This window comes from Planctomycetaceae bacterium, assembly GCA_021371795.1.
Lineage (GTDB): Bacteria > Planctomycetota > Phycisphaerae > Sedimentisphaerales > UBA12454 > UBA12454.
The window spans coordinates 115,343-212,031 of the sequence record JAJFVK010000006.1 but is presented as its reverse complement, the minus strand read 5'-3'; the positions used below and the strand labels follow the sequence as shown (position 1 = coordinate 212,031).

The window sequence follows — 96,689 nt, the reverse complement described above, 5'->3', positions numbered from 1 at the left end:
TGGCACTAATGAGAATACCAACGGCCTGTTGCGACAATTCTTTCCCAAGGGTATGGATTTTCGGGTGATTAGCGATTCAGATGTTGACAAAGCGGAAGGCTTATTGAATAATCGACCACGGAAATGTTTAAACTATCGGACCCCGACAGAGGTCTTCTGGAGCAAACCTATATGTTGCGCTTCAGATTAAAATTTGGGTGTACAATAACCGCATAATTTTAATGAGCTACATATTTTTGGACCGCGCGCTCAGCTATACCTTCCTGAACGATTTCTGATGCCTTGCCAAGTCTCATCAATTTCAGCTTCTCAATGACATCTGTTGCTTTAACTAATGCCGCCAAAAACGTTCGAACATTATTTTAGTACTTTCGAAGTTTGTTCCAATTGATTCTTCAGAGCCATAATTAAAAACAATAAAACCACCCTCAGGTTTAGCCCAATTGACAACAAGTTCATCTACTTCGTTCCGGATAGATTCAAAGTTTTTTCCTGGTAAAGTATTTTGTATGTCGGCTGTGGCAAGAAAACATATTTTGCCGGCAAATTTTTCTCCAATCTCTTTGATTCCGCATGTTTGAGGCTGTTGCATATTTAAAACATCTACTCCGGTCTCAATAAAAAAAGGTACAAAATTGTTTATTCTGCCGCAGCTATGTAAAAAAACATGCCATCCAAAGCTATGTACGGTATCAAATAATATTTTATATCGTCTATGGAAAAACTCTTCGAATATCTGAGGCGCAACATACGTGTTTCCCTGAGTGCCCCAATCATCGGTTAGAAATAACCCATCAATTCTATCCCCAAATTGCTTGTAAAGTTCACCGAAAAGCTCACATTTAAAATTTAGTATAATGTCCAAAAGCTTGTGGCATTTTTCCGGCTCAAGGTAGAAATCTTCGAATGAGCTTTGAAAACCATGAAGCATACACAATCGTTCGATCAGATTGAAATGGCTTGTTACAACTACGTAACGATTCTGTGCCTGGTCAATAATTGATGCAAGTCGCTGAAAATAGAAATTATCTCTGGGATTTGGCGGGGTATAGGTTTTGAGTTTAGACCAATTTTCGAGTGGGTGGTAAACAACTTGTCCCATATTTAATTTGTCCGTACTAGCCCACTTACAGCCCCAGTCATCTTCTGCCGCATTATCAAAATACCAGCCAGCCTTTTGTCGGTCCATCTCATAACATTCACAAATGTCATTCGGGATTCCAACTATGGCTTTCTGGATCTCTTCGAATCTGGATCCAAGCCAAAATGGCAATCGTGGGGGTACCTTAAATTCTATAGCACGACTTACAATCTCTTTACTGTGCATTTAAGTATCATCCTAACAAGTATTTGCTGATTTTGCGCAAAATCAAAATTTTTATAATAAGTAAATATTCCAGTTTAGGCACAATATATAACATTTGTTAATTTCATAAATGGCTATTTCCCACTTTTACTTCCATCATATTTTGTATAGCTCATCTGACAGCATCAAATAGCGGTAATATCCATGGCAATCAAAATGTTATTGTTTATATCTTTATCTTATCGTATGATAACTTTAAAGATACCACCGCTTTGAGAGTAAAAGTCTGGGGCCAAAAGAAATATTCCTTCTTTTGGTTCTATCCAGGAAGCTCCCGTCATTGGATGTCTGTTTTTCATCTGCTCCCAGTTTTTGTAATTCTGACGACCATTTGATTCTAATACTCCGATTTTCATGCCTGGCAACACAGGCAGTCTAGCTGCAACGTTCTTATTCCAATCCACCAAAATCGGATTTACAGTCAAATCTGCGCAAAAACATGGAATGCCTTTTTCATAAGCGAGTTTTGCAATTCGCAAACTCATGCTCATCGTCTTGGCAATCGGTTTCAAGGCTATTGCCGTGTAACCCTGTTGTATTCTCGCCAAGGCGTCTTTATCTGAATGAGCGCTTTCATCTGCTGCCAACCTCGCCGGAACATCAGAGACATCTTCCTGGAACTCTTCTGGAAATGGTTCTTCCATAAGAATTATACTGTCAAGTGCTCCTATTTCTTTTGCATAATCAAGAAATCGCATTAATCTGTCTTTGCTGTCATACCTGCCATTAGCATCAAAATAATATGGAACATGGCCATTGTTTGTGTACGGTGTTTCTATATTTTTTACTGCTTCATGAATTTCTTTTAACCTGTTTTTGTCCCATTGGAGCATTTTATCAAGATCGCCATCTTTGTCCGGGTCTGAACCTATCTTAATCTTCAAAAAGAAATATCCCTGCTTTACTGCTTCGACAATTTTATACAATGGCACATTGTAGCTCATTAAAGGAACATTAGCCAATTTGTTATGCCTGCAATTAAGAGCTGGTTTTATATCGACAGGTATCATTTCATCAAAACCGGCAATATTATTTTCTCTGCAATAAAGTATCCATGCTGCATTATCAACTGCTACAAGAGCATTAAGAGCAAATGTAAGTCTAAGACGGGAATTATTCGTTACCCTTTTGCCATAGCTATAAACATCAGGTAACACTTTATCAAGCAATTCAAAAGGTGTATACCAATTTATTTCTTTGGCTCTTTCAAGAGCATAAGATGTCATTAAAAACATCATATTATTGCCAGATGATTCACTGTTCGATACAAAAACACTGGCATCGGACCATAGCGTACTTTGAGTACCGTAACCAACGGCCTCTTTGCCGGATTCGGACTGCATATATACCGTTGTTTGCCACAATTCAGATAAATAGCCACCTTTGAAGCCAAAGGGAGCTTTTAATGGTTCTCTTTCAAAATTGCAATTAACTTTGATAATTCTCATAGGTTATTCTTTGAAAAACTTTTTAGCTTCGGCCCAATCAAGCGGCAGTGTGATTTTCTTGTTTAATCCAGCGCTCATCTGTGCTGCCCAGCCGGTTTCGGCTATAATTTGTGAATTAATGAAACTGAGTGGGGATTTAGTATTATCTTTAATACATCTAATAAAATGTTCTACACATTTGCCTGTCTGGTGTTCAACAACATTACCGCTGTCGGGTGTAGTAGTGTTTTCGGGCCATGCACACTGCTCAAGTCCTGCTGTTCTGCACTGTTGAAGATTAAGCGGAAACACCCACTTACCTTGTGTTGTCTTTTGTGACCAGTAACGAACCTTCTGTGGCCGGTCCTGCTGCGAATCAAAGACAAAAGCACCTTCAGTACCATAAAGATTATGAAAAGCATCGTAGCCGTTACCATTATCTATGTTACCAAAACAAAAACCTGTAGCGCCATTGTTGAAATGTACCATGATGTTCCAAATCGGATCGACCTCAAAGCCTCGCACCTTAGCAGGCATACTTGTTGCATAAATAGCAACAGGTTTGGCCTGAGATGTCATGGCATTAATCATGGCCGATATCGAGTGAATAATTCCCATGCCAATCGAATCGCCCATAATTTCTCTGTTTAATTTCCATATCTTGTCACCGGCAATATTGACTGGGTGGCGGTAATTAACCTGTATTTGGGTGATTTGTCCAAACTGCCCAGATGCGACCATTTTGCGAAGCTGCTCTTCCATTGTGTCAAAATTCATAAGATAATCAACAAAGGTGATCAAGCCTGGGTTCGTCCTTTCGGTCTCAATCTGGCGACAAAAATCGCTAAATTTGATGGCACAAGGTTTTTCACAGAAAACATGTTTGCCTGCTTCCATTGCTTTGATGGATTGTGGACCATGAAAACTGTTGGGGCTAACAAGCCAGACGGCGCCAATTTCAGAATTGTTTATGATTTCTTCATAATCATCAACGAGCAAATCTTCTGACAGACCCAATTTATTCAAAACCTCTTTACCGCGTTCTTTATTAACTTCCAACAAAGCGACGATCTCTGCGTCATCTCTTTCGCAAATTCTTTGCATTTGAACAGAACCCATCCATCCGGCACCCACAAAGCCTATACCAATTTTCTTCATTATACCACCTAACTTTTTTATATGTTTTGCTCCATTTTATTCGACTATATCAACTTATGGTAATACTCCCATTGCACAGGTCGCTTCAACCACTCTGCTTACGGCAATATCCATCGCAGCCTGACGCATTGTCAAACCATTTTGCTTCGAATAATTATACACCTCATTAAACTTGCTGACAATTCTATCGTTAAGTCTGCCGTTAACCGCTTCGAGAGTCATCTGCTCACGCTGCGTTTCCTGCGTATATTCAAGATACGACACAAAAACACCGCCGGAATTACACAAAATATCCGGTATTATAAACACTTTCTTTTTATCTAACACCTCATCCGCATCAGGAACCGTCGGCGAATTTGCCCCTTCGGCTATAATCTTTGCCTTGACTTTTTCAGCTATATCAGAGGTTATCACCGATTGAGTCGCTGCCGGAACAAGAATATCGCAATCACAGGTAAGAACATCCTCATTTGTGCATTCTTTGGCTGAAGGATAACCGTAAATCTGACCGTTTTTCTTAACATATTCAAACAAATGTTTTATGTCTATGCCCTGTTCGTCGTAAAGACCGCCGGTTACATCGGATACAGCAACAATTTTTACTCCAAATTCCGAAAGTATCAATGCCGCTATAGACCCGACATTGCCGAACCCCTGAACCGCTATACGCATTTTCTTTATATCAAATCCAAGTTTCTCACATGCAGCCACTGTTGTGTACGCGACGCCTCTGCCGGTCGCTTCTTTTCTGCCAAGGATACCGCCAAGTATTACCGGCTTGCCTGTTACATAACAGCCGCTGGTTATGGATTTACCGGCTGAATAAGCCAGACAATCCCTTATATGCCCCATATCTTTTTCGTTGGTTCCCATATCAGGCGCAGGCACATATACCTCCGGGCCTATATGTCTCATCGCACCTCTTGTGAATGAACGGATAATTGTTTCCTTATCTTCTGCTGTAACGTTAGAGGGGTCAAAGCATATACCGGATTTGCCTCCGCCGAACGGAACTCCGATTAGAGATGTCTTCCATGTCATCTCCATTGACAATCCCTGCACATCGTCCATTGTAACGCTGCGTGCCATCCTGATACCGCCCTTTGCAGGTCCAAGAGCATCTCTGTGCCTGACAATAAACGCCTTGACTTGTATATATTTGTTACCGCTTAGGGTAGGATTCAATGTCAGCTCTATTTTTTCCTTAGGCTCAAGAAGCCTGTTCAGCATTCCATCTTCAAGATTCAGCCTTTTTGCCGTCTGCTCCAGATTTAATCTTGCAGTCTTAAGAATCCCATATGTCTCTTTTTTTGTTGCCACAATTTCTCCCTTAAAAAGTAAATGCCGTTCCTGTAGGCAGTGTCGGATGAATAAATATTTGCGACATATCAACTTTATACGTGGTCATCATGTCATAAAAAAATCTGCCCTGCGCATAAAGAACAGAAAATCCTTCCTGTCAAAAACAGATGTTGACTAAAGAGCTATTTACCTGAATATTATAGCCATCTCTTTTTTGCTCTGATCGATATTTGCCTTTACCAACCAGCCAAGATTTGTATCTTTTCTAAATGAAAAATCAGATTTCGGCGTTTTCATATAGCCGCCACAATCATAAAAACGAATTGTCATTGTACATTTTTCGCCTTTATCACGAAAACCATATTCACCTGAAACAGTAGTTATTATTTTGTTTTCTCCGATTACATATCCTGGATGCAGCTCTAACGGTTTTATAGGATAGATATCCTGAAAGATATTGCCATTTTTGCAATCTGTATATCTGGCCCTGACACCATGTATAATCGGCAACCCACCATAAGACAGTGCATAATAGGCAGCCTTACCCGAATCTTCCGGTTTTTGTCCCCAATATTCACAAATAAGACCACAAGGCGTTGATAAATGAGCCCAACAGACATTATTTAAATTCCTGGGCTCAGTAAAATGATATGCCTGTGTTTGAGTAAATTCTTCCGTAGAGGGACAAAAATTACACCAAACCTGTGTACCTTTTTCTTTAGCCAACTTTATCTGATAACATCGATATTCAAGAGAGGCAAGTGTTGGAGAAGTTACTTTTCTCCTGAATTTATATGTAGCATCTTTTTCATCCCATCCTCCTGTACCCAAATCTATTATACATGAATGTCCATCCCACTGATTATCGTTGTAAGACAGAAATGCTCTTTGGTAAAGCGATGAACCATCGAGATAAATCCCATCCGCATTAATTAGGTTATAATCAAATTGTTTCTGTAACTCAGCACCAAATTTGTTATTCATAGTCGGAATAAAGCCCGCAACACCTGAACTTATATTCTTTTGCGGTTTAACAAGATATGCATTAGCTCCCTCCGACGTTATAGCCTGGTCATCGGGATAAAGTTGCATAGCATTTGGCTGAGAATCAGACCATGGCCAAATATAGGGAAGACATTTGACGCCAGGTACAACCTTTTTAAAACGTGGGATAGCCACTTTTTCAAGATAATACCTTGTCCAGTAATTATAATCTGCGAAAAAAGCAGGACCGAAAGAACATGCCCCATATTTATCAGCATTATCAATTCTATTTCCCTTTTCATCGAGCCTTAGTGTTGTGTTAAGAACAACATATTTTGTTCCATTGCATTTAATAAGATTAATTATTTCTTCATCAGTGATATTGTTCATATTACCTGCGTAGAGGCTGCTGGCCATAATAACACTACCATCTATGAGATAATTGACCCCCACAGTTCTTCTGGCAGTATTGATAAAACCATAATAATCGGGCTGCTGTGTTGGATATATTGCCCACTTCAATGTGTAGGAATCTTTTACTCCAAGCCCAAAATATTTATCATGAATACCAAAATCCTTATCCTTCATTCTAATACTTAGATGCGTCCGAAAAACTTTATCTCGAACAAGCAAACCAATGCCTGTATTCTTTTTTGAAATATAAATCGTTGGATTCCAGGAAGTCATAAAATCCATTTCTCTGCTTTGACCAACCTTATCCGGCAACCTCAGACCCGTCATATAAGTTTTTTGCAGATTATCGGCACTTTCAATAATGCTATGCCCCAATCGAATTCCTATAATTTTATTGGTGAGGTTCGATAATGTATCCAGAACTTCGACTCTATCAGGATAATTGATTAATTTACGATTAAGGTTATATGTTGCCCCTTTCGCAATAAGTGATTGTCCATCGGCGGCTATATCCACCTTCCATTCGCCAAGGTCGGCTGAATCAGTAGACAATCTATTAAAATCTCCCTGCGGATAAGAAAATTTCGAATCAATCTTATATTCATCTTTATTTACATTGACAATGATTCCGCCATTTTCAGTAAGTTTTGCCGTAAAGGTTTGATTAAAGTCCTGCCTTGTAACGATGGGATTTTTCACGACAGGGATGTCGCGTATACTTGTATCTTTTGCAAGAGGTTTTTGCTTATATTCGAATAAAATTTTTACATTACGAATTTCTCTCGGACGAGTCGCCCCGTAACCAGAAATCTCTATTGTGTTTTCCGCTCCAGGTTTTATAAAACTACTTATATCAAAAACCATCTTATAAGGGTCTTTTCTTAATTCCACAGGAATATTTTCTGGAATGGTATTGAAATCAGGAGAATACGGCGACATCCATGCACCAACAGAAATTATTGCCGGCCAAGCTTCACCGCTGGGTACTATCAAATCTAAACAATCCTCAATATTGACAACCGATTCAGGTGAGGTCAGCAATTTCCCATTTACTTTATAAAATATTCCCCATTCGAAACCTTTTTCAGGCGGCGGAGCAAGATTAGAGTCCTTTGCATCACGAATCTTTGTTCTTGCTTCTGCCGAAAGATACATTTTTGTCTGACATAGCTGAACATAAAATTTTTTAATAATAGTTTTTTCACTATCGATTGTAACGGGCTTATCTTGAAGTATAATCGAGTTACCTTGTGGATTGTAATATTCGCTGGGGTGTTTAATAAGTTCGTCTTTGGTGTCTGTGTCAAGTATAACAAAAGCAATGAAATCCTCAGGCTTTATCGTTACATTAACCTCGTTATCGTTATTTACCAAAGAGGTATAATCATCGGAAACTGAATAGACAATTCTTCCAGATAAATCACCGAATTTCTGCCGGGCAAAATGCACAGCAACTTCTATCTTTTCCTTGCCGCGATTTGAAACTATGAACATTAATTTATCACCATTTTTATAAAAGCTGGCAACAAGATTTGGATTTTGCGGTTCAAGCTTTATATATTCAGAATTTTTCCAGTATCCGAGAAAATCTGCGCTATCGACTCCCACCCATGTTAAAGCTCTAAAAAGCGATTTTGTGAGCTGTGTTGAATATGCGTCAGTCCAAACGGCTCCTGCGGTATACATCGGCACGCCATGAGCCATCATCATAGTATAATATCCCCTGAGGACTTCCGGTCTTCTCGGGGCATGCGCAAGATCTGTGTAAACTATAAAAACAGGGATAAGGCCTCCGGCAACTCCGAGCGTATGAGCTCGCCAATAACCATAAGTAGTCAACTCCGGACAAGTAGGACCTCCATACGCACATCTTCTGCCCGGAGATTCGCCATCAAGATAGGCATTGTCAAAGGAAAGTATCGGCAACGCAATACACCCTGAAGTATGGCTCAAGATAAATGCTCTATCACCATTCATTTCATAAAGCATAGTGGCAAGGCGCTTATGGAATTCTCTTGCGGCAAAAATAGGTGACATGGCAATTTTTCTTCCTTTGAAATCTTCCCTGGTCTGGCAGCCATGCAACTCATTAGTACAGGCAGGAGGTCCGCCCATTCCATCAAAATAAATGCCATCAAGACCTGTTTTTTCAACCAGGTGTTTTATACCAGCCATTAAAAAATCTGACCATGTACCATTACAGCACGTGCAAATAATTTTATGATTTTCAGGATTTTTGCCTCTCTTAAAATCCCAAACACATTTTGGTTCTCTTTGCCAGATACTTTCGTATTTATCGAAATCAGTAGTTATAGGATTAGCCCCGCTGAAGTATAATAAAAATACGTTTCTTCGATCCCTGAATCCGGGACTATCAACAAGATTTTTAATGAATTGGGTATTTTTTTTGAAAGGAGTGGTATAGCTGCCATTATCAGGGTCGAATATAAATTTGCCGTCATTGGCACGTCCACTCTCGCCAACTATCATGTTTAATTTAATAGGAAAATTACCCAAAGGCTCCTGAGCAGTAGCACAAGATGCACGAAACATTTCATAGATTTGATTATATGCACGACAATCTCTTGGCAAAGGCCTTACAGGCGTTGCTATTAAACCAAAAACTATTTTAATCGGCTTTTCAACTTTAGTACTTATATTGATAAAGTTTATACTGAAATTATCATTTGAGAGAATGATAGGCTTTTCAATATAATTCCAGTTCAATGGTCCTTCCGAAAACCACATTAAACCTTTATCTTCGTTGCCCATCCAGATATAATTTGCAAAATCGATTGATAAACCTTGTCCATCTATTTCGCCGGAATGACCTGCTGCATAATAATCATGCGAATAATGATATAATTGGCTGAATTGCTTTTTCATCGGCAGTTCTAACTTTAGATTTTCAACATTAATGGCTTTGTCCGGATATAATTCAAGTTCAATTTTAACCATACCGTCAAATTCAGAAGTACAATCACATATTACATAGCTGCTGCCAAGTCTGTATTTATCTCTCCATTTAATTTCATAAGGCGTAGTACTATTGACTTGACGGTCCTCTAATTCGGCCACAAACTGTACACCATCGATAGTGGCTTTAAATTGAGGGGCACTTTTAAGTATTTCTTCCTTCTTAGTAACAATATTTTTCAACAAGAAATCATTTTTCTGTCCAAGATGATACTCCCTGCCCCAAAGAATTATATTATTGTCCTTTAATGACATAGGAGTAAATGGCGGAATCACTTTCTTTTCTTTGCCTAAGTTCTTGCCTGTCATGTACCATTCTGCTGTCTTAATCTTATCGTACGATTGCTTTACAATCTCCAGTTTTTTACCGGTATTCGGTTCAATATATTCAGCGGCTACCGTATACTCACCTAAAGGTAAATTACTAAACTTTCTATGAATCACATGTTTGGTATTTTTACTTAACCCATTGAGGGAAAAACTCTCTTTAACAACCCCCTGACTATCAGATACATTTAAATTAATATTTAAATTATTTTGTTCAGTTTCGATCCGTGACAAATCTATCGCAAATATTACCTCATTGCTGTCGGGAGTAGAAACAACATTAAAACTCTGAAATTTTTGCAATTTAAAAGGAGATATATTTTTGTATATTAATTTATCATTATCAAAAACTTCGACAGTCTGAAGATTAAGAGACAAATCTTTAAGCATATCTTCTATAACATAATCTTTTTTCTGACCGGGCGTCAATTGAATACTTTCTTTTAGTATTTTTGTTGAACTCATTTCAGATTCAGTACTAACTTTTATATCAATCTGTTTTTCATTATTTGAAGGATTAAACAAACTCCCCCTTATTTTCATATCGCCGTAAGTAAGACCTTCAAGAGCGTTTATTTTATTTATAACCCCTCCAGAAACAAATCTCATGTAGGGGAATTTCCCCATTACTGAATACCTGGCAACATGATGCGACCAGTTAGTATATTGAGAATAAGTTCTGCAAAAATTTACCCGCCACAATCCTGCTTCAATATTATCAACACCGAGGTCTGCAAGAGGTATAGAGATTTCGGCTATCCATTCAAAATCCCATATATAATTCGAGAATTTCCAGTTGCCATTCCACTTTTCGTCACCATTACCTTTGAACTGGTCAAAAATTGTTCCTATACTATTTCCTACAAATTGATAAAATTGCCCTGGTTTACAATGAGGCGGAATAAGGTATATCTCGATACTATCATCACTCCAGACAGTTGAATCTCTTTCTTTAATCGTTGCTCTTGGTTTTGCACCCGCTAAAACAGAATTAAACGAAATATATAAATTTTCATCATCATAAGTTATCAATATCTGTGTCTGGTTATCCGCCTGATAAGTCTTTTCACCTAAGATTGAAAAACCTGTTATACCGACAGCATATTCCCACGCTTCATCGTTAAGAACAGCGTCAATTTTGGGAGGAACAGGCGTAGGTGAAATTTCAATATAAGATATATCCTGTTCGCATAACTTATTTAACGAATCATCCTGCCCAGCGTTGCATAAAGTTATAAATATTAAAAAAATAAAAACGTAACCTAAAAAATTTCTGAACATAATTATCCTCCTATAAATTAGATTTTACTTTACGATTACATTGATTTTATTCTCTTGTCCGGTATATTGTGAATGACCGTACCATCATCAGAATCGTTTCTCTTGATATTGCGCAGGCTTTTGAACAATTCTTTTATATCCCTTATCCCACCTATAGTATACCAAACTGTAAATACCAGAACGGCTGTAACCAGAATGCCAACATAAACTTTCCAAAAATTTATCCATGATTTATCTGGAACACCTTTATGTACAAGATTATAAATTGTGCCGATTAGAAAAACTAAAAACCAGCCTAAACTCCATATCATACTCGCAAAATAAATTACTTTGTCTAATTTTGTAAACTCATCATTAACTCCGAGTCTTTTAATCACTATCTCTTTGAATGAAAACTTTTTATTCGCAATTGTGTTTTGATTTGCTTTTGTATCCGAATCCAGAGCATAATCGCCGCGATACAGCATTTTATCCATATTGAAATCTTCTTTCCGGTTTAACAATGAAACGGCTATGTATACAAAAGCAGAAACGACCATAGTAAGGAAATAAATTTTTTGACCGTTGAGAAAGAAATTTGGATAAACCTGTCTTATTATAATGCCAGACAGTGATAGTACCAGGCCGGTAATCAAAGCAGACCATGCGCCAGCGGCAGTACCTTTTTTCCAATACAGTCCCCCTATAATCGCAGCTCCCGCCCCACCCAAATAAACTGCTCCGGTAATTGCGAACCACATAAAAATATACTCTTTGAGTGGAAATACAAGGCTGAAAATAAACGCGAATACCGCTACACCAATAATTGAAATCCTTAGAAGTTTCATATGAGTCTTCGGCGTAATAGGCTTATTATGAAACGGCATCACGACATCCTGTATAAATATACAGCCCCATGAATGCAGGTAGGTATCATCGTTGGTGATACACGCCGCCAACATCGCAGCACACATCAGCCCAAGTAAACCCGTAGGTAAAAAACACGACATACTTACCGGTACAACCAATTGTCCTTTTATGGCCGAATTATCAACACTATTTATAATTTCGTTTACTCGTAAAGAAATATTTGAAAAATTTGGATTTTGCATTAAAACGTGAACACAAACCGGAACAAGCAAAAACGTAAACCATATCGTTATTACACGCCAGCTTGAAAGTATCTTGCCCATTCTTGCCTCGTGAGGACTCAGAGCGGCGCTGTTATAGCCCTGTGACCCCTGCCATGCCATATAATTGTAGAAATTAGAAAAAACCAGAATCGCAAAAAACCAAAAATTAAATTCTGTAAGCTTGCCGCTGCGAAAAGGATTTACAAGAGCTGCTCCTGCCGGAGCGGCAAACAAAGATTCTGTTATTAAAGGCCATTTGAAAGAAAATAAAAGGAACAACGTAATAATTATAAAAACGATATTAAAAAAACAGCCTTGTATAAAATCTGTAACCATTACCGCAATTTGACCGCCTGTAAAAGTAAAAAACAGAGCTATAAAAAGCAGCGTAAACATAACCACCGCAAACGTACTGATTGTAATCCCGAAAAACTCAAATTGCTGCGGCAAAGAGCAGAAATAAATAAAGAATCTTGCCGTAACTGCAGGAAATATTCCATAATTAAGAATCCCCGAAACAAAGCAAAGAATACCTGCGAAAATCCTGAAACGCCTGCTGTAACGCATTTCAAAAAACTGAGCAAGTGTCATTGCGCGAGTCTGACGAAATCTGTAGATAACCCATCCTGACAGTGCTATACAAAGGCCGATAGGCAAAGGCATTAATTGCCACCAAGCAGCACTGAAACCGCTGTTGTAGTACATTTCAAAATAACCCATAACACTGGTTGCAGCTATCGAAGACATACCACCAGCCACTGCTAAAAGATATCTTCGTGCACAGCGATTGGCAGATAAAAAATCTGCTACGCTTTTGGTGTACTTGCTGGTATGTAATGCCACTAAAACAAGAAAAAATAAAAAGGCAGCAACTATAGTCCAATCAATCCAGTGCATAATACACTATCTCCGTGATTCAAAAATCGATAAAATAAAGGCGTCAGCGCCGCTGACGCCTTTGATAACCTTCATGGTTTATATAAGACTTCAGTTTTGCAACCAAAGAGAAATTATTTTTTCTTCCTGAATAAAACAGTAGAACCAATTAACAGCAATAAAGCTGTTGCGGGTTCCGGAGTTACCACTAAATTATCCATCAAATCTCCACGCTCATTACCGTCAAGCTGACTGGCACCATTGGTCCCAGAGCCAAGCCATCGGCAGCCGACCGTAAGCATACTGGTATCAAATTGTGCCCAACCTACTGTAACATTCTCAGCTACCTGTATCTCGTCAATCCAGGCGTTTATTACCGCTGCATTTCTTCCTAACGTTTCACTATAGCCTATAGATTCCCAGGTAAAGCTTATTGAATGCCAGCCGCCAGCGGTAAAAAGCGAAGCCGGCGCAGCGTATGTTGTATTTGTCAATACCATTGTGCCATTAAGGTTGTCGTAAGCAAGCGTCGCAAGTCCCCAACCACCGGCCGTGGTCTTGACAATGCTGAATCCTATATACTCGTCACCGGCAACGCTGGGCGTACCATCTGTCATTGTAAATAACATAGCACTTCTGTTGTATGCATCAAGGTATTGATAATATTCTACATCAAGTGTGCCGCTCTGATATGTCGGGATAAAATCTGTACCTGTATAAGCCAACAACGATCTCGGCGTTGTTGTATTTATCATGTCTATATCCAAAGCCGTATTATTTGTCCTAACAGGGTCTGCTTCTACATGAACTTCCTGTGCAGTATTACCTGGATTTGCCAAATCACCATAATTGACAAATGCGGTGCCGCTGGAAGCTGTAAACCCATTCTCAAAATCTAGGGACCAAGTGCCACTCGCCATTGCTGGTACCGCTGCCATTAAAATAACTAAACCTAACAATTTTTTCATCTTCATTTCTCTATTCCTCCAATTAAAAAATCTTCTCTACAGGCAACACACCTGTAAAAACTAAGTACTAAAATATATCTTTCGTTTAGATACCTCCTTTCCTTTCAAATTAACGCCAATATTCGTCACATTCTGTGTTTTCAGGATCGGTACATTTCAGCCAATTTTCAGCTAAAACCTTCATATCACTTAAACCTATATAGCAATCGTTATTTATGTCAGCATCCATATACTCCATCACTCCAGGTTGACCACATATTAAAGGCGTATAATCCCACACTTTGACATTATCTATTAATACCGGATTTTCCGCATTATCTGCGTAACCTGCCTGACGGGTTGGAGCAAGAGGTGAACCCATATATTCACATCCTATCGCAACCTTTGTACTGCCCGGCCAAGTCCAGTAAGCATTGTGCATAGCCAAGGCAACCTCGCCATCAATTTTTACCATAATATCCGCGCGGTCGCGTTCAGGATCATTATCTTCTGTGCGATACCATATAAATTCATAACTATGCCATCCGCTTTCAAAAACAGGTATTTGCTGCATATAATTATATGTTGTTTTCGTATAATTCCCGGCATCAACTATAGGCCAATAGCAACCTGAACGAATCGCTACCAAATTTTTGTTAGGAGTTTCAGAAGCTCCCCCTAAACCAATCCACCAGTGGTTCTGTAGCGTAGCCGATTCACCTGTCAGTTCGGAAGGATTAACAAAACAAATATTGTTAAAATTAGGATCCAATTCTGCTGGTATTTTGAAATCGAGAGTTACTTTTCCGCTCTCTCCGAAAACAGACGCCGCAAGGTCTTGATAGTGAAGCCTTGCATTGCTTCCCTGCCAGTTTCTTTTAACTCGCAGTACATTGCTTGCTTTACTGCTGTCGTACAAAAGATAAACCTGCTGATTACTATCAAATGGATTACTGAGATTTCCCAAATTTATAACAGCAGTTCCATCAGAGGCGGTAAACCCATTTTCAAAATCAACAGACCATCTCACCGCGCCAAATGTTGAAAACGCGGAATTCAAAGTTAAAAATATACTTACGATAAATATTAAATTATTTATTTTCTTCATCTTACCATCCTCGCTTATTGACAATCAATATTATTAGGGTCATTACATTTAATCCAATCCTGTCCAAGCAGGGCAAAGTCCTTGATCTGTAACTTGCAATCCTTATTAATATCGCCTTCGATATAAACCGTACCAAGAGCGCCGCATTGAGGAGGGTCATAGCTCCAGATACAAACATCATCTATGAACCTGTTTGACAAACCTGCTTGATAAGTCGCTGACCCGCTGCCAAGCCATTGACAACCAATATTAAGCAATGTAAATAAACCCGGCGGATGCCAAAGAGCATTTTTGTATTCAAGAACAAGGTTAGGATCTGTATCGATGGAAATTCTTAAATCTGCACGCGTTCGCGGAACACCCCAAACATTCGGGTCCCCCTCTTCAACCTGCGCCCAAATCAACTCAAAAGTATGCCAACCTGCAGTTATTCCATAAGGTAGTCTGTCCTGCAAAGCAGGCTCACCCGAAGGTTGCGGCGGATAAATTCCCGCTGACGGCGGATAATAACGAGCACCACTGTAAGGATCACCTGTTATCTGGCAGGTCGTTGTAAGAGGATAATCATATACAGGATCACCAGTAACGATGTCAGGCGTTGTTGCAAAAGCCATCCACCAGTAAGGATAATAAATTGAACCTGTACCTGGATTGGCACTGACAAATGCCGTATTAGTCTGCGTTTCTAAAGATGTATCAATTTTAAATTTGAGCGTTACTTTACCGCGTTTGCCAAATATCGAAGAGTCTATATTCGTATAAGACAAACGACAGGCAGGACTACCTGTAACGCCGGGCAGACCGACCTGCACTACATTGCTTTGCAGGTCGTTATCATATAATATATTTACATATGTACCCTGGCCGACAATATCGACCGTACCACCGCCAACTGCGGGAGTAAAACCATTTTCAAAATCAACTTTCCATAGCAATGTTTCACACATACCGGTTGAAATAAAAACAGTTAAAAACATCAGATATAATTTATACGGTATTTTCTTTTTCATCATTACTATTCCTCCTTATAAAAAAACTCGCTAATCATTTCCATGCCCAATGGTCTTTTTCAATCCAGTCTGCAGTCCTCACCTGCCTTACATGGCCGTCTACAAATATTACTACAGGACCCGAACCATGCCGTTTATGGTCGGAACCATTATACGCATATGGCAATTCCGAAGATTTTCCTTCTAATATTGCTTTATTGCTGTCTAACAGCCCATCGCCATCAAAATCATAATCCAGTGGGTGCGTGCTTTTTTGATTTTCTCTTTTTGATTCGTAGTTATAAGGCGCAAAAATTACAGGACCAACACGATAACCTTCTCCCGTTTTATAAACTGCTGAGTCCATTGCCAAAAAAATCTGACTGGGATTACGAACCTCTTCGTATTTAGCAGACGTTACCCCCCCATAGCCGTTAGGCGGAGAAGCCGACCAGGGATAACGAATAACAGTACTTGAACTAAACGGCAGTACAGCATTAATCAAACCTTCATTCATTCCATAATTGACCCCATAATCAACAGCTGCAAATGTCCCTTCCATATTAGGCTGAGTGCCAAGTGTTTTTGGATATTTTGCCCTTCTCGAAGGACAGATAAGCACTGCAACTTCTGTATTTCCCACTTTTTTTATTGTTTGGCTGAAATAATGACTAATTAGCGCAAACCATGTATGATTTGGCTCATAAACCGGAGTTGTCATGTAAGGAGGCAATAGGCCTCCATTTGCTGTGCAATAAAGAGAAAATCCCGCACTTACTTGCTTCTGATTGCTCGAACAAACCACTTTTCGGGCTGATTCCTGTGTCTTTTGCAAAGCCGGCATCAAAATAGCCAGCAACATCGCCATAATCGAAATAACAACCAGCAATTCAACAAGAGTAAATGCCTTTGCCCTCATCAACTTTTTTCTTTTCATAATCCTCTCCGTTAATAATTTTTATTTATTTCTATCACATGGAGCCGATACAGAGGCACCCTCCAATAACTCCGGCTCTAAAATATTAAAATGCTCAACCTGTTCTTTATCTTTATTCAGCAGTAGCGAGACAAGTATTTTAAACCCCATATAACCCATCTCTGCCCATGGGATATCTACTGTGGTTAATTTTGGTACCGCCGAATAACAGGCAGATAAATTGCCATAACCTAAAATGGAAAAATCTCCAGGAACCTTAAAACCTCTTTCCCTCAAATAGTTTATAGTCAATACTGCCATGTTGTCATCAGCCACAAATATTGCGGTAGGCCTGTTTTCCAGTCTTAAAATTTGGTCAACTACTTTCAACAAAGACATGCGTTCTGAAGGCGAAGCTTCAAATATTAAATCATCATTAACTTCAAAACCTGAATTCTGCAAAGCAGCTTTATAGCCCATTGAACGGTCGAGAACCATTCCCGGACCAAAATCGACAATCTGGTCATTTTTGTCATATAGCCTGTAATGAGATATGGCAGGAATTATCATTGCTATTCGCTTATGTCCATAGCCGATTAAGTACTCCGTAGCAATCTGGCCGCCTTTTTTATGGTCAATTCCAACCCAATATAGCGACTGATGCAGTTGTCTTTCCATGACAGGCGAACTATTAATAACCACAAAAGGAACTTTTGATTTTTGGAGCAGTTCCAATTGGGGGTCTGCAAGCCGGGTCTTATCAATCAACAAACCGTCTAAAATTCTGCTTGATATCAGATTTATAATCTTTTGAGTGTTGTCATTTGCTTCGCGTATGCAGTCATCGAGTTTGTGATAAAGCTTATTTGACAACCCGGTGGACATTACCAGGTAGCCTTGTTCATTTGCCGCCCGTTCACTGCCATTTAGAATTTCTCTCATAACAGATGTGTCAAGCCCATCTATGCCGCTGGTAACAAAACCGATATGCTTCAAGGTACTTTTAATGGCACGAGCCATTAAATCGATGTTGTAACCAATTTCATCGGCAGCTTCGAATATCTTTTTTCGCGTATCATCGGAATACCGTGAAGAATGTTTTTTATTCAAAACATTTATTACTGTAGAGCGGGCTACTCCAACCCTTTTAGCCACATCCATTGTCGTAATTACGTTTGACATAGTTAATTTTCCATATGCCTAATTTATAATTAATTGTTTACAACTATATTACTAATAATCCAAAACCTTTTCAAGCTTTTTTTTAAAAAACACATAAAAAAGTTTTTATTTCGTAACACTATCAATTGCAAGCACTTACACAAAACTATTCTTTTGTATACTTTTTTAAAAAAATAAATTTATAAAACTATTGATTTAATTTGCTCTTTTTATTAAAATGATTCTGTAAGTAATTATTTAATTTTTCAGCAGCATGCATATTTATACTTAAAGTGATTAAAGGTAAGACTATGAAAAACGATGGAACCAATCAGGCGGTAAGAGGTGCGCCTCTATCGTGGCGTAAATATCACGAAAGCACCAAGTATATCCCTCAGGGCACTTCAACGAGTTCAAAAACGCCCTTATTCGAAGATTCCGAGCCTGCACAAATCGCAAGAGGCAAAGGATGCAGAGTATGGGATTTAGATGGAAATGAATATATAGATTTTCGTAACGGCTTAGGCCCTGTTTTACTGGGTTATTGTTTTCCGCAAACAGACGAAGCTATTATAAATCAGTTAAAAAATGGGATTGTTTTTGGTCATCCGCATCAGCTCGAAGGTGAAGTTGCTGAACTCTTGGTAGATAATATCCCGTGCGCCGAACGAGTACGATTTTTGAAAACCGGTGGAGAAGCCATAGCAGCATGCATTAAAATCGCAAGAAATGCTACTGGTCGTAAAAAAATAATTCACTGTGGTTACAATGGCTGGCTAAACAGTTTTACTAATTCAGGGTTCAAACCAGCAGGTTTGACAAACGCTCGAGCAGAGGCTGGCTTGCCCGAAGAAATCCTCGCATTGCACAGTGCCCTGCCATGGGCAAATACTACCACATGGGAACAGACTTTTTCAAAATACGGTAAGGATATTGCCGCTGTTGTAATTGCACCAGATTACCCCGAAATGGCAAAAGGAAAAGATTTTTTGCCCCAAATCAGGATTCTTACTCAGAAATATGGCTCACTTATGATTATGGATGAAATCGTTACCGGTTTCAGATTAGCACTGGGCGGAGCTCATCAGTACTTTGATTTTATGCCCGACTTGGCGGTTTTCAGTAAAGGATTGTCGAATGGAATGCCATTATCAGCTTATCTTGGTAAAAGTGAACTCATAGATTCCTCAAGAAAAATTGGGATTTCCTCAACTTTTGGAGGGGAAACGCTTTCACTTGCCTCGGCTAAAGCTTGTATAAATTTTATTAAAAACAATAATGTTATCCCGTATCTTTGGCAGATTGCAGAAACTATTTGGCCAAAGGTAAACAGCCTGTTTGTAAAATATAAAGTAGACGCAACAATAAAAGGATTTAATGTTTGCCCTTATATCAATTTCGCAGATTTTAAGACTAAGCAGGCATTTTTCAATGCTTGTTATAAAAATAATATTTCAATGTACCATGTTCCTTATGTAAACTACTCACATAAAAAAAACGATATAGAGGAAGCCCTTGTAAGAATCGAAAAAGCTATTCTCGAAATTTCAGGAAGATAAAAATGTTTGTTGATATAAATGTCAGTCTTGGAAACTGGCCTTTTGCTAAACTTAAATATGACAACTCATCAAATCTTATAAAACTGATGAACACAATGGACATATCTAAATCGTGCGTTGCCGCTATCGAAGGAATTTTTTACAAAGATGTTCAGTCGGCAAACAGGTATCTTCATAAAATAGTAAAAAAACACAAGAAAAAATTTTTGTTATTTTCAATAATCAATCCTGCTTTTCCAGGCTGGAAGAAAGATATGGACGAATGTGTCACGACACTAAAAACTACCGGTGTCAGACTTTTCCCCGGATATCACGGCTATAACATTACAGATAAATGCTGCCTTGAACTTTTAAGTAAATTACAGAAGTTAAATATTCCAGTTCAGATAGCTCCTCGTATTTATGATATCCGAATGCATCCTTCAAATTTTATAATTCCCGACTCAAATATTAAAGCAATTCCCCAAATATTAAAGACGTTCCCAAAGTTGAGGGTTTGTATTATTAATTTAAAAACTTTAAATGAAGCTTTCGAAAATGTTAAAACAATACGTCACCTTAAAAACTGTTTCATCGACATATCTTTTGTTGAAGGTGTTAATTGCATTAATAATCTAATTAAAACTGCCGGAGTTGACAGGATTGTTTTTGGCAGTAATACGCCTCTTTTTATTTCTTTAAGTGCTGCATACAAATTGAAAGAATCCAATTTGAACAAACAACAATTTGATAAAATAGCATGGCAAAATGCCGAAAATTTTCTCGGAAAAGTTCAATGATTATTGACATCCATACGCATTTACTTGACGGAATTTCTGATAACACCGTGCAAATACTTCGAGCCGCAGCTCGTTTTAGCATAAACCATTTATGCACATCCATGGGGCAGAAATGGCAGCATAATCCAACAGAATACGAAATTAAACAAGCTAACAATTATGTATTAAAACTTGTCAACCATTGGCCGAAGCGAATAACAGGTTTTTGCTATTTGAATCCAAATAATGAAAATAGTATAGAAGAGATGCATCGATGTTTCAAAGCCGGAATGCGAGGGATAAAATTATGGGTAGCTGCACGCTGCAATGATCCTTTGGTTTACCCGATTATAGAAAATGCCATCAAACTTGATATTCCAATTCTTCAGCATACCTGGGAAAAAGCGTCTGGCAACTATGAAAATGAGAGCCTGCCGCGGCATTTGGCCGAGGTCGCAATCCATTATCCTAAAGCGAAATTTATCATGGCCCATTCTGGAGGTAATTGGCAAAAAGGCATCAGAACAGTAAGTTCAATTACCAATATTATAATTGATACCGCTGGTTTTGACCCGACAGAAGGATTTATGGAAACGGCTTTGAAAGAAGTTGGTCCAAAAAGAATTGTTTATGGCTCTGACGCCCAGGGTCGCAGTTTCGCATCTCAATTGGCCAAAATAAATAGTATAAAAATGTCCAAACAGACAAGAGAGCTCATTTTATATAAGAATGCTATTGAACTTTTGAAAATAAATTTATAATTTTAAAAGGATTAAAATGAAAATAGGAATCATTGGAGCCGAGAACAGCCACACAACCAGAATAGCACACACTATCAATGTTGAGAAGTTAATTAAAGGCTTCACTGTAGATTACGTCTGGGGCGAGACGGATGAATATGCTCAAAAAGCCGCCAAAGAAGGAAAAATACCTAACATGGTTAAAAGGCCCATAGAGATGCTTGGCAAAATAGATGCCCTTATTGTAGACCACAGGCACGGTAAATATCATTTAAAGTCTGCATTGCCATTTGTTAAAAAGGGAATACCCTGCTTTATCGACAAACCTTTCTGCTATAGATATGCTGAAGGAAAAGAGTTTCTAAAAATCGCAAAAAAATATGGCACTCCCGTTACAAGTTTCAGCGTAATTCCAAAACAGAAAACTTTTATAGAGTTTACAAAAAAACTCTTCAATAATGGCGATGTTCTTGCGGGAACCATGTATGGGCCGGCAGACTTAAAAAGCAAATGGGGAGGAGTATTTTTTTATGGTATTCATCAGGTCGACGCCGCTCTAAATGTTTTCGGTTATAATGTAGTAAAAGTTTTAATTACAAAAAATGGCAATGGTTCCACCGGCCAGATGATTTACTCTGATGGTAAAATTGTTACTTTAAATCTTGTAAAACAGGGTCATCATGGTTTTTTCATAGATGCTATGTGCACTAAAGGTTTTATACAACAGACCATAGTTTATGATGAAAACCCATATCTAAACGGCATAAAAACATTTACAAAAATGTTTAAAAGTGGTATTGAACCGGAAAAATATGAAAATATTCTCAAACCAGTTCAAGTTCTCGAAGCAATGGAAAAATCCATCGCCTCCGGCAAAATTGAAAATGTAGAAAGATAATTTATGCCAACAAAAATCATAGATATTCACAATCATCCCAATTGGCACGGCCATAATATTGATGCTCTCATTGCAAATATGAACAAATACGGAATTGAAAAAACATGGCTTCTGGCATGGGAAATATCCAAAGAAGAATTTGATATCGCTCCGATTTATCATCAGGTGATGGACCCTCGAGGCTTGTGTGCTCCTTTGTGGATGGTGGTTGAAGGATTACATAAATATCCAGATAGGTTTATCGGCGGTTGGGCACCAGACCCAAGAGATAAATTTGTTCGCGCTAAAATAAAAGCTGCAATTAACCTCCATGGAATCAAAATTTACGGCGAACTGAAATGTAGATTACGATACGACAACCCCGATGCAATTGCAACTTTTCAATATTGTGGTCAACTCGGTCTTCCTGTTTTATTCCATCTGCAATATGACAGGCAGGTTATAAATGCCTTCGCAAGCAATATAGATAATTGGCCTGAATGGTATGGTGGAGATATATCCGTTGTGGAGACCATGTGCAGGCTCTGCCCTGATACAAAATTCATCGGCCACGGCCCCGGCTTCTGGCAAGCTATATCTGTTGAGGGTAATGATACTGATACTTATTATCCAACAGGTCAAATCAAAGTGGAAGGCCTACTGGCTAAATTGATGCGTAAGTATGACAATCTTTATTGCGACCTTTCAGCGGGCAGCGGATGTAATGCATTAGAAAGAGATTTGCAATATGCTGAAAAATTTATAACAGAATTTCAGAATAGAATAATGTTTGGTAGAGATTATTTTGACAACAGGCAACTTAACGTATTAAAAAAATTAAATCTGTCTGAAAATATCAGTGCCAAAATCTTATATATTAATGCAGAAAATATTTTGAAAAATAAGGATATCTAAATGGAAAATAAATTAGCAATAGATGGTGGCAAACCTGTAAGAACTACTCCTTGGCCGGCACGAGCTTTGATTGGGCAGGAGGAAAAAGAAGCGGCAATAAAAGTTTTTAATGAAGCCCTCAAATCAGGTGAAGCCTTTGGTTATAACGGCAAATGTGAGCAACAGTATGAAAAAGACTTTGCAGAATTTATGGGGGGTGGTTTTGCTGACGGTGTTAATTCCGGTACTAATGCTGTCTTTTGTGCCTTAGGCGGGTTACAGCTTGATGCGCTATCTGAAGTCATTGTCCCGCCTATTACAGATGCCGGCGGGGTAATGCCTGTGCTTTTTATCGGTTGTGTACCTGTTTTTGCAGATTCAGACCCCAAAAGCTACAATACAAGTGCAGAGCAAATTGAGCCATTAATTACAAAAAGAACTCGCGCAATTATAATAGCTCACATTGGTGGCGAGCCTATTGATATGGATCCGATTATAGAATTGGCACAAAAACATAATCTGTATGTTATTGAAGACTGCGCCCAGGCTCATGGAGCAAAATATAAAGGCAGACTTGTCGGCACAATAGGCGATATCGCAGCCTTTTCAACTATGTTTGGTAAGCACCATTGTACTGGCGGCCAAGGCGGAGTAGTTTACACTAAAAATGAAAAATTACATTGGCAGGCAAAGAGATTTGCTGATAGAGGAAAGCCTTTTAATTTAACTGAGACTAATAATGTTGTCGCAGGTATTAACTGTAATCTCAATGAACTTTCAGCAGCGATTGGCATTGCTCAGTTGAAGAAATTACCTGCTATCATTTCTAATCGCCGTAAGGTTGGCGAATCTATTAAAACAGGTTTACAAGATTTTAAAGCTGTTTCATTAGGCTGGCAGGTGTCTGGCACAGAATGTTCTTACTGGTTTTTACGTATTAAACTTGATTTGGACAAACTGAAAGTTGATAAGGATACTTTTTGCAAAGCTCTTACAGCAGAAGGGCTTCCGGTCAATCCGCATTATCGACATATACAATGTGAAAAACCATGGTTTGTAAATAAAGCAGTATTCGGCAAAAGCAGCTTCCCATGGCAATGCTCTGATTATAAAGGCAATAAGAATCCAGAATACAATTTAAAAAACACTATCAAAGTCACGGATAATCATTTCAATATCGCTATTCATGAAAGCTATTACCAAAAAGAAATCGATGATATCCTTGCCACATTGAAAAAAGTAGAAGATTTTTATTGCAAAATCCTTTAAACGATAAAAATCTTGGCAACCTATTTCAAGGTAACTTATCTCCTTTAACTCCGCCAACCAGTCCATCATACTGCCCATCTTTTCGTCTCAAAGGCTGAAGATAAGTTGCCAGTGCCTCACCAATCAATTTCTATATTAAGCACTCATATCAGACTGTCGCATAATGCGATACTACAGTACCTGCGATTATTACATATTTATGGAGTAATTGTAATATTATCTATCAGAATACCTTGTTCGCCTGCTTCACAGTTTGGATTGGCGGTACTGCCAAGCCACATTCCGCCAACATTGATACTTGTATTCCTAACTTCGCTCCAGAGTACGTCATTTACATCAAGAACACTGGTACCATCGATCCACATTTGCAGATTCGCCCTTTCGCGTATTTCAGGATCAGCATCACTTCGAACAGGTTCGGTCCTATTCCAACGGAATTTAAGTGTGTGCCATCCTGTTGAAATTGAATAGGCCGTATTATAATAATTTTTAACACCGGTATCGTTTATATCGCCAATAGAACTGTTTGTACGTATATATGGAATATTTTCAGTCCCAGCTCCTTTCCCTATGCCGATAAACCACCATGGCACAGAAGCGGTTGCCTCAGGGCAGGAACTTAGCAAAGCTGTAGTACCGCTTACATTTCCAGCAACATACAAATCCATTGAAATTGTGCCTTGATCGCCAAGAACAGATGAGGCTAAGTCTGAATAATTCAAATAACTTGGATAGCCGCTTTGTCCAACCTTAACCATGTTTGTTCCTGAACTGTCATGAATTATATAGACATCAGCATAAGCCGGGTGATTAACATCACTTTCGGAAGTAGCAACTGTTCCGCTTGAGGCAGTAAAACCGTCATCAAAATCAACAGACCATCTGCTTGTAGTCTGATTGAAATCTTCTATTATAATATTGTCTATGTATATATTTTGTTCGCCACATTCATAAGATGGCAAGCCTAAACCTTCTATCCAGAAACAACCCACATGAATTTTTCGTGTATCCGGTTCGTTCCAAAAAACATTATCCATATTGATGACACTATTACCATCTATGAACAGCTCAATATCCGCTCTTTCACGGACCTTGGGCGTTGATGCAGCATTATATGCAACAGTCCGTTTCCACTTGAATTGCAGCGTATGCCATCCATTGCTTATAGCACTTGGCAATGTCGCGGAATAATTCTTTGAGCCGGTATCACCGGAAGGAGCGATGTTACTGTAAGAACGGATATATGGTGTAGTACTATTTGCGAATCCTATCCACCAGTAAGGTGCCGAACCTGAGCCCTTTGATGCGTTGAAGAGAACCGCATAACCAGAAGATATCGAATTATTGACCTCAAAATCAAACGTAAGTGAACCCTGTGGTGCAAGTATCGTTGCATAATCAATGTTACTGTATTGCAAATATGATTTATCATTGGAGTCATTTCCAACCCTAACGACAGTATTTGATGAATCTGTATCCCAGCACGTATAGACATTCTTATTGCCGTCCGGATTGTTCACGTTTCCGCCGAGAATATTAACTGTTCCGCTTGAGGCGGCAAAGTTCGCATCAAAACTGACTGACCAGCGACTAGCGGTTTCGTTATAATCCTTTATGACTATATCATCGAGCAGTACATTCATCAATCCCGCATGACTTGATTTGATAGCCGTACTTCCGAGCCATTGATGGCCGATATTCAACTGACTGAAACTTGGTTCACTCCAATATACATTTGGCTCATTTATTACCAGATTAGAATCGATATACATTTTGAGGTCGGCACGTTCCCTTGCACCGCCACCTCCGGCTGATACCCTTTTCCACTTAAAGAGCATTGTATGCCAGCCTGTACTTAGGGGACTCGCCAGTGTAGTATAATAATTTTTAGCTCCAGCTATTCCTGTACCACCCAGCGGACTATAGCTTCGGATGTATGGTTTATTCTTTGCTGGCATGCCGATGAACCACCATGGTACACTTGAGGTTGCGCCCGGGCAGGCATTGAAAAATACAGTTGTTTCAGTAATTTCGTTTTCCGGTATTTTGAAATCCAGACTTACACTGCCTTCAGAGCCAAGAACGCTGGTTGCGAGATTGGAATAATTCAAATAGCATTCATGTGTTGTTCGACCAACTTTAACAACTCTGCTTGCGGCATTAGTATCGTAAAGAGTATATATCTCAGCATAATTTCCTGATGGTTGATTTATATCGCCGCCCTGAATCAAAACAGTTCCGCTTGAGGCGGTAAAGCCGTCTTCAAAATCAACCGACCACTGAGCGGCTGCGGTTGTAAAACTTCCAGTTACATAAGTAAGCTCAGTATCATTTGTATCCAGTGTTTGAACTCCCCAATAATAAGTTGTACTGGGCTCAAGCGGGGCAGGATCATAAATAGAGCTTGCACCAATATCAATTATGCCTTTATAAGCGGCAGCATTTTTGGTTGTAATATATGTTTGATTTGTACTGAAATATAGTTTTTGAGAGTTTGCGTCTATGCCGGGACACCACTTTAACCGTTCCGCTGTACTAACATTGGTTTGTCCATTATAAGGACGGAAATGCGTAGGTGTCTCCGGTTTGTAACGGAATACAATAGCCATTTCCTTCTTATTTGTATCAATATCAACATAGGCCACGGTTGAGCCGACAGTCGCGTTATACTGTATGGAATATTCGGGATCGGGATAAACCCTGAATCCATTTACATCATAAACTCTTACTGTGAGATTATTGGCGTCAGAACCTGCACCATCGCCGAAGCCAAACCAGCCGGGTACTGTGGTGATAGCTTTATTCTCACCGAGTACATAACCAGGATAAAGTTCAAGAGGCTTTATGGGATAAATATCCTGTGAAATTGTACCATCTTTGTCATCTGTATAACGTGCAGCCACGGAGTGCACTATAGGTAGTCCGCCATACGAAATTGAATACCAGCTTGCAAGCCCAGTATCACCTGGCTCTCTTCCCCAGTATTCAGCAAGAAGCCCACAAGGCGTGCCAAGATGTGCCGAACAAACATTGTTCGTTGTTCTGTTCTCGACAAAATGATATCCCTGTTCGGCCAAAAATTCTTCAGTACAAGGCTGGAAATTACACCATGTCTGGCAATCTTTGAGTCTGACTTTCCTGCGCTGATGACATCTATAATCCAGTGTGCTTAATGTCGACGATGTCAGTGCCTGCTGATATACATAAGTCGCACCTGGTTCATTCCAGTCATTGGCATTTGTACCCAGATCCATTAAACATGTGTAACCATCCCACCAATTATTGACATCATAGGAAACATATGCTCTTGTCCATGCAGAAGAGGCGTCCATATAAAAACCATCAGCCTTTTCACTGCCATAATCATAAGCTGCCCTCATAGCTTCGCCAAAACTGCTTTGCATAGTTGTAATGAAACTTGCTATTCCGGTATTCTTACCCGCGACAGGAGCTACATGGTATACGTTTGTGCCCACAGCATTTCTGAACTGATCGTCAGGATACAAATCTACCGCATTGGCCTCAGAACTGCACCATGGATATAGATACACAAGCAGTTTTGCCTGAGGTGTTAAACTTCTAAAACGTGGTATAATTGTATTTTCAATATAGTAACGATTCCAATAGCTCGTATAATACAAGCTATTATAATCATTTGGATCAGTTGTTTCACGAATAACTGCTGGCCCGAAAAGCGTATTCCTGTTATCAGTAGTATCAACAACTTTATTTCCATCTGAATTAATTCCATACAGGGTGGCTATTGTAGCGTATTTTACGCCATTACAATGGACAAGATTGCGGATATCATCATCGGATACTTTATTCATATTTCCTATATATAGGCTTGAACATGTAATTGCCGACCCGTCTATGAGATAGTTACTGCCGATGGTATCTCGTGCAGCATTAATAAAATCATAGTAGCTGCCATTTGCAGTCGGATAAGCTGCCCATTTTAACTTGTATGAGTCACCAGCACTTAGAGCAAAGTATTTATCGTGAATACCGTAAGCACCACTTTTCATTTGAATGCTCAAATGCGAACGGAAAACTTTATCCCTGACCAGAAGCCCTAATCCTGACCCCAATCTTGCAAGATAAATTGTAGGATTCCAACTATTTTTCCAGTTCGTATCCTCGAAAAGTTCAGTTTTATAAGGCATTTTATGGCCATGGGCATATGTATTTATCAATGAATTTGAGCTTATATTCACACTGTGGCCCAACCGGATACCTATAGTATTTTGGCTGGTGTTGGTTATTGTATCTTCAATCTCAAAATGATCAGAGTATTTAACAAGTGCGCGATTAAGTGAATAAGTAGGTGTGGTCGCACTAAGGGAATTGCCATCAGCCGCAATATTTATTGTTGTCCAGTTCTGATAGGATGAGTTACCCGGCAATGTTCTAAACGCACTGTTCGGATATGAGAACTTGGAATCTATATAGTAGGTATCTCCGTCAACAGTAACCTGCAGGCCACCTCCACTGGAACTAAGTCGCGCAGTATAAGATACATCGAAATTTGATTTTGGAACAACAGGATTAGTGAGTACAACCGTATCCCTAAGATTTGGGTCCTTTGGCGTTGGAGCTTCAGTGAAACTCGTCAGAAGTTTAAAATTTCGGATTTCTCGCTGGTTTGAACCCAAACCGACAACCTCGATAAGATTCAATCTTCCAGGAGCTATAAGATTGCTGACATCAAATACCAATCTATAGGGGTCAGCTTTAAGTTCATATGGGAAATCTTTGAGAGCAGTATTTACTGCCGCTTGATTAGAATCAAAATTGTCAGAGTATGGTGCAAACCAATAACCAGATGTAATGACCCAGGATACTGCGTCACCATTGGGAACAATTAAATCCCGTGTGTCTGTTATATTCATTACCGATCTTGTGGAATTAACAGTGTTCCCATAAACGGAATATTTCATGGAATACTCATAATCCAGAGCAGGGTCGGTGGCCCTTTTTTTAGATCTTTGTTCTACCGATAAATAAGCTTTCTTCTGTCCTGCTGGAATATAAACAAGACTACTGATTATATTGGTAGATGTAATTGAATAAGGCGATTCCTGAATAATGATATCATTGTAATTCGGCTCTGGTATCAGAATATTGTCTAAAAGAATGTTTTGCCTGCCTGCCTGATATAGACTGGTTGCAAGATCAGGGACAAAACAACCGATATAGCTTCGCAGACTATTTGCAGGTGTCCATTGCACGTTGGGTTCATTCAAGACCTCAACATCATCGATGTACATTGCGATATTAGCGCGTTCACGAATTGCAGAGATAGGGTAATTGGAGTCATCAGGCTCACCATACTGTGCAGCTTTCTTAGGTTGAACCTCTATCCAGGTGAACTTCATTGTATGCCACCCTGCTGTCAATACAACATCGGCATCATAGGTTTTATCACCAAAGATTGCTAAAACATCAGGGTCTGTTTCGTTAGGATCAGTAATTATGCTTCTTGAAAATACACGAACAGTATTTTTATCAGCTAATCCTATCCACCATGCATCATTTACATCTACGGATGTTGAGCTTGTATCAATGTGGCTTGAAGAGAAAAATGCAGCAGGTCCGCTTATATCATTGGGATTGCTGGGTATTTTAAAATCAATATAGATTGTACCGCAAGCCGCTATAATTTGATCATTTAAGCCTGTGTATCCCAGATAGCAACTGTTACTGTCAATGCCGCCTACTCTCAAAACATTACTGTCGGAGTCAGAATCATATTGAATCTTAACACGTGGGCCTGAGGATGGAGTATTTGGATCCCCACCTAAAATAGTGATATTACCTAAATTAGAATCAAACACATCGCTGGCTGCATTAAACCCACATTCAAAATTCAGCAACCAGATACTATTTGGATCAGATTTCGCAATACTCGAAAACAGAATTAAAATAAAAAGCATCAATGAATTTCTGACAGCTTGCATGTTTCACCTCTCTTTTTTAAAATTTTTAATTAAAGGAAAACCACACGGCTCTGCGTGTGTAGTTATTGCCGAGATGATCAAAATTGAAAATGTTTTGCTCATAATTATACAATATTAAATTTGTTATTAATTAAGAGAGCTGCCGTTGATGCAAAATACAAGATGTCCAATAAATATATGTTTATGACTTAGAAATAAATAAGTCAAGTTATTTTTTTTAATTTTATATATTTTCTTGTGAAACTTCTAAAAAAAATAAAGGCGTAAACTATTAACAATAAACAAGTTATAGACACCCATTATCGGATTAATTATACAAAAACAAATTTGTTGTCAATTAAAAAAACTGCCTTTGATGCAAAACCAAGACGGCTAATAGATATATGTTTATGAATTAGAAATAAATAGGTTAAGTTGTTTTTTTAAAAATTATGTTTGTCACTTTGCGGAACTTAGGGAATCTCATTTCTCATCTCACCTGTACCATTTTTCAGACGACTGTCGTGTTGACAACCCGAGCGTCGTTTAGCCTTAAAAATGAATTTTGTCCGTATATTCTTTCAAATTCCGATATAATTATTTTTTGAAATCCGGCGTCTTTCCTATTTCTACAGGTCTGAAATCATATATAACCATTTATTAAACATATACTTATACCGCTTCATTTTGTTAAAAACAAAAAACATACATATTTTTACGTTTTTTTTCTTTACAGTGTGTATTTAATTTATATAATATGTATATATTTAAATAATTAAAGGAATATGTGTATGTCAGAACGAATAAATATTACAATAAGTGATGACCTTTTTAAAAGGCTTCAGACGGTTAAAGATTCATTCAATATATCAGGCGTTTGTCAGGAGGCTTTGCAACACAAGGTCTCTCTACAGGAATTAAGAATTAAAAATTTGGAGACAAAAGACATGAATAAAATTATTGAGCGATTAAGATTGGAAAAAGCTGAACATGGTAAAATCTATACGGAAGAAGGGTATAAAGAAGGACAAGATGACGCCAAAAGTATGAGCTACGATGAAATTATCCAAGTGGTTTGTAATAATGTTAATATTTATACCACCAATGTTTGGGATAATTGGTTGGAGGATAAAATTAAAAATTTGGAATCCGATGACCCCGCTTTTGATCAAGAAGCTTATCTCGAAGGTTGGATAAATGGAGCAACTGAATTTTGGGAAAACATTAAAGATGCTTTAAAATAATCTTTGTAATTTAGAAAGGATATAATCCAACTGAATTCACATTGAAATTCTTCCGGCTTATATAACTTTCTGATATTTTTTATGAGCCTATAGTGACATCTTCGAATTTTTCTTCCACTGCCGCAAGGACATAAATTTTGATCATTGTATCGATCTTGAGACAAGAGACGGAGAAATTCCAGTACTGTAATATTGTCTTGAGTCTGAAATAACTCATAATAATACTCAAGCAGCCCTTCGGGACCGTGCGATAATTCACCATCTGGTCTAATTCCATAATCACGCTTATAACTATGGTTAAAAAGAAATCTCACAATTTGTTCCTGAACAAACCACAATAAATCGCGTTTTTGTACAAAGGTCTGCTTAACTGCCAAGGGCGCACCAAAACAAAATGTTCCATCATCATTTATATGATTATCGGGGCAACGTAGAATTTTGTCGTTTGTTTCAATAACTTTTGGAGGACATAACGGGTAATCATCAGGAATCATAATTTCAATATCATAATCATCCCTGACTACTTTACCGTCGTGTTTCACAGTAAAGCTTATATTACCTGTTATTGAACACTCGCCATTAATCTTTTTTATTAAACTTAGACTAGGGTATAATTGTTTTAACCTGTTGAAATGTTTATTTAAAACTTCGGCATTCATATTATATTGACCATGGCTTATTGGGTCTGGCAGAAAACGTCACTTCAGGATAACTTTTAATCGGCTTTTTATCTACATAACCATATTTCTGAAGTGTTTTTTCAACAATATCTGCTCCAAATGCAGGATTCAAAGCTTCGGCAATTTTATATACATCCCTCTGGCTTGAAGCGGTACCAAAATCAGCTTTCAGTTGTTCCAGCCATTTGAAAAAGGCCAATGGAAGAGCCGGATTCTCATTCCATTTATCAGCAAAATTTTCATCCTGATTGACAGGATTAGGAATATAGTAATAACCGCTGCTGACATTTTTAAGCCGTTTGATATCTGAAATAACATTCACTATATTTGTTAATGCTTCAAACAGATCGGTTTCATTTTGATAACTTTGAGCCGCCAAAGTGGTAATGATAATTGATATGGGTTTGTTATCTTTATCTTTAAAATATATATCACGATGCCATTTTAAGATTTGAACAGCTCTTTGTAACGGTGTACGAACTTTGTAATCCGGTACGGCTTCAACGTTTGCTTTTATGGATTCAGCAAGAGCTATTTTCCTATTCTGGAAAATAGCTTTCATTCTCTCTGCAAACCAACGAGCATATCCTTTGGGATTACTATGTTGCCAATTTCGTAATTTTTTGTCGGTTACGAGTATGGCATCATTCAGTTTTTCATAATCAGGGATGGCAGGTAGAATATCCATATGAAACTCATTAGCATAATTCAAAGTCCAACATCGCCTGCCCTCATCAAGAATGTTATTCTGGAACACACCGATTAACAGATCATCTTGAGATTTTGATTTTGGGATTCCCTTTGCCTTTGATTTCTGAAAGTAATTCCCTTAAAAGCTCCTGTGTTTCATTATCATTTTGAATAACGGGAGTTTTTTCTGTGAATTCTACGACATCCGCCATTTCTTCCGGAATCAGGGCTGCATAATGTTTTCTGCAAATCTCAGGAGAATTGCCCATCAATTTTGAAATCTTATAAAGCGATTCCCCTTTTTGTGCAAGGTGGCTTCCGAATGTATGCCTAAAATCAAGGCATGACCATTCAAGGTTATTTTTCTTATTTATCTCCCGCAGGTCATTTGAAAAATTATCAGGGTTCCACTGCTTTCCTTCTGGTGAATGGAAAAACCATTTAGAGCCTGATGATTTATAGCTTTGTAATATTTCATAAAGGGCACTACTTATTGGAACAACACGATTGCTTTTTGTTTTAGGCTGCCAGAATTTACCATCAATTGTTTTGGCCTGTACTTTAATAAGCCTTTTATCTAAAAGAATATCTTCCTTTGTCAGCCATAGTGCTTCTTCTCTTCTTAAGCCTGCATAAATATATGTTGCACAAAGCGCATGCATAACAGGAAACTTTTCCAAAACTTTTAATTGCTCATCTATCTGTTTTAAGGAAAGAAATCTTATCACAGTTGCAGGTTCTCTATATCTTTCAACATAAGTAACAGGGTTTGGATAGCGTCTGTCTCGTGAACGAAAGCCGTGATGTTTTATAGCATATGCAAAAAGCTTATGCAAAATCTGCCGCAGCAAATTAGCTGATTTTGGCGACCAGTTGTTTAATTCTATTCTCTTGGAGATAAAGTTATTGATTGCCTCTGGCCCAATATCTTCGAGAAATTCTGCTTTGACATGCTCTCCATCATACTTGTCTTTCAATTTTTGTTTGCATTCTTTTTTACCGGGATAACCCAATTGAAGTGAATCACAAATAGTGCCAAAGAATGTCCTTAGCCTGCTGATATCATTCTTAAAAGATTTAAATGTCCTTGTCGCCTCAAGATGTTTGCAGAACGCCTCAAGTATTACGTAAGGTCTCGGGCAAATACACCCCTGCAAAAAAATTATGCGGCGGCCTTGTCGGCAGTTTTTTCAGGTTTTTTCCAATTGCTCGGCAGTAGGTCGTCAATTTTGTCGGCCGGGTGAGTGCTGATGCGGACAAGAACATCTCTAAAATATGCAAATGGGTCAATTTCATTTAATTTGCAGCTGGCTACGAGACTATAAATATTTGCCGCTCGTCTTGCCCCAGCTTCACTGCCGGCGAACATATAATTGAGCCTTCTGATTACTACCATCCGTAGAACTCTTTCAGAAATATTATTATCTATGGACAGGGTCGGGTCTTCCAGGTATCTCAAAAGAGCTTCCCACTGATTCAATGAATATGTAATCGCTTTACCCATCGGGCTTTTCGGCAACACACAATCTTTGTATTCATTGAAAACAGCCTTAATTTCATTCAGTATTGGCTTGGCTTCTTTTTGTCTGACTTCGAGCAACTTATCACTATTATATTCTTCTTCTTTCGCACGTTTTTCAATTTCATAAAGCCTGCCCAACAATACCATCAATCGTGCAGCTCTGACTGGATCGCTATCAACTGCATATTCAAATTTTCTGCGAGCGTGCGCATGACAGCCTATCTCCGTTGCTCCGGATGTCATAAAATATTCATTATAGCCGTTGTATGCATCGGCCTGCAGTTTACCGCAATATTTTCCAAGGAATTTTATTGGCCCCTCTCTCGATCGTGTCGGAGTAAAGTCAAAAACTACGTTTTTCTTATTGTCAATATATACCCATAAATAACCATTATACGTAGAACCCTTGCGGTTTGGATTCTTTACAGGTATCGATGTATCGTCCGAATTTATCTTTGGTGATTCGAGTATTTTTTGATGCATCCGTTTTACCAAAGGTTCAAGTAAGTCAGAACATTTTCCTACCCAGTCGCACATCGTCGATACATTTATATCAACGCCGCTTCTTTTAAATATACCTTCAAGTCTGTTCAACGGGGCATGGTCGCAATACTTGCTCGTTATTATATGTGCAAGCAGTCCTTCACATGCTAACCCCTTATCAACAACCATCGGAGGAAGTTCACCTATGGAAATGTTGCCCTGGCATTCATCGCAGGCGTATTTGGCACGTTCATATACTTTAACAAAAAAAGAGGCCGGAACATATTCGAGCTTTTCTGTTTTTTCAGTGCCGATAAACTTCTTCGGCTTATTGTGTATATCGCAGAACTTTTCTTCTTCTGACGGCTCGATAGGAATGATTTCGCGTTTCAGGTCGGCAGGCAGTGGATTCCTGCCTTTATGATTTTCATTCTTTCGGTTTTTAACGACTTCCGGCTTCGACTGCTTCTGCTCTTCGAGCTTTGCCTTAACTTCATCATACAGGTTTTCAAATAATAAACGCTGTGCGGGATTGAGCTTTTCACTCTTTTTGCCAAACAACTGACGCTTGAGATAATATAACTGCCCCTGTAAATCATCGATTTGACCAAGCAGAGTAAGTACCATTTCCTTTAGGGTATCAGTATCATTCGGAAGGTTCTCTTTAGATGTTTCTGATGTTATTTTGGTCGTCCCTGACATGAATATGAATATAACAGCAAATGCAGTAAAAGCAAGCCAAATGTCGTATAAATGAAGAATAATTTAAAAAATTATTCCTATTTTCAATAACTCAGAACTAAAAACTAAGAACTCAAAACTCTTTGATAGCGTTTGCGTCTTCTCGTTTTGAATAAATCAATACCTTCAAGTATCCAGGTAAGTTTGGCGACATCAACTTCGATAGAGGGTTTGTTTTCACAAGGCAGCTTTTCATAAGTTCCTTCCTCCAGTCGTTTGTACCAGATGACAAAACCGGTTCTGTCCCAGAAAAGAATTTTGCACTTATCGCCTTCCTTGTTGAAAAATACAAACAGATGTCCGCTGAATGGGTCTTGGAGCATAAAACTTTCCGTAAGCATCGAAAGTCTGTTAAATCCTGAACGCATATCGGCAGGCTGCGAGTAGATGAATATCTTTACCGATGATGGAAGCGTTAGCATAAGTTCGTCTGATGTAAAACTGAAATAATGGTAGTTAATGTTTTGGCGTCAATACCAGCAGGAATCTTTAGAACACTGCCGGATGTCAGCAAAAGTTCTATGGCAGCAGAATTATTCTGTGGAATTGTAACCTCTATAAATTCTGATTCCGAAAACTTTGGTTTATCATGCTTATTTTCATTATTGCCGCCACAAGTAAGTTTTTCCCGCCAGCTATAAAACGATGCTTCTGTTATTTTTTCATTGGCACAGAATTGCCGTACGGAAAGACCGCTGGATTTCCAGGTTTCGATTGCCATCTGCCAGAACTGCTGTTGGTCTGTATCAGATTTTTGTTCCATGCTCATGATATGCTCCAATTAAATCATGAGGTACATTATTCACTTTTCAAAGAACTCTGCAAGATGCACTTGGCCGGAATGATACAGTATTACCGGCAGATGCAATTTGCTTGCGACATGAAGGTCGCCAAGTGAAAGCTCGTATTCGATTCTTTTTTTCTTGGAATTGGCAACTTTGAGGTCGCTTGTTTTAAGCGACTTCTGCATTTGCCTGTTGCCGCAATAATAGCTAAGCCAGTATTTATCTTTTCTTTTGTAAAGACAAGCCATAACAGCCTTCCTTCCACGCTTAACTTAAAGCATATCAGAAGTTGTCTTTGGCAGGATTTTTTTGGGCTTACAGGCGGGTGATTGACGGCTGATTTCACTAAAAATAGTTACAATTTAGTTACACCGGCCAAAAAACAAAAAAAGGCAGCTGCAACTAAGTCGTTGCGACTGCCTTATTTACGTCAATAGCGGGGGCAGGATTCGAACCTACGACCTCCGGGTTATGAGCCGCAACCGGTCTTGAGTCGTATTTCCTTATCTGTATTACACTTATGATTTTACGAGTGATTTTGAAAGTGGCAAAATGCGGCAAATTGAGGCAAACTAGGACATACCGGCAAGCCTAGGACAAGCGAAAATTTGAGCCAATTAGGTTGCTATAGTACCTTGTAAAAAGTCATCCTATCCATCATATCCTGCTGGTGTCTGTTTATCCAACCTGCAAGTATTACCAACAGCATTGTCCAAGGTTAAGTCTTCGTAATCTAATCAATTCCGTTTTGAAAACTCGGCATTATAATAAAAACCTGTACCAAAAAAAGACTTTTCGAAAAATCATAAGTCCTTCAATAAAAACATTTTAAGCTCGAATGACTTTTTACATACTACGCGGACAATTTAATACTTGATTCTCATCTTTTGCATTAATGCATTTTGAAGCTATCTGTTCTCGTAAAGTTAATAGCATGGCTAATCTGGAAAGAGAAATCCCAATGCAAGCAGTTATTATGTTTTCTCCCAATAGTATTCCTATTGCATTTTTGAATGTACAATAATGGACATGAGAACCACACACTTCTATCCTACGACCATCAGCAACAACCTCCAAATCAACAACTTCTTCTTTTCCGCCAAAGGATTCATCTGGCTTAAATACAATCTCAGAATAATTTGGTAACACCAGATTTTTTAAAAAATTCAATAACATATCACGAAAAGATTTAATTTTTATAACGGAACCGACCAAAAAAATCTCAATGCGCCTAAATTCATCAAATCTAAAAATATCATTAGTTTCTTCATAACGATAAGAAAAACCACTATTATCGTAAAACACTTGTGGATCACAATCATTAGAATATTTAAGCAATTGGCCTAATACTTTATAAACTGGTTCACATTGCCAATGGGCAAGATAACCAACAAATTGTCCTGTTTTCGTATAAACACTCAATTGTTCTTTGTCCCATTCTTTATAAAATCGCGGGTTACACTGCTCTAGTCTTTGCACATCAACTGACGAAATAATTTTAGGAACTATTATCTCCAGAGCTTTTTGTTGCGAAAGAAAATCAACAATTTCTTTTTCGACATATCTAAAATACTTAACATAAGCAGGAAGATAAATAGCAGTACCATTGTTATATTGAATATAGAAATCATTTTGAGCCATAATACTTTCCCCGAAATTTTCTTATTATTGTTAAAGGTTCTTCCTTTACGCCTGTTGTAAGCGATGCAAGTTCACTAACTTGTTCTCGATATTGTTTAGATAAAGAATTTTCATTTAATTTTGAAATATCAAAACGGTAAGAAAACGGATCATCCTCACAATCAGTCCCCAAGGTTTGCCCACAAGCAAAATGACTTATAGTAGGAAAAGTGATCAGAACTGGAGGTATATGATTATAACTTTCTATTCCTAAAGCTTGACACAAAGTCATTCGATCTCTAGCTTGCCTCCATATCTCTTTTTCCCCCCCCCCAAAAAACACAAATTGAGGTTTTAGTATAGATTCATAAAGAATTCCAAATAAACAATCAACAAATTGTGATAATGCTATTAGGGATTGGCCATTTTCAGATTTTATGTTTAGTTGTGCTTGATTTGACATAGCACAAAAAAAAGGCAATGACACTTTATGAATCGCCGAAATTTTCCATAGCACAGATTCAGGTATAAATTCAATGCAATCCTGTTTGATTCCATCATATTTCATGAATGCATCATAGAGCCAATCCATCGCATTCTTTGCGTCACTTTCATTTTTTATACTTCTTGAAAGTTGACCACAGATAATAGTTCTATCATAAAAAACTATCGTTACATAGAAACCGTATTTATGTAAAACGCATATGCGTTGCAACAGTGAATAATGTATAACATTTAAACATTGATGAGGCCGCAAATTAACTAGAACAAGCGGCTTTTTTATTTTATTAAGCACTTGGACATCATTAATGCCATTAGGAATTAAGGTTGTCCCATAAAGCAACTTATCCAAATCTTTTATCTGTCGAATCTTATTCATTTTTAGAGGAGTCAATACATTCAAATTCAATAATACCGAACTCATGTTTCTTAATTTCAACAGCAGTACTTGCCATCTCCACCAATTTACTTGGTTTCCCAAGTTTAATTTTTTTCGCAACCACTACGTTTGCAAGTGTATGTTGACCAGTTCTTTTAACAGGAACCTTAAGAAACGTCACCGTAAAAAAACCTAAGGCACCTATTACAAGCTCTACAACAAATATTTCAAATAGTTTGTATTGCTGATCCTCATGCACTAATTTAACCCATCCAACAAGAGAAGCTATTGTTATAATTACGATTGCAACAAAAGCAATCATAAGGGTATATCCAATAGTAATTTGGATGTATCTAATATGATTTTGATAACCCATTTTTAATCTCATATCTCTTAATTTTTAAATTATGATAACCACTCGGTAGAATCATATTAAATAGGTTTATTACACAAGTCAAAGATTATCTCTAACAACAAGACCAATATCCTATACATAAGACCTCCCAACATACATTTTGAGACAACAAAACCATAAAAAAATCCCTTGCCATTATTTAACCCTGACGCTAAACTGGACGCAAATGAACCAGAATTTTGTCCATTTTAAGTCTTGAAAGGAAATTTTTCGTAAAATCTTAAAATCTGAATGATACGTGAGTATCAGGTTAACTGTTTCGTCGAAAACACCACATTAGCCTTCGGGCTTTTAATCACAGAAGCGGTACTTGAGCCATGTTCCCAAAACGGGAGCGTCGGCCTTGTGCTGTTCTGTGATACCCTGTGGTGGGGTTCGACGAGCGGTCTTGGTTTGACGCTCTCTTTTTTTAGGAACATGGCATGAAAAAATTATCCACTCAATTGGTACAAAGATTCAAAGACATATCAATGTTTGAGAAAATCCCCTCATGGGCTTGGCAGTTCAATCCACCAATACCGCTTATCGGTGAAAAATATAAACCCGGAAAAAGCATACTCATTTATGCCAGTGCCGAAAACTTATCGTGGCTGCACAACTCGAAAACCCCTTCTCGTTTTTCTGAAAAAGAAACAGCATGGAACCGCTATCGAATTTGTTATGAAGAGCAAGGCCAGAACTCAACCACTCCCTTTCCAAATGTTGGAATTCAGCCTATGACCGATGGTGGCTTGTTTGCAGCATCATTGTTCTTGGCAGAACGAAATGGCTTGCCAATATATAAAACACCGCGTACTTTTTTGGAAACACTGGCCGTTTCAAACTGGTGCAAGTTCAGTATAAAAAACCGAAACAATCGCGACTACATCAACAATATCAAAAGGCTTACGGTCAGCCTGCCGTTTGTTATTGCAGAATTGGTTTTACTTCAACCCAAAATCGTTCTTATACCTTTTCAGATATGGAACCATCCCATTTTGAACGCTGCTATGAGAGGTGCTTCACCAAAAACTCACTTTTTACCGGTACCACAATTCAACGCCTTTGTAGTAAACTTCCACATGAAAAAATACCGCCGCCCTGCCGTCCGGTTAAAGAACAAATGGGCAGGTACCACGCTTGCGGTTTGGATGGAAAATTTGAAACATATAAACCAAGAAAATGCTTGGCGTTATATCGCTATGCTTGCATCAATTTTGCAAACGGCCCATCCTTAATATCTGGGCAAACTGCGTTACAGAGACTATCAATAGTTGCTACATCCCATCTGCGTAAACTCATTTGCCAGTCTATCGAATGAGAAATTTGAATAAGATAATATAGTTTAAATCTTGAATAACCAGACAACAGAAGACAATCTAAAATTCTTGCTTGAGTCTTGGTGTCTTTATAAAAATTGAGTTCGAGAAAAGAAGTTGCCAGCAACTGCCAACTTCTTTTTGTTTTCTCACACCTACTCTTGAGTTTTCTGTGCTTGATAACAGTTTCTGCGTTGATATTTAATCGCTTTCCAACAATTTCATAAGCCAGAGTAGATGGAGGTGTGCTACTTGATGAATTTTTGGGTATGCTTCTTCCAAGAGATACTAAACAATCTTTATCATACACTGGCAATGGAAAAGGAACAAGAATCTTTAGTGAAGAACCTTTGGAATCCACAATTTCATGCTCAATGGTTAAATCTTCTAAACTATTATTTCTCAAATCTTTTCGGGCTTGTTTAACTGCTTCATAACAAAGATCATATTCATCCTGTGTAATCTCGTGTGGGATTGTTTCTCGCGAAAGTGCTTTATCTTTACCTTTTTTATAGATCGGATTTTCTATCCCTAAGATATATCTTCTATAGCTCAACAACTTTTTATACGTTTTGGCCAATTTATCCTTATCAGCTTCTGCCCATGATTTATATATCTCTGATATTGCCTGAAACTCAAATCTAATCAGTCGTTCATCAATTTTTTTATAATTGATATTCATAGATACTCCTAATTTTAAGGTAACGCCACCTGATATCGTTACCATGTTCACAAAAACATTATAACCTATAATGCTATTAACTTCAAAAGTTATAAACAAATTGGTTATTAACAAACATGAACAAAAAGTTAGAAGATAAAAATTTTGATTTTTATATCGACCTCCGTGAACTAACTCGACGCCTGAGTTGTTCACCAAGAACGGTGCGAGATTATATTTCTGACATAGACAATCCCCTGCCTGCCTACAAGGTGCGCGGCAAACTTTTATTTTATTGGCCAGAAATACAGGCTTGGATTTCATCCCACAAAGTCCAAACTATCAATGTGGATACAGTAGTTGAAAATTTAATATCCAAATTATAAAGGAAAAAAATGGAAACAGAAACTCAAAAAAAACTTTGGTGGCTGCAAGAGATGGGGCTTGAGGTGTTGGATAATTCGAGTACTGAGTGGACGTGTGTCTGCCCATTTTGCGAAGACGCGCACAAACACTTTTACTTAAACAGTAACGACATTCTTTACGACTGCAAAAAGTGCAGTGCAAAGGGTAACTATCTAACACTTATGAGCAAGTTTGCTTCAATTTTGGCAAAGGACTTTGACGACAAATCGCTCGCTCGATTAGCCAGAGACAGAAAATTGCCGACTGAGGCTTTCGCTGACTATGACTTTGGCTGGACAGGTAATTTTTATACTTTACCTGTTCGGGATGCAAAGAGGAAAATCAACAACATCCTGAGATATAAAATTGGTGGCAAATTGCTTTCCGCTCCGGGATGCAAAATGGGTCTCTTCGGTGCACAGCAATTATCAAACACTCATAGAAAAGCGGAACCAGTATATATATTTGAAGGGCCTTGGGACGCTATCGCTTTTGAATGGTTACGTTGCAAAGCTAAGCAACAAGGCATTATCACAGCAGTTATGGGTGCTGGTAATTTACCCAATGAATTCCTCAAATTTTTCCAAGACTGCATAATATTTATAGCTCAAGACAATGACCAAGCGGGAACGAATGGCGAAAACCGAATCGCAAATAAGCTTATTGGCATTGCCAAAGAACTTAAATTTTTTAAATGGGACAAAGACGAAGAGCAGGGAAAAGATATCAGAGATTTAATTATTGAAGGACTTTTATAATGGCCAAAACAAAACTGAAATTTAGAAAAAATGCAAATCCTCATGAGAAACTTTGGAAATCATTACATGAAAGTTTTGTAGACAAATCATCATTAACAGAAGAAGCAACTGAATCAAATACTGATGGCTCTTCTTGTTATGAATATTTTCCTGAAGATAGGTCTTTTCATCCACATAAACTTGTGGAAACGATTAAGCAAAGATTTAGTCCAATTGTTTTTGTCAAAGGCGTTTTTTACCATTTTATAACACAGGGTTTTTGGAAAGAACTTGATAGCTTTGAAATCGGCAAATTTGCAGCGGGTGAATTAGGTGTTAAAGCGAAGGCCAAATATGTTGACGAGACATTAAAACTTCTAATGTACTCTATTTCAGTCAACCATGAAGATTTCAAACAAACACCCGGATACATCAATCTACTTAACGGTATGTTGGAAATTGATACAGGGGAATTAAAAAAACATGCCCCTGAATTTTATAGTAAAAATCAATTGCCATATTCATTTGCCCCAGAAGCAAAATGTCTAAAATGGCATAGGTTTTTAAAAGATATTTTTGCTGATGACAAAGACAAGATTATCACCCTTCAACAGTGGTTTGGATATTGTCTTACCACCGAAACCTTTCTCCAGCAATTCATGATTTTCAAGGGGTGTGGTGCTAACGGCAAAAGCGTAACCCTTTCAATACTGAGTGAGCTTGTTGGCAAAGAAAATATATGTGCAATATCTTTGACACAAATGGGAAAAGATTTTGTTCTGGTAACATTAAAAGATAAGTTAGTCAATGTGTGCGGTGAAATTAATACGAGCAAACTTCTCGATTCAAATATACTGAAGTTGTTAACTGGTGATGATTCTATTACCGTAGATGTCAAATATAAGACACCAGTTACATTTAAACCAATTGCAAAACATATTTTTTCAGTAAATGAATTGCCGAAATTCAATGACAAAACGCAGGCACTTAGAAGACGAGCAGTTTTTTTGACATTTGAACAAACTTTTCTGGGAGATAAGTGTAATAAAAATCTCACACAGGAATTGACCCAAGAATTACCCGGTATATTTAACTGGGCACTGGAAGGTTGGAGAAAACTCGAAACAACAAAGAAACTTTTCGAAGCCCCTTCTTGTGTTGAATATAGGGAACGATTCGCAGAAGCGTTAAACCCTGTGCTTGCCTTTGTCAATCGTGCATGTCGTTTAGACGATAAATCAAAAATCAAACGTTCTGAAATTTTTGCTGAATATGAATATTGGCATTCTAAAAACATCGGAGAACATCCTCTATCACGACCTAATTTTTATGAACGTCTTCGAGACGATTTCCCTGAAATTGAAGAAATTCGCATTAACGGAGTCGATTATTTCAAAGGCATCACTGTTCTGGAAAAACTAAAAAAAATAAACCTATTTAAAAACAGGGGGAATTAAGGGAAGCGATAAATGTAAACCTTTGTGTCATTACTCTTAATTAATTACTTACTTAATTAGGGTTCTCCTTCACGCAATGGTTTATCGAAAAGGCTTCCCCCGCTTCCCCCTAAGCTCTTTGATAATAACTATTTTGGCTGTTCACGTCGGGCAATAAACCGGTCGGTCAATGTATGTTAATTCGATTTGTACAATTAGATTAGAAAATGAAAAGATTACCAAAGCTTGCCGTAGGCTTGTTTTAATGTCTGTGCGGCAACACCTGTTTGATATGCGTAAAATGATGTTATAGACCAGAAGACATCAAAATAATGAGAAGGCTATGATTTCGAAAAGCTATACACCTGTTTTAATCGGCTCATTTTGATGTGGTAATTGATTGTAATGTAATGCCAAGCATCAGTTTAAAATCAACAAGAACCAGAGAATTGATAGTTTTTGAAAATGGAAACGGAACATAAAAATATTTTTTTATACGTTAACCTAATTACTGGTGAGGAAATAAAGTTTATACATCCTTACCAAACAATAAATATGTTTTGTCATTTCGGAAATATTTGTTTAAACAAACAAAAAAGTTCGGAATGAATGGAGTGAAAATATGGGCGTTATTGTTAGACAAAAAATTCGAGGCCCTAAAATGCCGTGGTCAATTTTCATTTGCCAGAATGGAAAAATTAGACAGAAGACCATCGGCGATAAAAAGCTGGCAGATGCAATGGCAATTCGACTTCGCAGAAAACTCATACAGGGTGAATTACACTTGGATAATCAAAACAAATCGCCTGAGTTTTCCAGTTACGCTGACAGCTACATCCAGAGCTATGCTAAAACTACAACCAAGCAAAACACGTGGAAAGGCTACGAAAGCATAATCCGTCTGCACCTAAATCCTGTATGGAGAGGAAAACGGCTCGACGAGATAAAACGCTCAGATGTTAAACAGCTTCTATTACAAAAACAGCAAAATGGGGTCGCCCCTAAAACAGCAAAAAACATAAAAGCGCTAATATCCGGTCTTTTCACACACGCCGTTGAAAGTGAAATCATTTTAGCAAATCCTGCTTTACGGATGGGCAAATTCATAGAAAAAACCGACTGCAAAAAAGTTATGAAGTTCTTGACCAAAGAACAGGTTTCTACATTTCTTATAGCTGCCCAAAAAGAAGCTCCAGAGTATTATCCCCTTCTACTTTGTGCGTTTCGTACAGGAATGAGGCTTGGAGAGCTTTTAGGACTGGCTTTTGAAGATATTGACTTCAACGCAAACCAGATTACTGTAAGGCGTTCTTATACGCATGGACATTTTACCAGCCCAAAAAGTCATAAGACCCGCTATATTGATATGAGCAACCAATTACACCAAACTTTATATGCACACTACTCTTCTCTCGTTCAAAAATTTAGTGGGAGTTTGCCACGGTATGAGCTATCGGAAAAATTCAAACCGGATAATGTTATTAGGCTCGTTTTCCCTAATCGAACTGGTGAGCCTTTAGACGGCGATAACTTCCGAAATAGAATTTTCTATAAAATACTGGACAAAGCCGATGTACCGCGCATTCGATTTCACGACATCAGACACACCTTTGCAAGTCTGTTACTTCAACAGGGTGAATCGCTTCATTATGTTAAAGAGCAAATGGGACACGCCTCGATACAAACAACTGTTGATGTCTATGGTCATATCGTACCGGGTTCAAACAGGCAGGCTGTAAACAAACTTGATGAAGCGGTGCCGGTAATTGGGATTTCTAAAGCGATATAAGCTACCGAGCCTTTTTGGTGGCTCAGTTTATGGCTTTTAAACAGTCCGCCTGGGTTTTGTGATCGCAAGTCCTTTTCCGGGGTAGTCCTTATTTTGATCCTTCATAATCTCGATTAGAATAATGCATATTTATTCCTAATGATGCTATATAGTCTTTTTCTTCATTAAAGGATTTTGCGCGACATCTGATTCCTATATCAACTTCACTATTTTTCTGATTTGGCTGTTGAATTGGCAAACTCGACCCTGTTTTATATGGCTTTACTACCATGTGCATTAAGCCAGAATACACATCTTCTTGATATTTAAAATCTTTGGATATTTTCCCGAGATACTCAAACAGTGGTTTCCGAATGTCAGCAATTGCATACCCTTTTGGCAACACTTCCTGTTTAAATGGCAATTCAAATTCTAAAGGATTGACATTCTCGAGTGCGTCTTCAGGATGTATTTCACAATAAAACAACTTTGACGCAACATATATGGTGACACTTACTCCAGATATAGGAACTTTTGAAACATTCTCAATGTAAAGATTAATAGGTTGCTTTTTATATTTTTCAAACATACTTAAGTCAATTTCCGTATCACTCAATAGCATTCGCACTTCTGGAATCTCAAATCTACTTCCTAATGCTATTGAATTGCCCTGTTTGGCAATTTCATTCGCTTGTGTTGCTATCTCCATTGCTTTCTTTGACATTTCGTTAGCTTGTTCTGATATTTTGTTAGCTTGTTCCGACGTTTTGTTAGCTTGTTTTGTAGCCAAATATGGCACTAAGATGCTGATTACTATTGCAACCATAGACATGGATAACTCTAATTTCTTGATCTTGTATTGTTTGTCAGCCATAAAATATACCTCAATTTAAAACCGCAATTGTTTTCTAATTATTAATTTTACACACAATTTCTCATGTCCTTTTCCGGGGCATTATTCTTTATCTTCAATTTAGATTATTATCCTTTTTTTAAGCATTCATCATTACTATTTTGTAATAACAATTCATTTCACTTAGTTATTTTTTTAGGTTCATAGCTAACATCAAAAACTTCAAGAATAGATGCCCTTCTAAACTTTTTTAGTTTTTTCTCTGAATAAGAGTCACGTGTAAAATGTGCAACAATCTCATTAATTAATTGCAGAATCAAGCATATTATATTTCTATTGTCTGGATATTTTTTATGATCCGAACTGGCGATATAATTACTTCCTACTAAAATAGGTGTAAACTTTCCATCACGATATTCATCTTTTACAAATCCAGAAATCACAATAGGAAAATCTTTTTCAAAATTAGGCATTGGAGTATCATGCTTTCGACATTCATTTTCATCAAGAGTTTGAAAGATTAATCCGAGTCTCTTCCACCCATGAATACTAATTAATTCCTCAAGATTTTTCTTTAATCTTAATGTAAGAATAGCAACTAATGCTGCTGCTATACGTTCATTTATTGTATTACCTGAACGAATATCTACAATTGGAGCATTCTGTACATCAAAGCACACTAACCACTGATCATCAAGCCATTTTCCATGCCTAAAAGAAATTGCTATATCTATTTCATTGAGTTTTTCAAAAATGCAAGTAAGATGTTTTTCTCCTATGCTAATGGGAATTTGTTCTATAGCTATTGCTATGGCTGTAATGCAATGGTCGTATTTTTCTTTTTTGTATATCGAAATCAAATGCTCTATTAATATTAGATAATTATTTTCAATACTAGAACCAAATAGCTTTAAAATTGCAGTAAGGTTTCTCACTAAACCGAATAAGTCAGATTTGGATAATTTCTCAGAAATACACTTAAGCGAATTTTGTAGTACAAAATTAACATCTAACCATTTCTGGAATTTATCATCCCATTTTAATAACTCTTCCAAAATGGAATTCACAAAAGCTGAAAATTCTGGCATAGAAAACAACAACAAAGCTTCATTAACTTTTTCTATAGTAAGAAACCTATCAAAATGTTTTTTACAAATATCAATCAATTCTCCATAAGAATTAAAAGCATCTTTTTTCAATCCAGCAGATAAATAATATTTAATTGAGTCTTGATAAAGAGCAATAGACTTTTTCCAATCAAAACCAGCAAATTTAAGAATCCTTTCAGCTTGTTTACAACTCTCGGATGCAAGTTCATAGGCGTTATCTATTTCTTTCCATATTTGTATTGATTCATACCCATATCTAATTGCAGAGCCTCCGTCATCCTCATCTCCACAAACCTCAGCAAGTCTTCCTTTTGCATGTGCAACATGAGATTTAGACTTAATTTTAATGCCGATATCAAGTACTTTTTCATGACAATCTTTCGCGTCGGATATTTTACCTTGGTCTCTAAAAACATTTCCTAAATTTCCATAGTTTATAGCAACCAAATCTAAAACGTTTAACTCTTTTGCTAATGAAATAGATTTTCTGGCCGCTTCTTCCGCTTTATCATAAAGTTTTTTTCGGCGATAATATGCAGTCAGACCGTTTTGAGCACCTGCTTCAAGCCTCGGACTATCAATTTTTTTTGCAAACCTTTGGATTTCCCTGCAATTTTTGAGAATTTTGTCGTATTTATTTGTTGCCATATAAACAATATTTATATTTTGTAAACATGCGGCCACGCCAATATCATCACCTATAGTTTCATGAAGTTCTTTTGCTTTTAGACATTCGGATTCAACTTTGTCTATTAATCCCAATTTTTGATACGCATAAGATAAATTTGTATGAATTACAGCTTCCTCGTGAATTAATCCTTTATCGTGAAAATGGGTGGCAAGTTTTTGGAGCATATCAATTGCTTCACGTCCGCGACCTAAATTTACAAGAAAAGTAGCTTTAATTGAATTAAGAATCTTTACCCAATCATTTCGTTTCGCTTTCGCAAATATTTTTTCTGCAAGTAATAATGTGTTTAAACCTGCAAGTTCCCCAAACTGATCTCTTTTCAATAACGCAGCATTATACAGGGCATAACCAAGTCTGAATAGCTCTTCTTTTCTTCGAGAAATTAAAATGTCCTCTGTGAACAACTTACGGGCAATACGAATAAATCCAGACAGATAAGCATTCAATTCTGCGTTTGGCAAATCAGAATATACCTTTTCCCCATCACCAGCACAAACTACATGGTAAATTTTTAAGTGTACTTCATACAGTTCATTATAGATTTCAGAAATTGCAATATGAATACCGGAGGAAACACCGGAACTTGTAAGTTTCTGAGAAACGTATTCGCTAAAAGCAGGGTGCAAAATTGAAACCATATCTTTTTTATAAGCAATAAGGAAATCTATATTTTTTAGTTCATTACTTAAAGCAATGGGTGTAATAGTTTGCTTTCTATATTTAGAAAGAATTATTGCAATTTTATCAATATTCAAAATTGTTTCAGAAATTGACAAAACAGCTAGAATTTCTTGTGACTGTGGGGATAATTGAGCATAAATCTGTTCATGATATGATTCTAAAGAGTCTGCTGGTTTTTGATTAGAATTATTGCAATAATATGCTAGATATTGTGGATTACCCCTTGATTTTTCAATAGCTTCATTCTGAAATATTTTATTGGGATGTGTAACAATATTTGAGATATACTCTTTGGATTCCTCGGTCGTAAACCCAGTGCACTTAACAGAAACTGCATCAAAATCAGAAATACATTTACGACCAGAGAAAATAACTTTCGATTTTCCTATTTCCAAACCAAACAAATATTTTGCCACTTCAGGGTTTTGATCAACATCATCTATCATCAATAATACTTGATTAACTCTTAAGAGTTGTTCATATTTTCTTGACGTATCCTCGATAGATGTATGTTTATAACTACTGTGCCCTAATATGTTTAATATCTTATTTGTGATATACCCTAATACGTTTGATAATGACCGATTACGAAGTGAGATATAAATAGCATTTTGTTTTTTTGCGGTCAACAACAAGGCAACCGTTTTGCCACAACCTTGCTCCCCATAAAGATATACTTTATTATTATTTTCTATCGTAGAACTTAGTTCATTACGATAGAATAATGTTTCAATTATATACTTTGAGTTATATCTTTCTATTAAATCACTAGCATAATCAGGTATTTTTTCATAGCTTTCTGAACCAGCGAAAATACACTCAAATGCAAAAGTGTTAAGAGATGTTATGACTTTTTTATAAAGTTCTTCTGCATTATCAAATAATGTTGCAGTTTCATCATAAACTTCGTTTTTTATTAATTCGGTTAAACGACTATCCCTTTTTTCTGAATTTAGAATAAATGCAAAACGTCGTTTGTTAATGCTTTTGGCTACAAGTAATTCGTCATGTATGCCAGAAATTTCCATACCGTTTTCTTCATCAACCCAGCCATATTCATTGCCATAAATTCCTATGAATATTTGTGACTGCTCAATCCCAGCTAAATATACATCTCTTGCTGGATGAGGCCTTGACATACTTTCAAATAAAAATGTATTAAACTTTAATTCAGCTTTAATTAGCCTAGCTAATTCTTTTCTTTCTTGCGAAAAAACACCTATTTGGCTACTGATAAAAACCATAGGTGTTTGATAAGGTGATATTATTGGGATATCCACTATAAATATCCTTTTGATTTTAATTCTTGTTCAGGTTCTTTTTGAGAAGTTGGGCACACACAGGAATGTAGATATTTTATATCGTTCTTGATTTGCTTTTTTAAATCTTTAACGTCGAACTTGAAGGCTAGTATGGCACTTTCAGTCGCATCTTGTGTAGAATTCCTTAACTTCTGATATATTTGTATCATATCTACATTTTTGCCATAGCCATACGCAGGCCAGTTGCCTCTTACATAAAGATTACATGCAGCCTGTATGATCTGCCATTCGGAGTATCTATCTTTTAGCGTGTCTCTGATATTATTAAAAGACTGATTAAAAGATAATCGTGCAGTAGTCACAGTGTGAAAACGTTTTAACTGTCTTTCCCGAAAAGCTCCAACCTCTTCTGGTTTTGGTATCAATGGGACTAAAGGCTTTTCTTTCTTGCATTCTTTCTTCTCAATCTTGTCTATAGTATCAATAATGAACTGATCTTGTGGCTTAGTTACTATTGAATCTTTTTCCAAAAATTTAACATCTTTTTTTATAAAACCTTCTGAAAAACCTATTTGATCTTGGCTTATTGGTATATAGACAGAAGTACCTTCTGGATAGTCTTTGTACGATTCACTCTTTACCGGGCAAATTAAAACTTCATTGTTTTGAGCTATTTTTTTAAAAATTTTGAAGTTATTTGATAAAGGAAATCTGTGACTAACATACAGCGTCATACCAATTAGCAAAAAATCTCTTTCAGAATCTTCTCCAAAGGTTCTAATAAGAAGTTGCTCTGGGTTCACTCCCATCATTAGATAATAACTATTCTGTTTTTTGTTTTCTATAAAATAAATATCAACAGCCGATTCATTATTTGGAGGAACCATCCAAGACTTCATTAATTTAAAAAGTTTTTCTGCAAAATTAAATTGCTCAAAAACTATACCCGCCAAAGGTATGCCTATTCTTAGGTCTAATTTTGGTAAAACGGTATATGCCATTGCCATAGATTTAGATTTATTCCAGAGATTAACAAATTCTATGTTTGCAACCGACATTATTTGAGGGCGAATACCATAATCAAAACCAATTTTAGTTTCATTTATAGTATTTTGGGCTATGCTACTTTTTTTTAATCTCTTCTTATAGATATTTTTTTTTGCCATCAGGAATCAACTCCAAACCTAAACCACTTGTCAATGTTTTAAGTTTCCCTTAGAAAATTCAACATTATTTATCAAAGTTTCTGGGCGTAATGCCTCCTGCATATTTCCGGTGAATTTCACATTAAAGCAGATATTTTATACGACGATTCCCCTTTCATTGCAAGATAAGAACCGTATTTTCTGTTCAGAACCTATTTTCTTGCTTCAATATGTAAAAAACATCCGCAATTTTAGCCAAAACAAGCAGGCCTAACCAGCTCGATTTATAACAAGATAATTTCCGGGTGAGCCGATTGGTCGGGTTAAGGGAGGGCATCATACCAGCGTCGAGCAGGTGCATTGTAATATGAGGCAGCAAACTTTGACAACCGCTTTGCTCGGCAAGCCAAAACAAGCCTAGGACAAGCCTAAACCCAAAACCTCAACTTTTGCGCATAAAAAAAGCCAGTCGTAAGTGACTGACTTTACTTGAGTTATCAAAATAGCGGGGGCAGGATTCGAACCTACGACCTCCGGGTTATGAGCCCGACGAGCTACCAGACTGCTCTACCCCGCGATCATTTTATCAATATACCAAACCATTCTCCAAAACACAAATTATAGTTTGGTTTTAATTTGTTCCGCAATTTTCTCAACTTTACCAGCCGGATAGTTTTTAGCAGGCCATTGCGTAAAAACGCCATCGCCGGTAGTTCTCGGTATTATATGAAAATGTATATGCTCAACAAGCTGGCCGGATGCCCTGCCGTTATTACACAATACATTATAACCTTCAGCGTTCATCGCTCCAAATACCGCACCTGCAACTTTCGGCAAAACCGCACCAATTTTCCCTAACAATTCTGCGGGACATTCGTGAATTTTTGCGTAATGCCTTTTCGGTATTACAAGCGTATGGCCATCACTTAAAGGACCAATATCAAGAAATGCCAACACGTCTTTATCTTCGTAAATCTTCACAGATGGAATTAGACCTGCAACAATTTTACAAAAAATACAATCCATCAAAAATCCATTTTTGTCGATTTATCTAAAGATTGAAATTCTTACTCTTCTGTCTTTTCAGATTTAGAAGTTTTTTTCTTTGATGCCTTTTTCTTGCCGCTTTTTCCCGCTGCTTCAGGTTTACTTTCCTGACCAACCAGTTGTAGCAGCACCAGAGGGCTATTATCGCCAAGGCGTGTCTTTGCTAATTTAATAATTCTTGTATATCCACCGGCTCTGTCAAGATATCTTGGGCCGATTTCGCTGAAAAGTTTGCCAATCACGGTGCCTTTTTTCTTTACTTCGCCGTCAACTTCTTCAACGATATTGCGGTTGCCCAGCAATGCTATCGCGCGTCTTCTGGCCGCAAGGTCGCCCTTTTTGGCAAGCGTAATGAGTTTTTCCACAAAACTCTTTACGTGTTTTGCTTTCGGCATTGTTGTGCTTATTGTTTCATGCTCAAACAGTGAAGCTGCCAGATTTCTCCGCAATGCAACTCTGTGTGCGCTTGTTCTATTAAGTTGTCCACCTGCTATTCTATGACGCATAGCTCATTACCTCATATCTAATTTAAATTTATTCAACGTCCGTCATACCAAGAGACAAACCTATATCGGTGAGTTTGCGAACGATTTCACGCAAACTGGTTTTGCCAAAGCTGCGAAGCTTAAGCAGATCAGCTTCAGTCATTTTTACAAGCTGATATACTGACTCAATATGGCTTGCTTCAAGACAATTATTTGCCCTGACGGATAAATCAAGTTCCTGAATCGGCATTTTTAATTTTTCACTAAGCTGCTCGTCGACTTTCTTTTCTTCTTCGACCTGACCGCTTTCAGTTTCTTCAACTGTTTCATCGCCTAATTCAAAATACTGAACAAACGGATTGATGTGTTTGCGAAGTATTTTACCTGCTTCGACAAGAGCCATCTCCGGATTAATTGAACCATCGGTCCATATCTCAAGAATCAATCGGTCATAGTTCGTCTTTTGACCTACGCGGGTATCTTCAGTTTTGTACCTAACCCGAACTACCGGCGAATAAACTGCGTCAATTTCAACTTTACCGATTTCCTGTTCAAATCTGTCGGCTGCCGCCAGTCTTTCGTTTGCCGGCGAATATCCGCGGCCGCTTTCAACCGTCATTTCCATCGAGAATTTAATATTATCTGTCAAAGTCGCGATTACATGATCTTTGTTGATAATCTCAATAGTTGGATCACACTGAATTTGTCCTGCGGTGACAACGCCTGCCTTATCCGTGCTAATTTTCACAATTCTTGCTTCAGGACTGGTTTTCTTAATGACAAGTTTTTTTACATTAAGAATAATTTCCGTCATGTCTTCCTTAAGGCCGGACATTGTCGCGAATTCATGGTCAGCGCCCACGATTTTCACATTTGTTACAGCAGCGCCTTCCAGCGAAGACAGCAAAACACGTCTTAAGCTGTTTCCAATCGTTGTTCCGAAACCATGCTCGAACGGCTCGATGCGGAAAAGACCATAGCCATCTGTTGAAACCTGTTTATCAAGTTCAACACGCGTCGGAAGTTCCATTCCTCTCCAGGTTATTCTCATTATTGGCCTCCAAATTGGGCAGATGTTCTCAGCGATTTTGACAGGGGCCTATCATTAAAAACGCTATCTGCGACCCGCCCGGTTAGTAAATATTTATTTAAAAGTTTTATCAAATCGAACAAATTACTTAGAACAATATTCGACAACTAACTGCTCTTCGATTGCCAGCTGTACATCCTGTCTTGTCGGCAGAGCAACGATTGTCGCCATTGGTTCTTTAACATCAAGCTGGAGCCAGCCTTGCGCGGTGAAATTGGAATTTGTATCAAGCTGTGCTCTGACTCTCTTTTTGCTTCTTTCGGCATTTCTGATTGTAATCTTATCGCCGATGCTCACCAAAAAGCTTGGCACATCAGTTTTCTTGCCGTTAACCAAAATATGGCCGTGAGCAATAATCTGCTTTGCAGCTTTTCTCGAAGGAGCGAAGTTCAATTTATAAACAACGTTATCAAGCCTTCTCTCAAGCAGTGTAAGCAAAACCTCACCAGAGTTACCGATAGTATGTTGAGCTTTTTCAAAGTAGCCGACAAATTGTGCTTCACCGACGCCATAGAATCTTTTCACTTTTTGCTTTTCACGAAGACGAACGCCATAATCAGTAGCCCTGCCGCGGCGCCAGCCGTGCATACCAGGAGCTAAACTTTTCTGACATCTTTCGACTGCGCATTTACTTGTTTCGCAGCGAATGCCTTTAAGAAACAACTTCATACCTTCGCGGCGGCATAATTTACAGGATGAACCTAAGTAACGACCCATATTTTTATCTGCTCCTTAGCATTTTTCTAAACTCTTCTGCGTTTTGGCGGACGACAGCCATTGTGAGGTATTGGAGTAATGTCTTCGATTGAAGAAATTCTCAAGCCGGCTGCCTGCAAAGCTGAAACAGCTGATTCTCTGCCGCTGCCCGGACCTTTGACTCTGACTTCGACCTCACGAACACCCGAACGTTTGGCGGCGTTGGCACATTTTTCCGCTGCTCTTTGAGCGGCGAACGGTGTGCTTTTACGCGAGCCTTTGAAACCAACTGTACCCGCTGAATCGCGGCAGATGGTATCGCCTTCCGTATCGGTGATTGTTATCATCGTGTTATTAAAGGTCGATCTGATATGAACTATCGCCTTTGCAACATTCTTTCTTATTTTGCCTTTAGCCATTTAGAACTAATACCTCAATATATTGTTCCTGATTTAATTTTCCCGTCAATCTGCGGATAAGTGCTTTTAAATAACACCTTACCCATCAATCGCGGGATTTTATTACCCTAAGGGTATTATGAACGTATTTCTTTTACGCCTTTTTTGCCCGCAACGGTCTTACGTTTACCTTTACGTGTTCGGGCGTTACTCTGTGTTTGCTGACCTCTGACGGGCAGTCCCTTACGATGTCGCAGACCGCGATAGCAGCCGATATCTTTTAGTCTTGCGATATCCTGGGATACCTGTCGTCTTAGTTGTCCTTCTACTGCATAATCACGGTCAAGGATTAGGGCTATCTTGCTGACTTCGTCTTCAGTCAGTTTGTTAGCCGGCAAATCTGGTTTAATACCAAGCTCATTCACAATTTTTGCAGCCGTAAATCTCCCGACACCATGAATATAGGTCAGCGCGATTAAAATCGCTTTATTATTCGGTATATCAACACCTACTATACGCGGCATATTCGTTTCTCCGAAAAAATTAGCCTTGTCTCTGTTTGTGGCGAGGGTTAGCCGAGCAAATCACTCGTACTACACCCTTGCGACGTATGATTTTGCAATTTTCGCAAATTCTTTTTACTGATGTTCGTACTTTCATATACTAATCCTAATTTAATTTTTGCGTTAATCCGCGGGTAAGTGCTTTAAAATAACTTTACACTTCAATCGCCGAATTTACTACCCTAAAGGGTATCTGCTAATGTCGCAGAATAATTCTTCCTTTAGTCAAATCATAAGGCGACATTTCAACCGTTACCTTATCGCCTGCCAGAATCCTTATAAAATGCATTCGCATTTTGCCGGAAACGTGAGCCATAATCGCATGCCCATTCGACAGTTCAACTCTGAACATCGCGTTTGGCAGGGCCTCAAGTATTTTGCCCTCAACTATTATAGCATCTTTTTTTGGCATAAGCTAAATTTCAAAATTTTAATTTGAAATCTCAATTCCTGGTTGTCAAAACTTCACAGCCGTTCTTCGTTATCGCAATTGTATGTTCAAAATGAGCTGACGGTTTGCCGTCTTTTGTTGCAACCGTCCAGCCATCCTTTAAAGTAATCACCTGACTTGTACCCATATTAACCATAGGTTCAACCGCAAGTATCATTCCTTCACGCAGAAGGATATCATCATTTAAAAGATCTCTGCTCACGAAATTCGGCACTTTCGGGTCTTCGTGCATTTGGGTACCAATGCCGTGCCCGACAAATTCGGTAACAACCGAAAAGCCCGCCGATTTAGCGGCTTCCTGCATCAGCCCGGCAACCTGGCTCCATTTTTTGCCTGCCCTGCTGTTTTCGATTGCGATATCAAGCATTTTGGAAGTTACATCCATAAGATGCTGCTTCCGCTCGTCGATTTTGCCTATCGCGACCGTCGTTGCGGCATCGCCGCAATAACCTAAAAGCCTGACACCGAAATCGATGCTAAGAATATCGCCTTCCTGCAGTATTACTTTATCCGACGGTATGCCGTGAACAACCTGCTGATTGATCGAAGTACAAATCGCGGCAGGAAACGGCTTATATCCATAAGGATTTCTCACGCCTTTAAAAAGCGTTTCCGCTCCCGCTTTTGCCGCCATTTTTTCTGCGATACGATTCAACTCGCCGGTTGTCTGGCCTACTATTGCGGACTCTTTCAGTTTTAAAAGAACATCGGCTACAATCTCGCCGGCTTTTTTCATTAATTCTATTTCTCTGCGACTTCTTAATGTTATCGCCATTTTTCTATCTAACTGCCGAAATACTGTCAAGCTTTCCAATCACGGCTTTCGTGACTTCATCGACAGATTTTTCCGAATCAACATCTATTATTTTATGACCGTTATCAGAATAATAACCTGCTACCGGAGCTGTTTGCTGATGATAAGTCTTCAATCTGTTTCTTACCACTTCAGGATTATCATCTGCTCTTTGAACCAGTTTTTCGCCGCATTTATCGCAAACGCCGTCAACTTTTGATTTCAAAGTTACAATATGATAAACCGCACCGCACGCAGGACAACTTCTTCTGCCGGTCATTCTATTTTCAATTACGCTGTCATCAACATCAAGATTAACAATTGCGTCTATTTTCTTGTTCTTCGCAGCAAGAGCTTTGTCAAGTTCTTCTGCCTGAACAACTGTGCGTGGAAAACCATCCAAAACACAATTGCCATTAGCTGATTCTACTGCACCAGCCATCATGTCAATTATCAACCGATCCGGCACAAGCTTTCCGCTATCCATATATTCAGCGGCCTTTTTGCCTAACTCTGTTCCATCTTTGCGATTGCTTCTCAAAATATCGCCGCTGGACAGATGAACCATTTTATATTTTTCTGCAACTCGCTTGCACTGCGTACCTTTGCCGGCTCCGGGAGGACCAAGAAGAACAATTACCATCCGCGTGCTCCCTTTATTCTGCTCGAGCTGAATCCCTCATAGTTACGCATTACAAGATTGGCTTCGATTCGTTGTACAAGGTCAAGCGATACACTAACAACAATCAACAAACCTGTTCCGCCAAAGAAAGACGCAACCTGCCAGTCAATATCAAGGCCTGGCATTTGTGCGATTACAGTCGGCACTACCGCGATAATCGCCAAAAATCCTGCGCCGTAAAAAGTTATTCTCGCCATTACTGTTTCAAGATATTCCGCTGTCCTGTGTCCAGGACGAAGTCCCGGCACAAAGCTGCCGGAGTTACGAAGGTTCTTCGCCATTTCCTGCGGCTGGAACTGTACCGTTGTCCAGAAGTACGAGAACAATATAATCATTATAATATACAAAACTTCATACACATACGCACCGGGACGCAATGATTGTGCGATGTTCACTAACACATTCGATTCTCTCAAACTAGGAATCGAAAGCAGTTGAGCAAACAGCACCGGCGGAAACTGCATCAAACTTGACGCGAAGATAATCGGCATAACACCGCCGTGATTTATTCGCAGCGGCAGATAATGTCTTTGTCCGCCGTACATTTTCATACCGCGCATCTGCTTGGCCTGCTGAACAGGAATACGTCGTTGTCCCTGCGTAATAAGAATCGCACCGGCCACAACAAACACAAACGCGACTATCAAAAACATTATTTTACCCGGGCCGTAAGTTCCTGCGCTTGCTCCGGAGCCGACAGTAAACGTTGCATTCGTCCATACGCCCGCGATTGTACCGGGCATTCTCGCAAGAATACCGGCCATAATCAAAAGGCTTATACCGTTGCCTATACCATATTCATCTATTTGCTCGCCGAGCCACATTAGAAAGACTGTGCCGGCTGTCATACCAATAATACCAAAAATAACCGTCCACTGCTCAAGTCCCTGATATGCGAAACCTTTCATAAATTTCACAACCATCAAAGACTGAACTATGCATATCGGTATGGTCAGATACCTTGTATATTCCTGAATCTTTTTGTAACCTGTCTGACCTTCCTGTTTGAGCTTTTTAAGAACCGGCCAAACTTCGCCGAGAAGCATCAGAATAATAGATGCCGTAATATATGGCATAATGCCCAAGCCGAACAAACTGCTTTTCCGCAGCTCACCGCCGCTTAGCATCTGCAAATGTTCCAGTGCCTTGCTGATTGGGCTGTCGCTATCTTGTTGTTGAGCGGCACCAATCATACGCTGTACATCGATTCCCGGAATGGAAATATGAAATCCAACGCGGTAGATTATCAGCAGCGCTATCGTAAACAGCACCTTATTCCGCAAATCAGGAATCTTAAATATACTTGTCACAGCATTAAACATCAGTTTTCCTTATCAATCCCTTACGCCACTATCTTGGCTTCTCCGCCGCAGCTCAAAATTTTATCTTGTGCGGTTTTACTGTATTTATGAACGTTAACCTGCAGTTTCTTCGTCAGTTCGCCGTCGCCGAGAACTTTCACTTTGCTTTTCACGCTGTTCACAAGACCTGCCTGGAAGAGCGCCTTTGCATCGATTACTGCACCGTTATCGAACTTATCCAATTGAGATACGTTTACAACTTCGTATTTACAGGTGAAATTAAAATTATTGAAGCCGCGTTTCGGCAGTCTTCTGAAGAACGGCATAGAACCGCCTTCATAACCGAGCTTACCGCCCGCGCCGGCTCGGCTCAAGCTGCCTTTATGGCCTCTGCCGCTAGTCTTGCCGTGACCAGAACCAACACCGCGTCCGACTCTTTTACGTTTTTTATTTCCGCCTGTTATTGAAGTTATTTCATGTGATTGCATAACTTCACCACCTTTTCACCGGTTCTACTGCAACTCCGCGAAGTTCTCCGATTGTTTCCGAAGAGCGAAGTTTTAATAAACCGTCCATTGTAGCTCTGACAACATTCTTAGTATTAGTACTGCCGTAAACTTTCGTCAGCACGTTATGAACACCTGCAAGTTCCAGCACTGCTCTTGCGCTGGCGCCTGCGATAACGCCCGTTCCAGGACTTGCCGGCAGCAGTTTTATCTTTGTTGCGCCAAACTTGCCCATACTCTGATGCGGAAGGGTCTGACCATTCAATACAACATTGTGCATTGCCTTGCGCGCATCTTTAATCGCTTTATCGACTGCCATTGGTACTTCTTTGGCCTTGGCATAACCGATTCCGACTTTGCCGCTACGGTCGCCTACTGCAACCATCGCCGCGAAACTAAATCGTCTGCCGCCTTTCACCACTTTGGCACAACGGAATACTTTGATTACCGTTTCTTCAAGCGGATTTTCCTGAACTGTTACTTGTTTAATATCTTCTGCCAATTCGGTATCTCCAAATTCTGCTTAAAATACAAGCCCTGCTTCTCTGGCCGCGTCGGCAAGAGCTTTTATTCTGCCGTGATAGCGGTATTGATTTCTGTCAAACTTTACGCATTTGATCCCAACGCCGATCGCCTGTTTGGCTATCTCTGCGCCTACTATTTTTGCCGCCGAGATATTGCCTGTCTTTTTCAGGCCGTCGCGAACAACTTTGCCGCGTGTGCTGGCAGAAGCAAGCGTTACCGATGCGATGTCGTCGATAATCTGTGCGTAAATATGTTTATTCGAACGGAAGACGCTCAAACGAGGTCTTTCCTGTGTTCCAAGAACTTTCTTGCGAACTCGAAACTTCCTTCTTACTCTTGACTTTTGTATTCTGTCAATCTGCATATCAATTTATCTCTAAAAGTTCATTACCAATTATGATGATGCGCCGCTGGCGAATGCCTTGCCCGCTTTCCTGCGTACATATTCGCCGCCATAACGAATACCTTTGCCCTGATATGGTTCCGGCGGTTTCACTTTTCTTACTACTGCTGCGAACTGACCAAGTTCCTGTTTGTTGTAACTTGTAACAGTAAACTTAGCCGGCGTATCATTACCTTTTGTCGCAGGTATGTCTATAATTACTTTTACGCTTTTAGGAATCGCTACACTCGCGGGGTTTGCATAGCCGACAGTCAATATAAGATTGCCGCCCTGCTCTTTTACGTTGTAGCCTGTTCCGTAGATTTCCATTTTTTTCTCATAGCCTTTGCTGACGCCGATTACCATATTGTTCAGCAATGCTCTTGTTGTTCCGAACATCGCTTTTTCCAGTCGGCCTTCAGGTGCGGTATTATCTACTACTATTTTTTTACCGCTGTCATCGAGCTTAACTGTTATTTTCGGATTTCTCTGAAGTTCAAGACTGCCTTTGGGACCGCTAACCTTTACAGTTTGGCCCGCGAATTCAATCTTTACTCCAGATGGTATATCTATTGCTTTTTTTCCAATTCGACTCATTAGGACACCGTACAAAGTATTTCGCCGCTGACGCAGTCCTTGCGGCACTGTCCGTCAGTCATAATGCCTTTATTTGTTGTTACTATCGCTATACCCATGCCGTTCAAAACATGCGGCAGTTTATCAACAGAGCCGTAAAGCCTTCTGCCCGGTTTGCTTATTCGTTTAACTTCAGTTATCGCCGGCATACCTTCCATAGTGTACTTCAGTTCCACTCTGATAAGGCCCTGACCGGTTGCGTCATCTATTGTTTCAAAGCCGGTAATGTATCCTTCGCTTTTCAGAACATTCGCAATGCCCAGGCATATTTTAGACTTCTTTATATTGGTATAATTCAGTCTTGCCGTGCCGGCATTTCGTATTCTCGTAAGCATATCCGCTATCGGATCACTGTGCATTTGATATACCCTATTAATTAATTTTCAATTTTAAATATCAATTTCAATTCGTCTATTACCAGCTCGCTTTTTTCAGGCCTGGAATCTTGCCTTCCGATGCGAGTTTTCGCAGACACAATCTGCAAATCATAAATTTCCTGTAAACCGCTCTGGCTCGGCCGCAAATCTGACAGCGTGTATACACTCTTGTCGTAAATTTGGGCTTTTGCCGACTTTTATTCATTAGAGCTTTGGTTGTCATTCTGTTAATCCTAATTAAATTTTCCCGCTAATCCGCGGATAAGCACTTTAAAATAATAACGTATCTTTTCAATCGCGAGAGTTTTCTACCCTAACTGGTATTACTCCCTGAACGGCATTCCAAACAATCTAAGCATTTCTCTTGCTTCATCATTTGTTTTAGCCGTTGTTACAAACGTTATGTTCATACCCTGAACGTTTTCAACTTTAGCAGCGTCGATTTCCGGAAAGATGGTTTGTTCACTGATACCCATCGAATAATTCCCAGCCTCATCGAAGCTCTTTGGATTTAATCCGCGGAAGTCTTTTACTCGCGGAATCGCAAGATTGATAAGTCTGTCCATAAACTCGAACATACGAAAGCCGCGGAGCGTAACTTTCAAACCAGTCGGGTCGCCCTGACGAACTTTGAAGTTCGATACGCTTTTCTTTGCCTTGCAAAGTAACGGCTTCTGGCCGGAAATCAATGCCAAATCAGCAGTCGCGCTTTCGATAAATTTCTTATCCTGCGTTGCCTTGCCGACGCCCATAGAAATTACAATTTTAAGCATTCTCGGCACTGCCATAGAGCTTGAATATTCGTACTTTTCTTTAAGTGTCGCAACAACCTTCGACTTATATAAATCTTTTAACCTTGCCATTTAAAAAAACCTTTTATTAGTTTTAAGTTTTTAGTTTTTCAGTTTGAGTCTCAACTAAGAACTCAACACTCAAAACTCATAACTATTATTATTTCGCTTTTCTCAAAATACCTATTTCAGAACCATCCAAAGAGACGCGTTTTTTTACGCCTTTGCCATCAGTTACGAATCTTACTCTCGTACCAGCCGAGCTTTTCGGACTAACCGGAAGCACATTGCTGATGTGAATTGGTTCTTCAACCTGAATTCTTCCGCCCTGCGGATATTTCCGTGACGGCTTTACATGTTTGAATCTTCTGTTAATGCCTTCAACGATAACTCTACCTTCGGAAGGTAATACTCGCATTACTTTTGCGGTTGTGCCTTTGCTTGCACCGGCTATAATTTCAACCATATCACCTTTTTTAACATTCTTTGCCATTATACGACCTCGCTTGCCAGAGAAACGATTTTCATATAATTCTTTTCTCTTAGTTCTCTTGCTACTGCACCAAAAATTCTTGTGCCGATTGGATTGCCGTCAGCGTCGATAATCACGGCTGCGTTGCTGTCAAATTTGACATAGCTGCCATCAGCCCTGCGAATCGGTCGTTTGGTTCTGATTACCACGCATCTGTAAACCTTTTTCCTGTCAAGCTGACAAGTGGGCAGATACTTCTTTAAGGCCACACAGATTATATCGCCGACTGCCGCGGTGCAGCGTGTATACTTGCCGGTACTGGCAGCGCTGCGGCCGAGCACGCTAATGCACTGTGCTCTGCGTACGCCGGAGTTATCGGCTATGTCTATCATTGTTCTTTGCTGAATCAAAGTTCTGTCCTTTAATACCTGATTTTATATTTGTTCCGGTGCCTTCTGCACTACCTGTACTAATCGCCACGACTTGGTTTTGCTCATGGGTCTGCATTCAATGATTTCAATCAAGTCACCGATGACGGCCTCGTTTTTTTCATCATGAACACCAAATCGGGTCGTTCTTTTTACAAGTTTCCCGTAAACAGGATGTCTGACTTTAAAAGTCAATTCTATCTTGATACTCTTATCGCCGCTGCGACTTACTACCGTGCCGCGAATCGTCTTTCTTTGTTTTCTCTGTTCTGTCATCTGTTAGGCCTTCAATTGGCTTTGTCTGATTATTGTTTTATACCTGGCGATATCACGTTTGATATTCCGCAACAGGTGCGTATTTTCAAGCTTTTCAGTTTCAGCTCTTGTTCGCAGAGTAAACAGTTCCCTCTCGAGTTTTTCGAGCTCAACTGTTCTGTCTTCCGATTTCATTTCTCTTATCTGGGTTGCTTCCATCACTACACCTTATACCGTATGTCTTCTTGTAATAAATCTGCATTTAATCGGCATTTTATGTGCGACTCTGGCCATTGCCCTTTTCGCTACATCTTCGCCGATTCCGCCCATTTCGAACATTACCATACCGGGTTTCACAACTGCTACCCATTGTTCAACTTCCGCTTTACCTTTACCCATTCTTGTCTCAAGCGGTTTCTTGGATATGGATTTGCTCGGGAATATTCTGATATAAACCTTGCCGGCTCTGTGCAGATAGTGCGATGCAGCAACTCTTGCCGCTTCTATTTGTCTGGCCGTTATCCAGCTTAATTCCAGCGCCTGCAGGCCGTATTCGCCGAAGGCTACATAGTTCTGCCTTGTCGCGTTGCCTTTCATTCGGCCGCGCTGACTTTTACGATATTTAACTCTTTTTGGCATCAGAGCCATAACTGTTTCCCTATTTTATTTGTATTAAGACTGTTTATTTTCTGTCGCTGGCGATGAATCGCTCGGTGCTGCCTGTGCAGGCTTTGAGTATTCACGTCTCGGCCCGGAGTTGCGTTCAATTCTTCTTGCCGCTCTTGGCCTGTGCAGCGTTCTCCGCGGAGTATCCTGACCTTGTTCTTCTATCTGGGCTCCAAATTTACCTTTATAAATCCAAACCTTTATACCGATAACGCCATAAGTTGTAGTCGCTCCGATTGAAGCGTAATCAACATCGGCATCGATTGTATGAAGCGGAATACTGCCTTCCATCTGGGTCTCTTTGCGTGCCATTTCGGCTCCGCCAAGACGACCTGAACAAATAATTTTCACGCCTTTTGCGCCGGCCTGCATCGACGATTCGGTCTGCTGTTTCATAGCTCTGCGGAAAGCGACTCTTTTCTTAATCTGCTCTGCTATTGCTTCAGCAACAAGTCGTGCATCCAATGACGGCTCTTTTATTTCCATAACATTGACAGTTACCTGTCTGTCGATTAACTGTTCAAGATCTTGTCTCAACTTGTCAACTTCAGCGCCTCTTGGTCCGATTACCATACCCGGACGAGCTGTATGAAGCGTTACCTTTACTTCATTACGTGTTCTTGCTATTTCAATTTTAGAAACTGCTGCGAACGGCGGCTGTTTGTTGAATTTATCATCCACGTATTTGCGGATGCGATGGTCTTCTACCAGCATTTGACCGTAGTTGGCTTTTGGAGCGAACCATGTGCTCTGCCACGGCAACCTTATGCCTGTTCTAAAACCAATTGGCTGTACTTTTTGACCCATAATAAGTCCTTAAATTATTTCGCTTCCGTCACAGTAATATGAATGTGACTTGCTAATTTTTTCAAACTATGTGCACGGCCTCTGTCTTTGGCGATAAATCTTTTCGTGCCGACTCTTACGCCTGCGCCGTCAACGCGCGCTTCGCAGATATAAAGGCTTTCAACATCTGCCGAATCTTCGTCTGCGTTTGCGATTGCGCTTTTCAGTGCCTTGTCGATCATATAAGATGCACGCTTATGCGTGAACTTAAGCAAATCGAGTGCTTCCTGCGCACCTCTGCCGGCAATCAACTCTGTAACAAGTGCGGCTTTTCTTGGCGCTGACGGTGCATATTTTACCGTACATCGCCATTCAGAAATATCTGTCGGCTCAACGCCCAGTGCCTGTGCTATTGCTTCAACATCAGCTTTGCCGGCAATCGGGCTATTCAAGCCCTTACGCCAATTCTTCAAAGCAGTTGTCGCCTGTTTCTTTTCCAGACCGGTACGAGCAATTTTCTCGGCCAGTTCTGCTACGTTTGTGCCCGAAGATTTAATTAATTTATCAAGCTTTTTTGCGCTTAACATTGTTTCACCTTAACTCGCCGCGGCTTCAGCTGCTTTTACGCCCGAATGACCACGGAAAATACGTGTCACCGAAAATTCGCCCAGCTTATGACCGACCATTTCTTCTGTTACGAATACTTTATTAAATACTTTCCCATTATGAACCATGAAAGTATAACCTACAAATTCCGGAACGATTGTGCTGCGTCGCGACCAGGTCTTTATAGGGTCTTTGATTCCAGTCTGAATCTGCCTAACAACTTTTGCTAAAAGTTTTGCATCAACAAACGGTCCTTTTTTTAACGAACGAGACATTATTACCTCAAATTATACTGTTCCGATTTTACTTTTATTACTTCACTTCACGGTTGAGACTAAATTCATTCAGTCGTCTCAATCGCAAACTTTTTTACAGCACTAATTGTACACCGCGATTGGTTTTTCTTCTGCGTACTATTTTCCTGCCGCTTACCTTACGCGGATTTCTTGTCTTGCCGCCCTTAGCAAGAACACCTGTCGGCGAGCACGGATGTCTTCCGCCGTTAGCTCTGCCTTCACCGCCGCCCATCGGATGAGCGACTGGGTTCTGGGCTTTACCGCGAACGTGCGGTCTTCTGCCGGTATGACGCCATCTTCCGGCCTTACCGATTTTGATATTCTGATAATCCGGATTGCTAAGCGTACCGATTGTAGCTCTGCATTCTACTCGCAGCATTCTCATTTCGCCGCTTGGCAGAACAACTGTCGCCCATTCGCCTTCGCGAGCCATCAATCTTGCTGCAAGGCCTGCGCCTCGTACAAGTTTGCCGCCCTGACCGGCTGTCATTTCGACGTTATGAATTTCAACGCCGACCGGTATCGCTGACAACGGCATTGCGTTGCCGACTTTCGGTTCCGCCTCAAGACCGCTTTGAATCTTCTGTCCGACCATCAACCCCTGCGGAGCAAGTATATATCGCTTTTCACCGTCTTCATAACCAACAAGAGAAATAAAGCAATTTCTATTCGGATCATATTCAACTGTTTCAACCGTCGCCGACACATTGTCTTTGTTGCGTTTGAAATCGATAACTCTATAAAGTTTTCTTGCACCGCCGCCGCGGAATCTGCAAGTCGTTACGCCGTGGTTATTTTTACCGCCGGCCTTTTTAATTCTTACGCAAAGACTTTTCTCCGGACTGGCCGTTGTCAGTTCTGCGTAATCATTCACCGACTGGTTTCGGCGTCCGTTAGATGTTGGTCTGTATATTTTTATACCCATATCTGCAACTCATTAATCCTGATTAAAGTTTTCCGTTAATCCGCGGAAAAAACTCTTAAAAATAAACTGCGTTTCACCGCGAAAACTTACTGCCCTAAAGGGCATTAAAATAAATCTATATGATATTTCTCATCAAGCACAACGACTGCTTTTTTCCAGTCTGATTTCTGTCCGGTAAATCTGCCTCTCCGGCTTTTTTTGCCGATACGATTGGCCGTGCGGACTTCTTTTACCTTTACTTCATACAACCGCTCAATCGCTGCTTTAATTTGCGGCTTGTTTGCGTCCGGATTAACCTCGAAAGCGTAAGCATTTTTTGTATTCGCCAAATGCGTGCTTTGTTCTGTTATCAGCGGCCTTACTACTATTTCATGATCGTCCATATTTTTATCCGTTTTATTTAGCCCCCGCACATGTGGCGGGGAAATAAATTAATCTTTCTTACCCTTTTCAATCAATCCCATAAATGCTTCTTTGGTGAAGAGCATTTTTTGCTTATTGCATATTTCGCCTGCGTTGAGTTCGATTGCCTTCATAACTGATATGCCCGGCAAGTTTCTGGTCGACATATAAAGATTTTCGTCAGACTGATTGATTGCAACAACACATGTTCTTTCGATTTTCAAATTTCCAAGAACCTTGACAAAATCTTTTGTCTTTGGTTTTTCAAATTTCAACTCATCGATAATAACGACGTTTCCGACTTTCAATTTTGCAAGAATTGCAGCATCCGTTGCAAGCTGTCTTTGTTTCCTCGGCATATCTTTACCGAAGTCACGCGCGACCTTTGCGAAAGCAACACCGCCACCTCGGCGAATGTTCTGACGAACAGTACCCGCGCGAGCATTACCCGTGCCTTTTTGCTTATAAAGTTTTCTCGTAGAACCTTCGACCATACCTCTGCTTTTCGTCGCTGCTGTACCGACTCGCTTGTTAGCGTTGTACATTACGATTGCCTGTTTGAGCAGTGCGTGCCTTATGCGTCCGCCGAAAACCGCTTCATCGACTTTGAGGCTGTCAATTTCTTTACCTTCTCTGTTATGTACTGCTATAGTAATCATATTATACTAATCCTGATTGACTCTTTCCATTAATCCGCGGGTATTGCTTTTAAAATAACGCATTACCCTTCAATCGCGAAAATTTACTGCTCTAAGGTACTTGAACCTAAATTATTTCTTTCCCTTACTTTGTTTTATTATCACGTATCCGCCCGCAGCGCCTGGAACGGCACCTCTTACGACAAGCAGATTTTTTTCTGTATCTATACTCACAAGTGCGAGATTTTTAGTTGTTATTTTTACGTCTCCCATATGACCGGCCATTCTCTTGCCTTTTGCCGGCTTACCACCCCAGCCTCTGTTTGCCGCATGACCTGCGATAGAACCAGGTGAACGGTGCTTTCTTTCAGTACCGTGACTTGCGGGCATACCGCCGAAACCATGGCGTTTCATACCGCCGGCAAAACCTTTACCTTTGCTTGTGCCGGTAATATCAACATATTTCACTTCAGCAAATGCCTCGACCGTTATTGTATCGCCTGCATTGCAAGGAGCGTCTTTGCCTTCGAACTTGTCTTCACGAACGCATCTTTTTGCGGTTGTATTGGCCTTCTTGGCATGACCTTCTTTGGCCTGGGTCATACGAGAAGCCTTTACATCATCAAAGCCGACCTGAACAGCGTTATAGCCGTCAGTTTCGACAGTCTTTACCTGCGTAACGACACATGGACCGGCCAGGATAACTGTTACAGGCTGGATTTTCCCTGCTTCGTCATATATCTGCGTCATTCCAACTTTTTTACCAATAAGCATCATAGTTATATTGCCTTACTGCTTCTAAAAAGAAAAACGTAAAGTTCACTTTGTACTTTACGTTTTTTTATATTCCAAATTATGCCTTAATCTTTACAAACACACCGGCCGGTACTACAAGACGATTCAGAGCTTCTACTGTCCTTGCATTGGCTTCGTAGATATCTATCAAACGCTTGTGAGTGCGCATCTCAAACTGTTCACGACTTTTCTTGTCAACGTGCGGACTTCTAAGAACAGTGTATCTTTCAATACGGGTTGGAAGCGGAATCGGACCGCTGACACGAGCGTTAGTTCTGCGTGCCTGCTCTACTATTTCACGAGCTGATGTGTCCAGCGCACGCGGATCGTACGCTTCCATTCTTATTCTGATTCTTTCTGTCTCAACTGCCATATATATCCTATTGCTACAAAAATCTACTTCGCCCATCGCCTTCAGAGGCGAAAACATAAGAGGATACTCATTTATTTTACAAAATCAACTATAATAATGCTGAAAATGCGATTTTTTATATATTTTCGCTAAATTTTTATCTATTACAAGACTATCATAGTCCTGTTGTCGTCATTTTACGGCCATGAAGCCTACATTTGCCGTCCAAATCGTTCAGAAGTATCTCTGATATGTTAATCAGCCCAACTTGAAACGCATTTCTTATTGAAACGCTCGCTACGGCTTAGGAATTAAGAGTTATACCAGAACTTTTTTAATCCGTCAATAGCCTGCTAAAATTTTTTCTGCAATTTGTTCAGGAACTTTTTCATAAGTCAGCGGTTCCATCACGAAAGTGCCTCTTCCGCTGGTTACACTGCGGAGTTCGCTCGAATAGCCAAACATCTCGGAAAGCGGTACATTAGCGTCAATTGTTCGTAAATTGCCGTGCATTCTGCTGTCCGTAATTAATCCGCGTTTGCTGATTATATTGCCCTGAACCGTGCCGAATTCAGTATCTGGTATTGTTACCTCTAATTTCATAATCGGCTCAAGAAGTATACTGCCTGCTTTTTTGAGACCTTCGCGAACAGCCAGCATACCGGCCTGTTCAAATGCCAATTCGGATGAATCGACAGTATGGAAAGAACCGTCAATTAACGAAACTTTAGCGCCGACAACAGGATAGCCCGCTAAATCGCCGCTGGTAAGTGCTTCCATTACGCCGCTTTTAACCGCTGGAATATATTCTTTCGGAATTGTGCCTCCGATAATTTTGTTCTCAAATTCGTTTTCTTTTTTGAATCTGCCCTCTTCATCAAGCAGCGGTTCCATTATAATAACAACATGGCCATACTGACCGTGACCGCCCGTTTGACGAACAAATTTTGTTTCCTGTTCGATTTTCTTGCTGAATGCTTCTCTGTAAGCGACTTTTGGTCTGCCGACTTTGACATTGATTTTCATATCGCGTGTAAGTCTGTGCTGTATAATTTCAAGGTGCAGTTCGCCCATACCTCTGATAATTGTCTGGCCGGTTTCCGGGTCATATTTAAATTGGAAAGTCGGGTCTTCCTTGCGAAGTGCCGCAAGACCGGTAGGAAGTTTATCTCTGTCGCCCGCACCTTCTGGCTCAATCGACATACTTATAACAGCTTCAGGGAACTTAATGTTCTCAAGCTGCACAGGATGTTTCGTATCGCACAGCGTGTCGCCTGTCATCGTATCTTTCAAACCGATACATGCTACGATATCGCCGGCCTTTGCCGTTTCAACATTTTCTCTGCTGCTTGCGTGCATTTTAAACAGACGAGTAACATTTTCTTTTATGTTGCGATTCGCGTTAAGAACTCGGGTGGCGTTTTTCAACACACCCTGATAAATTCTGATAAAAGTCAAATCGCCGTGTTTGTCCGCGATAATTTTGAACGCCAAACCGACAAAAGGTTTATGCGTATCGCACTTTACGATTACTTCCTTTTTGTCACCGCTTGGCTCATGAGCAATAATTTCAGGCTTGTCAACCGGAGAAGGAAGATACATGCCGACGCCGTCTAATGCCCTCTGGATGCCGATATAACGCAGCGCAGAGCCTACGAACACAGGATGAAGTTTGCCGGAGATTGTTCCTTTTCTTATTGCCTTGTGAATTAATTCTTCTCCGACAGGCTCGTTATGAACATATTTTTCCATAAGCTGGTCGTCGAATTCTGCAAGCGCCTCAAGCATATCGTGACGCCATTTTTCAGCCTCGGCTTTCATCTCTTCTGGAATTTCAGCTTCTTCAACAGTTGCGCCGAGTTTTTCAGTTTTGAAATAAACGGCTTTCATTGTGATAAGTTCAATCAGACCCTCAAATGTTGAAGCCGCTCCGATTGGAATCTGCAGAGCAACAGGATGAGCGGCAAGTTTTTCTCTGATGCTGTTTACGCTCATTTCAAAATCTGCGCCGATTTTATCCATCTTGTTAATGAAGCAAATACAAGGCAGATGATATTTTTGTCCCTGACGCCAGACTGTTTCACTTTGTGCCTGTACGCCTTCGGAACCATCGAACACAGCGATAGCACCGTCCAGCACACGAAGTGAACGTTCAACTTCTGCTGTAAAGTCCACGTGTCCCGGCGTATCGATAAGATGGAACACCCATTTTTTCCACGGGCAGGTCGTTGCTGCGCTTGTTATTGTAATACCTCTTTGCTGTTCTTCTTCGAGGTAGTCCATAACAGCGGTACCTTCGTGTACTTCGCCCATTTTGTAGGTCTTACCTGTATAATATAGAACTCGCTCGCTGAAGGTTGTTTTGCCTGCATCGATATGAGCCATTACTCCGATATTTCTGATTTTTGATAATGATTCTGGCATTTTATTTTCTTCTATTCTTTTCTAATTAAACTAATTCTGTAAAAATAATTTCAAATTGAACTATTTAAAACTTGAATACTTTGAGGCTATTCGCTGAATGCTTGGTTTAATTTTAAATATTAAATTTTAAATAAAGAGAAATGCCACGGTCAAATTATTAAAAACTCCAACCGTGGCATATTTTTTATTACGTTGTTACCAGGCAAAATGAGCGAAAGCCTTGTTGGCTTCGGCCATCTTATGAATATTCTCGCGAGTTGTCATAGCACCGCCCTGCTTGTTGTAAGCATCGAACAGTTCTGCTGCAAGTCTTTCGTGCATTGCCCTTCCCTTTTTGCCTCTTGCTGAAGCAAGTATCCAGCGGAAAGCCAGAGACTGTTGTCTTTTCGGATTAACGGGCATTGGCACCTGGTAGCTTGCACCGCCGACTCTTTTGGAACGGACTTCAAGGTGTGGTTTGACGTTATTGATAGCCGTCTCAAATATTTCAAGCGGCGCAACATCCTTTACCTTGGAAGCCACGATATCCAAAGCACTATAGAATATCTGTGTTGAGGTTGACTTCTTTCCCTGCCACATCATTGAGTTGATGAACTTGGAAACAAGTTTGCTACTGAATTTTCCGTCCGGTTTTAACTGTTTTACGGAAGCTGTAAACTTTTTTGCCATTTTATAGCCTTTTCACTTTTAACTTTTAACTTCTTTTAGCGCCATACTTGCTGCGGCTGCGTTTTCTGTTTGCAACACCTGCTGAATCCAGTGTACCGCGGACGATATGATAACGAACGCCAGGCAAGTCTCTTACTCTGCCGCCGCGGATAAGAACCGTACTGTGTTCCTGCAGGTTATGGTCGATACCCGGAATATAGGCAGTTACTTCTTTGCCGTTGGTTAAGCGGACACGAGCGATTTTACGCAAAGCCGAGTTTGGTTTCTTGGGCGTCTGTGTTCTTACAATCAGACATACGCCTCTTTTTTGAGGACAGCCCGTAATATCGGATATACGCTTTTTGCCTTTATGGCCTCTGCCTTTTTTCACTAACTGATTAATCGTTGGCATATTTTTCCTTATTTTATTCCAAATTTAAACTATAAATTTTAATTACTCAAGACCAAGAGCCGCTCTTGCAGCTGCTTCAGCCTGTGCTTCGGCATCATGTGTTTCCTTCAATTCTGCCAGTTCTTTCGGCAACGGAGCCTTGGCAAGGTGTTTAACCCTCATCTCAAGGTGCGGCCTGAAAGCAGTACCCGCCGGAATTAAATGACCCAGAATGACGTTTTCTTTCAAACCGAGTAAGTCATCTACTTTACCACCCAGAGCCGCTTCCGTCAAGACCTTAGTTGTTTCCTGGAAGCTGGCCGCCGAGATAAAGCTTTCCGACTGCAATGAAGCCTTGGTTATACCCATAAGCAGGGTTCTTGCGGTTGCAGGTCGTGGCTTCTTGCCCTTTGCGGGTTCGCCGCCGAGTTTTTCGACCTTTTCGTTCGCCGCTTCGATTTGCTGTTTGGTATAAACCTGTCCGACGACAAGGTCTGTTTCGCCCGCATCGGCGATTTTCAAACTTTGCGACAGTTCTTCATTTACCTTCTTGAATGTATGTTTCGGAATAATATCGCCCGGCAGGAAAGCACTGTCGCCGACAATATCGATTTCGACTTTCTGCAGCATTTGCGTCAGAATCACTTCGATATGCTTATCATTGATAGTTACATTCTGCGAACGATAAACGTTCTGAACTTCCGCAAGCAGATACCTCTGCAACGCTTCTTCACCCTTGATTCTCAAGATGTCGTGCGGAACCAATGGACCATCTGTCAACGGGTCGCCCGCTTCAACATTATCGCCAGTGTGAACGTTCAAGTGCCTGTCGCGAGGAACATGGTGTTCCTTTTCCATCTTTTCGCTGCGGATAATAATTGTCATTTTACCGCGGCGTTTATCACTCTTGAGTTCAACACGACCGCTGATTTCAGCCATCGCTGCCGGTTCTTTCGGTTTGCGTGCCTCGAAGATTTCAGTTACACGAGGCAGACCGCCGGTAATATCCTGTGTACCGGACGCACCACGCGGCTGTCGTGCAAGAAGCTGACCGGCCTGAACTTTTTGGCCTTCGATAACTTCGATACGAGCCTTTGCCGGCAAGTAGTGAACATCAAGAATCTTTCCGCTTTCATCTTCGATAATGACCTGCGGATGTTTATCGCCTTTATGTTCGATAACAACAGGCTTGCCTTTCTGGCCCTTGCGTTCTTCTTCGACCTGCATTGTTTCGCCTTCGATAATATCGACAAAGCGAATAACACCGCCGATTTCAGCAAGGATAGGCACTCTGTGCGGATCCCAGGAGAACAGCTTTTCTCTTGCTTTTACTTCCTGGCCGTCTTTTACGTCAATTATAGCACCATAAGGTACTTTGAATTTATCATATTCTCTGCCCTTTTCGTCAACGAGCGCCATTTCGCCGTTTCGTTTAAGAGCGATATATATATCTGTTCCGTCTTCCTGTTTCACAGGCACAACGTTTAGGTCTCTGTATTGAATAACGCCGTCTCTTGGCGATTTCTGATCGTTTTCAAGAATAGCACGGCTCGCGATACCACCGGTGTGGAATGTACGCATTGTCAACTGTGTACCAGGCTCGCCGATTGATTGAGCACCAATAATACCGACCGCCATGCCTTCTTCGACGAGTCTCGATTTGCCCAGATCCCAGCCGTAGCATTTTGCACAAATGCCAAGTGCGCTGTCGCATGTAAGCGGACTGCGAACACGAATCGATTCCAATCCGAGCTGTTCAATTTTATCTGCCGCCTGCGGAGTAATAACTTCGTTTTCGCGGGCAATCATTTCGTCGGTAATCGGGTTGCGGATGTTATCGCGTGCCGTTCTGCCGATAATCAATTCTCGTAGCGGAATTTCAACCTGTTCGCCCTTGTACAGTGTAGTCTTTGTAATACCCTGCAATGTACCGCAGTCAATTTCATTGACGATTACGTTTTGAGCGACGTCCGCCAGTTTTCTTGTCAGATAACCGGAGTCAGCTGTTTTAAGAGCCGTATCAGCCAAACCTTTACGTGCACCGTGAGTCGAACTGAAATATTCAAGAACGTTCAAACCTTCGCGGAAGTTTGACTTAATTGGTGTTTCGATAATTTCGCCGCTTGGTTTCGCCATCAAAGCACGCATACCTGCAAGCTGCTGAATCTGGTCAACGCTGCCTCTCGCACCAGAATCACTCATCAAATAGATTGGGTTCAGATAAGGCTTGCCATTGCGCATTTCGTTTTTCAGACCCTGCATCATCGCGTTGGTTACAGCGACACGTGCGTGAGTCCAGGCATCGATTACCTGATTGTATCTTTCGCCTTCGGTCAAAACGCCGTCGTTGAAGCTCTTATAAATACGGTCGATGACTTTTTGAGTTTTGTCAATAATGCCCTGTTTTTCAGGCGGAATTCTCAAATCAGTCAGACCGAAACTTAAGCCTGCCAATGTCGCGTATTTGAAACCGAGTTCTTTTAAATTATCAAGAAGATCAAGACTCTTTGCGCCTTGTGTTACCGCAAAGCAGTCGTTAATAACTCTCTTGAGAGATTTCTGTCCCATCAAAATATTATAGAATGCCATTTCCGGCGGCAGCACTTCATTGAAAATGCATCTGCCCGGAGTTGTTTCGATTACGCCAGGACTTTCGATAACGCCGCTGTCGGTAACAACTTTTCTGCCTTTTGGAATCGCGATTTTCAACAGTGCATGAATCGATGCTTTGCCGAGTTCGTAAGCTGTGATCGCTTCTTGCTGCGAACCACAAAGCATTCCGGCGCCTTTTTCGTCTTTACGTGCTACTGTAATATAGTAATTTCCAAGCACGATATCCTGTGAAGGGCTGACCATAGGCGAGCCGTTCGCTGGTGAAAATACGTTATTGGTTGCCATTATCAGCGTATGAGCTTCGACTTGTGCCTCGATGCTCAATGGAAGGTGAACGGCCATCTGGTCGCCGTCGAAGTCAGCATTGAAGCCTTTGCATACCAGCGGATGAAGCATGATAGCGTTACCTTCGACAAGCACCGGCTCGAACGCCTGGATACCCATTCTGTGCAGTGTAGGAGCACGGTTGAGCAATACAGGATGCTGATCGATTACCGTTTCAAGAATATCCCATACCTGCTCATCACGTCTTTCGAGCATTCTCTTTGCGCTCTTGATTGTATCGGCGAAACCTCTATCCTTCAGTTCACGAATAATGAACGGCTGGAAAAGTTCAAGCGCGATTTTCTTCGGCAGACCGCATTGATGTAATTTAAGATGCGGACCGACAACGATAACTGAACGTGCTGAATAATCGACACGTTTACCGAGCAGGTTTTCACGGAAGCGTCCCTGCTTGCCTTTAATCATATCTGTCAAGCTCTTCAGCGGCCTGTTATTACTGCCGAGTACCGGTCTTCTACATCTGCCGTTATCGAACAGCGCGTCAACCGCCTGCTGAAGCATTCTTTTTTCGTTGCGGATAATAACTTCAGGAGCGTTAAGGTCCATCAGTTTTTTAAGTCTGTTATTTCTGTTGATGATTCTGCGATACAAATCGTTCAAATCGCTTGTCGCGAAATTGCCGCTTTCGAGCATAACCAGCGGACGCAGATCCGGCGGAATCACCGGCGTAACATCCATCACCATCCATTCAGCTTTATTGGGGCTGCCCTTGATGGCGTTAACTGTTTTCAGTCTTTTCGTCAAATCTTTGATTTTCTGTTTGCTGCTTGTCTTGGCCATTCCGGCTTTAAGTTCGCCTGCAAGCTGATCAAGATCCAACTGAATCAGAAGTTCTTTAACTGCTTCAGCGCCCATTGCCGCTTTAAATGAATTGCCGTATTTAGTAACAGCTTCGCGATATTCTTCTTCGTTCAGGAGCTGTTTGTATTTCAGCGGGCTTTGACCCGGGTCGGTTACCAGATAATCCTGGAAGTAAACAACTTTTTCCAGGTCGATTGTTTTCATCGCCAGCAGCGAGCCGAGTCTGGAAGGCATTGCTTTGAAGAACCATATATGCACAACAGGCGCAGCAAGGTTGATATGCCCCATTCTTTTTCGGCGGACTCTACTGTGCGTTACCTTAACGCCGCATCGGTCGCAGATGATGCCTTTGAATTTCGTGCCTTTGTATTTTCCGCATGAACATTCCCAGTCCCTTTCAGGGCCAAAAATTCTTTCGCAGAAAAGTCCGTCTTTTTCCGGACGATATGTTCGATAGTTGATTGTCTCCGGCTTGCGTACTTCGCCGAACGACCAACTTCGAATATCGTTCGGACTGGCAAGACTGATTTTCACCGAACCGTAATCATTTATTTTATCATAAATACTTTCAGCCATTTATTTTTTACTCCAGACTAAGTATCTTTTCACTACTCAAATATTTAAAATTGTCATCATCTAAATACTCTCGGCCTTTAGGCCGAATCCACAATTTTAAATTTTAATTTTTGATTTTTAAATTTAGTTTACAGTCCCTTATTGCCTACTTGCTTTTTTTCGAGCTGGATATTCAATCCCAGACCTCGAATTTCGCTGCAAAGCACATCGAAGGAAATTGGCGTACCGGCTTCGAGAGTATTTTTGCCTTTGACCATTGATTCGTAAATCTTAGTTCTGCCTTCGATGTCGTCGCTCTTGACTGTCAGCAATTCCTGCAATGTATAAGCTGCGCCATAAGCTTCCAGCGCCCAAACTTCCATTTCGCCGAATCTCTGACCGCCGGTTCTGGCCTTACCGCCAAGAGGCTGTTGAGTAATAAGGCTGTATGGGCCTGTCGAGCGAGCGTGAATCTTATCATCGACAAGGTGATGCAGTTTCATCATATAGATATAACCGACTGTCGCTTTCTGTTCGAAAGCCTGACCGGTTCTGCCGTCATATAGCTGTGTTTTCATATCTTCGTCGATTTGAGCAAAAATCTCATTAGCCGGCGGAGCCTGTCTTTTAGCTTCGAGTTCTTTAGTGCGATTTACCACGTGCAAATTGGCATCCATCAAAACCTGTTTAATTTCATCTTCTGTTGCACCAGAGAACACCGGCGTTACAGCATCGAAGCCAAGTACTTTCGCAGCCCAGCCTAAGTGCGTCTCAAGAATCTGACCGACGTTCATACGACTTGGCACGCCCAGCGGATTCAAACAGATATCGATTGGCGTACCGTCCGGAAGGAACGGCATATCTTCGACAGGCATAATTCTGGCGATAACGCCTTTATTACCGTGACGACCGGCCATTTTATCGCCGATGCTCAAAGTACGTTTTGTCGCAACGTATATTTTAACCATTTCAAGAACGCCGCTTGGCAGTTCATCGCCGTGCTTCATACGTTCAAGTTTAATCTTCGTTTCTTCTGCAAGGTCTTTAATCCTTGGCATATATTTTTCGATGACTACCTGTGCCGCCGCTCTTGCACCGGCCGGTTTGCACCACGAAAGGTCGAAGTTCTGAATCTGCTCAAAGATAACTTCGGTATCTTCGCTTGCTCCGACTTTCTGTCTTGTTGTCGGGTCGACCATCGAAACTTCTTCGACTTTTTCGCCGATTTCGTCTATCATCTGCTTGAAGACAAGGCACTGATGCTGTTTCATCTTTACCTCGAAGTCCTTCATCTTCTGCTTCTGTATCTTTTTCATCTCATCGCTGCCTGCGCCTTTGCGTGTGAATCGGCTCGTCTTGATAACAATGCCGTTATACCCGCTCGGAAGTTCCAGCGAATCGTTCTTTACATCTTCGCCGGCTCTGCCAAATATCGCATGCAGAAGTTTTTCTTCCGGTGTAAGTTCGGTTTTACTCTTCGGCGATACTTTACCGACAAGAATATCTCCTGCGTCAACGCGTGTACCTTCGCGAACAACGCCGCTTTCATCGAGATTGCGAAGTGCCTTTTCGCCGACATTCGGAATATCGCGAGTGAACTCTTCGCGTCCGAGTTTCGTTTCGCGTACTTCAACGCTGAATTCATCAATATGTATGCTTGTGAAAACATCTTCTTTCACAAGTTTTTCACTGATTAAAATGGCATCCTCAAAATTGAATCCGTCGAAAGTCATAAACGCAGCAAGAACATTCTTGCCCAGAGCCAAAGAGCCTCTGCCGCTTCCGCCGCCGTCTGCGATTATTTCGCTCTTCTTGACTTTCTGACCAAGCGAAACAAGCGGAACCTGATTCAGGCACGTTCTTTCGTTGAGTCCGACGAATTTTTCAAGTTCATATATATCTGTATCGTTGATGACAATCTGTCTGGCATCAACGGCTGTAACCGTACCGGTCTGGCGAGCACGAACAACCATACTCGAGTTCGCTGCCACGTGCGGTTCCATACCTGTCGTAACAAGTGGAGGCTCTGTCAGTAAAAGCGGCACAGCCTGCCTCATCATGTTCGAGCCCATCAACGCTCTGTTCGCGTCGTCGTGTTCGAGGAACGGGATAAGAGCCGCCGATATACCGACGATTTGCCTGCTCGACACGTCAACATAGTTGACTTCTTTGCTGTCGATTTGTGCAAGTTCGCCGTATTTCAGGGCAAGCACTACGCCGTCCTGAAGTTTTTGCGTACCTGACAGTATCGCCGTTGGCGGTGCGAACGTTACTTCCATTTCCTCATCAGCTCGCAGGTAAACTACTTCGCCTGTAAGTTTGCCTTTTTCAGCTTTGCTGTATGGCGTAAGAAGGAATCCGTATTCGTCAACCTTCGAGAAAATCGCAAGTGATGCGATAAGACCGATGTTCGTGCCTTCCGGCGTTTCAATCGGACAAATTCTGCCGTAATGGCTTATATGAACGTCGCGAACTTCGAAGCCCGCGCGTTTTCTGTTCAAACCGCCCGGTCCCAAAGCTGACAGTCTTCGTTCATGAGTCAACTGACTTAACGCGTTCGTCTGGTCAACAACCTGGCTCAATTCGCCTCTGCCGAAGAAGTATTCGATACTGCTCGAAACGCTCTTTGAGTTGACAAGGTCGGCGATTCTTTCAATCTGTCCCGGCTCTTTCATACTCATACGTTCCTGAACAGTTCTGCGCAGTTTCAGCAGACCTTTGCGGATTTCATCAGCCGCAAGTTCGTCGATTGTACGCAGTCTTCTGTTGCCCAAATGGTCGATATCGTCAATAACGCCCTGACTATTTCGCAGTCCGATGATATACTTAATTGTATTAAGAAAATCATCAGGCTTAAGAGTCATTTCATCTTCGTTGATGTTCTGTTTGAATTTTCTGTTCAGTCTGAATCTGCCGACTCTGCCAAGTCTGTAACGGTCAGCATCGAAGAATTTTTCACGGAACAGGATTTTCGCTTTTTCAACATTCGGCGGATTACCCGGACGAAGTCTTGCATAGAGTTTCAGCAGTGCTTCTTCGTGGCTTTCGCAGTCGTCTTCCGCCAGTGTATTTAATACAAGCGGGTCAGCCGCTTTCGCTATCACTTCAAGTTTCTTTATCGCACTTCTTTCGATTTGTCCGACTCTGTCGCCGATTTGCGTACCGCCCTCGACGATAATTTCGCCGGATTCAGTATCGACGATTGGACCAACCGCCCACATCAGCGGGTCGAGTTTATCAACTGTTACGGTTTTGGTTTCGTAGAACAGTCTTAGAATTTGGTCAATCTTGCCGTATTCTTCATTCATTGCACGCAGGAACATCGTAGCCGGAATTTTGCTCGACTGGTCGATGCGGACGATTAAAACATCTTTGCGTGTAACGGATATTTCAATCCAGCTTCCGCGTTCCGGAATAATTCTTCCGCCGTGCAGAACTCTGTCGCCTTCCTTGCTTTCGATAAGGAAGTCAACGCCGGGCGAACGGTGGAGCTGATTTACGATTACTCTCTCGGCACCGTTGATGATAAATTCGCCGCCGCCGATCATAACTGGGATTTCTGCCAGATATACAACCTGCTCTGCAACGTCATCAGCGTCTTTGCGTTTCAATCTGCAGCGTATTTTCAACGGATAGCCGTAAGTCAGGCGAAGTTCTCTGCATTCGTTGGGACTATAACGAGGTTTATCGAGTTCGTAGCCGATAAATTCAAGACTCATCGTCTTGTCGTAGCTTTCGATTGGGAATATCTCTCTAAACAGAGCTTCCAGACCGATTAGCTTTCGTTTCTGATAAGCCATATCAGATTGAAGAAATCTATCATAGCTTGCGCGCTGAACCTCGATAAGATTTGGAACTTCGATAGCATCCTGAATCTTGCCGAAATCGCGAATTGGTTTTATGCCCATTTACAGACTCCCGTAAACTAATTTAATATTTAAAATTGAAGATTGAAAATTTATATTTTCACCAGACCGTTATTACAATAAATCTTCAATCTTCATTATTCAATTCACCAAAAATTTATCAGAGTGCCTGATTTTTAGACCAGGCACCCTGATTATTATCACTTATTTAATCTCTACTGTGCCGCCGGCTGCTTCGATTTGTTTCTTCATCGATTCAGCTTCATCTTTGGTTACGCCTTCTTTAACTGGCTTTGGAGCGCCGTCAACAAGGTCTTTTGCTTCTTTCAGACCCAGACCTGTTATAGCGCGAACTTCTTTGATAACCTGGATTTTCTTATCGCCGGCTGTTTTCAGGATAACATCAAAAGCTGTCTTTTCTTCGACTGCTGCCGGGCCTGCTGCCGGGCCTGCCATCATAACTGCGCCGCCTGCTGCAGGTTCGATGCCGTGAACTTCTTTCAGGTAATCGCCTAATTCTTTTGCCTGCATAAGGGTCAGCTTTACGATTGCGTCGCCTAACTGTGTGATTTCAGGACTCCATGTTTTGTCTGACATTGTCATATACTCCTATATTCTGCGCTTTTGCACCTGCCGCAGCTACACCGCCGCGTTTAACCCTTGCGGGACACTTACAATAAGCTTATTTAATTTTAAAACATCCCCGCCACAAGGCGGTTCCACTATTTTGATTTTTGATATTTAATTTTTGATTTTCTTTACGCTGCCGCCGGTGCTGGGGCTTCTTTCTCGCCTTTTTCGATAATTGTCTTTACGCAGCCTGCGATTTTCGATGCTGGTGCGCCAATCTGTGATGCGAGTCTTCTTGCCGGTGCATTGGCCAGCATAACAATATCGCCCTGCAGTTCGGCTCTGGTTTTCATACTAACCAGACCCTTAGCTGCCGCTGCGTCAAGGCTTGTGCCTTCAAGGTATGCGCCTTTGAATTTGATTGGCATTTGCTTGGCAAGGCTGTCGAGCTCTTTAGCCAGATCGACGATGCTTGCGCCGCCGACTGCGACCGTGCAGGAACCTGTAACAAACAGATCCATTGCCGCCGGCATTTCCAGGGCTTTCATTGCATGACGCATCATTGCGTTGCGAACCATTGTAATTTTGATTTTCTTTTCGAGGAGTTTTTCGCGAAGCTGGTTGTTCGCTATGCCGTCGATACCGGTCATATCTACAACGATGAATTCGTTTACACCCTTAAACTTGCTTTGAAGTTCATTAGTTAACAGTTGTTTTATTTGTTTACTCATATCTTCACCTTATCATTTGTAGGGTGGGCTTTAGCCCACACTGTAAATTTTATATTATAGGTTAAATTCGGACACATCTATCGTTACAGATGGACTCATTGTCGCGCTGACGGCTATTTTTTTCATATAAGTGCCTTTAGCCGATTGTGGTCTCATCTTTCGTATAGTGCTTAAAAACGCCCGTATATTTTCGACAAGTTTATTTTCATCAAAGCTTAATTTACCAACAACAGTATGCACGTTTCCGCCGGTATCGTTTTTAAAGTCTGTTTTACCGGCCGCGAACTCTCTGATTGCGGTAATAATATCTGCTGTTACGGTACCGTTCTTAGGCGAAGGCATTTTACCCTGCGGGCCGAGAACTTTACCGAGTCTGCCGGCTTTGCCCATCACTTTTGGTGACGCTATTGCAACATCGAAATCCATCCAGCCGTCGTTGACCTTCTTAATAAGGTCGTCATTGCCTGCCTCGATAGCGCCTGCTGCTTTAGCTGGTTCGATATCCGAATCTTCGCAGAATGCGATTACTTTTTTGCTTTTGCCGATACCGTGCGGCAGAGATATCGCACCTCTGATAAGCTGGTCTGCCATTTTGGGATCAATGCCAAGTTGAACTACACAATCGATGCTCTGGTCGAACTTGGTCGGGTTAAAAGTTTTGAGTTTTTTAACCGCATCCTCCAGTTTCATTGGTGTCTGCGACCATTCCTTAGCCGCTGCTTTATAGCGTTTACTTCGTCTTACTTTCATTTTTATACTCCGCAAAAAGGTTTCACTTTTCGCTCCCACTTTCGCACACCTGCGTTGGCATGCCTGCCGTGGTAAGCTATTATTTCATATTAAATTTCAAATATCAAAAATTAAAATTAAGGAAGTCATCCCGCAAAGCGGGATTCCAAAATTTTGATTTTTACATTTTTATTTTTGATTTACTTTTCTATTTCGATTCCCATGCTTCGTGCAGTGCCTTCAATGATTCTGCAGGCGTGGTCAATATCGAAAGCGTTCAGGTCTTGCAGTTTGCGTTCGGCAATCTTTTTGACCTGGTCTTTTGTAACTTTTCCGACTTTTTCCTTGTTAGGAACGCCGCTGCCCTTTGCGCACTGTGCCGCGTCTTTGAGCAATACCGCTGCCGGCGGACTTTTAACGATAAATTCGAACGTCCTGTCTGCAAACACCGTAATTTCAACAGGAACAATCATTCCGTTGAGTTCTTTGGTTCGTGCGTTGAACTGCTGAACGAACTGTCCGATATTTACGCCGTGCTGACCTAATGCCGGCCCGATTGGCGGTGCAGGTGTTGCCGAGCCGCCTGGTGCCTGCAATTTTATCTTACCTGTTATTTGTTTTGCCATCTGCTATTAACCTTTTTAAATCATTCGTTTAACCGTCGCCGATACGGCGACGAGTGTCATTCCCGCGGAAGCGGGAATCTACATTTTTGATTTTCGTTACACTTTTTCTATCTGCCAATATTCGATATCTAACGGCGTGCTTCTGCCGAAGATTGTTACGATTACTCGTACAACGCCGCGTTCGGTATCTATTGAATCGACCGCACCTTCGAAGTTCTCGAATGCGCCTTCGCGAATTTTAACAACATCGCCCTTTGCGAAATCGACTTTGATATTAGCAGCGGTTTGTTCGCTTACTTTTTCAACTTCGCTAAGCATTTTAGCCACATCGGTATCGCTCATAGGTACCGGCAGCCCTTCGGTGCCGACGAAATCGCCTACGCCCATAGTTTCTTTAATAAGGAACCACGCCTTTTCGCTTATTTTGCGGTTGGCGTCAGGTTCGATTTCCATAAAAACGTAGCCGGGATAAAGTTTGCGTTTTTGTACTTTCTGTTTACCGCCGCGAATACGTTTCACCTGTTCGACCGGCACTACAATTCTGCCGATATCGCTTTGAAGGTTTTCGAGCGTAACTTTGCGCACAAGCGTTTCTCTAACTTGTTCCTCCCGGTTGGAGGCTACTCGTAATACATACCAACGCATAAATACCTTAAGTTTATTATCTTCAGTTAAATTAGTATTGGCTTTCAGGCCAAATCCGCATTTTTGATATTTAATTTTTATTTTTAAATTAAATACCCAGTACGTTTGTGAAGAACATATCAAAAACAAAATCAGCAACACCGAGCATTCCAGCCATCAGCAAAACTACTACAATGACGATGGTTGTCGATACTGCTATTTCGCGTTTTGAGCTGAAGCTCACTTTTTTCAATTCGCCTTCCGCGGAGATTAGAAAATCAGCGACAGTTGGGCGATTTGACAGCCAATACAGAAAGCCCGCTATAGCAGCCATCAGTCCCAGCGGAACACAAATGCTTAACGAAAGTCCGAGCGTTTGCGTAGTGTCCATTGTTGCTTTCAGCTTTTCATGAAGCCTCCAGCAGCCGATGACCGCTATTATCGCTACCGCTACCGCGCTGTACAGTCGGGTATCCTTACCCTGACCCCATTTATATTTCTCTAACATCAAAAACCTCGAAATCCCAAATTTAAATTCAATTTCAAGTTCGCCTTCAGCGTCTTCGATAAGCAGGCCAGAGAGGAATCGAACCTCTAACCTGCGGTTTTGGAGACCGCCACTCTGCCAATTGAGCTACTGGCCTATCATTCCGGCAAACAATGCCGGTATTCTTCATTGAATGCCTCACCTCTTTTCAAAGGTTCAGCGGCCAATTACCATTTTTCAATACCCGGTGCTTCATTCGCGGGTTAGCCTGCCGGTCAGAAAATCGGACTTGCACACGCCGCGATAACGAAAATACCGTGTATTACTTTCTTCTTAACTTGTGAACAGTTCGTTTCCGCTCTTTTTTGCAGAACTTATTCAATTCGAGTTTCGGAGTACCTTGGGAGACATTAATCTGCGTCCTGTAATTTCGCTGTCCGCATTCCTTACACTCGAGCCAGGCATATTCTCTTTTTTTTGCTTTTGCCATATTTACTCTTTAATTTAGTTTCAATCGAAATTTCTTATCAAAAAGGGACTCGGCCGGTTAAGGCCGAATCCGCATTCTGATTTGCAATTTTGATTTTAAGTTTATTTAATAACTTTAACAACAACACCGGCGCCTACTGTTCTGCCGCCTTCACGGATAGCAAACCTTAGGCCTTCTTCCATAGCGATTGGTGAAATAATCTCTACTTCCATTGCGATGTTGTCGCCCGGCATACACATTTCTGCTGGTTTACCTTCACGGCTCTTGATTGCCTTTACCGCGCCGGTAACGTCAGTTGTTCTGAAATAGAACTGTGGTTTATATCCTGCGAAGAACGGTGAGTGTCTTCCACCTTCGTCTTTCGTCAGAACGTAAACTTCTGCATCGAAGTGTGTGTGAGGAGTGATAGAACCAGGAGCGGCAACAACCATACCGCGTTCGAGTTCATTTTTCTCAACACCTCTCATCAGCAAGCCGACATTGTCGCCGGCCTGACCCTGATCAAGAGTCTTATTGAACATTTCAACACCGGTAACAACTGTTTTTCTGGTTTCTTTGTTCAAGCCGATAATCGCGATTTCTTCGCCGACCTTTACAATACCGCGTTCGATACGGCCTGTACCTACTGTACCACGGCCTTTAATACTGAACACGTCTTCGATAGGCATAAGGAATGGCTTATCGACTTCGCGCTGTGGAATCGGAATGTATTCGTCCATAGCCTTGACCAGTGCAACGATTGGTGCACAAGCAGGATCATCTATCTTTGTAGCAGCCATAGCTGTATTGGCAGAGCCTCTGATAATCGGTGTATCATCGCCTGGGAAGTCGTATTTGTTGAGCAAGTCTCTGACTTCCATTTCAACAAGTTCCAGAAGTTCCGGATCATCGACAAGGTCGACCTTATTAAGGAACACTACGATTTTCGGTACGTTTACCTGGCGGGCAAGAAGGATGTGCTCTCTTGTCTGCGGCATTGGACCATCGTAAGCACTGACTACAAGAATAGCTCCGTCCATCTGGGCGGCTCCAGTAATCATGTTCTTTACATAGTCAGCGTGTCCCGGACAGTCAACGTGGGCATAGTGCCTTGTTGCTGATTCGTATTCAACGTGAGCAGTGGAGATTGTCAGAATCTTTGTTGGGTCTCTTCTACCCTGTGATTCCGAGGCTTTCGCGATATCATCGTAAGATTTGAACTTACTAAAGCCACTTAATTCCATTACTTTTGTCATTGCCGCGGTAAGAGTCGTCTTGCCGTGGTCAACGTGTCCGATTGTACCAACATTTACGTGTGGTTTCTTTCTTTCAAATACTGCTTTAGCCATTTTGTACTAACCTCCAACGTTAAGTATTGAGCTAATTAATTTACATTTATTACTATTTCTATAACCTTAAAAGCCTCATCGGCTTTACACTTTTCACGACTGCCGATTTTAAGCTGTCACAATGTTAACTTAGCTGCTGATGGGATTTGAACCCGTGACCTCGTCCTTACCAAGGACGCGCTCTACCGACTGAGCTACAGCAGCAATTATTTTTATACCTCAAAAGACACTTTTTTCTTGTGCCCTTCGTGGTTTAAATCGTGTTTTCAATACTGAAACACAGGGCACCCCCACTTACATAAAAAAATGTAAAGGGACTCCCTGACTCATTTTTCGCCAAAAGCGAATTAAGCAGTATAAGGAAGACCGGAGAAATTGCAAATAATTAAAAATAATTTTTTGAAAATTTTTGAAATTTTTTATTTTAACGCCTCAAACACTAACGGACTATCTTTCTCTATTAAGTCTTTTACCGAGTCAATTATGACATCCGGCCGGTAAGCATAGTTGCTTAAATCACTAAGCTTCGTTCCGCCCGACAGCACAAGAACCGTTCGATACCCCATATTCAGGCCGCCGAGAATATCCGTTTCCATAGTATCGCCAATCATCGTCGTCGCTGCAGCGTCAATTCCCAGTTCTTTTCTCGCCGCACGCATCATTATAGGACTCGGCTTGCCAACACTAAAAGCTTCCGCCCTGTCGCCGTCTCCAGCATTGCGACAATCGCTCCGCAGCCCGGCCGCAACGAGCCATTAGGCACAGGACAATTCGGGTCAAGATTCGTCGCGACATCGCGCCGTGTCCGCTGACTATTATTAGTAAGGAACATAAACGGATATTCCCGTTCGACAAGTTGTTTGATGAATAAATCCGCACCGTCAATGAGCTGCTCACCGCGGTAGATTACGCCGTCCATATCAATTAAAAAACCTTTAATCATTGCTTTATAAACCCTTTCGAAATTAACTTATAGCGCAATTGATGTGCCAAATAGAAATGCGTTTTCAGTGTAAAAACCCCGTTGTAAATTACAAAATTGTAATTCACGTCTTTTATATTACAAAATTGTCGCAAGTTTTTAAAAATCTGCCTCCTCCCGTTTTTTCTTTTCACGCTTCGTTCCGACGCATACGAAAAATTGCGAGAATCAGTAAAATTTTTACAAACCTGCGCAGGAATTACCATGCGCAGTTTTACGAAAACCTGCGCAATTTGTGAATTTTCTGCGCGAAATACTCGCATCAAAGAGCGTTTTTTCAGTGTTTTTTAGTCAAAAATGCTTAAAAACACCCCTAAAACCGTTCAAAAGCGGTGAAAAACGCGGATTTTGAGAGGCAAAACTTCGAAAATCAGCCATTTTGCGTAACTAAATCACCATAAAACACAGTGAATCGCAGTAAATCAACGTAGAATCGACAGAAATTCACAGAAAAACGTAAAAAACAACAGCGTTCAGCGTGGAGCGTAAAGTAGGGTATAGGGTCGAAAATTTTGAATTTTTGGAATGCCGCGTGAACATTTTATATATTCATGAGGATTTGAGGTTTGATTTGTTTCTGAAGAGTGATGAAATTCAGAGATAAATTGATTTATAAAAACGACTATGACTAAAAACTACCCATCGCTAACGCTCCGGGCTCTGATGAACGGAAGGAGCTAAACGGACTCTGTTACGCAGTCAAAATCATGAACACGCCGGCGATAACACCGGTCAGCGCTACTGCTTTGTACGCAGGCCGAAGCTCTTTAAACAGCAGAATGCCGCCGAGGAACGAAATCACAACGCAACTGCACCGAAGCGTCGCTAACATCGCTATTAACGAACCCTGATATGTCAAAGCTCTGAAATACGCAAAGTCGGCGACTATCAAAAATATACCTATTAATGGTATGCTCCAACGCCAGATAAATGGAATCTTCTGGCCGTAAAATCTTGAAAGCCACACTGTCGGCGCGAACAAAACAACGAGGTAAACAAAGAACCACGCCTGCACGGTCAGCGGATGATATTTAAGCGTTTGTATCAGGTGCTTATCGTACAGGCCGCTCAATGTGCCGACCAGTGTCGCGGCAAAAATAAACGCAACCCATTTGTCGCTGGTGAATTTAATTCCCTCTTTACTGCCGATGATGGAATACAAATAATACGAGCCAATCATTATCGCAAGACCGGCATACTGCATCGCGTTGGGATGCTCGTGGAAAATCAGAACCGCACCCAAAAGCGTCCACAGCGGAGCCGATGCGCCGATTGGCGTAGCGATGGAAATTGGCAAATGCTTAAGAGCTGTGTAGCTCAAAATCCATGCAATATAAACAATCAGCGATTTTAAAAACAAGTGCCAATGGCCGCTGAACGTCGTTATAGGCGGGACATACAAACCGCTGCCCGACATAAGGTTGGGATGGGTATAGGACAATATAATAAAAGGAAGAAAGATAACCGCAGCAGTAAGACACGAATAGAGCAACACCGGCAAAACGGCGTTTTGCCGTAACGAATGTTTTTTACTTATATCGTAAAAGCCCAAAAACAGAGCGGAAAACACGCCAAGATAAAGCCACATAAAAATCCATAATGCGGCATAGCCGCTACCAAAAGTAAATTTCTGTTATGGGTATCGGTAACGGTAACGTTGTGTTCTCGGCTGCGGGTTTGGTGTTTCGTTACCATAACACGAACACCAAATAACGACAACAAAACCTTACCGATACCGAAACCAAAAACTATAACAAAATTTGAAAATCAAGCACAAAAAACAAGAAGGTTATAGTAGTACAAACCTTAAGATAATAATGGCGTGATAGACTACCACAAATTTGGAAAAGTGAAATAGAAATCTTACTCACAGACTAACGAATACGAAACGGCAGGATGACGACACAAAGTTTGGCCGTTGTTGGTATAGGTATCGGTAAAGTCGCGGCAGACGTTGTTGTCGGTTGATGTTTTCAGCACGACAACCATTTGGCCAAACCTACACCAAGACGTTACCGCTACCGATATCAACAACTCAAAACTTCGAATATTCGTACTCTACGGCGTATAATATCGACTGTCGATACTTTGCCAATCTGCTGAAAAGGCGTTATAGTCCAAAAAGTTTACGTTGGGGTCGGCAGCTATATCAGAAGCAAGACCAACGCCGAGCCAATCTGTTGCCAACTGCTTTAAATCCTTGTAGTTCACAACAAAATCTGAATTCAAATCGCCGGCCAGAGTTTCCAGCCGTTCAAACGCCAACGCGTACGAGCGAGATTTGCTTGTTGTATTGGTGAGAATAACTTTGTACTGCCCTGTCGAATCGAGCGGCAAATCAACCTTGATCAAATTGTTCAGCGTGTCGGTATCGGCATACACATTTACATCGGAAGGATTCTTAATAATCAAATCGATGTTGAATCTGGGAGTATCCTCTTCAAAAGAAACAGACGGAAATGTTTTTTTGTTAATCTTCCTGTTCCACGTAACTGTCAGAACTAATCGTTCATTCTTCTCGGCCGAAATTAAATACGTATCCGTCTGTCTGCCTGTCATTGAATCATAAGCCCAGCCTGACTGCTTCTGATTTGAAACTGGAACACCTTTGCTTATTCTGCCGGCTGATAATGTTTCGTAAGCGGCCAGCGCATCAATTCTGCCGTAACCTCTATTTGGATCCCATACATTTACGGCAGGATTAGTGGCAATACCATATTTGGTTTTAATATTCGGGAAAGTCGAATTTACAATCACAGCTTTGATTACGGTATTTCTGTTATCGCATGGGTCAGGAGTAGAATTGGTGTATTGCAGCAGCAACGCGGCTATGCCTGCGGTTTGCGGACACGAGAAACTCGTCGCGCCGTCTTTGACGGTTGTGTAAGCTGCGGTTGTACTTGTGATGTGAGGCGTAACCTGACTGCTGCCCGGTGCGCTTATGTCGGGCTTGTTTCTGCCGTCAGTCGTAGGACCGGGATTTGATAACGTTCCGACTTTGTCATAATAGCCAGATGTTTCATCAATCAACGCGCCGGTGGTAATACCGTTATACGCATCGCCGAAAATCGTCGGGTATATATATTCGTTTCCGCTTGCCAGTGCGAGAACAACGTTGTACTGAAAAGCATAGTAATCAACCATTTTTGATAAATTACTCGAACCGTCCGTATCGCCGGAATATTGCAACGGCAAAACAAAAACTCTGCAATTATAAGTATCAATAAACGCTTCAAAAGCTTCGATTAAATCTGTTGTGTAGGTCTCGCCGGCTTCCGTTACAACTCTTGCCGAATAAAGATTACAGTCCGGCGCAGTTCCTGTTGCGGTTGTGTAACCTGTCCAGCCTCTGCTTGCGACAATACCGGCGACCCATGTATCGTGGCCGGGATATGTACCGCCTAAATAATTAACGCCGCTGCCGGAATAATCACGATTAGTCACACGAGAGTTATGGTTTGTTGGAGATTTATAAAACGCCTGATGGTCGTCCCTGACGTTTCGGCTTGACAGCATTCCGACATTTACGCCGGAACCCGTAATCCCAAGTGAATGAAGTGCCTCAACATTTGAGCCGTTTTGGCCTAATGAGATTTGCCCAAAAGCATTGAAATTACCCAAAAATACCGCGAAAAACAGCGATATTATCAGACAATATCTCTTAAAATATATTCCTTCTGCCGCCATATACTAAATTATACCAAAAATAAGGCGAAAAGCAACAAGATGGACAAAATAGCCAAAATAGACAAACTATTGCTGCGGCTGCTTTAAGTCTTCGGCTTTTGGCAGGTCTTTGATGTCGCTCAATCCGAAAACCTGAAGGAATTTCTTGGTTGTGCCGTAAAGCATCGGCCTGCCGAGGATTTCAGCTTTGCCAACGATTTTTACCAGACCTTTATACATAAGAGTTCTGACGATTTCACCACAGGCAACGCCACGAATCGCTTCGATGTCGGCGCGAATAATCGGCTGCTTGTACGAGATAATCGCAAGCGTTTCGAGAGCGGCCGGACTCAATTTATTATCGCTTCGCTGCTTGAGCATATTCTTGAGCCAATTATTATACTCCGGCAGTGTCATCATCTGGAAGCCGCCGGCGATTTCCTCTATGCGGAAAGACCTTTTAGTTTCGACGTACTGCTGGTTGAGCGTCTCGATGCACTTTCGTATCTGTTTTGCGCCGCCGTTGAACTGCGCAATATTCACAAGCCTGTCAATCGAAAGCGGCTCATCTGTCGCGAAAAGAATCGCTTCAATCACCGATTCGACAGTTATATCCTGCGGCCATTCAGTCGGTGCTGCATCTGTCGTATCAGCATCTGCTGAATTTTCCTGCGGAGTATCTATTGGAGCGTCCGCCGGGACATCCGTAACTTCATCTCCAGAAACATTGTCTGTCAATTCTGCATCCTGCTGTTCGAGTTCTTCTGTCATATACTAATCCATTCAAATGGGTCTTTGTCGTTTTTACTTATTACAATTTTAGCAGATTTTAAACCTTTTTGTAGTTCTTTTGCAACTTTTTTAAGGATAAATCTTTCCGACACCGTATGGCTCAAGCAAACTACCGTTACGCCTGCCTCCTGGGCGGCAATCGCCTGATGATGCTTGATTTCGCCGGTCAGGTACAAATCGCACTTCTCGGCGATGACATTCATAATCAATTTTCCGCACGAACCTGCACAAACGGCGGCCTTTTTAACGAGCCTTCTCTTCGGGCCGACAATCCCTGCCGCTTTGGCACCTGTGATTTTCTTTATTTTTTTGAGTATCACACTCAACTGCGCAGGTTTTTCGAGCAGACCGATTCTGCCGAGTCCGATTTTGTCTTCCGTGCCATATAATTTAACGACATCGAACGCGGGTACTTCATAAGGATGCGCAGCTTTCATCGCTTTGACGACATTTTCAATTTTTTCAGCGGGCACAATCGTTTCAAATTTTATTTCCTCGACGTTTTCAAATTTTCCGCGTTTGCCGATAGTCGGGTTCGCGCCTTCGAGCGGAAAAAACGTACCCAGCCCTGCCGAATTGAAACTGCAATGACTGTAATTGCCAATCCAGCCGGCACCGGCTCGGAAACACGCATCAGCGACTTTCTGCAATGATTTCATCGGAACGAAAACTATAAGTTTGAAATTTCCCTGCTTGCACTCGATAAAATCGCCGACCGGTTTAGCGTTTTTTATTCCGACCATATCCGCAAGCCCGTCGTTCACTCCGCCGTCAACAACATCAAGGGCGGTGTGAATTGAATAAACAGCAATATCGTTTTTTATCAGTTCATAAACAACCGAATCTTTTTCGACGGTTTTCAGGCCGTCCCAGATAACGGGATGATAACTGATAATGAAATTGCAGTTTGATTTTTTCGCTTCTTTTACAACGTCCTGCGTAATATCGATTGTCAGCAGAATCTTTTTAACCGCCGCGTTGGCATCGCCGATGAGCAGACCTGTATTGTCCCAGCTTTGCGCGAGTTTCGGCGGTGCGATTTCTTCGATATGCTTAATGCAATCCTTAACCTTTAACATTCTGCACCTCTTTGTTAAAATTTTCTGTATAAAGAGCCATTATTTTTTTCGTAATTGCTCCCGGCTTTGCGTTGCCAACGCTGTGCGCTTCGATTGCTGTAACTGGCAGCACCTGCATTATAACATTCGTTATGAAAACCTCATCGGCACCGAGCAGCTCATCGATAGATAAATCTTTTTCCTCGAATTTAATCGCATTTTCGGCGGCAAGAGTCAAAACCGTCTTTCTTGCAATGCCGGGCAAAACTCCTGTTGTGAGCGGCGGCGTATAAAGCATGGAATTTTTCACCAGAAACACATTGCTTATGCAACCTTCGGCGAGCCTGTGGTCAACTGTAAACCAAATCGCCTCTGTCGCACGTTTCTGAACTGCCGCAGCGAGTGCCGAAATTCTTGCGAAATAACTCGTCGTTTTGTGGCCGCTCAAAACATCCGCAGGATTCTGACGATATGAATTTAGTATAACAAGAATTCCCTTTTCGTAATACTCTTTCGGATATGCGGCAAATTCAGAAGCTGTTACATAAAGCGTCGGCTCTGGGGTTTCCGTTCCCATAGCTCCGCTTGTGGCGGTTACACGGATTCGAGCTTCTTTCAATGCGTTGGCGTTCAGCGTTTCATAGACCGCGTCAGCGATGAATTTTTTATCGCCGCGAAGATTTATCTTCAATTTCTCCGCACTTGCGAAAAGCCTGTCGAGATGCCCATCAAGGGCAAAGACAACGCCATTCGATGCACGCATTGTTTCAAACAATCCGGCACCATATAAAAACCCGCCATCCCCGCAACTGACTTTCGCTTCCGATGAATCGGTTATTTCTGTATTTAAATATACTTTTGAAGTCATTTTTAAATCCTTATGACATACAAAAACCCAAAAAAAGAAGGAACACGGCTACTACAATTCCCAATAGAGCCATGAAATCACCTCTTAGTTGTTTACGACTTTTGTGTATTTTATGGAGAGCTATTATGCCAGTGAGAATACTCGACAAAATAAAACCTATAAAACTTAAAACAAAGATAACAGGAGATACAAATTGGTGCTCTGGGAAATCTGGGAGAACCATTGCAAGAACTCCCGGCCAAAAGCTAATAAGAACTAATAGTGGCGACAAAATCGCAAGCCTGCAAAGTTTTGGTTTTGTTATGTTATTCTCTAATTCATCCATTTTTTTCTCTGTGCTCTCTGTGAACTCTGTGGCTAAAAATAATTATTCCTTTCTCTGCGGCTTACAAACCGCGTTTATTCCGGCAAGCAGGGCTTTTGCTTTTACAAGTGTTTCGTTCCATTCGGCCTGCGGGTCGGAGTCGGCTACGATTCCGCCGCCGGTTTGAACGTACGCCTTACTATCCTTTATAATAATGGTTCTTATCACGATATTCAAGCACGCATTGCCGGCCAAATCAATCCAGCCAATCGAGCCGGTATAAAGGCCTCTGGCGGTCGGTTCGAGGGCGTTTATTATCTTCATCGCGCTGACTTTCGGCGCACCGGTTATCGAGCCGCCGGGAAACATCGCCAAAAGGCAATCCGTAAAATCCATCCCCTTTTTCAGTTTTCCGCTGATTGTCGAAACAGCGTGGAAAACAGTTGAGAATTTTTCGATGTCTCTTCTTTTATCAACTTTGATCGTTCCGGGCTCGCAAATTCTGCCCATGTCATTTCGCTCAAGGTCGATTATCATATCCAACTCGGCTTTTTCTTTTTCGTTATCGACAAGCTCGCTATGATTCTTTTTATCAGCTTCCTCATCGCCGGTTCTCGGTCTTGTGCCTTTAATCGGACAGGTTGTAATAATAAAGTCTGGATTCCCGCTTTCGCGGGAATGACACATAATGTTTATAAATAATTCAGGCGATGCGCTGACGATTTTGTAATCGTCCGCACCAATGTACGCCGAATATGGGCTGGGATTAAATTTGTTCTGCCAGAGGAAAAGTTTAGAAGCTTCGGAATTAAAATCCGCTGTGAAACGCTGTGAAAAATTTATCTGGTAAACATCGCCGTCGTAAATATGCTTTTTAGTTTTATTAATCGCGTCAAGATAATAATCCTGCGTCATATTAGAAACCGTAGGGGCAGACCTGCGTGTCTGCCCATCAGGCGAACACATAGGTTCGCCCCTACAATTTATAACATTTTCAAGTTTTTTTATCTTTTCTTGGCCATCGTCATCAAACTCTATCGCGAAAAGATTGAAGCACTTCTCCAAATGGTCGAAGCAAATTACCTTATCATAAAAACACAATCGTATCAAAGGCAGGCCGATGTCATCATTTTTACACGATGGGACATCTTCGACAAATCTGTTCAGGTCGTAACTGAAAAAGCCAATCCATCCGCCGGTAAAAACGCCGTCGATGCCCTTTTCGAGTCGGTATTTGCTCAAGACCGTTTTCAAATTCTCGAACGGTTTTTCGTCGTGATTATTAAATTCAAAAATTTCGACAGGCTCTGCGCAAAAATAACTGTACCGGTTTCTTTCTGAAACAAAATCAGCACCGCCGAGGATTGACGGATTGGAAAGAGATGAATAATATTTAACTAAATTTTGTAAACAAATATGCGACTGAACAATTTTAGAAACCAGACGACAATTCATATCTCATTATCTTCTACTTACCCATCGCTTACCCCAACGCGGGGTTTCCGCTGCGGCTCCAACGCTCCGGGCTCTGCAGCAAAATTACAAACTTTCAAGTCTTAGCTTTTTATCGTATTCGACTAATCCGGCGATAAGGTCTTCCATGTCGCCGGCCATAATTTTATCGAGATTATACAGCGAAAGATTAATGCGGTGGTCTGTAACGCGATTCTGCGGATAATTGTAGGTTCTGATTTTTTCGGAACGGTCGCCGGAGCCAATCATAGTTTTTCTTGTCTTTTCGCGTTTTGCGGTTTCAATACTCCGGTAATGCTCGAACACCCTGCTTCGCAGCAGACGATACGCCTTGGCGCGGTTCTTGTGCTGACTTCTGTCCTCACGCATATTTACTGTTATGCCTGTTGGTTTATGCTCAAGTTTCACGGCACTGTTTATTTTATTAACGGCCTGTCCGCCGGGACCGCCTGCCCTGCTGACAAACTCATTGATATCGGCAGGATTCAACTGAATGTCAAGCTCTTCAGCTTCCGGCAACGCCGCGACTGTAACCGCCGAGGTGTGAACACGTCCCTGCGTTTCAGTTTCCGGCACTCGCTGCACTCTGTGGCCGCCGCCTTCGTAACCGAAATGCGTCCAAACGCCGGAGCCTTTGATATTAAACACAACTTCACGGAACCCGCCAAGCTCGTTTGTGCTGAAGTCCATAAGCTCGACTTTCCATTTCTTCTTCTCGGCGTAGTGAATATACATATCGTATAAATCACGCGCAAACAGAGCCGCCTCATCGCCGCCGGTGCCTGCGCGAATTTCCATAATGATTGAGCCAACCGCAGCGTCGTCAGACATAACAAGCGAATCTTTTATCTGTTCAAAAAGCGTTTGCCTTTTTTCCTCCAGACCTTTTAAATCTTCCGTCGCAAGCTGCTTGAATTCCTCATCAGCAGCAGGGTCGTTTATAATCGTTTGGGACTGTTCGATTTCAGAGACAAGTTTTTTATATTCTCGATAGCTTGTAACGACAGATTTGAGCTTGCCCATCTCTTTTGAAACCGGAATCAGTTTCGCATGGTCCGACGCTATCGCCTGGTCATTGAGCTGCGCTTCGAGCTGCAAGTACCGGTCGTTAATCTCGTCTAATTTTTTTATTACTGTCGTGTTTGTGTCTGTCATTTTTCAGGCCAAATAAATACAAAAAAAATACGCTGCCGATACATAATCCGTATGATTAAGTTCAACAGCGTAAATTGTTATCTAAAGAAAAACTATTTTTCTTTTTTTGGTGCCTTTTCGTCTTTTGGTGTCATATAGCTCTGGCCATATTTCTTCTGAAATCTTTCGATTCGGCCGGCTGTATCAAGGAACTTCTGCTTGCCGGTATAGAAAGGATGGCACATTGAGCAAATGTCAGCGTGAATGTCCTTGGCAGTACTGCGTGTCTCAAAAGTGTTTCCGCAGCCGCATTTTACCTTTGCAACCTGATATTTTGGATGTATGTCTTTCTTC

The 96,689-nt window shown here is 40.8% G+C and carries 93 protein-coding genes, 3 tRNA genes and 1 pseudogene (1 of these 97 cut by a window edge); 13 read left to right on the top strand and 84 right to left on the bottom strand.

What is annotated here, in order from left to right:
• Positions 1–190 (top strand): IS30 family transposase (locus LLF92_03520; protein MCE5340180.1); only part of this gene is annotated, 190 nt, incomplete at its 5' end.
• Between the two features lie 141 nt (positions 191–331).
• Here LLF92_03520 and LLF92_03515 read toward each other — a convergent pair.
• The 11 genes from LLF92_03515 to LLF92_03465 all read right to left on the bottom strand — a co-directional run bounded on the left by LLF92_03515 (position 332) and on the right by LLF92_03465 (position 18,365).
• A complete protein-coding gene (locus LLF92_03515; GenBank protein ID MCE5340179.1) occupies positions 332–1,327 on the bottom strand; it encodes a hypothetical protein in 996 nt (331 codons plus the stop codon).
• 218 nt (positions 1,328–1,545) lie between these two features.
• On the bottom strand, positions 1,546–2,814 hold the full coding sequence (locus LLF92_03510; protein MCE5340178.1) for a hypothetical protein: 1,269 nt from the start codon (positions 2,812–2,814) through the stop codon (positions 1,546–1,548).
• 3 nt (positions 2,815–2,817) lie between these two features.
• A complete protein-coding gene (locus tag LLF92_03505; protein MCE5340177.1) occupies positions 2,818–3,951 on the bottom strand; it encodes a Gfo/Idh/MocA family oxidoreductase in 1,134 nt (377 codons plus the stop codon).
• Between the two features lie 54 nt (positions 3,952–4,005).
• Entirely contained in the window at positions 4,006–5,271 is a 1,266-nt protein-coding gene (locus LLF92_03500; protein MCE5340176.1) for a Glu/Leu/Phe/Val dehydrogenase, read from the bottom strand.
• Between the two features lie 168 nt (positions 5,272–5,439).
• The gene (locus LLF92_03495; GenBank protein MCE5340175.1) at positions 5,440–11,235 is read right to left on the bottom strand and encodes a DUF6067 family protein; all 5,796 of its coding nucleotides are present in this window, start codon (positions 11,233–11,235) and stop codon (positions 5,440–5,442) included.
• Positions 11,236–11,270: 35 nt separating this feature from the next.
• A complete protein-coding gene (locus LLF92_03490; GenBank protein ID MCE5340174.1) occupies positions 11,271–13,244 on the bottom strand; it encodes a hypothetical protein in 1,974 nt (657 codons plus the stop codon).
• A gap of 113 nt (positions 13,245–13,357) precedes the next feature.
• Complete coding sequence (locus LLF92_03485; protein ID MCE5340173.1) at positions 13,358–14,161, bottom strand: PEP-CTERM sorting domain-containing protein; 804 nt, start codon at positions 14,159–14,161, stop codon at positions 13,358–13,360.
• Positions 14,162–14,300: 139 nt separating this feature from the next.
• Positions 14,301–15,278, bottom strand: coding sequence for a hypothetical protein (locus LLF92_03480; GenBank protein ID MCE5340172.1), 978 nt, complete (start codon positions 15,276–15,278; stop codon positions 14,301–14,303).
• A 14-nt stretch (positions 15,279–15,292) separates the two neighbouring features.
• The gene (locus LLF92_03475; protein ID MCE5340171.1) at positions 15,293–16,291 is read right to left on the bottom strand and encodes a hypothetical protein; all 999 of its coding nucleotides are present in this window, start codon (positions 16,289–16,291) and stop codon (positions 15,293–15,295) included.
• A 31-nt stretch (positions 16,292–16,322) separates the two neighbouring features.
• Positions 16,323–17,204: a type II secretion system GspH family protein gene (locus tag LLF92_03470; protein MCE5340170.1), complete on the bottom strand. Its 882-nt coding sequence runs from the start codon at positions 17,202–17,204 to the stop codon at positions 16,323–16,325.
• Positions 17,205–17,225: 21 nt separating this feature from the next.
• On the bottom strand, positions 17,226–18,365 hold the full coding sequence (locus LLF92_03465) for a LacI family transcriptional regulator (protein ID MCE5340169.1): 1,140 nt from the start codon (positions 18,363–18,365) through the stop codon (positions 17,226–17,228).
• A 290-nt stretch (positions 18,366–18,655) separates the two neighbouring features.
• On the opposite strand from LLF92_03465, the gene LLF92_03460 reads away from it, so the two are divergent.
• The 6 genes from LLF92_03460 (at position 18,656) to LLF92_03435 (ending at position 24,441) form a co-directional block, all read left to right on the top strand.
• Positions 18,656–19,903, top strand: a complete 1,248-nt coding sequence (locus tag LLF92_03460; protein ID MCE5340168.1) for an aminotransferase class III-fold pyridoxal phosphate-dependent enzyme — start codon at positions 18,656–18,658, stop codon at positions 19,901–19,903.
• Positions 19,904–19,998: 95 nt separating this feature from the next.
• Positions 19,999–20,682, top strand: a complete 684-nt coding sequence (locus tag LLF92_03455; GenBank protein ID MCE5340167.1) for an amidohydrolase family protein — start codon at positions 19,999–20,001, stop codon at positions 20,680–20,682.
• Entirely contained in the window at positions 20,679–21,422 is a 744-nt protein-coding gene (locus LLF92_03450; protein MCE5340166.1) for an amidohydrolase family protein, read from the top strand. The genes LLF92_03455 and LLF92_03450 overlap by 4 nt, the downstream gene beginning before the upstream one ends.
• 16 nt (positions 21,423–21,438) lie before the next feature.
• Positions 21,439–22,299 carry a Gfo/Idh/MocA family oxidoreductase gene (locus tag LLF92_03445; GenBank protein MCE5340165.1) on the top strand — a complete coding sequence of 287 codons (861 nt, stop codon included), beginning with the start codon at positions 21,439–21,441 and terminating at the stop codon, positions 22,297–22,299.
• A gap of 3 nt (positions 22,300–22,302) precedes the next feature.
• Entirely contained in the window at positions 22,303–23,193 is an 891-nt protein-coding gene (locus LLF92_03440; GenBank protein ID MCE5340164.1) for an amidohydrolase, read from the top strand.
• On the top strand, positions 23,194–24,441 hold the full coding sequence (locus LLF92_03435) for a DegT/DnrJ/EryC1/StrS family aminotransferase (protein MCE5340163.1): 1,248 nt from the start codon (positions 23,194–23,196) through the stop codon (positions 24,439–24,441).
• Between the two features lie 197 nt (positions 24,442–24,638).
• Here the strand turns inward: LLF92_03435 and LLF92_03430 are convergent, their stop codons facing one another.
• Positions 24,639–29,840, bottom strand: coding sequence for a hypothetical protein (locus LLF92_03430; GenBank protein ID MCE5340162.1), 5,202 nt, complete (start codon positions 29,838–29,840; stop codon positions 24,639–24,641).
• 76 nt (positions 29,841–29,916) lie between these two features.
• On the opposite strand from LLF92_03430, the gene LLF92_03425 reads away from it, so the two are divergent.
• Positions 29,917–30,081, top strand: coding sequence for a hypothetical protein (locus LLF92_03425; protein MCE5340161.1), 165 nt, complete (start codon positions 29,917–29,919; stop codon positions 30,079–30,081).
• A gap of 1,090 nt (positions 30,082–31,171) precedes the next feature.
• Positions 31,172–31,624, top strand: coding sequence for a hypothetical protein (locus LLF92_03420; GenBank protein ID MCE5340160.1), 453 nt, complete (start codon positions 31,172–31,174; stop codon positions 31,622–31,624).
• Here the strand turns inward: LLF92_03420 and LLF92_03415 are convergent.
• From LLF92_03415 to LLF92_03370, 10 genes are all read right to left on the bottom strand, one after another.
• Positions 31,558–32,283, bottom strand: coding sequence for a hypothetical protein (locus tag LLF92_03415; protein ID MCE5340159.1), 726 nt, complete (start codon positions 32,281–32,283; stop codon positions 31,558–31,560). The genes LLF92_03420 and LLF92_03415 overlap by 67 nt on opposite strands.
• A gap of 1 nt (position 32,284) precedes the next feature.
• Entirely contained in the window at positions 32,285–32,992 is a 708-nt protein-coding gene (locus LLF92_03410) for a hypothetical protein (GenBank protein ID MCE5340158.1), read from the bottom strand.
• A gap of 82 nt (positions 32,993–33,074) precedes the next feature.
• On the bottom strand, positions 33,075–33,971 hold the full coding sequence (locus tag LLF92_03405) for a tyrosine-type recombinase/integrase (protein MCE5340157.1): 897 nt from the start codon (positions 33,969–33,971) through the stop codon (positions 33,075–33,077).
• Between the two features lie 185 nt (positions 33,972–34,156).
• Positions 34,157–35,626 carry an IS66 family transposase gene (locus LLF92_03400; protein ID MCE5340156.1) on the bottom strand — a complete coding sequence of 490 codons (1,470 nt, stop codon included), beginning with the start codon at positions 35,624–35,626 and terminating at the stop codon, positions 34,157–34,159.
• A 179-nt stretch (positions 35,627–35,805) separates the two neighbouring features.
• Entirely contained in the window at positions 35,806–36,162 is a 357-nt protein-coding gene (tnpB, locus tag LLF92_03395; GenBank protein ID MCE5340155.1) for an IS66 family insertion sequence element accessory protein TnpB, read from the bottom strand.
• On the bottom strand, positions 36,156–36,509 hold the full coding sequence (locus LLF92_03390) for a hypothetical protein (protein ID MCE5340154.1): 354 nt from the start codon (positions 36,507–36,509) through the stop codon (positions 36,156–36,158). Before LLF92_03390 ends, tnpB begins: the two co-directional genes overlap by 7 nt.
• A 33-nt stretch (positions 36,510–36,542) precedes the next feature.
• Positions 36,543–36,773, bottom strand: a complete 231-nt coding sequence (locus LLF92_03385) for a hypothetical protein (protein ID MCE5340153.1) — start codon at positions 36,771–36,773, stop codon at positions 36,543–36,545.
• Positions 36,774–37,371: 598 nt separating this feature from the next.
• Complete coding sequence (locus LLF92_03380; protein MCE5340152.1) at positions 37,372–38,166, bottom strand: hypothetical protein; 795 nt, start codon at positions 38,164–38,166, stop codon at positions 37,372–37,374.
• Positions 38,153–39,025, bottom strand: coding sequence for a hypothetical protein (locus tag LLF92_03375; protein ID MCE5340151.1), 873 nt, complete (start codon positions 39,023–39,025; stop codon positions 38,153–38,155). Before LLF92_03375 ends, LLF92_03380 begins: the two co-directional genes overlap by 14 nt.
• Complete coding sequence (locus LLF92_03370; GenBank protein MCE5340150.1) at positions 39,018–39,413, bottom strand: hypothetical protein; 396 nt, start codon at positions 39,411–39,413, stop codon at positions 39,018–39,020. Before LLF92_03370 ends, LLF92_03375 begins: the two co-directional genes overlap by 8 nt.
• 449 nt (positions 39,414–39,862) lie before the next feature.
• On the opposite strand from LLF92_03370, the gene LLF92_03365 reads away from it, so the two are divergent.
• Complete coding sequence (locus LLF92_03365; GenBank protein ID MCE5340149.1) at positions 39,863–40,657, top strand: hypothetical protein; 795 nt, start codon at positions 39,863–39,865, stop codon at positions 40,655–40,657.
• Here LLF92_03365 and LLF92_03360 read toward each other — a convergent pair.
• A complete protein-coding gene (locus tag LLF92_03360; protein ID MCE5340148.1) occupies positions 40,620–41,420 on the bottom strand; it encodes a hypothetical protein in 801 nt (266 codons plus the stop codon). The two genes, LLF92_03365 and LLF92_03360, sit on opposite strands and share 38 nt — an antisense overlap.
• 374 nt (positions 41,421–41,794) lie before the next feature.
• Between LLF92_03360 and LLF92_03355 the strand changes: the two genes are divergently transcribed.
• From LLF92_03355 to LLF92_03345, 3 genes are all read left to right on the top strand, one after another.
• Positions 41,795–42,562, top strand: a complete 768-nt coding sequence (locus LLF92_03355) for a toprim domain-containing protein (GenBank protein MCE5340147.1) — start codon at positions 41,795–41,797, stop codon at positions 42,560–42,562.
• The gene (locus LLF92_03350; protein MCE5340146.1) at positions 42,562–43,998 is read left to right on the top strand and encodes a phage/plasmid primase, P4 family; all 1,437 of its coding nucleotides are present in this window, start codon (positions 42,562–42,564) and stop codon (positions 43,996–43,998) included. The genes LLF92_03355 and LLF92_03350 overlap by 1 nt, the downstream gene beginning before the upstream one ends.
• Before the next feature lie 601 nt (positions 43,999–44,599).
• On the top strand, positions 44,600–45,766 hold the full coding sequence (locus tag LLF92_03345) for a site-specific integrase (protein ID MCE5340145.1): 1,167 nt from the start codon (positions 44,600–44,602) through the stop codon (positions 45,764–45,766).
• Between the two features lie 88 nt (positions 45,767–45,854).
• Here LLF92_03345 and LLF92_03340 read toward each other — a convergent pair whose 3' ends face one another.
• The 61 genes and pseudogenes from LLF92_03340 to rpmE form a co-directional block, all read right to left on the bottom strand.
• Entirely contained in the window at positions 45,855–46,619 is a 765-nt protein-coding gene (locus LLF92_03340; protein MCE5340144.1) for a hypothetical protein, read from the bottom strand.
• A gap of 158 nt (positions 46,620–46,777) precedes the next feature.
• Positions 46,778–50,359 (bottom strand): tetratricopeptide repeat protein, encoded by a 3,582-nt coding sequence (locus LLF92_03335; protein MCE5340143.1) that lies wholly within the window; start codon positions 50,357–50,359, stop codon positions 46,778–46,780.
• Positions 50,359–51,507: a hypothetical protein gene (locus LLF92_03330; GenBank protein MCE5340142.1), complete on the bottom strand. Its 1,149-nt coding sequence runs from the start codon at positions 51,505–51,507 to the stop codon at positions 50,359–50,361. Before LLF92_03330 ends, LLF92_03335 begins: the two co-directional genes overlap by 1 nt.
• A gap of 482 nt (positions 51,508–51,989) precedes the next feature.
• Positions 51,990–52,063, bottom strand: a tRNA-Met gene (locus tag LLF92_03325).
• A gap of 41 nt (positions 52,064–52,104) precedes the next feature.
• Positions 52,105–52,512, bottom strand: a complete 408-nt coding sequence (locus LLF92_03320; protein MCE5340141.1) for an HIT family protein — start codon at positions 52,510–52,512, stop codon at positions 52,105–52,107.
• Positions 52,513–52,553: 41 nt separating this feature from the next.
• Positions 52,554–53,027 (bottom strand): 50S ribosomal protein L17, encoded by a 474-nt coding sequence (rplQ, locus tag LLF92_03315; GenBank protein ID MCE5340140.1) that lies wholly within the window; start codon positions 53,025–53,027, stop codon positions 52,554–52,556.
• Between the two features lie 40 nt (positions 53,028–53,067).
• Positions 53,068–54,069, bottom strand: coding sequence for a DNA-directed RNA polymerase subunit alpha (locus LLF92_03310; GenBank protein ID MCE5340139.1), 1,002 nt, complete (start codon positions 54,067–54,069; stop codon positions 53,068–53,070).
• Between the two features lie 123 nt (positions 54,070–54,192).
• Positions 54,193–54,825 (bottom strand): 30S ribosomal protein S4, encoded by a 633-nt coding sequence (gene rpsD, locus LLF92_03305; protein ID MCE5340138.1) that lies wholly within the window; start codon positions 54,823–54,825, stop codon positions 54,193–54,195.
• A gap of 26 nt (positions 54,826–54,851) precedes the next feature.
• Positions 54,852–55,223 carry a 30S ribosomal protein S11 gene (rpsK, locus tag LLF92_03300; GenBank protein MCE5340137.1) on the bottom strand — a complete coding sequence of 124 codons (372 nt, stop codon included), beginning with the start codon at positions 55,221–55,223 and terminating at the stop codon, positions 54,852–54,854.
• Positions 55,224–55,339: 116 nt separating this feature from the next.
• Positions 55,340–55,726 carry a 30S ribosomal protein S13 gene (rpsM, locus tag LLF92_03295; protein MCE5340136.1) on the bottom strand — a complete coding sequence of 129 codons (387 nt, stop codon included), beginning with the start codon at positions 55,724–55,726 and terminating at the stop codon, positions 55,340–55,342.
• Between the two features lie 19 nt (positions 55,727–55,745).
• The gene (gene rpmJ, locus LLF92_03290; protein MCE5340135.1) at positions 55,746–55,862 is read right to left on the bottom strand and encodes a 50S ribosomal protein L36; all 117 of its coding nucleotides are present in this window, start codon (positions 55,860–55,862) and stop codon (positions 55,746–55,748) included.
• A 99-nt stretch (positions 55,863–55,961) separates the two neighbouring features.
• A complete protein-coding gene (infA, locus tag LLF92_03285; GenBank protein MCE5340134.1) occupies positions 55,962–56,177 on the bottom strand; it encodes a translation initiation factor IF-1 in 216 nt (71 codons plus the stop codon).
• A 31-nt stretch (positions 56,178–56,208) separates the two neighbouring features.
• Positions 56,209–56,991 (bottom strand): type I methionyl aminopeptidase, encoded by a 783-nt coding sequence (gene map, locus LLF92_03280; protein ID MCE5340133.1) that lies wholly within the window; start codon positions 56,989–56,991, stop codon positions 56,209–56,211.
• Between the two features lie 4 nt (positions 56,992–56,995).
• Positions 56,996–57,652, bottom strand: a complete 657-nt coding sequence (locus tag LLF92_03275; protein MCE5340132.1) for an adenylate kinase — start codon at positions 57,650–57,652, stop codon at positions 56,996–56,998.
• Positions 57,646–59,013: a preprotein translocase subunit SecY gene (gene secY / locus LLF92_03270; GenBank protein ID MCE5340131.1), complete on the bottom strand. Its 1,368-nt coding sequence runs from the start codon at positions 59,011–59,013 to the stop codon at positions 57,646–57,648. Before secY ends, LLF92_03275 begins: the two co-directional genes overlap by 7 nt.
• 20 nt (positions 59,014–59,033) lie before the next feature.
• Positions 59,034–59,480 carry a 50S ribosomal protein L15 gene (rplO, locus tag LLF92_03265; protein MCE5340130.1) on the bottom strand — a complete coding sequence of 149 codons (447 nt, stop codon included), beginning with the start codon at positions 59,478–59,480 and terminating at the stop codon, positions 59,034–59,036.
• A 4-nt stretch (positions 59,481–59,484) separates the two neighbouring features.
• Positions 59,485–59,988, bottom strand: coding sequence for a 30S ribosomal protein S5 (rpsE, locus tag LLF92_03260; protein MCE5340129.1), 504 nt, complete (start codon positions 59,986–59,988; stop codon positions 59,485–59,487).
• Positions 59,989–60,021: 33 nt separating this feature from the next.
• Positions 60,022–60,387, bottom strand: coding sequence for a 50S ribosomal protein L18 (rplR, locus tag LLF92_03255; GenBank protein MCE5340128.1), 366 nt, complete (start codon positions 60,385–60,387; stop codon positions 60,022–60,024).
• 30 nt (positions 60,388–60,417) lie between these two features.
• A complete protein-coding gene (gene rplF, locus LLF92_03250) occupies positions 60,418–61,002 on the bottom strand; it encodes a 50S ribosomal protein L6 (GenBank protein MCE5340127.1) in 585 nt (194 codons plus the stop codon).
• Positions 61,002–61,400 (bottom strand): 30S ribosomal protein S8, encoded by a 399-nt coding sequence (gene rpsH / locus LLF92_03245; protein ID MCE5340126.1) that lies wholly within the window; start codon positions 61,398–61,400, stop codon positions 61,002–61,004. The genes rplF and rpsH overlap by 1 nt, the downstream gene beginning before the upstream one ends.
• A gap of 55 nt (positions 61,401–61,455) precedes the next feature.
• On the bottom strand, positions 61,456–61,641 hold the full coding sequence (locus tag LLF92_03240; protein ID MCE5340125.1) for a type Z 30S ribosomal protein S14: 186 nt from the start codon (positions 61,639–61,641) through the stop codon (positions 61,456–61,458).
• A 100-nt stretch (positions 61,642–61,741) separates the two neighbouring features.
• Positions 61,742–62,281 carry a 50S ribosomal protein L5 gene (rplE, locus tag LLF92_03235; GenBank protein MCE5340124.1) on the bottom strand — a complete coding sequence of 180 codons (540 nt, stop codon included), beginning with the start codon at positions 62,279–62,281 and terminating at the stop codon, positions 61,742–61,744.
• Positions 62,282–62,369: 88 nt separating this feature from the next.
• Positions 62,370–62,702: a 50S ribosomal protein L24 gene (locus tag LLF92_03230; protein MCE5340123.1), complete on the bottom strand. Its 333-nt coding sequence runs from the start codon at positions 62,700–62,702 to the stop codon at positions 62,370–62,372.
• Positions 62,702–63,091: a 50S ribosomal protein L14 gene (gene rplN, locus LLF92_03225; protein MCE5340122.1), complete on the bottom strand. Its 390-nt coding sequence runs from the start codon at positions 63,089–63,091 to the stop codon at positions 62,702–62,704. The genes LLF92_03230 and rplN overlap by 1 nt, the downstream gene beginning before the upstream one ends.
• A 24-nt stretch (positions 63,092–63,115) precedes the next feature.
• Entirely contained in the window at positions 63,116–63,385 is a 270-nt protein-coding gene (gene rpsQ, locus LLF92_03220) for a 30S ribosomal protein S17 (protein MCE5340121.1), read from the bottom strand.
• A gap of 3 nt (positions 63,386–63,388) precedes the next feature.
• A complete protein-coding gene (gene rpmC / locus LLF92_03215) occupies positions 63,389–63,583 on the bottom strand; it encodes a 50S ribosomal protein L29 (GenBank protein MCE5340120.1) in 195 nt (64 codons plus the stop codon).
• Between the two features lie 9 nt (positions 63,584–63,592).
• Positions 63,593–64,012: a 50S ribosomal protein L16 gene (gene rplP / locus LLF92_03210; GenBank protein MCE5340119.1), complete on the bottom strand. Its 420-nt coding sequence runs from the start codon at positions 64,010–64,012 to the stop codon at positions 63,593–63,595.
• A gap of 195 nt (positions 64,013–64,207) precedes the next feature.
• A pseudogene (rpsC, locus tag LLF92_03205) lies at positions 64,208–64,837 on the bottom strand (30S ribosomal protein S3).
• 14 nt (positions 64,838–64,851) lie between these two features.
• Positions 64,852–65,403 carry a 50S ribosomal protein L22 gene (gene rplV, locus LLF92_03200; GenBank protein ID MCE5340118.1) on the bottom strand — a complete coding sequence of 184 codons (552 nt, stop codon included), beginning with the start codon at positions 65,401–65,403 and terminating at the stop codon, positions 64,852–64,854.
• Positions 65,404–65,412: 9 nt separating this feature from the next.
• Positions 65,413–65,697 (bottom strand): 30S ribosomal protein S19, encoded by a 285-nt coding sequence (gene rpsS / locus LLF92_03195; GenBank protein ID MCE5340117.1) that lies wholly within the window; start codon positions 65,695–65,697, stop codon positions 65,413–65,415.
• Between the two features lie 94 nt (positions 65,698–65,791).
• Positions 65,792–66,643 (bottom strand): 50S ribosomal protein L2, encoded by an 852-nt coding sequence (gene rplB / locus LLF92_03190; GenBank protein MCE5340116.1) that lies wholly within the window; start codon positions 66,641–66,643, stop codon positions 65,792–65,794.
• A gap of 104 nt (positions 66,644–66,747) precedes the next feature.
• The gene (rplW, locus tag LLF92_03185) at positions 66,748–67,026 is read right to left on the bottom strand and encodes a 50S ribosomal protein L23 (GenBank protein MCE5340115.1); all 279 of its coding nucleotides are present in this window, start codon (positions 67,024–67,026) and stop codon (positions 66,748–66,750) included.
• 48 nt (positions 67,027–67,074) lie between these two features.
• The gene (rplD, locus tag LLF92_03180) at positions 67,075–67,704 is read right to left on the bottom strand and encodes a 50S ribosomal protein L4 (protein MCE5340114.1); all 630 of its coding nucleotides are present in this window, start codon (positions 67,702–67,704) and stop codon (positions 67,075–67,077) included.
• 111 nt (positions 67,705–67,815) lie between these two features.
• Positions 67,816–68,460, bottom strand: a complete 645-nt coding sequence (rplC, locus tag LLF92_03175; GenBank protein ID MCE5340113.1) for a 50S ribosomal protein L3 — start codon at positions 68,458–68,460, stop codon at positions 67,816–67,818.
• Between the two features lie 76 nt (positions 68,461–68,536).
• Positions 68,537–68,851 carry a 30S ribosomal protein S10 gene (gene rpsJ, locus LLF92_03170; GenBank protein MCE5340112.1) on the bottom strand — a complete coding sequence of 105 codons (315 nt, stop codon included), beginning with the start codon at positions 68,849–68,851 and terminating at the stop codon, positions 68,537–68,539.
• Positions 68,852–69,172: 321 nt separating this feature from the next.
• Positions 69,173–71,254 carry an elongation factor G gene (fusA, locus tag LLF92_03165; protein ID MCE5340111.1) on the bottom strand — a complete coding sequence of 694 codons (2,082 nt, stop codon included), beginning with the start codon at positions 71,252–71,254 and terminating at the stop codon, positions 69,173–69,175.
• Positions 71,255–71,449: 195 nt separating this feature from the next.
• A complete protein-coding gene (gene rpsG, locus LLF92_03160; GenBank protein ID MCE5340110.1) occupies positions 71,450–71,923 on the bottom strand; it encodes a 30S ribosomal protein S7 in 474 nt (157 codons plus the stop codon).
• 25 nt (positions 71,924–71,948) lie between these two features.
• Positions 71,949–72,314 carry a 30S ribosomal protein S12 gene (rpsL, locus tag LLF92_03155; GenBank protein MCE5340109.1) on the bottom strand — a complete coding sequence of 122 codons (366 nt, stop codon included), beginning with the start codon at positions 72,312–72,314 and terminating at the stop codon, positions 71,949–71,951.
• 42 nt (positions 72,315–72,356) lie between these two features.
• Complete coding sequence (gene rpoC / locus LLF92_03150; GenBank protein MCE5340108.1) at positions 72,357–76,628, bottom strand: DNA-directed RNA polymerase subunit beta'; 4,272 nt, start codon at positions 76,626–76,628, stop codon at positions 72,357–72,359.
• Between the two features lie 128 nt (positions 76,629–76,756).
• Entirely contained in the window at positions 76,757–80,515 is a 3,759-nt protein-coding gene (gene rpoB / locus LLF92_03145) for a DNA-directed RNA polymerase subunit beta (protein MCE5340107.1), read from the bottom strand.
• A 162-nt stretch (positions 80,516–80,677) separates the two neighbouring features.
• Positions 80,678–81,070, bottom strand: a complete 393-nt coding sequence (gene rplL / locus LLF92_03140) for a 50S ribosomal protein L7/L12 (GenBank protein ID MCE5340106.1) — start codon at positions 81,068–81,070, stop codon at positions 80,678–80,680.
• 161 nt (positions 81,071–81,231) lie between these two features.
• Entirely contained in the window at positions 81,232–81,774 is a 543-nt protein-coding gene (rplJ, locus tag LLF92_03135; protein MCE5340105.1) for a 50S ribosomal protein L10, read from the bottom strand.
• Positions 81,775–81,828: 54 nt separating this feature from the next.
• Positions 81,829–82,524, bottom strand: a complete 696-nt coding sequence (rplA, locus tag LLF92_03130; GenBank protein MCE5340104.1) for a 50S ribosomal protein L1 — start codon at positions 82,522–82,524, stop codon at positions 81,829–81,831.
• 179 nt (positions 82,525–82,703) lie between these two features.
• Positions 82,704–83,129, bottom strand: a complete 426-nt coding sequence (rplK, locus tag LLF92_03125) for a 50S ribosomal protein L11 (GenBank protein ID MCE5340103.1) — start codon at positions 83,127–83,129, stop codon at positions 82,704–82,706.
• A gap of 96 nt (positions 83,130–83,225) precedes the next feature.
• On the bottom strand, positions 83,226–83,774 hold the full coding sequence (nusG, locus tag LLF92_03120; protein MCE5340102.1) for a transcription termination/antitermination protein NusG: 549 nt from the start codon (positions 83,772–83,774) through the stop codon (positions 83,226–83,228).
• 88 nt (positions 83,775–83,862) lie between these two features.
• Entirely contained in the window at positions 83,863–84,261 is a 399-nt protein-coding gene (gene secE / locus LLF92_03115; protein MCE5340101.1) for a preprotein translocase subunit SecE, read from the bottom strand.
• 63 nt (positions 84,262–84,324) lie between these two features.
• Positions 84,325–84,397: transfer RNA gene (locus LLF92_03110), tRNA-Trp, on the bottom strand.
• A 165-nt stretch (positions 84,398–84,562) separates the two neighbouring features.
• Positions 84,563–84,730 (bottom strand): 50S ribosomal protein L33, encoded by a 168-nt coding sequence (gene rpmG, locus LLF92_03105; GenBank protein ID MCE5340100.1) that lies wholly within the window; start codon positions 84,728–84,730, stop codon positions 84,563–84,565.
• Between the two features lie 101 nt (positions 84,731–84,831).
• Positions 84,832–86,058, bottom strand: a complete 1,227-nt coding sequence (gene tuf / locus LLF92_03100; protein ID MCE5340099.1) for an elongation factor Tu — start codon at positions 86,056–86,058, stop codon at positions 84,832–84,834.
• A gap of 131 nt (positions 86,059–86,189) precedes the next feature.
• Positions 86,190–86,262: transfer RNA gene (locus tag LLF92_03095), tRNA-Thr, on the bottom strand.
• A gap of 215 nt (positions 86,263–86,477) precedes the next feature.
• Positions 86,478–86,795: an HAD hydrolase-like protein gene (locus tag LLF92_03090; GenBank protein MCE5340098.1), complete on the bottom strand. Its 318-nt coding sequence runs from the start codon at positions 86,793–86,795 to the stop codon at positions 86,478–86,480.
• The gene (locus LLF92_03085; protein MCE5340097.1) at positions 86,720–87,001 is read right to left on the bottom strand and encodes a hypothetical protein; all 282 of its coding nucleotides are present in this window, start codon (positions 86,999–87,001) and stop codon (positions 86,720–86,722) included. Before LLF92_03085 ends, LLF92_03090 begins: the two co-directional genes overlap by 76 nt.
• Positions 87,002–87,731: 730 nt before the next feature.
• On the bottom strand, positions 87,732–88,628 hold the full coding sequence (locus LLF92_03080) for a DMT family transporter (protein ID MCE5340096.1): 897 nt from the start codon (positions 88,626–88,628) through the stop codon (positions 87,732–87,734).
• A gap of 470 nt (positions 88,629–89,098) precedes the next feature.
• The gene (locus LLF92_03075; GenBank protein MCE5340095.1) at positions 89,099–90,727 is read right to left on the bottom strand and encodes a S8 family serine peptidase; all 1,629 of its coding nucleotides are present in this window, start codon (positions 90,725–90,727) and stop codon (positions 89,099–89,101) included.
• 66 nt (positions 90,728–90,793) lie between these two features.
• The gene (scpB, locus tag LLF92_03070) at positions 90,794–91,477 is read right to left on the bottom strand and encodes an SMC-Scp complex subunit ScpB (GenBank protein ID MCE5340094.1); all 684 of its coding nucleotides are present in this window, start codon (positions 91,475–91,477) and stop codon (positions 90,794–90,796) included.
• Positions 91,474–92,577, bottom strand: a complete 1,104-nt coding sequence (locus LLF92_03065) for a Nif3-like dinuclear metal center hexameric protein (GenBank protein ID MCE5340093.1) — start codon at positions 92,575–92,577, stop codon at positions 91,474–91,476. The genes scpB and LLF92_03065 overlap by 4 nt, the downstream gene beginning before the upstream one ends.
• On the bottom strand, positions 92,564–93,424 hold the full coding sequence (locus LLF92_03060; GenBank protein ID MCE5340092.1) for an aminotransferase class IV: 861 nt from the start codon (positions 93,422–93,424) through the stop codon (positions 92,564–92,566). Before LLF92_03060 ends, LLF92_03065 begins: the two co-directional genes overlap by 14 nt.
• Before the next feature lie 10 nt (positions 93,425–93,434).
• Positions 93,435–93,749, bottom strand: coding sequence for a hypothetical protein (locus LLF92_03055; protein MCE5340091.1), 315 nt, complete (start codon positions 93,747–93,749; stop codon positions 93,435–93,437).
• Between the two features lie 42 nt (positions 93,750–93,791).
• Positions 93,792–95,183 carry an anthranilate synthase component I family protein gene (locus LLF92_03050; GenBank protein ID MCE5340090.1) on the bottom strand — a complete coding sequence of 464 codons (1,392 nt, stop codon included), beginning with the start codon at positions 95,181–95,183 and terminating at the stop codon, positions 93,792–93,794.
• An 84-nt stretch (positions 95,184–95,267) separates the two neighbouring features.
• Positions 95,268–96,356 (bottom strand): peptide chain release factor 1, encoded by a 1,089-nt coding sequence (prfA, locus tag LLF92_03045; GenBank protein MCE5340089.1) that lies wholly within the window; start codon positions 96,354–96,356, stop codon positions 95,268–95,270.
• Between the two features lie 92 nt (positions 96,357–96,448).
• Positions 96,449–96,689, bottom strand: the 3' portion of a protein-coding gene (gene rpmE / locus LLF92_03040) for a 50S ribosomal protein L31 (GenBank protein MCE5340088.1). 2 nt of this gene lie beyond the right edge of the window; 241 of the gene's 243 nt are visible here — the last part of the coding sequence; its start codon straddles the right edge of the window (only 1 of its three bases is visible, at position 96,689); the stop codon is at positions 96,449–96,451.

What these genes read in the sequence shown, in the direction of transcription:
- LLF92_03515 (MCE5340179.1), bottom strand. Translation starts at nt 1,327, where the DNA reads ATGCACAGTAAAGAGATTGTAAGTCGTGCTATAGAATTTAAGGTACCC.
- LLF92_03510 (MCE5340178.1), bottom strand. Translation starts at nt 2,814, where the DNA reads ATGAGAATTATCAAAGTTAATTGCAATTTTGAAAGAGAACCATTAAAA.
- LLF92_03505 (MCE5340177.1), bottom strand. Translation starts at nt 3,951, where the DNA reads ATGAAGAAAATTGGTATAGGCTTTGTGGGTGCCGGATGGATGGGTTCT.
- LLF92_03495 (MCE5340175.1), bottom strand. Translation starts at nt 11,235, where the DNA reads ATGTTCAGAAATTTTTTAGGTTACGTTTTTATTTTTTTAATATTTATA.
- LLF92_03490 (MCE5340174.1), bottom strand. Translation starts at nt 13,244, where the DNA reads ATGCACTGGATTGATTGGACTATAGTTGCTGCCTTTTTATTTTTTCTT.
- LLF92_03485 (MCE5340173.1), bottom strand. Translation starts at nt 14,161, where the DNA reads ATGGCAGCGGTACCAGCAATGGCGAGTGGCACTTGGTCCCTAGATTTT.
- LLF92_03480 (MCE5340172.1), bottom strand. Translation starts at nt 15,278, where the DNA reads ATGAAGAAAATAAATAATTTAATATTTATCGTAAGTATATTTTTAACT.
- LLF92_03475 (MCE5340171.1), bottom strand. Translation starts at nt 16,291, where the DNA reads ATGATGAAAAAGAAAATACCGTATAAATTATATCTGATGTTTTTAACT.
- LLF92_03470 (MCE5340170.1), bottom strand. Translation starts at nt 17,204, where the DNA reads ATGAAAAGAAAAAAGTTGATGAGGGCAAAGGCATTTACTCTTGTTGAA.
- LLF92_03465 (MCE5340169.1), bottom strand. Translation starts at nt 18,365, where the DNA reads ATGTCAAACGTAATTACGACAATGGATGTGGCTAAAAGGGTTGGAGTA.
- LLF92_03460 (MCE5340168.1), top strand. Translation starts at nt 18,656, where the DNA reads ATGAAAAACGATGGAACCAATCAGGCGGTAAGAGGTGCGCCTCTATCG.
- LLF92_03455 (MCE5340167.1), top strand. Translation starts at nt 19,999, where the DNA reads ATGGACATATCTAAATCGTGCGTTGCCGCTATCGAAGGAATTTTTTAC.
- LLF92_03450 (MCE5340166.1), top strand. Translation starts at nt 20,679, where the DNA reads ATGATTATTGACATCCATACGCATTTACTTGACGGAATTTCTGATAAC.
- LLF92_03445 (MCE5340165.1), top strand. Translation starts at nt 21,439, where the DNA reads ATGAAAATAGGAATCATTGGAGCCGAGAACAGCCACACAACCAGAATA.
- LLF92_03440 (MCE5340164.1), top strand. Translation starts at nt 22,303, where the DNA reads ATGCCAACAAAAATCATAGATATTCACAATCATCCCAATTGGCACGGC.
- LLF92_03435 (MCE5340163.1), top strand. Translation starts at nt 23,194, where the DNA reads ATGGAAAATAAATTAGCAATAGATGGTGGCAAACCTGTAAGAACTACT.
- LLF92_03425 (MCE5340161.1), top strand. Translation starts at nt 29,917, where the DNA reads ATGCTTCTTGAAAATACACGAACAGTATTTTTATCAGCTAATCCTATC.
- LLF92_03420 (MCE5340160.1), top strand. Translation starts at nt 31,172, where the DNA reads ATGTCAGAACGAATAAATATTACAATAAGTGATGACCTTTTTAAAAGG.
- LLF92_03415 (MCE5340159.1), bottom strand. Translation starts at nt 32,283, where the DNA reads ATGAATGCCGAAGTTTTAAATAAACATTTCAACAGGTTAAAACAATTA.
- LLF92_03410 (MCE5340158.1), bottom strand. Translation starts at nt 32,992, where the DNA reads ATGGATATTCTACCTGCCATCCCTGATTATGAAAAACTGAATGATGCC.
- LLF92_03400 (MCE5340156.1), bottom strand. Translation starts at nt 35,626, where the DNA reads ATGGTACTTACTCTGCTTGGTCAAATCGATGATTTACAGGGGCAGTTA.
- tnpB (MCE5340155.1), bottom strand. Translation starts at nt 36,162, where the DNA reads ATGCTAACGCTTCCATCATCGGTAAAGATATTCATCTACTCGCAGCCT.
- LLF92_03390 (MCE5340154.1), bottom strand. Translation starts at nt 36,509, where the DNA reads ATGAGCATGGAACAAAAATCTGATACAGACCAACAGCAGTTCTGGCAG.
- LLF92_03385 (MCE5340153.1), bottom strand. Translation starts at nt 36,773, where the DNA reads ATGGCTTGTCTTTACAAAAGAAAAGATAAATACTGGCTTAGCTATTAT.
- LLF92_03380 (MCE5340152.1), bottom strand. Translation starts at nt 38,166, where the DNA reads ATGGCTCAAAATGATTTCTATATTCAATATAACAATGGTACTGCTATT.
- LLF92_03375 (MCE5340151.1), bottom strand. Translation starts at nt 39,025, where the DNA reads ATGAATAAGATTCGACAGATAAAAGATTTGGATAAGTTGCTTTATGGG.
- LLF92_03370 (MCE5340150.1), bottom strand. Translation starts at nt 39,413, where the DNA reads ATGAGATTAAAAATGGGTTATCAAAATCATATTAGATACATCCAAATT.
- LLF92_03365 (MCE5340149.1), top strand. Translation starts at nt 39,863, where the DNA reads ATGAAAAAATTATCCACTCAATTGGTACAAAGATTCAAAGACATATCA.
- LLF92_03360 (MCE5340148.1), bottom strand. Translation starts at nt 41,420, where the DNA reads ATGAATATCAATTATAAAAAAATTGATGAACGACTGATTAGATTTGAG.
- LLF92_03355 (MCE5340147.1), top strand. Translation starts at nt 41,795, where the DNA reads ATGGAAACAGAAACTCAAAAAAAACTTTGGTGGCTGCAAGAGATGGGG.
- LLF92_03350 (MCE5340146.1), top strand. Translation starts at nt 42,562, where the DNA reads ATGGCCAAAACAAAACTGAAATTTAGAAAAAATGCAAATCCTCATGAG.
- LLF92_03345 (MCE5340145.1), top strand. Translation starts at nt 44,600, where the DNA reads ATGGGCGTTATTGTTAGACAAAAAATTCGAGGCCCTAAAATGCCGTGG.
- LLF92_03340 (MCE5340144.1), bottom strand. Translation starts at nt 46,619, where the DNA reads ATGGCTGACAAACAATACAAGATCAAGAAATTAGAGTTATCCATGTCT.
- LLF92_03330 (MCE5340142.1), bottom strand. Translation starts at nt 51,507, where the DNA reads ATGGCAAAAAAAAATATCTATAAGAAGAGATTAAAAAAAAGTAGCATA.
- LLF92_03320 (MCE5340141.1), bottom strand. Translation starts at nt 52,512, where the DNA reads ATGGATTGTATTTTTTGTAAAATTGTTGCAGGTCTAATTCCATCTGTG.
- LLF92_03310 (MCE5340139.1), bottom strand. Translation starts at nt 54,069, where the DNA reads ATGAGAATAACCTGGAGAGGAATGGAACTTCCGACGCGTGTTGAACTT.
- rpsD (MCE5340138.1), bottom strand. Translation starts at nt 54,825, where the DNA reads ATGGGTCGTTACTTAGGTTCATCCTGTAAATTATGCCGCCGCGAAGGT.
- rpsK (MCE5340137.1), bottom strand. Translation starts at nt 55,223, where the DNA reads ATGGCTAAAGGCAAAATAAGAAAGAATGTTGCAAAGGCGATAGTTCAT.
- rpsM (MCE5340136.1), bottom strand. Translation starts at nt 55,726, where the DNA reads ATGCCGCGTATAGTAGGTGTTGATATACCGAATAATAAAGCGATTTTA.
- rpmJ (MCE5340135.1), bottom strand. Translation starts at nt 55,862, where the DNA reads ATGAAAGTACGAACATCAGTAAAAAGAATTTGCGAAAATTGCAAAATC.
- infA (MCE5340134.1), bottom strand. Translation starts at nt 56,177, where the DNA reads ATGCCAAAAAAAGATGCTATAATAGTTGAGGGCAAAATACTTGAGGCC.
- map (MCE5340133.1), bottom strand. Translation starts at nt 56,991, where the DNA reads ATGGCGATAACATTAAGAAGTCGCAGAGAAATAGAATTAATGAAAAAA.
- LLF92_03275 (MCE5340132.1), bottom strand. Translation starts at nt 57,652, where the DNA reads ATGGTAATTGTTCTTCTTGGTCCTCCCGGAGCCGGCAAAGGTACGCAG.
- secY (MCE5340131.1), bottom strand. Translation starts at nt 59,013, where the DNA reads ATGTTTAATGCTGTGACAAGTATATTTAAGATTCCTGATTTGCGGAAT.
- rplO (MCE5340130.1), bottom strand. Translation starts at nt 59,480, where the DNA reads ATGCAATCACATGAAATAACTTCAATAACAGGCGGAAATAAAAAACGT.
- rplR (MCE5340128.1), bottom strand. Translation starts at nt 60,387, where the DNA reads ATGCAGATTGACAGAATACAAAAGTCAAGAGTAAGAAGGAAGTTTCGA.
- rplF (MCE5340127.1), bottom strand. Translation starts at nt 61,002, where the DNA reads ATGAGTCGAATTGGAAAAAAAGCAATAGATATACCATCTGGAGTAAAG.
- rpsH (MCE5340126.1), bottom strand. Translation starts at nt 61,400, where the DNA reads ATGCACAGTGATCCGATAGCGGATATGCTTACGAGAATACGAAATGCC.
- LLF92_03240 (MCE5340125.1), bottom strand. Translation starts at nt 61,641, where the DNA reads ATGACAACCAAAGCTCTAATGAATAAAAGTCGGCAAAAGCCCAAATTT.
- rplE (MCE5340124.1), bottom strand. Translation starts at nt 62,281, where the DNA reads ATGGCAAGGTTAAAAGATTTATATAAGTCGAAGGTTGTTGCGACACTT.
- LLF92_03230 (MCE5340123.1), bottom strand. Translation starts at nt 62,702, where the DNA reads ATGGCAAAGAATGTTAAAAAAGGTGATATGGTTGAAATTATAGCCGGT.
- rpsQ (MCE5340121.1), bottom strand. Translation starts at nt 63,385, where the DNA reads ATGACAGAACAGAGAAAACAAAGAAAGACGATTCGCGGCACGGTAGTA.
- rpmC (MCE5340120.1), bottom strand. Translation starts at nt 63,583, where the DNA reads ATGGAAGCAACCCAGATAAGAGAAATGAAATCGGAAGACAGAACAGTT.
- rplP (MCE5340119.1), bottom strand. Translation starts at nt 64,012, where the DNA reads ATGGCTCTGATGCCAAAAAGAGTTAAATATCGTAAAAGTCAGCGCGGC.
- rplV (MCE5340118.1), bottom strand. Translation starts at nt 65,403, where the DNA reads ATGTTAAGCGCAAAAAAGCTTGATAAATTAATTAAATCTTCGGGCACA.
- rpsS (MCE5340117.1), bottom strand. Translation starts at nt 65,697, where the DNA reads ATGTCTCGTTCGTTAAAAAAAGGACCGTTTGTTGATGCAAAACTTTTA.
- rplB (MCE5340116.1), bottom strand. Translation starts at nt 66,643, where the DNA reads ATGGGTATAAAAATATACAGACCAACATCTAACGGACGCCGAAACCAG.
- rplW (MCE5340115.1), bottom strand. Translation starts at nt 67,026, where the DNA reads ATGGACGATCATGAAATAGTAGTAAGGCCGCTGATAACAGAACAAAGC.
- rplD (MCE5340114.1), bottom strand. Translation starts at nt 67,704, where the DNA reads ATGATTACTATAGCAGTACATAACAGAGAAGGTAAAGAAATTGACAGC.
- rplC (MCE5340113.1), bottom strand. Translation starts at nt 68,460, where the DNA reads ATGATGCTTATTGGTAAAAAAGTTGGAATGACGCAGATATATGACGAA.
- rpsJ (MCE5340112.1), bottom strand. Translation starts at nt 68,851, where the DNA reads ATGGCAGTTGAGACAGAAAGAATCAGAATAAGAATGGAAGCGTACGAT.
- fusA (MCE5340111.1), bottom strand. Translation starts at nt 71,254, where the DNA reads ATGCCAGAATCATTATCAAAAATCAGAAATATCGGAGTAATGGCTCAT.
- rpsG (MCE5340110.1), bottom strand. Translation starts at nt 71,923, where the DNA reads ATGGCAAAAAAGTTTACAGCTTCCGTAAAACAGTTAAAACCGGACGGA.
- rpsL (MCE5340109.1), bottom strand. Translation starts at nt 72,314, where the DNA reads ATGCCAACGATTAATCAGTTAGTGAAAAAAGGCAGAGGCCATAAAGGC.
- rpoC (MCE5340108.1), bottom strand. Translation starts at nt 76,628, where the DNA reads ATGGCTGAAAGTATTTATGATAAAATAAATGATTACGGTTCGGTGAAA.
- rpoB (MCE5340107.1), bottom strand. Translation starts at nt 80,515, where the DNA reads ATGGGCATAAAACCAATTCGCGATTTCGGCAAGATTCAGGATGCTATC.
- rplL (MCE5340106.1), bottom strand. Translation starts at nt 81,070, where the DNA reads ATGTCAGACAAAACATGGAGTCCTGAAATCACACAGTTAGGCGACGCA.
- rplJ (MCE5340105.1), bottom strand. Translation starts at nt 81,774, where the DNA reads ATGAGTAAACAAATAAAACAACTGTTAACTAATGAACTTCAAAGCAAG.
- rplA (MCE5340104.1), bottom strand. Translation starts at nt 82,524, where the DNA reads ATGAAAGTAAGACGAAGTAAACGCTATAAAGCAGCGGCTAAGGAATGG.
- rplK (MCE5340103.1), bottom strand. Translation starts at nt 83,129, where the DNA reads ATGGCAAAACAAATAACAGGTAAGATAAAATTGCAGGCACCAGGCGGC.
- nusG (MCE5340102.1), bottom strand. Translation starts at nt 83,774, where the DNA reads ATGCGTTGGTATGTATTACGAGTAGCCTCCAACCGGGAGGAACAAGTT.
- secE (MCE5340101.1), bottom strand. Translation starts at nt 84,261, where the DNA reads ATGTTAGAGAAATATAAATGGGGTCAGGGTAAGGATACCCGACTGTAC.
- rpmG (MCE5340100.1), bottom strand. Translation starts at nt 84,730, where the DNA reads ATGGCAAAAGCAAAAAAAAGAGAATATGCCTGGCTCGAGTGTAAGGAA.
- tuf (MCE5340099.1), bottom strand. Translation starts at nt 86,058, where the DNA reads ATGGCTAAAGCAGTATTTGAAAGAAAGAAACCACACGTAAATGTTGGT.
- LLF92_03085 (MCE5340097.1), bottom strand. Translation starts at nt 87,001, where the DNA reads ATGATTAAAGGTTTTTTAATTGATATGGACGGCGTAATCTACCGCGGT.
- LLF92_03080 (MCE5340096.1), bottom strand. Translation starts at nt 88,628, where the DNA reads ATGTGGCTTTATCTTGGCGTGTTTTCCGCTCTGTTTTTGGGCTTTTAC.
- LLF92_03075 (MCE5340095.1), bottom strand. Translation starts at nt 90,727, where the DNA reads ATGGCGGCAGAAGGAATATATTTTAAGAGATATTGTCTGATAATATCG.
- scpB (MCE5340094.1), bottom strand. Translation starts at nt 91,477, where the DNA reads ATGACAGAAGAACTCGAACAGCAGGATGCAGAATTGACAGACAATGTT.
- LLF92_03065 (MCE5340093.1), bottom strand. Translation starts at nt 92,577, where the DNA reads ATGTTAAAGGTTAAGGATTGCATTAAGCATATCGAAGAAATCGCACCG.
- LLF92_03060 (MCE5340092.1), bottom strand. Translation starts at nt 93,424, where the DNA reads ATGACTTCAAAAGTATATTTAAATACAGAAATAACCGATTCATCGGAA.
- LLF92_03055 (MCE5340091.1), bottom strand. Translation starts at nt 93,749, where the DNA reads ATGGATGAATTAGAGAATAACATAACAAAACCAAAACTTTGCAGGCTT.
- LLF92_03050 (MCE5340090.1), bottom strand. Translation starts at nt 95,183, where the DNA reads ATGAATTGTCGTCTGGTTTCTAAAATTGTTCAGTCGCATATTTGTTTA.
- prfA (MCE5340089.1), bottom strand. Translation starts at nt 96,356, where the DNA reads ATGACAGACACAAACACGACAGTAATAAAAAAATTAGACGAGATTAAC.